General features: G+C 70.6%; 101 protein-coding genes and 2 pseudogenes (1 of these 103 running past the window's edge). 67 read left to right on the top strand and 36 right to left on the bottom strand.

Features of this window, described 5'->3' with window-relative positions; all coding sequences use genetic code 11:
- The 7 genes from infA to truA all read left to right on the top strand — a co-directional run.
- Positions 1-100, top strand: the 3' portion of a protein-coding gene (infA, locus tag AQJ91_RS10870) for a translation initiation factor IF-1 (RefSeq protein WP_003948620.1). It extends 122 nt beyond the left edge of the window; only the last 100 of its 222 coding nucleotides appear in the window; its start codon lies beyond the left edge, outside the window; its stop codon occupies positions 98-100.
- 65 nt (positions 101-165) lie between these two features.
- Entirely contained in the window at positions 166-279 is a 114-nt protein-coding gene (gene rpmJ / locus AQJ91_RS10865; protein WP_003998809.1) for a 50S ribosomal protein L36, read from the top strand.
- 202 nt (positions 280-481) lie between these two features.
- Positions 482-862: a 30S ribosomal protein S13 gene (gene rpsM, locus AQJ91_RS10860; protein ID WP_067018981.1), complete on the top strand. Its 381-nt coding sequence runs from the start codon at positions 482-484 to the stop codon at positions 860-862.
- Positions 863-928: 66 nt separating this feature from the next.
- Positions 929-1,333, top strand: coding sequence for a 30S ribosomal protein S11 (gene rpsK, locus AQJ91_RS10855; RefSeq protein ID WP_003956432.1), 405 nt, complete (start codon positions 929-931; stop codon positions 1,331-1,333).
- A 142-nt stretch (positions 1,334-1,475) separates the two neighbouring features.
- Positions 1,476-2,498 carry a DNA-directed RNA polymerase subunit alpha gene (locus AQJ91_RS10850; protein ID WP_067018978.1) on the top strand — a complete coding sequence of 341 codons (1,023 nt, stop codon included), beginning with the start codon at positions 1,476-1,478 and terminating at the stop codon, positions 2,496-2,498.
- Between the two features lie 206 nt (positions 2,499-2,704).
- A complete protein-coding gene (rplQ, locus tag AQJ91_RS10845; RefSeq protein WP_067018975.1) occupies positions 2,705-3,220 on the top strand; it encodes a 50S ribosomal protein L17 in 516 nt (171 codons plus the stop codon).
- A gap of 116 nt (positions 3,221-3,336) precedes the next feature.
- Complete coding sequence (gene truA / locus AQJ91_RS10840) at positions 3,337-4,194, top strand: tRNA pseudouridine(38-40) synthase TruA (RefSeq protein WP_067018972.1); 858 nt, start codon at positions 3,337-3,339, stop codon at positions 4,192-4,194.
- Positions 4,195-4,389: 195 nt separating this feature from the next.
- On the opposite strand, the gene manB is transcribed toward truA, so the two are convergent.
- Positions 4,390-5,517: a mannose-1-phosphate guanylyltransferase gene (gene manB / locus AQJ91_RS10835; protein WP_067018969.1), complete on the bottom strand. Its 1,128-nt coding sequence runs from the start codon at positions 5,515-5,517 to the stop codon at positions 4,390-4,392.
- A 340-nt stretch (positions 5,518-5,857) separates the two neighbouring features.
- Positions 5,858-6,742, bottom strand: a complete 885-nt coding sequence (locus tag AQJ91_RS10830; protein WP_067018968.1) for a hypothetical protein — start codon at positions 6,740-6,742, stop codon at positions 5,858-5,860.
- A gap of 73 nt (positions 6,743-6,815) precedes the next feature.
- Here AQJ91_RS10830 and AQJ91_RS10825 point away from each other — a divergent pair, with 73 nt between their 5' ends.
- The 10 genes from AQJ91_RS10825 to AQJ91_RS10780 all read left to right on the top strand — a co-directional run bounded on the left by AQJ91_RS10825 (position 6,816) and on the right by AQJ91_RS10780 (position 21,850).
- Complete coding sequence (locus AQJ91_RS10825) at positions 6,816-8,027, top strand: glycosyltransferase family 87 protein (protein ID WP_067018965.1); 1,212 nt, start codon at positions 6,816-6,818, stop codon at positions 8,025-8,027.
- Between the two features lie 203 nt (positions 8,028-8,230).
- Complete coding sequence (gene rplM, locus AQJ91_RS10820) at positions 8,231-8,674, top strand: 50S ribosomal protein L13 (RefSeq protein WP_067018962.1); 444 nt, start codon at positions 8,231-8,233, stop codon at positions 8,672-8,674.
- Positions 8,675-8,716: 42 nt separating this feature from the next.
- Positions 8,717-9,229 carry a 30S ribosomal protein S9 gene (rpsI, locus tag AQJ91_RS10815; protein WP_067018959.1) on the top strand — a complete coding sequence of 171 codons (513 nt, stop codon included), beginning with the start codon at positions 8,717-8,719 and terminating at the stop codon, positions 9,227-9,229.
- Between the two features lie 188 nt (positions 9,230-9,417).
- Positions 9,418-10,776: a phosphoglucosamine mutase gene (gene glmM, locus AQJ91_RS10810; RefSeq protein WP_067018956.1), complete on the top strand. Its 1,359-nt coding sequence runs from the start codon at positions 9,418-9,420 to the stop codon at positions 10,774-10,776.
- Positions 10,777-10,945: 169 nt separating this feature from the next.
- On the top strand, positions 10,946-12,493 hold the full coding sequence (locus AQJ91_RS10805; RefSeq protein ID WP_407696843.1) for an acyl-CoA carboxylase subunit beta: 1,548 nt from the start codon (positions 10,946-10,948) through the stop codon (positions 12,491-12,493).
- A gap of 153 nt (positions 12,494-12,646) precedes the next feature.
- Positions 12,647-14,707, top strand: a complete 2,061-nt coding sequence (locus AQJ91_RS10800) for a fatty acyl-AMP ligase (RefSeq protein ID WP_234382027.1) — start codon at positions 12,647-12,649, stop codon at positions 14,705-14,707.
- Positions 14,704-18,762, top strand: coding sequence for a type I polyketide synthase (locus AQJ91_RS10795; RefSeq protein ID WP_067018950.1), 4,059 nt, complete (start codon positions 14,704-14,706; stop codon positions 18,760-18,762). Before AQJ91_RS10800 ends, AQJ91_RS10795 begins: the two co-directional genes overlap by 4 nt.
- Before the next feature lie 20 nt (positions 18,763-18,782).
- Positions 18,783-19,727: an alpha/beta hydrolase gene (locus tag AQJ91_RS10790; RefSeq protein WP_067018948.1), complete on the top strand. Its 945-nt coding sequence runs from the start codon at positions 18,783-18,785 to the stop codon at positions 19,725-19,727.
- A 122-nt stretch (positions 19,728-19,849) separates the two neighbouring features.
- Positions 19,850-21,070, top strand: a complete 1,221-nt coding sequence (locus AQJ91_RS10785; protein ID WP_067018945.1) for a PucR family transcriptional regulator — start codon at positions 19,850-19,852, stop codon at positions 21,068-21,070.
- Positions 21,071-21,208: 138 nt separating this feature from the next.
- A complete protein-coding gene (locus tag AQJ91_RS10780) occupies positions 21,209-21,850 on the top strand; it encodes a cutinase family protein (RefSeq protein WP_067018942.1) in 642 nt (213 codons plus the stop codon).
- A gap of 66 nt (positions 21,851-21,916) precedes the next feature.
- Here the strand turns inward: AQJ91_RS10780 and AQJ91_RS10775 are convergent, their stop codons facing one another.
- The 3 genes from AQJ91_RS10775 to coaA form a co-directional block, all read right to left on the bottom strand.
- Positions 21,917-23,638 carry a hypothetical protein gene (locus AQJ91_RS10775; protein ID WP_067018939.1) on the bottom strand — a complete coding sequence of 574 codons (1,722 nt, stop codon included), beginning with the start codon at positions 23,636-23,638 and terminating at the stop codon, positions 21,917-21,919.
- 75 nt (positions 23,639-23,713) lie between these two features.
- Positions 23,714-24,004 carry a hypothetical protein gene (locus tag AQJ91_RS10770; protein ID WP_067018936.1) on the bottom strand — a complete coding sequence of 97 codons (291 nt, stop codon included), beginning with the start codon at positions 24,002-24,004 and terminating at the stop codon, positions 23,714-23,716.
- Positions 24,001-24,969, bottom strand: coding sequence for a type I pantothenate kinase (coaA, locus tag AQJ91_RS10765; protein ID WP_067019452.1), 969 nt, complete (start codon positions 24,967-24,969; stop codon positions 24,001-24,003). Before coaA ends, AQJ91_RS10770 begins: the two co-directional genes overlap by 4 nt.
- Positions 24,970-25,160: 191 nt before the next feature.
- Between coaA and glmS the strand changes: the two genes are divergently transcribed.
- On the top strand, positions 25,161-27,008 hold the full coding sequence (glmS, locus tag AQJ91_RS10760) for a glutamine--fructose-6-phosphate transaminase (isomerizing) (RefSeq protein ID WP_079084828.1): 1,848 nt from the start codon (positions 25,161-25,163) through the stop codon (positions 27,006-27,008).
- Here glmS and AQJ91_RS10755 read toward each other — a convergent pair.
- Both AQJ91_RS10755 and AQJ91_RS10750 read right to left on the bottom strand, forming a co-directional pair.
- Positions 26,969-27,193, bottom strand: a complete 225-nt coding sequence (locus AQJ91_RS10755) for a DUF397 domain-containing protein (protein ID WP_067018929.1) — start codon at positions 27,191-27,193, stop codon at positions 26,969-26,971. The two genes, glmS and AQJ91_RS10755, sit on opposite strands and share 40 nt — an antisense overlap.
- Before the next feature lie 8 nt (positions 27,194-27,201).
- Positions 27,202-28,035, bottom strand: a complete 834-nt coding sequence (locus AQJ91_RS10750; RefSeq protein WP_067018926.1) for a helix-turn-helix domain-containing protein — start codon at positions 28,033-28,035, stop codon at positions 27,202-27,204.
- 235 nt (positions 28,036-28,270) lie between these two features.
- On the opposite strand from AQJ91_RS10750, the gene AQJ91_RS10745 reads away from it, so the two are divergent.
- On the top strand, positions 28,271-28,678 hold the full coding sequence (locus AQJ91_RS10745) for an ATP-binding protein (protein WP_067018923.1): 408 nt from the start codon (positions 28,271-28,273) through the stop codon (positions 28,676-28,678).
- Between the two features lie 28 nt (positions 28,679-28,706).
- On the opposite strand, the gene AQJ91_RS55385 is transcribed toward AQJ91_RS10745, so the two are convergent.
- The 3 genes from AQJ91_RS55385 to AQJ91_RS10730 all read right to left on the bottom strand — a co-directional run bounded on the left by AQJ91_RS55385 (position 28,707) and on the right by AQJ91_RS10730 (position 32,867).
- A complete protein-coding gene (locus AQJ91_RS55385) occupies positions 28,707-29,168 on the bottom strand; it encodes a hypothetical protein (protein ID WP_234382016.1) in 462 nt (153 codons plus the stop codon).
- 1,415 nt (positions 29,169-30,583) lie between these two features.
- A complete protein-coding gene (locus AQJ91_RS10735; protein ID WP_067018920.1) occupies positions 30,584-31,228 on the bottom strand; it encodes an HAD family hydrolase in 645 nt (214 codons plus the stop codon).
- A gap of 88 nt (positions 31,229-31,316) precedes the next feature.
- Positions 31,317-32,867, bottom strand: a complete 1,551-nt coding sequence (locus AQJ91_RS10730) for an NAD(P)H-hydrate epimerase (protein ID WP_067018916.1) — start codon at positions 32,865-32,867, stop codon at positions 31,317-31,319.
- A gap of 139 nt (positions 32,868-33,006) precedes the next feature.
- Here AQJ91_RS10730 and AQJ91_RS10725 point away from each other — a divergent pair, with 139 nt between their 5' ends.
- Positions 33,007-34,209, top strand: a complete 1,203-nt coding sequence (locus AQJ91_RS10725) for a hypothetical protein (RefSeq protein WP_067018914.1) — start codon at positions 33,007-33,009, stop codon at positions 34,207-34,209.
- Between the two features lie 33 nt (positions 34,210-34,242).
- Here the strand turns inward: AQJ91_RS10725 and AQJ91_RS10720 are convergent, their stop codons facing one another.
- Positions 34,243-34,614 carry a holo-ACP synthase gene (locus AQJ91_RS10720; RefSeq protein ID WP_067019446.1) on the bottom strand — a complete coding sequence of 124 codons (372 nt, stop codon included), beginning with the start codon at positions 34,612-34,614 and terminating at the stop codon, positions 34,243-34,245.
- A gap of 147 nt (positions 34,615-34,761) precedes the next feature.
- Here AQJ91_RS10720 and AQJ91_RS10715 point away from each other — a divergent pair, with 147 nt between their 5' ends.
- The 7 genes from AQJ91_RS10715 to AQJ91_RS54380 all read left to right on the top strand — a co-directional run bounded on the left by AQJ91_RS10715 (position 34,762) and on the right by AQJ91_RS54380 (position 41,878).
- Positions 34,762-35,727 (top strand): hypothetical protein, encoded by a 966-nt coding sequence (locus AQJ91_RS10715; RefSeq protein WP_067018911.1) that lies wholly within the window; start codon positions 34,762-34,764, stop codon positions 35,725-35,727.
- A 13-nt stretch (positions 35,728-35,740) separates the two neighbouring features.
- A complete protein-coding gene (locus AQJ91_RS10710; RefSeq protein WP_067018908.1) occupies positions 35,741-37,477 on the top strand; it encodes a M16 family metallopeptidase in 1,737 nt (578 codons plus the stop codon).
- 92 nt (positions 37,478-37,569) lie between these two features.
- Positions 37,570-38,469 (top strand): L,D-transpeptidase family protein, encoded by a 900-nt coding sequence (locus AQJ91_RS10705; protein ID WP_067018906.1) that lies wholly within the window; start codon positions 37,570-37,572, stop codon positions 38,467-38,469.
- Between the two features lie 40 nt (positions 38,470-38,509).
- On the top strand, positions 38,510-39,679 hold the full coding sequence (alr, locus tag AQJ91_RS10700; RefSeq protein ID WP_067018902.1) for an alanine racemase: 1,170 nt from the start codon (positions 38,510-38,512) through the stop codon (positions 39,677-39,679).
- A 129-nt stretch (positions 39,680-39,808) separates the two neighbouring features.
- Complete coding sequence (locus AQJ91_RS10695) at positions 39,809-41,050, top strand: alpha/beta fold hydrolase (RefSeq protein ID WP_067018900.1); 1,242 nt, start codon at positions 39,809-39,811, stop codon at positions 41,048-41,050.
- Positions 41,016-41,528 carry a tRNA (adenosine(37)-N6)-threonylcarbamoyltransferase complex ATPase subunit type 1 TsaE gene (gene tsaE, locus AQJ91_RS10690; RefSeq protein ID WP_067018898.1) on the top strand — a complete coding sequence of 171 codons (513 nt, stop codon included), beginning with the start codon at positions 41,016-41,018 and terminating at the stop codon, positions 41,526-41,528. Before AQJ91_RS10695 ends, tsaE begins: the two co-directional genes overlap by 35 nt.
- A 185-nt stretch (positions 41,529-41,713) precedes the next feature.
- The gene (locus tag AQJ91_RS54380; RefSeq protein ID WP_199847899.1) at positions 41,714-41,878 is read left to right on the top strand and encodes a hypothetical protein; all 165 of its coding nucleotides are present in this window, start codon (positions 41,714-41,716) and stop codon (positions 41,876-41,878) included.
- 17 nt (positions 41,879-41,895) lie between these two features.
- Here AQJ91_RS54380 and AQJ91_RS10685 read toward each other — a convergent pair whose 3' ends face one another.
- Positions 41,896-42,474 carry a L,D-transpeptidase gene (locus tag AQJ91_RS10685; RefSeq protein WP_067018896.1) on the bottom strand — a complete coding sequence of 193 codons (579 nt, stop codon included), beginning with the start codon at positions 42,472-42,474 and terminating at the stop codon, positions 41,896-41,898.
- 591 nt (positions 42,475-43,065) lie between these two features.
- On the opposite strand from AQJ91_RS10685, the gene tsaB reads away from it, so the two are divergent.
- Genes tsaB through AQJ91_RS10665 form a run of 4 tightly spaced genes read left to right on the top strand, consistent with a single transcriptional unit; the run spans position 43,066 to position 45,599 of the window.
- Positions 43,066-43,719, top strand: coding sequence for a tRNA (adenosine(37)-N6)-threonylcarbamoyltransferase complex dimerization subunit type 1 TsaB (tsaB, locus tag AQJ91_RS10680; RefSeq protein ID WP_067018890.1), 654 nt, complete (start codon positions 43,066-43,068; stop codon positions 43,717-43,719).
- Positions 43,716-44,222 carry a ribosomal protein S18-alanine N-acetyltransferase gene (gene rimI / locus AQJ91_RS10675; RefSeq protein WP_067018888.1) on the top strand — a complete coding sequence of 169 codons (507 nt, stop codon included), beginning with the start codon at positions 43,716-43,718 and terminating at the stop codon, positions 44,220-44,222. The genes tsaB and rimI overlap by 4 nt, the downstream gene beginning before the upstream one ends.
- Positions 44,215-45,318, top strand: coding sequence for a tRNA (adenosine(37)-N6)-threonylcarbamoyltransferase complex transferase subunit TsaD (gene tsaD, locus AQJ91_RS10670; protein ID WP_067018885.1), 1,104 nt, complete (start codon positions 44,215-44,217; stop codon positions 45,316-45,318). The genes rimI and tsaD overlap by 8 nt, the downstream gene beginning before the upstream one ends.
- Positions 45,315-45,599: a hypothetical protein gene (locus AQJ91_RS10665; protein WP_067018884.1), complete on the top strand. Its 285-nt coding sequence runs from the start codon at positions 45,315-45,317 to the stop codon at positions 45,597-45,599. Before tsaD ends, AQJ91_RS10665 begins: the two co-directional genes overlap by 4 nt.
- 205 nt (positions 45,600-45,804) lie before the next feature.
- On the opposite strand, the gene AQJ91_RS10660 is transcribed toward AQJ91_RS10665, so the two are convergent.
- The gene (locus tag AQJ91_RS10660) at positions 45,805-48,114 is read right to left on the bottom strand and encodes a beta-xylosidase/alpha-l-arabinosidase (RefSeq protein WP_067018883.1); all 2,310 of its coding nucleotides are present in this window, start codon (positions 48,112-48,114) and stop codon (positions 45,805-45,807) included.
- A 122-nt stretch (positions 48,115-48,236) separates the two neighbouring features.
- Between AQJ91_RS10660 and AQJ91_RS10655 the strand changes: the two genes are divergently transcribed.
- From AQJ91_RS10655 to AQJ91_RS10645, 3 genes are all read left to right on the top strand, one after another.
- Positions 48,237-49,301 carry a LacI family DNA-binding transcriptional regulator gene (locus AQJ91_RS10655; RefSeq protein WP_067018882.1) on the top strand — a complete coding sequence of 355 codons (1,065 nt, stop codon included), beginning with the start codon at positions 48,237-48,239 and terminating at the stop codon, positions 49,299-49,301.
- A 106-nt stretch (positions 49,302-49,407) separates the two neighbouring features.
- Positions 49,408-50,760 (top strand): glycoside hydrolase family 10 protein, encoded by a 1,353-nt coding sequence (locus AQJ91_RS10650; RefSeq protein WP_067018880.1) that lies wholly within the window; start codon positions 49,408-49,410, stop codon positions 50,758-50,760.
- 85 nt (positions 50,761-50,845) lie between these two features.
- A complete protein-coding gene (locus AQJ91_RS10645; protein WP_067018879.1) occupies positions 50,846-51,901 on the top strand; it encodes an LCP family protein in 1,056 nt (351 codons plus the stop codon).
- Between the two features lie 7 nt (positions 51,902-51,908).
- On the opposite strand, the pseudogene AQJ91_RS58725 reads toward AQJ91_RS10645, so the two are convergent.
- Positions 51,909-52,040, bottom strand: a pseudogene (locus AQJ91_RS58725) (DUF6624 domain-containing protein); the annotation flags it as partial.
- Between the two features lie 574 nt (positions 52,041-52,614).
- Here AQJ91_RS58725 and AQJ91_RS10635 point away from each other — a divergent pair.
- Positions 52,615-52,971: a YciI family protein gene (locus tag AQJ91_RS10635; RefSeq protein ID WP_067018871.1), complete on the top strand. Its 357-nt coding sequence runs from the start codon at positions 52,615-52,617 to the stop codon at positions 52,969-52,971.
- A gap of 53 nt (positions 52,972-53,024) precedes the next feature.
- Complete coding sequence (locus tag AQJ91_RS10630) at positions 53,025-54,290, top strand: RNA polymerase sigma factor (protein ID WP_067018869.1); 1,266 nt, start codon at positions 53,025-53,027, stop codon at positions 54,288-54,290.
- A gap of 88 nt (positions 54,291-54,378) precedes the next feature.
- Here AQJ91_RS10630 and AQJ91_RS10625 read toward each other — a convergent pair whose 3' ends face one another.
- Complete coding sequence (locus tag AQJ91_RS10625; protein ID WP_067018867.1) at positions 54,379-55,548, bottom strand: THUMP-like domain-containing protein; 1,170 nt, start codon at positions 55,546-55,548, stop codon at positions 54,379-54,381.
- Between the two features lie 90 nt (positions 55,549-55,638).
- On the opposite strand from AQJ91_RS10625, the gene AQJ91_RS10620 reads away from it, so the two are divergent.
- The 4 genes from AQJ91_RS10620 (at position 55,639) to groL (ending at position 59,669) form a co-directional block, all read left to right on the top strand.
- Positions 55,639-56,580, top strand: coding sequence for a polysaccharide deacetylase family protein (locus tag AQJ91_RS10620; RefSeq protein ID WP_199847898.1), 942 nt, complete (start codon positions 55,639-55,641; stop codon positions 56,578-56,580).
- Positions 56,577-57,392 (top strand): polysaccharide deacetylase family protein, encoded by an 816-nt coding sequence (locus tag AQJ91_RS10615; RefSeq protein ID WP_067018864.1) that lies wholly within the window; start codon positions 56,577-56,579, stop codon positions 57,390-57,392. Before AQJ91_RS10620 ends, AQJ91_RS10615 begins: the two co-directional genes overlap by 4 nt.
- Positions 57,393-57,606: 214 nt before the next feature.
- Positions 57,607-57,915, top strand: a complete 309-nt coding sequence (gene groES, locus AQJ91_RS10610) for a co-chaperone GroES (protein ID WP_055493212.1) — start codon at positions 57,607-57,609, stop codon at positions 57,913-57,915.
- 125 nt (positions 57,916-58,040) lie between these two features.
- Positions 58,041-59,669, top strand: coding sequence for a chaperonin GroEL (groL, locus tag AQJ91_RS10605; protein ID WP_067018862.1), 1,629 nt, complete (start codon positions 58,041-58,043; stop codon positions 59,667-59,669).
- A gap of 76 nt (positions 59,670-59,745) precedes the next feature.
- Here groL and AQJ91_RS10600 read toward each other — a convergent pair whose 3' ends face one another.
- From AQJ91_RS10600 to AQJ91_RS10590, 3 genes are all read right to left on the bottom strand, one after another.
- Positions 59,746-60,453 (bottom strand): ester cyclase, encoded by a 708-nt coding sequence (locus AQJ91_RS10600; protein WP_067018860.1) that lies wholly within the window; start codon positions 60,451-60,453, stop codon positions 59,746-59,748.
- A 401-nt stretch (positions 60,454-60,854) separates the two neighbouring features.
- On the bottom strand, positions 60,855-61,628 hold the full coding sequence (locus AQJ91_RS10595; protein ID WP_067018859.1) for an SDR family NAD(P)-dependent oxidoreductase: 774 nt from the start codon (positions 61,626-61,628) through the stop codon (positions 60,855-60,857).
- An 83-nt stretch (positions 61,629-61,711) separates the two neighbouring features.
- On the bottom strand, positions 61,712-62,380 hold the full coding sequence (locus AQJ91_RS10590; RefSeq protein ID WP_067018858.1) for an MOSC domain-containing protein: 669 nt from the start codon (positions 62,378-62,380) through the stop codon (positions 61,712-61,714).
- 82 nt (positions 62,381-62,462) lie between these two features.
- Between AQJ91_RS10590 and AQJ91_RS10585 the strand changes: the two genes are divergently transcribed.
- Entirely contained in the window at positions 62,463-63,371 is a 909-nt protein-coding gene (locus AQJ91_RS10585) for a LysR family transcriptional regulator (RefSeq protein ID WP_067018857.1), read from the top strand.
- A 73-nt stretch (positions 63,372-63,444) separates the two neighbouring features.
- Here AQJ91_RS10585 and AQJ91_RS10580 read toward each other — a convergent pair whose 3' ends face one another.
- On the bottom strand, positions 63,445-63,765 hold the full coding sequence (locus AQJ91_RS10580) for a WhiB family transcriptional regulator (protein ID WP_067018856.1): 321 nt from the start codon (positions 63,763-63,765) through the stop codon (positions 63,445-63,447).
- A 381-nt stretch (positions 63,766-64,146) separates the two neighbouring features.
- On the opposite strand from AQJ91_RS10580, the gene AQJ91_RS10575 reads away from it, so the two are divergent.
- From AQJ91_RS10575 to AQJ91_RS10560, 4 genes are all read left to right on the top strand, one after another.
- Positions 64,147-64,758, top strand: coding sequence for a response regulator transcription factor (locus AQJ91_RS10575; RefSeq protein WP_003948568.1), 612 nt, complete (start codon positions 64,147-64,149; stop codon positions 64,756-64,758).
- Between the two features lie 266 nt (positions 64,759-65,024).
- A complete protein-coding gene (locus AQJ91_RS10570) occupies positions 65,025-65,612 on the top strand; it encodes a sigma-70 family RNA polymerase sigma factor (RefSeq protein ID WP_067018855.1) in 588 nt (195 codons plus the stop codon).
- 169 nt (positions 65,613-65,781) lie between these two features.
- On the top strand, positions 65,782-67,287 hold the full coding sequence (gene guaB / locus AQJ91_RS10565; protein ID WP_067018854.1) for an IMP dehydrogenase: 1,506 nt from the start codon (positions 65,782-65,784) through the stop codon (positions 67,285-67,287).
- Positions 67,288-67,403: 116 nt separating this feature from the next.
- Positions 67,404-68,528 carry a GuaB3 family IMP dehydrogenase-related protein gene (locus tag AQJ91_RS10560; RefSeq protein WP_067018853.1) on the top strand — a complete coding sequence of 375 codons (1,125 nt, stop codon included), beginning with the start codon at positions 67,404-67,406 and terminating at the stop codon, positions 68,526-68,528.
- A gap of 644 nt (positions 68,529-69,172) precedes the next feature.
- Here AQJ91_RS10560 and AQJ91_RS10555 read toward each other — a convergent pair.
- Positions 69,173-70,384, bottom strand: a complete 1,212-nt coding sequence (locus AQJ91_RS10555; protein ID WP_067018851.1) for a nucleotide sugar dehydrogenase — start codon at positions 70,382-70,384, stop codon at positions 69,173-69,175.
- 293 nt (positions 70,385-70,677) lie between these two features.
- Here AQJ91_RS10555 and AQJ91_RS10550 point away from each other — a divergent pair, with 293 nt between their 5' ends.
- Complete coding sequence (locus AQJ91_RS10550; RefSeq protein WP_067018850.1) at positions 70,678-72,384, top strand: glycerol-3-phosphate dehydrogenase/oxidase; 1,707 nt, start codon at positions 70,678-70,680, stop codon at positions 72,382-72,384.
- Positions 72,385-72,468: 84 nt separating this feature from the next.
- Here AQJ91_RS10550 and AQJ91_RS10545 read toward each other — a convergent pair whose 3' ends face one another.
- Positions 72,469-73,512, bottom strand: coding sequence for a serine hydrolase domain-containing protein (locus AQJ91_RS10545; protein ID WP_067018849.1), 1,044 nt, complete (start codon positions 73,510-73,512; stop codon positions 72,469-72,471).
- Between the two features lie 264 nt (positions 73,513-73,776).
- On the opposite strand from AQJ91_RS10545, the gene AQJ91_RS10540 reads away from it, so the two are divergent.
- The 3 genes from AQJ91_RS10540 (at position 73,777) to AQJ91_RS10530 (ending at position 80,788) form a co-directional block, all read left to right on the top strand.
- Positions 73,777-75,837: a serine/threonine-protein kinase gene (locus tag AQJ91_RS10540; protein WP_067018848.1), complete on the top strand. Its 2,061-nt coding sequence runs from the start codon at positions 73,777-73,779 to the stop codon at positions 75,835-75,837.
- A 186-nt stretch (positions 75,838-76,023) separates the two neighbouring features.
- Positions 76,024-79,020: a protein kinase gene (locus AQJ91_RS10535; protein WP_067018847.1), complete on the top strand. Its 2,997-nt coding sequence runs from the start codon at positions 76,024-76,026 to the stop codon at positions 79,018-79,020.
- Positions 79,021-79,171: 151 nt separating this feature from the next.
- Positions 79,172-80,788: a serine/threonine-protein kinase gene (locus AQJ91_RS10530; protein ID WP_067018846.1), complete on the top strand. Its 1,617-nt coding sequence runs from the start codon at positions 79,172-79,174 to the stop codon at positions 80,786-80,788.
- A 265-nt stretch (positions 80,789-81,053) separates the two neighbouring features.
- Here the strand turns inward: AQJ91_RS10530 and AQJ91_RS49090 are convergent, their stop codons facing one another.
- The 3 genes from AQJ91_RS49090 to AQJ91_RS10520 form a co-directional block, all read right to left on the bottom strand.
- The gene (locus AQJ91_RS49090) at positions 81,054-81,305 is read right to left on the bottom strand and encodes a hypothetical protein (protein WP_079084826.1); all 252 of its coding nucleotides are present in this window, start codon (positions 81,303-81,305) and stop codon (positions 81,054-81,056) included.
- Positions 81,299-81,448: a hypothetical protein gene (locus tag AQJ91_RS53465; protein ID WP_159054527.1), complete on the bottom strand. Its 150-nt coding sequence runs from the start codon at positions 81,446-81,448 to the stop codon at positions 81,299-81,301. The genes AQJ91_RS49090 and AQJ91_RS53465 overlap by 7 nt, the downstream gene beginning before the upstream one ends.
- 437 nt (positions 81,449-81,885) lie before the next feature.
- Positions 81,886-82,170, bottom strand: a complete 285-nt coding sequence (locus AQJ91_RS10520; protein WP_067018845.1) for a hypothetical protein — start codon at positions 82,168-82,170, stop codon at positions 81,886-81,888.
- Positions 82,171-82,275: 105 nt separating this feature from the next.
- Between AQJ91_RS10520 and AQJ91_RS54375 the strand changes: the two genes are divergently transcribed.
- A complete protein-coding gene (locus tag AQJ91_RS54375) occupies positions 82,276-82,491 on the top strand; it encodes a hypothetical protein (RefSeq protein ID WP_067018842.1) in 216 nt (71 codons plus the stop codon).
- A gap of 99 nt (positions 82,492-82,590) precedes the next feature.
- Here the strand turns inward: AQJ91_RS54375 and AQJ91_RS10510 are convergent.
- The 3 genes and pseudogenes from AQJ91_RS10510 to AQJ91_RS57315 form a co-directional block, all read right to left on the bottom strand.
- Positions 82,591-82,883: pseudogene (locus AQJ91_RS10510) on the bottom strand (helix-turn-helix domain-containing protein); the annotation flags it as partial.
- Between the two features lie 263 nt (positions 82,884-83,146).
- Positions 83,147-83,530, bottom strand: a complete 384-nt coding sequence (locus AQJ91_RS49080; RefSeq protein WP_234382053.1) for an IS110 family transposase — start codon at positions 83,528-83,530, stop codon at positions 83,147-83,149.
- A gap of 17 nt (positions 83,531-83,547) precedes the next feature.
- Positions 83,548-83,676 (bottom strand): hypothetical protein, encoded by a 129-nt coding sequence (locus AQJ91_RS57315; protein WP_267891177.1) that lies wholly within the window; start codon positions 83,674-83,676, stop codon positions 83,548-83,550.
- Between the two features lie 104 nt (positions 83,677-83,780).
- On the opposite strand from AQJ91_RS57315, the gene AQJ91_RS10505 reads away from it, so the two are divergent.
- From AQJ91_RS10505 to AQJ91_RS10485, 6 genes are all read left to right on the top strand, one after another.
- On the top strand, positions 83,781-84,995 hold the full coding sequence (locus tag AQJ91_RS10505; RefSeq protein WP_067018840.1) for a serine/threonine-protein kinase: 1,215 nt from the start codon (positions 83,781-83,783) through the stop codon (positions 84,993-84,995).
- 88 nt (positions 84,996-85,083) lie between these two features.
- A complete protein-coding gene (locus tag AQJ91_RS10500; protein WP_067018838.1) occupies positions 85,084-86,739 on the top strand; it encodes a serine/threonine-protein kinase in 1,656 nt (551 codons plus the stop codon).
- Between the two features lie 38 nt (positions 86,740-86,777).
- Positions 86,778-88,322 carry a serine/threonine-protein kinase gene (locus AQJ91_RS10495; protein ID WP_407696842.1) on the top strand — a complete coding sequence of 515 codons (1,545 nt, stop codon included), beginning with the start codon at positions 86,778-86,780 and terminating at the stop codon, positions 88,320-88,322.
- Entirely contained in the window at positions 88,313-88,450 is a 138-nt protein-coding gene (locus tag AQJ91_RS58180; RefSeq protein ID WP_407696841.1) for a hypothetical protein, read from the top strand. The genes AQJ91_RS10495 and AQJ91_RS58180 overlap by 10 nt, the downstream gene beginning before the upstream one ends.
- Positions 88,451-88,587: 137 nt before the next feature.
- Positions 88,588-90,201, top strand: a complete 1,614-nt coding sequence (locus tag AQJ91_RS10490; RefSeq protein ID WP_067018836.1) for a succinic semialdehyde dehydrogenase — start codon at positions 88,588-88,590, stop codon at positions 90,199-90,201.
- 39 nt (positions 90,202-90,240) lie between these two features.
- The gene (locus tag AQJ91_RS10485) at positions 90,241-92,055 is read left to right on the top strand and encodes a GMC family oxidoreductase N-terminal domain-containing protein (RefSeq protein ID WP_067018835.1); all 1,815 of its coding nucleotides are present in this window, start codon (positions 90,241-90,243) and stop codon (positions 92,053-92,055) included.
- Between the two features lie 48 nt (positions 92,056-92,103).
- Here the strand turns inward: AQJ91_RS10485 and AQJ91_RS10480 are convergent, their stop codons facing one another.
- Together AQJ91_RS10480 and AQJ91_RS10475 are read right to left on the bottom strand one after the other, a co-directional pair.
- Complete coding sequence (locus AQJ91_RS10480) at positions 92,104-92,307, bottom strand: DUF397 domain-containing protein (RefSeq protein WP_067018834.1); 204 nt, start codon at positions 92,305-92,307, stop codon at positions 92,104-92,106.
- Positions 92,304-93,176 (bottom strand): helix-turn-helix domain-containing protein, encoded by an 873-nt coding sequence (locus AQJ91_RS10475; protein WP_067018833.1) that lies wholly within the window; start codon positions 93,174-93,176, stop codon positions 92,304-92,306. The genes AQJ91_RS10480 and AQJ91_RS10475 overlap by 4 nt, the downstream gene beginning before the upstream one ends.
- A gap of 182 nt (positions 93,177-93,358) precedes the next feature.
- Here AQJ91_RS10475 and AQJ91_RS10470 point away from each other — a divergent pair, with 182 nt between their 5' ends.
- Entirely contained in the window at positions 93,359-93,997 is a 639-nt protein-coding gene (locus AQJ91_RS10470; protein WP_067018831.1) for an ATP-binding protein, read from the top strand.
- A 154-nt stretch (positions 93,998-94,151) separates the two neighbouring features.
- Here the strand turns inward: AQJ91_RS10470 and AQJ91_RS10465 are convergent, their stop codons facing one another.
- Positions 94,152-95,171 carry an LPXTG cell wall anchor domain-containing protein gene (locus AQJ91_RS10465; protein ID WP_067019443.1) on the bottom strand — a complete coding sequence of 340 codons (1,020 nt, stop codon included), beginning with the start codon at positions 95,169-95,171 and terminating at the stop codon, positions 94,152-94,154.
- A gap of 214 nt (positions 95,172-95,385) precedes the next feature.
- On the opposite strand from AQJ91_RS10465, the gene AQJ91_RS10460 reads away from it, so the two are divergent.
- A complete protein-coding gene (locus tag AQJ91_RS10460; RefSeq protein ID WP_067018829.1) occupies positions 95,386-96,531 on the top strand; it encodes a hypothetical protein in 1,146 nt (381 codons plus the stop codon).
- A gap of 554 nt (positions 96,532-97,085) precedes the next feature.
- Here AQJ91_RS10460 and AQJ91_RS10455 read toward each other — a convergent pair.
- Positions 97,086-97,373 (bottom strand): chorismate mutase, encoded by a 288-nt coding sequence (locus AQJ91_RS10455; protein ID WP_067018827.1) that lies wholly within the window; start codon positions 97,371-97,373, stop codon positions 97,086-97,088.
- Positions 97,374-97,703: 330 nt separating this feature from the next.
- Here AQJ91_RS10455 and guaA point away from each other — a divergent pair, with 330 nt between their 5' ends.
- Entirely contained in the window at positions 97,704-99,284 is a 1,581-nt protein-coding gene (gene guaA / locus AQJ91_RS10450) for a glutamine-hydrolyzing GMP synthase (protein WP_067018825.1), read from the top strand.
- A gap of 28 nt (positions 99,285-99,312) precedes the next feature.
- Here guaA and AQJ91_RS10445 read toward each other — a convergent pair whose 3' ends face one another.
- Together AQJ91_RS10445 and AQJ91_RS10440 are read right to left on the bottom strand one after the other, a co-directional pair.
- Positions 99,313-99,792: a pyridoxamine 5'-phosphate oxidase family protein gene (locus AQJ91_RS10445; RefSeq protein WP_067018823.1), complete on the bottom strand. Its 480-nt coding sequence runs from the start codon at positions 99,790-99,792 to the stop codon at positions 99,313-99,315.
- 85 nt (positions 99,793-99,877) lie between these two features.
- On the bottom strand, positions 99,878-100,504 hold the full coding sequence (locus AQJ91_RS10440) for a hypothetical protein (protein WP_067018821.1): 627 nt from the start codon (positions 100,502-100,504) through the stop codon (positions 99,878-99,880).
- Positions 100,505-100,668: 164 nt separating this feature from the next.
- On the opposite strand from AQJ91_RS10440, the gene AQJ91_RS10435 reads away from it, so the two are divergent.
- The gene (locus AQJ91_RS10435; RefSeq protein ID WP_067018819.1) at positions 100,669-101,472 is read left to right on the top strand and encodes a class II aldolase/adducin family protein; all 804 of its coding nucleotides are present in this window, start codon (positions 100,669-100,671) and stop codon (positions 101,470-101,472) included.
- Between the two features lie 40 nt (positions 101,473-101,512).
- On the opposite strand, the gene AQJ91_RS10430 is transcribed toward AQJ91_RS10435, so the two are convergent.
- Positions 101,513-102,397, bottom strand: a complete 885-nt coding sequence (locus tag AQJ91_RS10430) for a DUF4429 domain-containing protein (protein ID WP_067018817.1) — start codon at positions 102,395-102,397, stop codon at positions 101,513-101,515.
- Between the two features lie 198 nt (positions 102,398-102,595).
- Here AQJ91_RS10430 and AQJ91_RS10425 point away from each other — a divergent pair, with 198 nt between their 5' ends.
- Both AQJ91_RS10425 and AQJ91_RS10420 read left to right on the top strand, forming a co-directional pair.
- Positions 102,596-103,876, top strand: a complete 1,281-nt coding sequence (locus AQJ91_RS10425) for a hypothetical protein (protein ID WP_067018816.1) — start codon at positions 102,596-102,598, stop codon at positions 103,874-103,876.
- A gap of 180 nt (positions 103,877-104,056) precedes the next feature.
- A complete protein-coding gene (locus AQJ91_RS10420) occupies positions 104,057-104,587 on the top strand; it encodes a DoxX family membrane protein (protein WP_067018813.1) in 531 nt (176 codons plus the stop codon).
- Between the two features lie 84 nt (positions 104,588-104,671).
- Here the strand turns inward: AQJ91_RS10420 and AQJ91_RS10415 are convergent, their stop codons facing one another.
- Positions 104,672-104,932, bottom strand: a complete 261-nt coding sequence (locus AQJ91_RS10415; protein WP_067018811.1) for a hypothetical protein — start codon at positions 104,930-104,932, stop codon at positions 104,672-104,674.
- The gene (locus tag AQJ91_RS10410) at positions 104,919-106,376 is read right to left on the bottom strand and encodes a PspC domain-containing protein (protein ID WP_067018809.1); all 1,458 of its coding nucleotides are present in this window, start codon (positions 106,374-106,376) and stop codon (positions 104,919-104,921) included. The genes AQJ91_RS10415 and AQJ91_RS10410 overlap by 14 nt, the downstream gene beginning before the upstream one ends.
- Positions 106,377-106,555: 179 nt before the next feature.
- Between AQJ91_RS10410 and AQJ91_RS10405 the strand changes: the two genes are divergently transcribed.
- From AQJ91_RS10405 to AQJ91_RS10385, 5 genes are all read left to right on the top strand, one after another.
- The gene (locus AQJ91_RS10405) at positions 106,556-107,848 is read left to right on the top strand and encodes an ATP-binding protein (protein ID WP_067019440.1); all 1,293 of its coding nucleotides are present in this window, start codon (positions 106,556-106,558) and stop codon (positions 107,846-107,848) included.
- A complete protein-coding gene (locus tag AQJ91_RS10400) occupies positions 107,845-108,567 on the top strand; it encodes a LuxR C-terminal-related transcriptional regulator (protein WP_067018808.1) in 723 nt (240 codons plus the stop codon). Before AQJ91_RS10405 ends, AQJ91_RS10400 begins: the two co-directional genes overlap by 4 nt.
- Positions 108,568-108,628: 61 nt before the next feature.
- On the top strand, positions 108,629-109,882 hold the full coding sequence (locus tag AQJ91_RS10395; RefSeq protein WP_067018806.1) for an AAA family ATPase: 1,254 nt from the start codon (positions 108,629-108,631) through the stop codon (positions 109,880-109,882).
- Complete coding sequence (locus AQJ91_RS10390) at positions 109,882-110,598, top strand: RloB family protein (RefSeq protein WP_067018804.1); 717 nt, start codon at positions 109,882-109,884, stop codon at positions 110,596-110,598. The genes AQJ91_RS10395 and AQJ91_RS10390 overlap by 1 nt, the downstream gene beginning before the upstream one ends.
- A 64-nt stretch (positions 110,599-110,662) precedes the next feature.
- Positions 110,663-113,446: an N-6 DNA methylase gene (locus AQJ91_RS10385; RefSeq protein WP_067018803.1), complete on the top strand. Its 2,784-nt coding sequence runs from the start codon at positions 110,663-110,665 to the stop codon at positions 113,444-113,446.
- Positions 113,447-113,474: the final 28 nt, after the last annotated feature.

Below are 113,474 nucleotides of genomic sequence, written 5' to 3'. Positions count from 1 at the left end.
GCGTATGCACTACATCCGCATCCTCCCTGACGACCGGGTCGTGGTGGAGCTGTCTCCGTACGACCTGACGCGTGGCCGGATCGTCTACCGGTACAAGTAGATCTTGCCCACGTCCCGTGTTCCCTGCGGGGCGGCCGGCAACTGACCCGGAGAACCTCACATCCCATGAAGGTCAAGCCGAGCGTCAAGAAGATCTGCGACAAGTGCAGGGTGATCCGCCGTCACGGCCGGGTCATGGTCATCTGCGAGAACCCGCGCCACAAGCAGCGCCAGGGCTGACGCACGATCGACCGATCCCTCTGCATCGATATCGCAGAGTTTTCGCGCGACGCGAGCTGAATATGTTCATACGCAGGACCCAGGCGGCGTGAGCCTTTGCCTGATACCCCCGGTTCGGAGGCCGGGGACCCAGTTCGTACCTGGTACGGCGGCTGGGATCCGGTTCTGTGGAAGACCTCCGAAGATCAACTGGAGCCATTGAATGGCACGCGTTTCCGGTGTTGACATCCCGCGCGAAAAGCGTGTGGAGGTCGCCCTCACCTACGTGTTCGGCATCGGCCGGACCCTCTCGCAGGAGACGCTGGCTGCGACCGGCGTCGACCCGAACACCCGCGTTCGCGACCTCTCCGAGGAGCAGCTCGTCGCGATCCGCGAGTACGTGGACAACAACATCAAGACCGAGGGTGACCTCCGTCGCGAGGTCCAGGCCGACATCCGCCGCAAGGTGGAGATCGGCTGCTACCAGGGTCTCCGTCACCGTCGTGGTCTGCCCGTCCGCGGTCAGCGCACCAGCACCAACGCCCGCACCCGCAAGGGCCCGCGTCGCGCCATTGCCGGTAAGAAGAAGCCGGGCAAGAAGTAGTCCGCAGCGGACTTGCCGTCCAGCGGTCTTCGCTGTAGGACCGACCACCTCCCGTAGGAGTTATAGATGCCCCCCAAGGGTCGTCAGGGCGCTGCCAAGAAGGTGCGCCGCAAGGAAAAGAAGAACGTCGCTCACGGCCACGCGCACATCAAGAGCACGTTCAACAACACCATCGTGTCGATCACGGACCCGTCGGGCAACGTGATCTCCTGGGCCTCCGCCGGCCACGTCGGCTTCAAGGGCTCTCGGAAGTCCACGCCGTTCGCCGCGCAGATGGCCGCCGAGTCGGCTGCCCGCCGCGCCCAGGAGCACGGCATGCGCAAGGTCGACGTGTTCGTCAAGGGTCCGGGTTCCGGTCGTGAGACCGCCATCCGTTCGCTGCAGGCGACCGGTCTCGAGGTCGGCTCCATCCAGGACGTCACCCCGACCCCGCACAACGGCTGCCGTCCGCCCAAGCGCCGCCGCGTCTGAGGCTCGGTTGTCTTGAGGTTCCGGGCGGTACGGCTCTTCGGGGGCGTGCCGCCCGTACCCTTGCAATACCCGCACTGTGAAACGTGCGGTTCCGTCGGACGTCAAATAGCGGGCGTCCACGAGAGAAGGATCTGATCCACACATGCTGATCGCTCAGCGTCCCTCGTTGACCGAAGAGGTCGTCGACGAGTTCCGCTCCCGGTTCGTCATCGAGCCGCTGGAGCCGGGCTTCGGCTACACCCTCGGCAACTCCCTGCGCCGGACCCTCCTGTCGTCGATCCCCGGTGCGGCTGTCACCAGCATCCGTATCGACGGTGTCCTGCACGAGTTCACCACCGTGCCGGGCGTCAAGGACGACGTCACCGACCTGATCCTCAACATCAAGCAGCTGGTCGTCTCCTCGGAGCACGACGAGCCGGTCGTGATGTACCTGCGCAAGCAGGGCCCGGGTCTGGTCACCGCCGCCGACATCGCGCCGCCGGCCGGTGTCGAGGTGCACAACCCCGACCTCGTCCTCGCCACGCTCAACGGCAAGGGCAAGCTGGAGATGGAGCTGACCGTCGAGCGCGGCCGCGGCTACGTCTCCGCCGTCCAGAACAAGCAGGTCGGGCAGGAGATCGGCCGTATTCCGGTCGACTCCATCTACTCGCCGGTTCTCAAGGTCACCTACAAGGTCGAGGCGACCCGCGTCGAGCAGCGCACCGACTTCGACAAGCTGATCGTCGACGTCGAGACCAAGCAGGCGATGCGTCCGCGTGACGCCATGGCCTCTGCCGGTAAGACGCTGGTCGAGCTGTTCGGGCTCGCCCGTGAGCTCAACATCGACGCCGAGGGCATCGACATGGGTCCGTCGCCGACGGATGCCGCGCTCGCTGCCGATCTGGCGCTGCCGATCGAGGAGCTGGAGCTCACCGTCCGTTCGTACAACTGCCTCAAGCGTGAGGGCATCCACTCCGTGGGTGAGCTCGTCGCCCGCTCCGAGGCCGACCTCCTGGACATTCGTAACTTCGGTGCGAAGTCCATCGACGAGGTCAAGGCGAAGCTGGCCGGGATGGGTCTTGCCCTGAAGGACAGCCCGCCTGGATTTGACCCGACCGCCGCCGCCGACGCCTTTGGTGCCGACGACGACGCGGACGCGGGCTTTGTGGAGACCGAGCAGTACTAAGAGCTCGGGCCAGACGGTCCGTTTTCGGGTGCGGGCGCGCTGTGCTTGATCGCGCCCACGCGACGGAGTCGCATATCGACACCGCCTCGCGCCCCTTCCGGACAGGCCCCTTCGGGGCCTTGTCCGGATCTTCGACAGGCATCCGCCTGCTCGGATACTGACCTCGGTACCTGATACGGCCGGGGCAGACACCTAGGAGAGACACCATGCCGAAGCCCGCCAAGGGTGCCCGTCTGGGCGGCAGTGCCGCGCACGAGAAGCTGCTTCTTGCGAACCTCGCGAAGGCGCTGTTCGAGCACGGCCGTATCACCACCACCGAGGCGAAGGCCCGCCGTCTGCGGCCGTACGCCGAGCGTCTGGTCACCAAGGCGAAGAAGGGTGACCTTCACAACCGCCGTCAGGTGCTCCAGGTCATCACGGACAAGAGCATCGTCCACACGCTCTTCACCGAGATCGGCCCGCGGTACGAGAACCGTCCGGGTGGGTACACCCGTATCACCAAGGTCGGTAACCGCCGTGGCGACAACGCGCCCATGGCTGTCATCGAGCTGGTCGAGGCGCTGACGGTCGCGCAGCAGGCCACCGGCGAGGCCGAGGCCGCCACCAAGCGTGCGGTCAAGGAAGACGCCCTCAAGAAGGACGAGGCCGTCGAGGCCAAGTCCGAGGAGGCTGCTGAGGCTCCGGCCGAGGAGGCCGCCGCCGAGGAGTCGAAGGACGCCTGAGGCTCTGCCTTGCGTTGAGCGGGTCCGTCCCTTTCGGGGGGCGGGCCCGTTCTCGTGTTCTTGAAGAGGATCCGGTCCTGTTCTTGAAGAGGATCCGGTCCTGAGAGGATCTCCTTGTGAGTGACGAAGTACAGCCCGGACATGTGCGGGTACGCCTCGACCTTTCCTACGACGGGACCGAGTTCTCCGGGTGGGCCAAGCAGGCCGGGGGGCGGCGGACCGTGCAGGGAGAGATCGAGGACGCCCTGCGTACGGTGACGCGGTCCCGGGAGACGTACGAGCTGACCGTGGCCGGGCGGACCGATGCCGGGGTCCATGCCCGCGGGCAGGTCGCGCATGTGGATCTGCCGCGGGAGGTCTGGGGTGAGCATCACGAGAAGCTGCTCAAGCGGCTTGCCGGGCGTCTGTCCCGGGATGTCCGGGTGTGGGCCCTCAGGGAGGCGCCCAGTGGCTTCAATGCGCGGTTCTCGGCGGTCTGGCGGCGGTACGCGTATCGCGTCACCGACAATCCCGGCGGTGTTGATCCGCTGCTGCGCAACCATGTCCTCTGGCATGACTGGCCACTTGATGTCGATGCGATGAATGCCGCTGCCCAACGGCTGTTGGGTGAGCATGACTTCGCCGCCTACTGCAAGCGGCGTGAGGGCGCGACCACCATTCGTACGCTGCAGGAGCTCAGCCTCGTGCGCGGTGACGACGGGATCATCACCGCCACCGTGCGGGCCGACGCCTTCTGCCACAACATGGTGCGGTCCCTCATCGGGGCGCTGTTGTTCGTGGGAGATGGGCATCGGCCCGCCGACTGGCCCGGGAAGGTGCTGGGCGCCGGGGTGCGGGACTCCGCCGTTCATGTCGTACGGCCGCATGGGCTGACGCTGGAGGAAGTCGGTTATCCCGCCGACGAGTTGCTTGCCGCGCGGAACAAGGAGGCGCGGAACAGGCGGACTCTGCCCGGGACCGCCGGGTGTTGCTAGTGCCCCAACAGGCGACATTCGCCCCGTCGCGACGCCCGGTACGCTCCCCCGCTGCCTTAAGGGCGTGGGAGGTGCCCCCCACTCGCCGCACCGGGCACAAACCCGAGTACGTCCAGTACGAGGGCCTGTACCCAGCACGCCGAGAGCACGCACCGGACGCCGCTCCTCAACGGGCGAACGTTGCCTGCCGGGGCACTAGGCCGCTGAGCTATGCCTCTCCGAATGGGGTGCTGTGCAGGCCGTCGGGGCGGCCGATGTGCGTACGGCGTAGGCGGGGACGTGGGCGCCGCAGGCGATGCGCAGGCCGGGTGGGAGTTCGTTGCCCTCGGCGACGTGGGCGCCGTCTCCGACGACCACGTTGTCGAGCCTCGTGTGCTCGTGGATCCGGGCCTGCCTGCCCACCACCGAGGCGTACACGCCGGCCCGTGCCGCGATGTGGGCGTCGGCCATGACCACGCTGCCCTCGACGACCGCGCCCTCGCCGACCACGGCACCGGTGGCCACCACCGTGCCGCCGCTGAGAACGGCGCTGGGGTGGACCTGGGCGCGGGGCAGGACCAGGGCGTCACCGGTCGGGCCGGGGAGCGCGGGGGAGGCGACTCTGCCGCGTACCAGGTCCGCCGAGCCCTGGACGAAGGCGGCCGGAGTGCCGAGGTCGAGCCAGTAGGCGTCGTCCACCACGCCCCGGACGTGGGCGTCGGACGTCAGCAGCTCGGGGAACGTCTCGCGTTCGACGGAGACGACGCGGCCCGGCGGGATGCGGTCGATGACCGAGCGGGTGAAGACGTAGCAGCCCGCGTTGATCTGGTCCGTGGTGATCTCCTCCGGCGTCCGCGGCTTCTCCAGGAAGGCCTGGACGCGGCCTTCGGTGTCGGTCGGGACCAGGCCGAAGGCGCGTGGGTCGGGGACCCGCTTGAGGTGCAGGGTGACGTCGGCGCCGGAGGCCTGGTGGCCGTCGCGCAGGGCGGCGAGGTCCACGCCGGAGAGGATGTCGCCGTTGAAGACCAGCACCGGGTCGCCGGGGGCGCTGTGGAGTCGTTCGGCGGCGTTGCGGATGGCGCCGCCGGTGCCGAGGGCGGTCTCCTCGGTGACGTACTCCAGTTTCAGGCCGAGGCCGCTGCCGTTGCCGAACTCCGCCTCGAAGAGCTCCGCCAGGTAGGAGGTGGCGACTACGATCCGGGTGACCCCGGCCGCGGCCGCGCGGGCCAGCTGGTGCGTGAGGAACGGCACGCCGGCCACGGGGAGCAGCGGCTTGGGGGTGTGACTGGTCAGGGGCCGCAGCCGGGTGCCCTGTCCGCCCACGAGAAGGATCGCTTCAGTCATGTGGTCCGCCTTGGTTGCGGGGACGAATGAGGGATGCGTGGGGGGATCTCCTCAACTGCCGTGCCAGCGGGACGGTTTGCGGAACCGGGCGATGGTGACCAGCCAGGCCGGTGGCGGGTTGGTGGGCGTGTACCGCGGGTGCGGTACGCCCCCGTCGGCCAGTGTGCGACATGACGACTTCGGAACCCCCGTGAGATCAAAGGTGCGTTGAGGCAGCAACAGATCTCGCCGCGGCATGCCTCAGCACACCGCGGCCCCTTGATTCTGGCCCCTCAACCCTGGCACCTATGGATGGTCCATGGGGGAGTTGTGAGAAATATGCGGTCAGGAGTCAACCGGGCTACCCGTTCGCAGCGGCCGACGCCTGGGCCTCGCCCCGCTTGCGGATCTGGTCGTACGCGAAGGCCTGCAGGTTGTCGCCCGCCTGGAAGACCTTCGTGTCCTTCGTCGTCACGTCCTCGCCGTTGATGAAGCCGGCGCTCGTGAAGTAGGCGTAACGCCCGTAGGAGTTGGTGGTCGTACGGCAGATCGCGGCGTTGCAGAACGGCTTGATGCCCTTGCCGTCGAGCGACTTGATGCTGCTGGCGTCGTCGGCCTGCTTCTTCGCCCTGATCGCCTGCGCCTCGGTGTCGAAGACGGCGACGCCGATCGTGACGGCGATGCCGTCCTTGACGTACGAGACGCGCAGCACGCGGGTGCAGCCGTTCGACGTCAGGACCTTCGGGAGGGTCTTCTGGGCAACCGACGCGCAGTCCGTCGTGTCGGCGGTCGCGCCCTTCTTGTACACGGTCTCGCCCGCGGTCACCTGCGTGCCCGGGAAGAGGATCTCCGCGCTGAGCGGGGCCGTGTCCTTGTTCTTGCTGGAGATGAAGTCCTTCGGGTCCAGCGGCGGCGGGGCGCTCGTCGGCTCGAACGACGGGGCCGGGGCGTTGGACTCGCTCGGGATGTCCGCGGTCGCGGGCAGCCCGTTGGTCGGCTTGTTCTCGTTCTTGCCGCCGTTCGACGACACCACGGCCACCGCGACGGCGGCGGCGATCCCCACGGTGGCGAGCGCGCCGCCGACGATGAACACCAGCCTGCGCCGCTTGTTGCGCGTCTCCGACGCCTCGGCGAGCGCGGCCCAGTCGGGCGTCTCATCGGCGCCGCCGGTCCACGGCTGCTGCTGGGATTGCGGTTTCCAGGGATCCCACTGGGACTGGGGTCCCCCCTGCTGCCCAAAGCTCATGGGCCGCATCTTAGACGGGCAAGGGGTGTGCCGGTCCGCCTCAAGAAGCTCTCGGGCCCCTAGCGTTCAGTCGATGAGCGAGGGCAAAAGCGACATCTCCGGGTGGTTGGTACGACGGGCGTCCTGGCATCTGTGGGTGGTGCTCGTGGCGGTGCTGGGGGCCGGCGCGGCGCGGGTGGCCCGGGCGAGGCCGGACGGCGGCATGGACAACGCGATCGTCGTACGGGCGGCGCGGACCTGGCTGGCGGGTGGTTCCCCGTACGACGACCCGCACTTCCTCTATCTCCCTGGCGCGGTGCTGGCCGCGGCCCCGCAGGCCCTGCTGCCGCTGACGGCGCTGCGGGTGCTGGTGCCGGTGGCGGTGACCGGCTGCCTGGTCGCCGGCTGGGCCTGTGCCCTTCGTCACCACGGGGTGGGGCTGCGCAGCCGCCTCGCTGTGCTGGGGCTCGTCGGGCCGGCCGTGGGGTTCGCGCCCTTCGCGCACCTGGTGCTGCTGGCCAACTGGACCGCCACCGCTGTGGTGGCCCTGCCGCTCGCCCTGCTGCTGGCGGGACGGGGACGGTGGCTGGCCGCCGGAGTGGTGCTCGGCGCGGCGGTGGCACTGAAGCCGTTGCTGGCCCCGATGGCGCTGCTGTTCGTCCTCGCCCGGCGGTGGCGGGCGCTGGGCGTGATGATCGCGGTCCCGGCGCTGGCGTCCACGGCAGCGGCACTGCTCCTCCCCGACCCGGCGGGCTTCTTCACCCGCACCCTCCCCTTCCTGCTGCACGGCGACGACGGCTTCGTACGCCTCTACGAAGCCTCGCCGGCGGCGGTCCTGCCCCGGCTGGGAATGCCGGGGGCCCTGGCGGAGGGGATCGCGCTGCTCGTGGCGGCCGGGGGCATCCTGGCCGCCCATCGCCGCTGGCGCCGCGCCGACCCCGGCCCGCTGCGACTCGCGGAGACGGCGGCGGCCCTGATGCTCTCGGCGCTTCTTGTCTCACGCCCGTCCTACGACCACTATCTGCTGGTCGTTCTGCCGCTGCTGCTGGCAGGGCTGCCGTATATGAGCTCGGTCACCCGCAGCCCCTGGTTCTGGCTCGCCCTGGTCCCGCAGCTCCCGGCCCTGACCTGGCCCTATCTGGAACCGGCGCAGCGCCGGGCCTTCAAGGACGCCCTCACGCTGTGCACTCTGGCGGTCACGCTCGGCCTCCACTGCTGCCGTATGCCTCGTAAGCCCCGCATCCCTGGTAGCTTCGTCGCACAGCGACGGGAGCAACGGGCGCCCACCGGCGATGCCGCGTTTTGACCCTTCCGCGTGACCCCGGTAGTCTGCTTGTTCGTTGTGTATTGGCTTGCTCATTCTCACGGGACGGGCCCTTACACCGGTCCACCGGGCCGATGACCAGCGACCAGCACGCGGTTTGCGTCACCGCAGTGCGGTCAGGGCTGTCGTGATCGTCTTTGGTGACCTGTCAGGACCACTCACTGAAGAAGCGAAGGCTACGAACCGTGCGTACGTACAGCCCCAAGCCCGGCGATATCACCCGCCAGTGGCACGTCATCGATGCCCGGGACGTCGTCCTGGGTCGCCTGGCGACCACCGCCGCCACCCTTCTGCGGGGCAAGCACAAGCCGATCTACGCGCCGCACGTCGACGCTGGTGACTTCGTCATCATCATCAACGCCGACAAGGTGCACCTGTCCGGTAACAAGCGGACCCAGAAGATGGCGTACCGCCACTCCGGCTACCCGGGTGGTCTGCGCTCCGTCCGCTACGACGACCTGCTGGCCAACAACCCCGAGAAGGCCGTCGAGAAGGCCGTCAAGGGCATGCTCCCCAAGAACACCCTGGGCCGTCAGATGCTCTCGAAGCTGAAGGTCTACGCGGGCGAGAACCACCCCCACGCTGCTCAGCAGCCGGTTCCGTTCGAGATCACCCAGGTCGCGCAGTAAGTCCGGCCACCCCCTAAGACCGTAGAGAATCTGAGGAGCATCGTGGCCGAGACCACTGCCGAGCAGCCGCTCGAAGAGCTTGACATCGACAGCTACACCACCGAGTCCGAGGTCCCCGTCGAGGGTGAGTACACCTCGGAGTCGCTCGCGTCCCGCTTCGGCGAGCCCCAGCCGGCCGCCGGCCTGGGCCGTCGCAAGAACGCCATCGCCCGCGTCCGGATCGTCCCGGGCACCGGCAAGTGGAAGATCAACGGTCGCACCCTCGAGGACTACTTCCCGAACAAGGTGCACCAGCAGGAAGTCAACGAGCCGTTCAAGGTTCTCGAGCTCGAGGGCCGCTACGACGTCATCGCCCGCATCGCCGGTGGCGGTGTCTCGGGTCAGGCCGGTGCGCTCCGTCTCGGTGTCGCCCGCGCGCTGAACGAGGCCGACGTCGACAACAACCGCGGCGCGCTGAAGAAGGCCGGCTTCCTCCGCCGCGACGACCGTGCGGTCGAGCGCAAGAAGGCCGGTCTCAAGAAGGCCCGCAAGGCCCCGCAGTACAGCAAGCGCTAAGCTTCGCTGCCTGCAGCTCGTACTCGCAGTACCTCGACAGTACGCAGTACGTCAGAACGCCCCGGCGGCACGCCACAGTGCCGCCGGGGCGTTCGTTTATCACTGCCACGGGCGTATAACGGCACAAGACGCTCAAAGGCTCACGTGATCGGATGATCTCCGAAACCGACGCTTTCTCAGGAGGACAAGTGGGACGACTCTTCGGCACGGACGGCGTGCGCGGTGTCGCCAACGCGGATCTCACGGCCGAGATGGCGCTCGGTCTGTCCGTCGCGGCGGCCCACGTACTGGCCGAGGCGGGCACCTTCGAGGGCCACCGGCCGACAGCGGTGGTCGGACGGGACCCGCGCGCGTCCGGGGAGTTCCTGGAGGCCGCCGTGGTCGCGGGGCTGGCGAGTGCGGGCGTGGACGTCCTGCGGGTCGGCGTGCTGCCGACGCCCGCGGTCGCCTACCTCACCGGCGCGCTCGGCGCCGACCTCGGCGTGATGCTCTCCGCCAGCCACAACGCCATGCCGGACAACGGCATCAAGTTCCTCGCCCGCGGCGGCCACAAGCTCGACGACGAGCTGGAAGAGCGCATCGAGACCGTCTACGAGGAGCACCGCACCGGCGCCCCCTGGGACCGGCCGACGGGCGCGGGCGTGGGGCGCGTGCGCGAGTACGAGGAAGGGTTCGACAAGTACGTCGCCCATCTCGTCGCCGTACTGCCCAACCGCCTCGACGGGCTGAAGATCGTCCTCGACGAGGCGCACGGTGCCGCTGCGCGGGTGTCGCCGGAGGCGTTCACGCGGGCCGGGGCCGAGGTGATCACGATCGGTGCGTCGCCGGACGGGCTCAACATCAACGAGGGCTGCGGCTCGACGCACCTGGGTCTTCTGAAGGCCGCCGTCCTCGAGCACGGCGCCCACTTCGGTGTCGCGCACGACGGTGACGCCGACCGGTGCCTCGCCGTGGACCACACCGGTGACGAGGTCGACGGGGACCAGATCATGGCCGTACTCGCGCTGGCGATGCGGGAGCGTTCCGCACTGCGCTCCGACACCGTTGTCGCGACTGTCATGTCCAACCTCGGCTTCAAGCTGGCCATGGAGCGTGAGGGGCTGAAGATCGTCCAGACGGCGGTCGGGGACCGGTATGTGCTGGAGGAGATGAAGGAGCACGGGTACGCGCTGGGGGGCGAGCAGTCCGGGCACGTGATCATTCTTGATCATGCGACCACTGGTGACGGCACCCTGACCGGGCTGTTGCTGGCGGCGCGGGTTGCTGAGACCGGGCGTACGTTGCGGGAGCTGGCGTCGGTGATGGAGCGGTTGCCTCAGGTGCTGGTCAACGTGCCGGACGTGGACCGGTCCCGGGTCGGCGACTCGGCCGAGCTCGCAGCTGCCGTTTCTGAGGCGGAGCGGGAGCTCGGATCCACGGGGCGGGTGTTGCTCAGGCCGTCGGGGACCGAGCCGTTGGTGCGGGTGATGGTCGAGGCCGCGGACATCGAGCAGGCTCGGTCTGTGGCGGGGCGGCTGGCCGATGTGGTGAAGTCGGCGCTGGGGTAGTGGTTCTTGCCCGGTAGCCCCGCTCCCCTGGCGGCGCCGCACTTCCGGTCTCTTGTCACAGCGGGATGAAAAGGCGTCGCTGAGCACTCAAATCCCCCACACGTCACCCTGATTCGCCGAGTCCCCCGCTCTCGCGCTGCCATATTCGACAACCACTTCGGAGGTGGTTGTGACGAAAGAGGTTGTGCACGGGCCCGTCGGCACCGCTGGGCGCATCGCTGATCTGGGCCGCCGCGAGGAGCAGGCGCTGGTGGGCGGCGGAGTGAGGAGGCGGGGGGAGTTCGGGGCCCGGGAGCGGATCGAGCGGCTGGTGGACAAGGGGTCCTTCAGCGAGACCGGGCTGTTCGTCCGGGCACGGCCCACCGGTGACGGTGACCGGCGGCCCTACGGCGACGGTGTCGTCACCGGGTACGGCACTGTCGACGGGCGTCGGGTGTGCGTGTTCGCCCAGGACTCCTCCGTGTTCGGCGGGAGCATGGGCGAGGCGTTCGGTGAGAAGACAGTCGCTCTGATGGACCTCGCCCTGAAGACCGGCTGCCCGGTCATCGGGCTCAACGACTCCGGCGGTGCCCGCATCCAGGAGGGCGTCGCCTCGCTCGCCCTCTACGCCGAGCTGGTGCGCCGCAATGTGCAGGCGTCCGGGGTGATCCCGCAGATCTCCGTGGTGCTGGGGCCGTGCGCGGGCGGGGCCGCCTACTCGCCCGCGATCACCGACTTCACGGTGATGGTCGACGGCGCCTCGCACATGTTCGTCACCGGCCCCGACGTCATCGAGGCGGTCACCGGCGAGCGCGCCACCGCCGAGGAGCTGGGCGGCGCCCGCACCAGCAACGCCGTCAACGGCAACGCCCACTTCCTCGCCGCCGACGAGGAGGACGCCCTCGACACCGTACGCGACCTGCTGGCGTATCTTCCGGCCAACAATCTGGAGCGGCCCCCGGAGTACGCGCCCGGGGGCGCACCCGCCGGGGACGGGCTCGACTCCGTCGTCCCGGACCGGCTCGGGCAGGCCTACGACATGCGGGAGGTCCTGCGGGCGGTCGTCGACGACGGTGAACTGCTCGAGGTGCAGGAGCTGTTCGCGCCGAACATCATCTGTGCTCTGGTCCGCGTCGAAGGGCAGTCGGTCGGCGTCGTCGCGAACCAGCCGCTGCACGCCGCCGGTGTCCTCGACATCGACGCCTCCGAGAAGGCCGCACGCTTCGTACGGTTCTGCGACGCGTTCGGCATCCCCTTGCTGACCTTCGCCGACGTGCCGGGCTATCTGTCCGGCGTACGGCAGGAGCGGGGCGGCATCATCCGGCGCGGCGCCAAACTGCTGTACGCCTATGCCGAAGCCACCGTCCCCAAGGTCACGGTCGTGGTGCGCAAGGCGTACGGCGGGGGGTACGCCGTGATGGGCTCCAAGCATCTGGGGGCCGACATCAACCTCGCCTGGCCCACCGCGCGGATCGCCGTGATGGGCGCCGAGGGCGCGGTGGGCGTCCTCCACCGGCGCGAACTCGCCGCCGCCGACGATCCCGAGGCACTGCGCGCCCGCCTGGTCGCCACATACGAACGCACCCACGGCACGCCCTACCTGGCCGCCGAACGCGGCTACGTCGACGCCGTCATCGCCCCCCGCGACACCCGCGACCACATCTGCCATGCCCTGCGTGCCCTGCGGGGCAAACGCGCACCCCTGCCGCAGCGCAGGCACGGCAACATCCCGCTCTGACCAAAGGGATGCGGAGGGCGCTGCGCGGCCGACCCGGTGAGGGCCCGCAAGCCCCGCGCATCCAACCCCCACAGTCCCCGACCATCCCCGCATCTGACCCGCCCGGAACGGCAGTTGCCGCCAGCCGATCCCGGACGTGAGGAGCCACGCCAGATGGACAGTCGCCGCCCCCCGCTCGTGCCCGCGTGCCACACCCTGCCGCAGTACGTGCGGCACTGGGCCGAAGCCGCCCCGGACCGCCGGGCGTTCACCTTCGTCGATCACCCCGCGCCGCACTCGCGCGGCGTCCACCGCACGCTGACCTGGCGGCGCCTGGACGTGCGTGTGCGTGCGCTCGCCGCCCGGCTCGCCCAGGAGGCGGAGCCGGGGTCGCGGGTCGCGTTGCTGTGTCCGCAGGGGGTGGACTACGTCACCGGGTTCCTCGGGGTGCTCGCCGCGGGGATGGTGGCCGTACCGCTGTATCCGCCGGGCCTGCCGGGGCACGCGGACCGGCTCGCGGGTGTCCTGGCCGACGCGCGCCCGGCGGCCGTGGTGACCACGAGCCGCACCCGGCAGGAGGTGCGGGACTTCTGCGAGCGGGTGGGCGGTTATGACGGCGGCGACGGCGGTGGTGGCGGACGGGGTCGGATGCCCGTCGTCTGCGTGGACGAGGTCGCCGACGACGAGGCCCGCAACGCGCGGCCGGTCGAACCCGACGCCGGAGCCACCGCGTATCTGCAGTACACCTCCGGCTCCACCCGCGCTCCGGCCGGCGTGGAGATCACCCACGCCAACGTCGTCGCCAACGCCCGCCAGGCACTGACCGCGTACCGTGTCGACGTCCGTTCTGTGACCTGCGTGGGCTGGCTGCCGCTCTACCACGACATGGGGCTGGTGCTCAGCGTGGCCGCCCCCGTGGTGCGGGGTCTGCTGTCGGTGCTGATGGATCCGGCCGCCTTTCTGTACGAGCCCGTGCGCTGGCTGAGGTTGCTCGCCGCGCATCCTCGTGCCCTGAGCGCCGCACCCAACTTCGCCTACGACTACTGCGCCTCCGCCGTCACCGACGCCCAGAAGGCGGACCTGCGGCTCGACGGGGTCGCCGCGCTGATCAACGGCAGCGAGCCGGTCCGCCCCGGCACGGCCGACCGCTTCCACGCCGCCTTCGCCGACCAGGGGCTGGCGCCCACGACACACTGCCCCTCGTACGGGCTCGCCGAGGCCACCGTCTTCGTCAGTGCCGCCCGGCCCGGTGTACCGCTCAGCCGGTTCGCCCTGGACCGCGACGCCCTCGCCGCGGGGAAGGCGCTGCCCGCCCGGCCGGACGACCCCGGGGCCGTGCTGCTGGCCGGCTGCGGGACTCCGGCGGGGCAGTGCGTCCGCATCGCCGACCCGGTCGGTCGAGCCATGCTGTCCCCGGGTGAGGTCGGCGAGATCTGGGTGCAGGGGCCCAACGTCGGCAACGGCTACTGGAACCGGGAGGAGGAGAGCGAGCGGGTCTTCGAGGGCGGGTTCGCGGACGCCGGAGTCGGGTCGGGGCAGCGTTGGCTGCGCACCGGTGACCTGGGGGCGGTGGTGGACGGGCAGCTGATCGTCACCGGTCGGCTGAAGGACCTCGTCATCGTCGATGGCCGCAACCACTACCCGCAGGACCTCGAGGCCACGGCTCAGGAGGCGGATCCGGCCGTGCGACGGGACCGGCTCGCCGCGTTCGCCGTGCCCGGCGTGTCGGGAGAGCGGGTCGTGGTGGTGGCCGAACATGCGCGGACCGTGGTCCTCGCCGACCTCGACGTACCGGGCGTGGTGCGGGCCGTGCGCGGCGCCGTTTCCGCACGGCACGGCCTGCGGCTTCACGACGTCGTGCTCGTTCCGCCGGGGACGGTCGCGCGTACCTCCAGCGGCAAGGTGTCACGGGCGCTGACGCGGGCGCGATACCTGGAAGGGGCGTACCGGGAGATCGCCGATGTGGGGGCGGGCGGCGCGGCACAGGGCGATGCGACGGCCGGTCACCAGCCGTCGGCCGACGCGGCGGGGGGCGGTGGGTCCCCGGTCCACGCGCCGGCCGAGCGTGGGCCGGCGGCAGACGTGTCGACGGGCGGCACGGCATCGGTCGACGCGACGGCCGACCACACGTCACCGGCCGACGCGGCGAGCAGCACACCCCCGGCCGTCATCCCGGCGCACGGCACGCCACCCGTCGCCCCGGCCGTCAATGACGCCGCGAGGGCCGCCGGATGAGGGCCGTCGACGCGGGCGCGCTGCGGCGGGTGATCGCCGAGCGGGTGGCCTCGTGGAACGGTACGGCGCCGGAGGACGTGCCGATGGACCGGCAGTTGGCCGATCTTGGCATGTCGTCGCGGGACGCCGTCGCCCTGGCCGGGGAGCTGTCCCGGGTCACGGGCTGCGAGCTTCCGCCGACGTTGTTGTGGGAGGCGCCGACCGGTGAGGCGCTGGTGGCGCGGCTGTGCGGTACGGCCCCCGGGCCCGCGCCGCTCGTCATGGCGCCCGGCACGCCCGCCGAGCCCGTCGCGGTGATCGGCGTCGGCTGCCGGCTGCCCGGCGGGGTGCACGGCCCGGACGACTACTGGCGGCTGCTGTGCGAAGGCGTCGACGCGATCCGGCGCGTACCGGAGGACCGTTGGCGCGACTTCACCGCCTTCCCGCCCGCCGACGCGCATCCGTACGGCGGCTATCTCGACGACATCGCCGGGTTCGACGCGGACTTCTTCCGCATCACGCCGCGCGAGGCCGCGGTGATGGACCCCCAGCAGCGGATCCTGCTGGAGGTCGTCCACGAGGCGCTCGGCCACGCCGCTGTCCCGGCCGCATCCCTGGCGGGCACCCCCACCGGCGTCTTCGTCGGCGTCTCCGCCCCGGAGTACGGCCAGCTCACCGGCGCCGACCCGGCCGCCGTCGACCCCTGGGCACCGGCCGGCGCGGCCCTCAGCGTCACCGCGGGCCGGCTGGCGTACGTCCTGGACACGCGCGGGCCCTGCCTGGCCGTGGACACCGCCTGCTCCTCCTCGCTGGTCGCCGTGCACCACGCCTGCGTCAGCCTGCGGGCCGGCGACAGCGAGACGGCGATCGCCGCCGGAGTGAACCTGCTGTTGTCACCGTCCGTCACCGTCGCCTTCCAGCGGGCGGGCGTCCTCGCGCCGGACGGACGGTGCAAGCCGTTCTCGGCCGCGGCCGACGGTATCGGGCGCGCCGAGGGCTGCGCTGCCGTGATCCTGAAGCGGCTGTCGCACGCCGAGCGGGACGGCGACCGGGTGCTGGCGGTGATCCGTACGACGGCCGTCAACTCCGACGGTCGGTCGAACGGGTTGATGGCACCCAACCCAGCCGCCCAGCGAGCCCTGTTGGAGACCGCGTACACGCGGGCCGGGCTCACCCCGGGAGAGGTCGACTTCGTCGAGGCGCACGGCACCGGCACCCCGCTCGGAGACCCGATCGAGGCGGGCGCGCTCGCCGCGGTGCTCGGCGGTGGCCGTGACCCCGACCAGCCGCTGTTGCTCGGCTCCGTCAAGGGCAACCTCGGCCACCTGGAGTCGGCCGCGGGCGTCGCCGGCCTGGTCAAGACGGTGCTCGCCCTGCACCATGACGTGATCCCGCCCTCCCTGCACTGCACGGACGGCAGCGCGCTCGACGACGACCGGCTGCGCGTGGTGACCGAGCCCGAGCCATGGCCCCGCTACGGCGGCACGGCCGTCGCCGGAGTCTCCGGGTTCGGCTTCGGCGGCACCAACGCCCATGCCGTACTGGAGGAATGGCGGCCCGTCGGCCCACCACCGACATCGGCCGACGAGCCCGCTGTCCGGCTTCACCTCCTCTCCGACGCCGATACCGGGCGGGTGCGCGACACCGCGGCCCGGGTCGCCGACTGGCTGGACACCAGTGCCGCGCACCCGGCGGACATCGCCCGCACGCTCGCCGGACGCACCGCCCGGGGGCCCGTACGCGCCGCCGTGGCCGCCCGCGACCGGGCCGAACTCGGCGATGCCCTGCGGGCCCTGGCGACGGGCAGCCCGGACGCACGCGTCGCCACCGGCGACCGCGACCTCGTGGGACGCGGCACGGTGTGGGTCTTCTCCGGCTACGGCTGCCAGTGGCCCGGTATGGGCCGCCGACTGCTGGAGGAGGAGCCCGCGTTCGCCGCCGCCGTGGAGAAGCTCGACCCGCAGCTCGCCGCGGAGTGCGGCGGCCTGTCCCTGTACGACCACCTGATGTCCGGCACCGGCCTGGACCGCCTGGAGACCGCCCAACCCCTGCTGTTCGGCCTCCAGGTGGCGCTCGCGGAGCTGTGGCGTTCCTACGGTGTCGAGCCCGCGGCCGTGATCGGTCACTCCATGGGCGAAGTGGCCGCCGCCGTGTGCGCGGGTGCCCTGGACGTGCCGGACGGCGCGCGCGTCGTCGCGGTACGCGCCCGGCTGCTGAGCGGACTGCGGGGTGGGGCGATGGCCGTCGTCGACCTCGACGATTCCGAACTCGGCCGCCTGGCCGAGGACTTCCCGGGCGTCCATGTCGCCGTGCACTCCTCGCCCCGGCAGAAGGTCGTCACCGGTGAGGAGGCGGCGGTGGGCCGGCTGGTGAGGCTGCTGGAGAAGGAGGGCCGGGCGGCCCGGTCGATGCGGGTCGTCGGTGCCGGGCATTCCCCGCAGGTCGACGGGCTGCTGCCGGAGCTGGCCGACGGGCTGGCCCATGTGTTGGGGCGCCGGCCGCGGCTGCCCGTGTACTCCACCGTCCTCGACGACCCACGCGGCGAGAGTACGTTCGACGCCGCCCACTGGGCCGCCAACCTGCGGCGGCCGGTTCGCCTGGACCGGGCCGTCGCGGCCGCCGCCGCCGACGGACACACCGCGTTCCTGGAGATCTCTCCCCATCCGGTCCTCACGGGTGCCGTCACCGACTCCGCGCCCGGCGCCCTCGCCCTGGCCACCCTGCGCCGTGACGCCGACGGATCGGCCGCGTTCGCCGCACAACTGGGCGCGCTGTACGCCGCCGGGCAGCGGCTGCCGCTCCCGCCCGGCCGGGTCGTCGACGTGCCCGGGCCGCGCTGGCGTCATGTGCGGCACTGGTGGACGGACGGCAGGACGGGCGCGGCTGCGCCGGCGGCCGGCGCGTCACGGGCCGGCCGCCCTGCGGACGCGACGCGGCCTCCTGCGGTCGTGTCCGCACCACGCCATGGCAGGACGGGCGAGCCGTCCGCCGAGGGCACCGCGCACACGGCGGTCCCCTCCCCGGTCCTGGACCGCCTCAGCCACCACATCGCCGCCGTCAGCGGCCATCCCCCCCACCGCATCACCCCGGACACCGCTCTCGCCGGCCTCGGCCTCGACTCGCTGATGGCCGTCCGCGTCCGTACCGCCCTGGAGCGCGAGTTCGGCATCGAGCTGCCCCTGCGCGACCTGCTCGGCGCCGCCACCGTCGGCGAGGCCGCCACCCGTGTCGAGCAGGGCCTTCCCCAGTCGGCCGGTGGCGTGCGGCCGCGTCCCCTGCGCGCCACCGGCTCCCGTCCTCCCCTGTTCCTCGTGCACGCCGCCGGGGGGCCGACCACCGTGTACCGGCCGCTCACCGAGCGGCTCGGCGACGAGCAGCCGGTGTTCGGGCTCGACAGGATCGAGGAGGCCCGCACGGTGCCGGAGAAGGCCCGGCTGTACGCCCGGGCGATCAGCACCGCACACCCCGACGGGCCGGTGCTGCTGGGCGGTTGGTCCTTCGGGGGGTTCGTCGCCCAGGAGACCGCGCGGCAGCTGGCCGACGCGGGACGGGGCGTACAGCTGCTGGTCCTCATCGACTCCGTACGCCCCCTCGTCCACCCCGGCCTGATGTCGGCGGACCGGGTCCGGGCGCACTTCGAGGGCTTCGCCGCCCACGTCGCCGACACCTACGGAGTCCGGCTGGAGCTGCCGTACGACGACCTCGTGGCGATGGACGACGACGAGCAGTGCATCGACACCGTGCTGAAGGCCCTGGGCGCGTCCACCGAGGTGCCGCCCGCCGCGTTGGAGCACCAGCGCGCCTCCTACCTCGACCTGAGGATCGGCGAGGCACACCGTCCGGGCCCGTACGACGGGCCGGTGGTCCTGTACCGGGCCGGCGCGCCCGCCCCGCACACCGTGCGCGACCCCGCCTACGAGCGGGCCGACGAGGCGCTGGGCTGGGACGAGGTGTGCCCGGACCTGGAGGTCGTCCGGGTGGCCGGACACCATCTGGCGCTGCTCGACCCGCCGTACGTCGACGAGATCGCCGCCCATCTCGGCCGGGCGCTCGACCGACCCAGCCCATCCCCCTGACCACAACCCGAGGAGCCGCCATGTCCCACCGCACCACCGGAGTGTCCCGGCGCACCGCCGCCAAGGCGACGGCCGCCGCCGGTCTGGCCGTCCTGTTCGGCGCCGCGACCGGCACCGGCCGCGCCCGGGCGGCCACCCGGCTGGGACCGCGCACCCTGGACCTCGCCGTGCCCTCCGCCGCACTGGGCCGCAGCGCGCCGGTGCGGCTGATCCTGCCGTCGGGCTTCGACACGGCCGTCGGGCGGACGTACCCCGTGCTGTATCTGCTGCACGGCGCCCACGACGACTACACGTCCTGGACCCGGGAGACGGACATCGAGTCCTTCACCGAGGGCCGCGACCTGATCGTGGCGATGCCGGACGCGGGCCCCACGGGCATCCCCAGCGCCTGGCGCGACGGCCAGGACTACGAGACCTTCCAGGTCAAGGAGGTTCCGGCGCTGCTCGCGCGGGACTACCGGGCCTCCGGCGTACGGGCCGTCGCCGGCGTGTCCACCGGCGGCTACGGAGCGATGGCGCACGCGGCCCGCCACCCGGGCACCTTCACGGCGGCGGCTTCGTACAGCGGTGTCCTCGACACCACCGCACCCGGCGTGCCGACCATCGTGGACGCGATCGTCGCCCGCGAGGGCCTGTCGCCGGTCTCGCTGTGGGGCAACCCGTTCCTCAACCTCCTCACCTGGCGCGCCTTCAACCCGCGCGCCCGCGCCGAGGGACTGCGCGGCACGGCCCTGTACGTCTCGCAGGGCAGCGGACTGGCCGGTGGCAGCGGCGATCTGCTGCCCGAGGTCCTGGAGAGCGCCCTGTGGCCCTCGGCCCGCGGCTTCACCGCCGCACTCGCCAGACAAGGCATCCCCGTGACCACCCACCTCTACTCGGGAGGAGGACACAGCTGGACGTACTGGAAAAAGGAGTTCACAACGTCGTGGCCTGTGCTCGCCGGTGCCCTGGGCGTGCCGGAGTGATGTCCGTGCCATGGGGGCACGGAACGGAGCGGAAGGGACGTCCGTCCAACACACGACGTCCCACTCGTCCCACGGGCAACAGCCCGTCGGCGAGCTGTTTCCGGGCGAAAGGAGTGTCCCCCATGGCTGTCCCCACTCCGCACGAGGTACCCGACGCTCGCAGGGCCGCGTCCATGCCGCCCGAACTGGTGGAGCTCCTGCGTGCCCGGCTCGAGAGCGTGGCCGACGAGGTGGAGGAGGAGGTCCGCAGCCGGGTTCCGGAGTACGCGCGGCCCGGGGACGGCATCTACCGCAAGCAGTTGCGCGACGGAGTGGTGCAGGCCCTCACCCTGTTCGTCGACCACATCGCCGACCCGCGCGGCCAAGGGGAGTCGATCGCGGCCACGTACTACGCGCTGGGGCGCGGCGAGGCCCTGGAGGGCCGCGGTCTGGACGCGTTGCAGTCCGCGCTGCGCATCGGCGGGATGCACGCCTGGCGGGCGTTGGGCCGCACGGCGGAGGAACTGGGGCTGGACTCGACGGTCGTGGCCGCGCTCGGAGAGATCGCCTTCCAGACGGTGCACGAGGTCGCGGAGGCGGCCGCCGCCGGCTACGCGGAGGCCCAACTGCGCAGCACGGACGAGCTGGAGCGCCGCCGCAGGCGCCTGCTGGACCTGCTGGTGGGCGAGGGCCCGGTGGCCCCGGAGGCGGTGCAGGACCTGGCGCACCAGGCCCGGTGGCCGGTACCGCGGCAGGTCGCCGTCGTCGCGCTCGCGGCCGCACCCGAACAGCGTGAGGAGGACCGGCCGTTGTCCATGGCGGGCGCGCTGGTGGACATGGAGTCCCGGCCGCCCCGCATGCTGGTGCCCGACCCCGACGGCTCCGGGCGGTGGGCCGGCCGAGGGTTCGCGCTCGCGTTGCGCGGCCGTCCCGCCGCCATCGGGCCGACGGTCCCGCTCGCCGAGGCCGCGCAGTCACTGCGCTGGGCCACCCGGGCCCTGGGGCTGATGGGGCGCGGAATCCTGCCCCGGCAGGGTGTGGTGCGCTGCGCCGACCACCTGTCGACCCTCCTCCTGCACGCCGACGAGCCGCTCCTCGCCGCACTCCGGGACGCCGCCCTCGCTCCGCTCCACGCGGTCTCGGCGGGACAGCGCGCCCGGCTCGCCGAGACGCTGCTGGCCTGGCTGCTCAGCGGCAGCAACGTGCCCGACGTCGCCGCCCGCCTGCACATCCACCCGCAGACGGTCCGCTACCGCCTGCGCCAGCTGGAGAAGCTGTTCGGCGGCTCCCTGCACGACCCGGGAACCCGCCTCGATATCGTGCTCGCCCTGCGCGCGGAATCGCTGCGGGCACAGCAGGACTAGTCCGACTACTCAATCGGCGAAAAAAAGTCCGCTGATTTTCTTGATTCCGTCCATAACAGCCGGCGCGGCCGGACGAATACCTTCGGGGCCTCCTTTCTCGTAGGCGCGTCATGCGCTTCCCCACTTGGAGGACGGTCCATGCGTATTCGTTTGTGTCTGGCCGCGCTCTCGCTGATCGGCGGGGCCTCGGTCGCCACCCTCACGGCGCCCTCGGCATCGGCCGCGGCCTGCTCGGATATCGAGGTCGTCGCGGCTCGCGGCACCTTCGAGCCGGGCACGCTCGGCTTCATCGTCGGCGACCCCGTGTATTCCGCACTGCAGAAGAAGCTGTCCGGAAAAAGCCTTTCCAGCTACAAGGTGAATTACCCGGCGGATCTTTCCCTCACCTCGGCCGCACAGGGAAACGCCGATCTGGTGAATCACGTCAGGAGCCAGGCGTCCGCGTGCCCCAACCAGCGGTTCATTCTCGTGGGCTATTCGCAGGGCGCGAACGTGGTCGACAACTCGATCGGCGTCAGCAGCGCCGGCGCGGTGGTCGGCAGCCCCATCGTGGCCATGCTGCCGGCCGCGGTCGAGCCGAAGGTCGCCGCGGTGCTGTTGTTCGGCAACCCCATCCGGGCCCTCGGCAAGAGCGTCACCGGCACCTACCAGAGCCGGACGATCGACTTCTGCGCCAAGGGCGACCCCATCTGTGAGAACGGCGGGAACGACGTGGGGGCGCACCTCGGCTACACGGCCGACGCGGACGCGGCGGCCACGTTCGCGGCGGGCAAGGTCTGAGCCGTACCCGCGAAGGGCCCGGGAAGTCCGACTTCCCGGGCCCTTCTCCGCGTATGGCTGATACGGCTATCGCGGGTTCCCGGCGAACCGCGCGAGGTTGGTGGCGACCGGCTCGGGCCGGCCGTCGTTCTGCACCGGTGCCGCGGTCAGCACATCGAGGTGCTGGTAGCCGTCGGCGACCACGGGGTGCAGGTCGGACGGGACACGGCCCGCCAGCAGCCCGTCGCCCGCGAGCACCGTCAGGGTGGGGTTGGCGGTGAGCCCATCGGGATGTACGACGAGCCGCTTCACCTGCGGCGAGGTGGCCAGCTCCAGGTCGGTGACCAGCTTGGTCGGGAAGTACTGCTCGGTGAAGTCCAGCGGCTGCTCGGCCAGGCTGCGGGCCAGCTCCTGGATGTCGGTGACCTCCTTGCCGGCGTCGGTGAACGGCGTGCCGTCGGCCGACCGGTACCCGGGGTCGTCGGCGTCACCGACACGGTCGTAGTTGCGCCAGCTGTACAGCGGCCCCCGGGGCCGGTCCGGGATGGCCTTGTACTCGGTGCCGAACAGCCCGGGCTGCTCCTGACCGCCGTTGGCGACGGGGAAGTTCTTGTCGGCGATCGGCCCGCCGTCGAAGAACCCGACGCTGCTCTGCAGGAACGCCAGCGGTACGGAGTTGTCGTCCATCAGAGCGCCCAGCACGGCCTCGTTGGTGAGCCGGAAGTCCTTCACACCGGGGGAGCCGGTGAGGAAGGCGGCGGTGTCCTCGGAGAACAGGAACCTGTTGGTGGCCTCGATGTTTAGGCCGTCGGGCAGATAACGGGGCAGGTCGGCCTCGGCTCCGGGAGCCTGTACCGCGCCGACGCCGGCGATGGCGAGCAGCGTCATGGTCTCGGGGTTGAGCAGCACCGGCGCGGACAGCGAGCGCGGCAGAAGCCCGCTGTCGAGGCCCGCCTGTACGACGCCGTAACCGAGGCCGACGTCGGGCAGGTTGGTGTCGTCCGGGATGCTGCCGCTGAGGTCGGCGAGTGATGTGGAGACGGTGGTGTCGAGGGCGAAGTAGCCCGCGCACTGGTTGTACCCGGCGTCCGCCGTGCTCGCCGGGTTCCCGTCGAAGTCGGCGGTGGCGAAGTAGCCGGTGACGACGCCGCCCAGCGAGTGCCCGCCGCACAGCACCTTGCGCTTGCGGAGCGCCTGGTCGGGCAGTTCGGCGGTGAGCAGGTCGTACTGGTCGCGGACGGTCTGCTCGATGCCGAGCCGCGCCATCCACCCCAGCTTCCCGTTGCCGGCGAATCCCGCGAAGGTCCGGTCGTCGACCTGCTTGCCGCGGTAGTAGTAGTCGACGGCCGTGTGCTGGTCGCCGGAGGCGATGCCGGTGCGGTCCTCCAGGCAGTTGGAGCGCCGGTCCAACGCCCAGAACTCGATCTGCCGGCCCTGCGCGGCGGCCGCCGCCACCGTGTTGCGGGCGACGCTGTCGAACGCCCCGGCCCCCTCCAGGATGCCCGGCTGGGCGACCAGGATCCGGTCCGCGTCGGCGGAGGCGGCCGGCCCGTCGGCGGCGCGGTAGCGCAGATACGACAGCCAGTCGCACGCTGCCGGGCGGGGCCCCGCCGAGTCCGGCAACGGCGCCTTCACCCGCACCACGGACTCGCGCACCCCGGCGACCGGCGACGACACCGCCACCGGCGTCTCGGTGCGCGCCGTGTCCGCCCGGGCACCAGGGGCCGCCGCCGTGAGCGTCCCCGCGGTCAACAGCACCGCCAGCGCGGCACCGCGCCACGTTCTTTCCCTGCTGCGAATCGTGTCCATGTACGGACGCTAGGTTCCGGGGCCCGCCCGGCCCAGGAGGTGCTGACAGGAACTCAGTTTTCCGAAGCGGCCTTGTCACCGGTGGACAGCGCCGTGTCCCTCACAGGGCGACGCGCCGGGGCGCTGTTTGGACCACAGCCACTTCTGGGCCAGGAGCGTCAGGGTGCCGGCCAGGGTGATGCCCAGGAGGTTCAGGAGCAGCTGGCCTGTCGAGAGCCAGGTCGGGTTGCGGGCGGCGCCCGGCAGGACCGCGAGGTGGGCCGTCCCGACGGTCTTCTCGATCAGGCGGACCACGTCGTCGGTCCTGTCCGCCGGAGTGATCAGGCGCAGGTGCAGCGTGGGGCCTTTCCAACAGGCCTTCGTCACAACTTGCGCAGGCTCAGGCGCTGCACCTTGTGGTCGGGGCCCTTGCGGACGATGAGGGTGGCGCGGCCTCGGGTGGGGGCGACGTTCTCGACCAGGTTGGGCTTGTTGATCGTGCGCCAGGTGGTGCGGGCGTAGTCGAGGGCCTCCTCCTCGGAGACCTGGGTGTACTTGCGGAAGTACGAGGACGGGTTCTGGAAGGCGGTCGCGCGCAGCTTCCTGAAGCGGCTGAGGTACCAGCGCTCGATGTCCTCGGTGCGGGCGTCGACGTACACGCTGAAGTCGAAGTAGTCGGCGAGGCCGACCCGGGTGCGGCCGTCCTTGCCGGGGAGGGCGGGCTGCAGGACGTTCAGGCCCTCGACGATCAGGATGTCCGGGCGGCGGACCGTGAGCCGCCGGTCGGGGACGATGTCGTAGATCAGGTGGGAGTACACGGGTGCCGTGACCTCGTTCTTCCCGGCCTTGATGTCGGCGACGAAACGGGTCAGCGCGCGGCGGTCGTACGACTCGGGGAAACCTTTCCGCGACAACAGGCCGCGCGCCTCCAGTTCCTTGGTGGGGAGCAGGAAGCCGTCTGTTGTCACCAGTTCGACGCGTGGGTGTTCGGGCCAGCGGGAGAGCAGCGCCTGGAGGAGACGGGCGACCGTCGATTTCCCTACGGCGACGGAGCCGGCGACTCCTATGACGAAGGGCGTGCCGGCCTGGGAGCCCTGTTCGCCGAGGAAGGTGTTCAGCGCGCCGCGCAGGCCGTCCGTGGCGCCGATGTAGAGGTTGAGGAGCCGGGACAGCGGGAGATAGATGTCCCGCACCTCGTCGAGGTCGATGACATCGCCGAGGCCGCGCAGCTTCTCGACCTCCTCGGCGGTGAGCGGAAGCGGCGTCTTGTCGCGCAGCGCGCTCCACTCGGCACGGGTGAGGTCGACGTAGGGAGTCGCCTCCGGCTTCTGCCGGTGGGCGCTCCGGGGCATCGAGAAGACCGGAGAGATCACAGTCCATTGTTAACGGAGTTTGAAGGGGGTGGCGGGTGGGGTGCGTCACGCCCCGTCGCCGGGGAAGCCGGGGTGTGACGCATGGAGGGGGCCGTTCGGGTGGCCGGAATTTCCGATATCGGGCAGGAAGTGCCGGGTTCGGGTCGCCGTTCGCCCTTAGGCTGCGGGCCATGTGCGGAATCGTGGGATACGTGGGGTCGCAGTCGGCGCTTGAGGTCGTGACGGCCGGGCTGAAGCGACTGGAGTACCGGGGATACGACTCGGCGGGCGTCGCGGTGCTCGCGGACGGCGGGCTGGCGGCGGCGAAGAAGGCCGGGAAGCTGGTGAACCTGGAGAAGGAGCTGGTGGAGCGCCCGCTGCCGACGGGGAGCACGGGGATCGGGCACACACGGTGGGCCACCCATGGCGGACCCACCGACGCCAACGCCCATCCGCATCTCGACAACGCCGGGCGCGTCGCCGTCGTGCACAACGGGATCATCGAGAACTTCGCCGTGCTGCGGGCCGAGTTGGCCGAGCGGGGGCACGAGCTGCTGTCCGAGACCGACACTGAGGTCGTCGCCCATCTGCTCGCCGAGGAGTTCTCGGTGACGGCCGACCTCGCCGAGGCCATGCGGCTGGTGTGCCGGCGGCTGGAGGGGGCGTTCACGCTGGTCGCGGTGCATGCCGATGAGCCGGACGTGGTGGTCGGGGCACGGCGGAACTCGCCGCTGGTGGTGGGCGTTGGGGAGGGTGAGGCCTTTCTCGCCTCGGACGTCGCCGCGTTCATCGCCCATACGCGGTCGGCGATCGAGCTGGGGCAGGACCAGGTGGTGGAGCTGCGCCGGGGCGGGGTCACGGTGACGGGCTTCGACGGACGGCCTGGTGATGTCCGGTCGTATCACGTGGACTGGGACGCGTCGGCCGCGGAAAAGGGGGGCTATGACTACTTCATGCTCAAGGAGATCGCCGAGCAGCCGAAGGCTGTCGCCGATACGTTGCTGGGGCGCATCGATGTCTCCGGGTCGCTGACGCTGGATGAGGTGCGGATCCCTGCCTCCGAGCTGCGGGAGATCGACAAGGTCGTCATCGTTGCCTGCGGTACGGCGTTTCATGCGGGGTTGATCGCCAAGTACGCCATCGAGCACTGGACGCGGATTCCGTGCGAGGTGGAGTTGGCGAGTGAGTTTCGGTACCGGGATCCGATCCTGGACTCGCGGTCCCTGGTCATCGCCATCTCGCAGTCCGGGGAGACCATGGACACGCTGATGGCGCTGCGGCATGCGAGGGAACAGGGCTCCAGGGTGCTTGCCATCTGCAACACCAACGGGTCGACGATTCCACGTGAGTCGGATGCGGTGCTGTATACGCATGCGGGGCCTGAGGTGGCCGTTGCGTCGACGAAGGCGTTCCTGACGCAGTTGGTGGCCTGTTATCTGGTCGCGCTGTATCTGGGGCAGGTGCGGGGCACCAAGTGGGGCGACGAGATCTGCGCCGTGATCCGGGACCTGTCGCGGATCTCCGTCGAGGTCGAGCGGGTGCTGGAGACCATGGAGCCGGTGCGGGAGCTGGCGCGGTCCCTTGCGGAGAAAGACACGGTGCTGTTCCTCGGGCGGCACGTGGGGTATCCCGTGGCGCTTGAGGGGGCGCTGAAGTTGAAGGAGCTCGCCTATATGCATGCCGAGGGGTTTGCGGCGGGTGAGCTGAAGCATGGGCCGATCGCGTTGATCGAGGACGATCTGCCGGTGGTGGTGGTTGCGCCTTCGCCTCGGGGGCGGTCCGTGCTCCACGACAAGATCGTGTCCAACATCCAGGAGATCCGGGCGCGGGGGGCGCGGACGATCGTCATCGCGGAGGAGGGGGACGAGGCGGTGGTGCCGTATGCCGATCACCTGATCCGGATTCCGGCTACGCCGACGTTGCTGCAGCCGTTGGTGGCTACGGTGCCGTTGCAGGTGTTTGCGTGTGAGTTGGCTACGGCTCGGGGGAATGAGGTGGATCAGCCTCGGAACCTGGCGAAGTCGGTGACGGTGGAGTAGGGCTCGTTCTTCAGGGCTTCGAGGAACGGGGTGAAGGCTCCGGTGGGGATGGTGAGGGTTGCCCTGGCCGGGGCCTTGGAGTCGCGGACGGCTATGTGGGTGGTGTTGTGCGCGATCTCTACGCAGGCGTTGCCGTCGCCGCTGCCCGAGTAGGACGACTTCCGCCAGTTGTCGGGGGTGGTCACCGGACGCCTCACAGTTCCTTGGCCAGCCTGTGGATGAAGTCACGCGACCGCTCGGGGTCGAGTGACATCGCCTCCACTCTACGGAAGAGTGTTCGGAACACGCCGAGTTGGGCCTCGGAGTCGATGAACAGTGAGCCGTGAGGGCCGTCGCGTACCACGGTGTCCAGTTTCGGTACGGCGCCGCCGGCGTACACCATGGCGGCTGTGACGTCGTCGAAGTCGTCCAGGTCGAAGGGGATGACACGTACGGTGATGTGGTCCGCTTCGGAGAGCTCCAGAATGCGGGTGAGCTGAGCCCGCGAGGCGGTGCGACCGCCGACCCTGATCCGCAGGGCTGCCTCGTGGACCACCGCCTCGTACGGGATGGTGATCTCCTGGCGCGTCATTCGGTGGCGGACGCGCAACTCGAGTTCGCTCTCGGGGAGTTCGGGAATCCGGCACGAGAAGAGCGCCCGTGCGTAGTTCTCGGTCTGGAGAAGGCCCGGGACGTGCAGAAAGTCCACGTCCCATCGGTAGGTGGCGTGATGTTCCAGCTCCGCGAGGTCGAGGAACGGTGTGGGTAGCGCCCCCCGGTACTCCTCCCACCAGCCGTGCGTCCGATCCGTTGCCATGGCAACCAGGGCCTCGATGAACGCCTCATCCGTGCATGCGTAGTTGGCCGCAATGCGGCGCAGCCGCTTCTCGCTCACGCCGGCGATGCCGGACTCGATCTGGCTGATCTGGACGGAGTTCACGCCAAGCAGTGCCGCTGCCTCGCGGGCGCTGAGGCCTGCCGCGTCGCGGAGCCTGCGCAGTTCAACGGCAAGCCGCATCTGACGTGCCGTCGGTTCACGCTTGGCCATCGGCTGCTCCTTGCTTCAACGCGCCCACAAGCGCGGCTCGTTCGGGGTCAGATTACGCGATCAGCTTGCCCAATCTTAAATTTAAGCTCTACTGTCAGTGATGCGACGCACACTCTGCGGAATGCCGGGATCCCGGAAGCGCACCGCCCCGTCCTGCCATGACGGCTGCGGCACTGCCACCGCCGGCGACCCGCAGATCTCCGACCCTCCCCCATCACCGCACCGGAGTTGACGCATGCCTCAAACCGAACCCTGGGAGTACTCCCTCTACATCCCGAACGACCTCCGTGCCGTCACCATCAGTCGCCGCACCCTCCGCCTCATCCTCACGATGCACGGCCTCATCCGCCTCGTCGACGTCGCCGAACTCCTCGCCGCCGAGCTGGTCTCCAACGCCGTACGCCACACCAAGGGCCCCGCCGCCCTACGCGTGTCCTGGTCGGCCGGGGTGCTGCGGATCGGGGCGTGGGATGCCGATCCCGAGCCGCCGGAACCACCGAGGGTGTTGGAGCAGATCACCGAGTCGGAGGAAGGGCGTGGGCTGGCGTTGGTCCGGGCGTGCGCCGATCTGTGGGGGTGGCATCCACTGACCAGACAGGGCAACCGGGGTAAGTACGTGTGGTGCGAACTCGCCGCAGCCTGACGCGCGTTGGAGTGGGGGCAGGCTCGGCTCAGCACCAGTCGCCGCTGTCGTCCCGGTCCGCGGTGATCGCGATCTCGACGGTGCCGTCGGCCGGCCCCTCCACCATCAGGAACGCGGTCGTACCGTCGATCCGCTTGGCGAAGCAGTCCTCCGACCTGGGCTTCCAACCCTTCGCCGGCGCGGCCTCCCGGTAGTGGGCGAGGACGCTGTCCCGGGACCCGCCGTAGGAGTAGGACTTCCCGGCGACCACGAACAAGTCGTCGTCATCGCAGTGCTGATACGGATCCGGCTCCCCGAACTCCTCGGGCTGGGCGTCCAGTACGGACTCTTCCGCCAGGACATCCCCGAGCTTCTCCTCCTCGGACCCACACCCGTACTCGAACAGGAAGTAGCCCACGGGCGACCCCGCGACGACGAACGCCGCCGTCCCCGCCAACCCCGCCGCTGCCACCAGCCCGGCCAGCGATCTCCCCACCCTGTGCATGCGCATGCCGGGGGACGTTAGCGGAAGGGCGGCCGGGGTGCCTGCGGTTCGCCCCGCGTTCGGCATCCGAGGTTCGAGGTCTGCTGCTCAACCGCCAACTGGTGGCGTGGCCGTCGGGGCCGCCCGCTTCTTGGCAGTGTCGTGCTTCCGCGACCCGCGTCAAGGGCGCTGCGCGTCGGCTGCGCCGATGGCCCTGCGGGCCACCCTTGACCCGGCTCGCTCCAGCACGGGTGAGAAGCGAGCGAGCGGCCCGGAAAGGCGGGTGGCCGAGGCAAGTTGGCCCCGTCCGTTGGCCATGAGGTACCCGGCGGAGGGGATGCGCGTCCGCGTCTCGCCAGCACGCCGGGCGGGCTCAGCGCCTGACTGCCGGTGGGGAGGAGGGCGCTTCAGCCCGTCCGCGCACGCCGGGTGGGCTTGGCGGCGAGCGGAGAGTGAGGGGCGCGCGTCGGATGAGTGGCGGCATGCCGGGCGGGCTCAGCGGCGAGCGGCCGGTGGATGAGGATGCGCGTCTGTGGGGCACGCTGGGATGGCTTAGCGCCTGGCCGACGGTGGGGCTGGGGCGCGTCGGCTCGTCCGTGCACGCCGGGGCGGCTTGGCGGCTATCGGCAAGCGATGAGGTGTGAGTGGTGAGTGGGGCTGGGGTGCCCGTCGGCGGGAGCCGGGGCACGCTGGGATGGCTGGGCGACTGACGGCAGGTGGGGGAGGGGGCGCGTGAGATGAGTGGCGGTACGCCGGGTGGGGATGACCGTGAGCGGTGACTAGGCGGGCTCGGTGGAAGGCGTGCTCAGGAGGCTGGGCGGAAAGAGCGGTCACGGGGCGATCCCCGCTCGCCCCAGCAACCTCGCCTGCCCCATTTCAGGGAGCAATTGGAGGATTCGTTTCACGGGTGGGCCTACCGGCCAGGGCTTTTCCGTGTCCGGCGTGAAACAAATCCTCCAATTACGCTTGGCTGGCTTCTCTGCCATCGGGTGCCGCCCATGTTCCCTGGCTTTGCTCACTGGTCGCTTGCGGGGGCCAAGGCGAGTGTCCGAACGGTTCGTCGAATGACCTGCCACCGACGCCACTGCGGGCCCGCGCCCCACTCGCCGCTGGCTGCCAGGCCAACCCGGCGTGCGCGGACGGTCCGATGCGCCCCTGCCCCCACCGGCCGTCAGCCGCTAAGCCATCCCGGCGTGCAGGCGGGGCGCGACCGCGTACCGTCAACGCCGGTCCACCCCACACCCAACAGCAGCCGCCAACCTGCCTCGGCCACCCGCCTTTCCGGGCCGCTCGCTCGCTTCTCACCCGTGCTGGAGCGGCCCGGGTCAAGGGTGGTCCGCAGGGCCATCGGCGCAGCCGACGCGAAGCGCAGCGCAGCGCCCTTGACGCGGGTCGCGGAAGCACGACACTGACCAAGAAGCGGGCGGCCCCGACGGTCACGCCTACAACTTGGTCCCATCCCGTAGGCCCCCACCCGCCGCGAACGCCAGCACAGACGGAACCGCCTCGCGCAGACTCCCGAAGTGGTGGTGGACGCCCTCCACCGCAACCGGCGCGTTCACGCCCCACACCGTCATCCCGGCCCGTAGTCCGGACTCGACCCCCGTCGGGGCGTCCTCGATGACCAGGCAGTCCTCCGGCGCGGCGGACAGCATCGCGGCGGCCCGCAGGTACGGGGCGGGAGAGGGCTTGCCCTCGTCGACCGCCGCCGCGTCCACGATCACGTCGGGCATCGGCAGCCCCGTCCGTCGGAAGCGGCCGCGCACCCGGTGTTCGTAGTTCGAGGTCACCAACGCCCAAGAACCCGAGGGCAGACCACGCAACAACTCCGCCGCGCCGTCGAAGGCCGCGTAGACCCCGGAACGGACGTCCTCGTCCTCCAACTCGTGCAGCGCGGCCAGGCATTCACGCGGGTCACGGTCCGCGGCGACCTGCGCGAACGTCTCCGTCGGGCGTGTGCGCAGCGCCACCTCGTACACCTTGTCGGCGTTCAGCCCGTACCGCTCCGCCCATGCTGCCCATACCCGGCGCTGGTTGCTCACCGCGTCGATCAATGTGCCGTCGACGTCGAACAGGACGTACCTCATGCCGCCGAGTTCAGCAGGTCCCCCACGAGGCCCACTTGGCCTACTGGTCCCATTCATCACGCGCCGATCATGTCAGGCGCCGAGCCCCCTACTCCCGTACATCCCGCCAAGCCCCCGGAATCGCCGCCGCCACATCATGCGCCCCGGCCGGCGCTCCATCCGCCGCGAACCTCCCCGCCAGCCCATGCAGATACGCCGCCACACTCCCCGCGTCCCGCGCCGACAGTCCCGCCGCCAGCAGCGAACCCGCCAGCCCGGACAGCACGTCCCCGCTCCCGGCCGTGGCCAGCCATGCCGTACCTGTCGCGTTGACCCGAACCGCCGATCCACCCCTCGAACCGCTCCTCGATCCACCCCTCGAACCGCTCCTCGATCCACCCCTCGAACCGCTCCTCGATCCACCCCCCGAACCGTCCCCCGATCCACCCCCCGGCGCCGCCGAACCACTCCCCGGATCCGCCACCACGGTCGTCGCCCCCTTCAACAACACCGTCGCCCCATACCGCCCCGCCAACTCCCGCACCGCCGCCAGCCGCGCCCCCTCGACCTCCTCCCGGGCCACCCCCAGCAACGCCGCCGCCTCCCCGGCATGCGGCGTCATCAGCGTCGGTGCCGTACGGGCCCGTACCGTCTCCCGGTCCGCCAGTCGCAGCCCATCCGCGTCCAGCAGTACCGGGACGTCCATCGCCAACACCTCCGCCACCGCCGCCGCGTCGTCCCCGGCGCCCGGGCCCGCGACCCACGCCTGGACCCGGCCGGCCTTCTTCGGGCCCCGGTCCGACACCAGCGTCTCGGGGAAGCGGGCGATCACCGCGTCCCCGGCGGGGCCGACGTAGCGTACGGCGCCCGCGCCGCCCCGCAGGGCCCCGGCGACGGCCAGTACCGCCGCGCCGGGATACCGCGAGGAGCCGGCCGCGATACCGACCACTCCGCGCCGGTACTTGTCGCTCTCCGCCCCCGGCACCGGCAGCAGTCGCGCCACGTCCGCGTGCTGCAACGCCTCCAACTCTGGCTCGGCCGGCAGTTCCAGACCGATGTCGATCAGCCGTACCGAGCCGGCGTACTCCCGCGCCGGATCGACCAGCAGCCCGGGTTTGTGCGTGCCGAAGGTGACCGTGAGGTCGGCCCGGATCGCGGCGCCGCGTACCTCGCCCGTGTCGGCGTCCACGCCGCTCGGCAGGTCCACGGCGACCACGGCGGCACGGGATCGTTCGGCGGCCGACGCCAGCGGTGCCGCCTCCGCCCGCAGCCCGCCCTTGCCGCCGATGCCGACGATCCCGTCCACGACCAGGTCCGCCCGGTCGATCAGCTCATCGGCGGAATCCACCCCCGCGACCCGGCCCCCGACCCGCCGCAGCGCCGCCAGTCCCCCGGCATGCGCGCGTTCCGGCGTCAGCAGCACCGCCGTGACGCCCGCGCCGCGCCTGGCCAGCCGGGCCCCGGCGTAGAGCGCGTCGCCGCCGTTGTCGCCGCTGCCGATCAGCAGTACGACCCTGCTGCCGTACACCCGGCCCAGCAGATCCGCGCAGGCCGCGGCCAGTCCCGCCGCCGCTCGTTGCATCAGCGCCCCGTCCGGAAGCCGTGCCATCAGCTCCCGCTCGGCTGCCCTTACCGTCTCCACGCTGTACGCAGTACGCATGTGTTCGAGTCTCCCGTACGTGACGGAACTCGTCGCAGCCATTGACGCTTTGCCACCCCATTGCCAAACTCACCGGCCCCCACACGATGAATCGATTCAGTCGAATCGATTCGATGACACCAGCGGAGGACCCACCCCCATGGGACGCAGAGCCGCACTCCCCGCACGCACCCGCACCCGCACCGCCCGCACCGGCCTCGCCGCCGCCGGAGCAGCCGTCGCCCTCCTCACCATCGCGGGCGCCCTGACCGCCGCGCCCGCCACCGCCGCCCCGCCGCAGGCCGAGCTCGCCGCCTGCGGCGACGGCTCCTACCAGGCCGAGGCCGTCCTCAACGGCAGCACCTGGACCGCCCGGCGCGGCAGCTCCACCGTCTACACCGGCACCGATCTGCGCGCCGCCGTCCAGGCCGCCGTGAACAGCCTGACCGCCGGGCGCACCGCCAAGGAGCGCGTCGTCGTGCGCGGTTCGGGGTCGATGTCCGCCGGGTCGCGGATCTCCCTGCCCAGCTACACCACGCTGGACGTCTGCGGCACCATCAACGTCACCGGCACCGGTTCCGGCGACCAGGCCCCGGTCTACTCCCGGGGCACCCGGGACGTCGAGGTCCAGCACCTCAACCTCACCGGCGTCCCGCTCTACGGCATCTTCATGCGCAACGTCCAGAACGTCGTCCTCGGGCAGATCGACATGCGTCTGTCGCGCGGCCTCGGCGTCCGGATCGACAACCGCGGCGACACCAGCCAATGGACGCGGAATGTTCGTATCGACAATGTGTATGTGTCCGGTGCGTCCAGTCATGCCGTGGAGACCTATGGCGTCGACGGCATCACCATCGGCACCGTCACCGCGCGTAATGTCGGTGAGTCGGGGCTGCTGCTCAACCAGACCATCAATGCGACCGTGACGAAGGTCGACGCCGATGGGGCTGGTGCCGGGACCGGGTACGCCGCCTTCCGGATGGCCAACCGGAATGGTCGGGTCGGGTCCTCCTACCCGACCAACATCCGCGTGGGCGAGGTCATCGCGCGCGGTGGCGGGCGTGGGGTGTTCTGCGTGTCCGAGAGCGGCGGGGCCGTCATCGACCGGGTGAACATCTCCAACACCGGCAACAACTCGGTCCTGATCGAGAACTGCTACAACGTGAACCTCGCCGCCCAGAGCGGCACCGTCACCGGCGGCGGCGAGATCCGGCTGGCGGCGCGGTCGGAGTTCCCGAACAACAAGGACATCACCATCCAGAACCTGACCGTCACCAACTCGGCGATCAGGGAGAGCCCCTGCGGTGAGAACACCACGTTCCGGAACATCACCCGGGTGAACAGCAGCCAGAACATCTGCTGACGGCCGCACAGGGTGAGACGGGTTCCGCCCGTCTCACCCCTCCGCGATCACCACAGCCGACGCCACCCCCGCATCATGACTCAGCGACACGTGCCAGGACTGCACGCCGAGTTCCGCCGCCCTTGCCGCGACCGTCCCTTTCACCCGTAGGCGTGGCTGGCCGCTGTCCTCTACGTAGACCTCGGCGTCCGTCCAGTGCAGGCCCGCGGGGGCGCCCAGTGCCTTCGCCAGCGCCTCCTTCGCCGCGAAGCGGACGGCGAGTGAGGCGACGCCCCGGCGCTCTCCGCTGGGCAGCAGCAACTCGCTCTCCAAAAACAGCCGTTGGGCCAGTCCGGGCGTGCGTTCCAGCGACGCCGCGAACCGGTCGATCTCGGCCACGTCGATACCGACCCCGATGATGCTCATGCCGAGCACCCTACGGCCGGGGAACTCCGCCCGCGTCACTGTCACAGCCTGCTGCTAGCCTGCGGCGATTCAACGTTTCACTACGTCAGCGCGCCCTGGGGGGCCAGTCGGCGCGCCGTCGTTCCAGCATCGCCAGGGGGCGGAGGCATGAGCAGTTCCAGCAGTGGCAGACAGCCGGGCGCGTCGTCGGGGCCGTCGTTCGATCCGTACGTCAATCTGCCAGAGCTCGTTCCGTTGCGTACCGCGGCCGTGAGTGGGGACTGGACCGCCGTCCAGGCGTATTTCGCGTCCCTCGACTCGGCCGACAAGGTCACCTTCGTCGTGGGGCTCGTCGCCGAGACGGACGGGGTCGAGAACATGCTGGAGCGGGCCGTGGCCGAGCGGCCGGCCGATCCGCTGCCGCGCACGCTGCTCGCCGACCGGTATGTCCGCATCGGATGGGGCATCCGGGGTGACGCCCGGGCCAAGCACGTCTCCAGCGGGCAGTTCGACCAGTTCCACGACTGGCTGCGGCGGGCCGAGCGGATCCTGATCGAGGTGTGCGCCGAGCAGCCGTCGTACGCCCCGGCCTGGACCGTACGACTCATCACCGCGCGCGGGCTGTCGCTCGGGCAGGCCGAGGCGCGGCGGCGTTACGAGCGGCTGTCCGCCCATCATCCGCACCACTACGCCGCCCAGCAGCAGCTCCTCCAGCAGCTGTGCCCCAAGTGGGGCGGCAGCTGGGACGACGCGCACGGGTTCGCCCGGGAGTCAGCGGCCGCCGCCCCTGACGGGTCGCACGCCGGTGCCCTGGTCGCGCTCGCCCATCTGGAGCGCTGGCTGGATCTGGACGGTTCCGAGGCCGGTGCCTATATGCGGGGGCTGCCGGTCCGCGACGATCTGCGGCACGCCGCCCAGGTGTCCGTGCTGCACCCGGACTACCGGCCCGGCTGGCACGGGATCGGCACGCACAGCGCGTTCGCGATGGCCTTCTCGCTGGGCGGTCACTTCGAGGACGCGGCCCGGCACTTCGCCGCCCTCGGCGACCGGGCCGCGGAGTTCCCGTGGTCGTACCTGTCCGATCCGCGCGGCGCCTTCGTCAAGTACCGCAAGTCCGCGCTGGCGACGCTCTGAGGGGGACCGACACATGACCACCGAACTGCACGGCGCCGACGCGCTCGACGCCCTGAACGGCCTGATAGCCCACACCACCACCCAGGGCATCCCCACCCTGTACGCCCCGCGCCAGGGTGAGATCACCGCCGGTCTCTTCTTCCGGGTGGGCCGCGCCGACGAGACCCTCGCCACCTCGGGGATCACCCATCTCGTCGAGCACCTCGCCCTGCACCGCCTGGGCCTGTCCGACCTGCACTACAACGGCGCCACGGCGAACACGTACACCCTCTTCCACGTCACCGGCAGCGAGGAGGAGGTCGTCGCCTACCTGAACAGCGTCTGCGCCGCCCTGCGCGACCTGCCGCTGGACCGGCTGGAGACCGAGAAGGAGATCCTGCGCACCGAGGCGGCCGGCCGCGGCGGCGCCGACTCCCAGATGCCGCTGTGGCGTTACGGCGCCCAGGGCTACGGCCTGGCCGGCTACAACGAGCTCGGCACCTGGAGCCTGACGGCCGACCAGGTACGGCACTGGGCCGAGACCCGGTTCACCCGCGACAACGCCGTGCTGTGGCTCACCAGCGACACCGTCCCGGCCGGCCTGGACCTCACCCTGCCCGCCGGCACCCGCATCCCGGCGCCCACCGCGTCCGGCGCGCTCCCGGTCATGCCCGCCTACATCCACGGCGACGACGGCCACGTCTACTTCAACGCGGTCGTCCGCCGCTCCACCGCCGCCTCCGTCTTCGCGGACGTGCTCGGCCGCGCCCTCTTCCAGGACCTGCGCCAGGAGGGCGGCTACTCGTACTCGGCGGAGGCCGACTACAGCCCGCGCGACGCCGAGTACGCCACCCTCACCGGGTACGCCGACGCGCTGCCGAAGAAGCAGTCCGCCGTCGTCGGCGGCTTCGTCGACACCCTCGCGCGGCTGCGCGCCGGCCGTATCGAGCAGTCCGAGCTGGACTCCGTGCGCGCCAAGACGCTCAAGATGTACGACACCCCCGACCTCGGCGCCGCCTCGCTCCCGTCGTACGCCCTGAGTCTGCTGCTCGGCCACCGCATCCTCTCCCCGGAGCAGCACCGCGCCGAGCTGGCGGCGGTCACCGTCGCCGACCTGCGCGAGGTGGCCCGGGAGGCGTGGGCGAGCGGGCTGCTCCAGGTGCCGGGCCGGGGTGCCGACTGGGCCGGGTTCACGCTCGCCCCGCAGTATTCGGCGTCGGCGGTCACCGGCACCCGGCACCAGTCGCTGGAGGACGAGCGGATCACGCTGGTCATCGGCGCAGAGGGCGTGAGCCTCGCCACCCCTGACGGTCCGGTCACCGTGCGCTACGACGCGTGCGCCGCGATGACCGCCCGCCCGGACGGGGCCCGCAGTCTGACCGGCCTCGACGGCTTCGCGGTCACCGTCGAGCCGACGCTGTTCCGGGGGGTCACGCCCGAGCGGATCGTCGCGCTGGACGCGGCCGTGCCGCCGGCCGCGGTGGTCCGGATGCCGGCCCGCGACCCGGAGCAGATCCCGCAGCCCCGCAAGCGCACGTCCGCCCCGCAGCGGTCCGGCGGCGGCCGCTCGACCTGGGCGTGGTCGCTGGCCCTGTGTGTCGCCGGCACGATGGCCGCCGTATGGGGGCTGCTGGGCGCGGTGGCCGTGGCCGACGAGATGGGGGCGGCCGAGCCGGAGTGGGACGCCCTCATCGGGATCGTGCTGCTGGAGCTGCCGCTGCTCTTCGCGACATGGAAGCTGTACAAGGCGCGCAAGCGCAGACGGGGGTGACGGGGGGGCTGGTGACGGGGTCGCTCCGCGAAAAGGGTGACCCCGCAGCGCGGCACCACCGGCCCGCCCCGTTCCCGCGTTTGGCTGATCGCATGATCAGCAGACGTATCGCATACCGCGGCGCGGCCGTGCTGCTCGCCATGGCGACCGCCCTGCCGACGGCCGGAACCGCCGCGGCGGCCCCAGTGCGACCTGGACCCCCCGTTCCCGGACCGGCCAGTGACCTGGTGCCCGGCGTGCGGCCAGGCCCCTACCAGCCCTGGCAGAGCAACACCCCCGACCAGGTGCTGCCGCCGACGGTGTACACGCCGAGCGCGGCCGAGGACGCCGTCGAGCCGGTGGACGCGGCGGCGGGGACGTACGACCTCGTCGAGTACGTGCCGCTCGGGGACGCCGCCGCGCGGGTGGCGTGCAGCAAGCGGACCGGGCCCTACCAGCGGCAGGTCGAGCGGTGGCTGAAGCTGAAGGCCGACGGGAAGCAGTCGGCGGCCGACTGCAAGGCCATCCGCGCCTTCCAGGTGAAGCAGAAGATCAAGCCGGCCAACGGCTTCGCCGGGCCCGTCACCTGGTCCACCATGCAGCTCATCTCCGCCCGCAAGAACCCGAACGCCGCCAAGAAGTGCCCCGTGCGCACCTACCGGGTCGCCTGCGTCGACCTCGGCCGCCAGCTGACCTGGGTGCAGAAGGGCAAGAAGGTGGTCTACGGCCCCGTCCCCATGCGCACTGGGAGCCCGAGGTACCGGACCCGCACCGGCTGGCACACCGTCTACTGGCGGCACAAGAACCATGTGTCGACGCTCTACAACAGCCCCATGCCGTACGCCCAGTTTTTCAGCGGCGGCCAGGCCTTCCACGCCGTCTACGACAGCATCTTCACCACCGAGGGCTCCATGGGCTGCGTCAACCTGCGTCTGGGCGACGCCCGCAAGCTGTGGAGCGTGCTGAAGAAGGACGACCGGGTGTACGTGTGGGGACGGCGCCCCAGCACCTGAACCCAAGGGGTGTCCGACCCCTCTGAGACACTGGGGCGCGATGACTGAGACAGCTGCCCTGCGGACCGCGCCCCTGCGGGCCCGCGCCGAGATCGATCTGGCCGCCCTGCGGGCCAATGTGCGGACCCTGCGCGCCCTCGCGCCGGGCGCGGCCCTGATGGCGGTCGTGAAGTCGGACGGCTACGGCCATGGCGCGGTGCCGTGTGCCCGCGCGGCCGTCGCGGCGGGGGCGACCTGGCTCGGTACGGCCACGCCCGAGGAGGCGCTCGCGCTGCGGGCGGCCGACGGCCTGGACGACGTCCGGATCATGTGCTGGCTGTGGACGCCGGGCGGGCCCTGGCGGGAGGCCGTCGAGGCCCGCCTCGACGTGTCGGTCAGCGGGATGTGGGCCCTGCGGGAGGCCGTGGCGGCCGCCCGGGAGGCCGGTGCTCCCGCGCGCGTGCACCTCAAGGCCGATACGGGGCTCGGGCGCAACGGCTGCCAGCCCGGCGACGACTGGGCCGACCTGGTCGGCGAGGCCCTGCGGGCGGAGCGGGAGGGGCTGGTCACGATCACCGGGCTCTGGTCCCACTTCGCCTGCGCCGACGAACCCGGGCATCCGTCGATCGACGCCCAGCTCGGCCAGTTCCGGGAGATGGTGGCGTACGCCGAGCAGCGCGGCGCCCGCCCCGAGGTGCGGCACATCGCCAACTCGCCCGCCACCCTCACCCGCCCCGACAGCCACCTCGACCTCGTCCGCACCGGCATCGCGATCTACGGCATCTCACCCAGCCCCGAGCTCGGCAGCCCCGCCGACTTCGGACTGCGACCGGTGATGACGCTGGCGGCCTCCGTCGCGCTGGTGAAACGCGTCCCCGGCGGACACGGCGTCAGCTACGGCCACCGGTACATCACCCCGGGCGCCACGACCCTCGGCCTGATCCCCGTCGGCTACGCGGACGGCATCCCGCGGCACGCCTCCTCCGCCGGCCCGGTGCTGGTCAACGGCAAGTGGCGGACGGTCGCGGGACGGATCGCGATGGACCAGTTCGTCGTCGACCTGGGCGGCGAGGAGCCGGCCCCCGGCACCGAGGCGGTCCTCTTCGGGCCCGGCGACCGGGGTGAGCCCACCGCCGAGGACTGGGCGCAGGCCGCGGGCACCATCGCGTACGAAATCGTGACCCGCATCGGAACCCGCGTTCCCCGCGTCTATGTGAATGTGGCGCGATGAACGAGGCGCGTCCATATGAATGAGGAACAAGCCGGGTAGCCGCCCGGAGAAACCACTGACACCGAAACCCCAGCACCGGATCCGATCTCGGCACCCGGCGCACAGCAGTACGGCGAAGAGGAGCGGTACGTGAGCGAGAGCAGCGCGGAGGTCGTCCCGGCCGTCGCCTCCGCCACGGGGGCGGCCGGAAACTGGCGCAGGGCGACCGGCATCGCGGGCGCCGCGATAGGCGTGATCGCGGCCGGAGCGGCGGCCGGTGTCGCCATCGAGCGGATGACCGTCGGACGAGGCATGCGGCAGAAGGCCCGGCTCGCCCTCGACTCGGCGGGGCCCTACGGCTCGCTGCGCGGCATGCCCGGCAAGGCGTACTCCGACGACGGCACGGAGCTGTACTACGAGGTCGACGAGATCGACCCCGAGGCCGTCCCGTCGGTCGCGCCGCGCCGGCGGCGGCTGTTCGGGCGGAAGGCCCCGGCCCCGGTCACCGTCGTCTTCAGCCATGGCTACTGCCTCAGCCAGGACTCCTGGCACTTCCAGCGGGCGGCCCTGCGGGGCGTCGTGCGGACCGTGCACTGGGACCAGCGCAGCCATGGCCGCTCCGCGCGGGGTGTCGCCCAGGTCGAGGACGGTCTGCCGGTCGACATCGAGCAGCTCGGCCGGGACCTCAAGGCCGTCATCGACGAGGCCGTGCCCGAGGGGCCGATCGTGCTGGTCGGGCACTCCATGGGCGGGATGACCGTCATGGCCCTGGCCGACCAGTACCCCGAGCTGATCCGCGACCGGGTCGTCGCCGTCGCGCTCGTCGGTACGTCGTCCGGGAACCTCGGCGAGGTCAACTTCGGGCTGCCCGTCGCGGGTGTGAACGCCGTACGGCGCGTCCTGCCCGGGATACTGAAGGCGCTGGGGCAGCAGGCCGCGCTGGTGGAGAAGGGGCGCCGGGCCACCGCCGACCTGTTCGCCGGGATCATCAAGCGGTACTCGTTCGCGTCCCGGGACATCGACCCCGCCGTCGCCCGGTTCGCCGAGCGGATGATCGAGGGCACGCCGATCGACGTGGTCGCCGAGTTCTACCCGGCGTTCACCGACCACGACAAGACCGAGGCCCTCGTCCACTTCACGGACTTGCCCGTGCTGGTGCTGGCCGGGGTCAAGGACCTCGTCACGCCCAGCGAACACAGCGAGGCCATCGCCGACCACCTGCCCGACGCCGAGCTGGTCCTCGTGCCGGACGCCGGGCACCTGGTGATGCTGGAACACCCGGAAGTGGTCACCGACCGCCTCGCCGACCTCCTCACCCGCGCGGGTGCCGTGCCCGCAGGGGCTACGGTTGGAGGCTATGGAAGCACCAGCAGCACCGCACAACCCGGCTGAGATCCAGCTGATCGTCAACGCTCCCGAGCAGATGCGGGAACTGGGCCGCCGCCTCGCCAAACTGCTGCGCGCCGGCGACCTCGTGATGCTCAGCGGGGAGCTCGGCGCGGGCAAGACGACGCTCACCCGGGGGTTGGGGGAGGGGCTGGGCGTGCGGGGCGCGGTCACGTCCCCGACCTTCGTGATCGCCCGCGTACATCCCTCCCTCGGGGGCGGCCCGCCCCTGGTCCACGTCGACGCGTACCGCCTGGGCGGCGGCCTCGACGAGATGGAGGACCTCGACCTCGACGTCTCGCTGCCCGAGTCGGTGATCGTCGTGGAGTGGGGCGAGGGCAAGGTCGAGGAGCTCACCGACGACCGGCTGCAGGTCGTCATCCACCGTGCCGTGGGCGACACGACCGACGAGGTGCGGCACGTGACGCTGACGGGGCTCGGGGAGCGCTGGGCGACGGCGGACCTGAGCGTGCTCTCGGCCTGAAAGCCGGCCTGCAGGCCGGCCTGGGGAGCGGCCAGAAAGGCTGCCGGGTTTCGCCGGGTTTTATGAACGTTCCGACAAGACGTCGGCAAGATGTTGCGTTCGGCGTCTTACGCGTGGTCACATGGAATCCAGTCCGTAGTTAGGTCTACCTAAGTACGTCTGCCCCCGGCACCCAGGAGGCGTCCATGTCGGCCACCGAACGAGACGAGTCACCACCGCGGGTGGGCTTCGGGGTGTCCATGCGCGATCTGCTGGCGGCGGGCGTCGCCGCGAACGTGATCTCGACACCGCCGCGCGAGCCCGACCCGCAGCCGACCGAGCCGCACACGGAGGAGCGCAGAGCCGCCTGACGGTCGGCGGACCTCCGCTACCGGACGACGACGACCTTCCGCCCGATCGTCGCGAAGTCCCACATCGCCTTGCCGTCCGCCCGTGACTCCCGGATTCCGCCCGTCTTCACGCCCGGGTCGGACACCGGGGTCGACCCGGCCCTCGCCGCGCTGAAGCCGATGGTGACGCCGTCCACGCTGGTGAAGCGGACGACGTGCTCGATGGGGGTGCCGTCGGTGCCGGTGACCGCCTTCGAGCGGGACGTGACGGCGTAGCTGCCCGGGGCCGGGTCGACGGAGCCCGGGGTGACCCTGAAGCTGCGCCGCACCTGCTCACCCTTGCCGATCAACCACACCCGGTCGGCGGCCACCGAGTACACGACCCGTGCGCCCGCGCCGGACCCGGCGGGCAGGGCGGCGGGGTCCTGCTTACCGCGGGGTGCGTTCGCTGCGCTCGCGGCAGGTGAGCTGTTGGCGTGGGCCGTGCCGAGGTCGGCCGGGACGCTCGCCGAGGCCTGGTAGGCGAGAAAGCCGATGCCCGCGATCGCCGCCGCGGTGAGCGCCGCCACGAATCCGGAGCTGCTGCGGGGGCCTGTCCGGCGGATCTGGCTGGCCATTCGGTGCGGCTCCTTTTCAGTGCGGGCAAGCGGGGTCTGGTCCGGGTAGCTGCAAATGCGGGGAGGTTGCGGCAACAGCCGCTGCCGCGGCGGGTGACGACAACGCCGCTGGGGGGCACCCACCGTCGCCCACCTCGGGCAATCGCCTCGTATGCCGTGCTTCCGCCCGACCGTAGCAGCGGTGACCGGCCGACCTGGGCGGCTGTGCCGGGCCCGGGAGTCCGTGTCGGGCGTCGCGTGCGCACCGCTTGCCGCGCGAGCTCGGCCCGCCGATGTGGTTCGTCCGCCGTGCTCGGACGACCTCGTGCGGGGGTACCCGCGTCCAGGGTGGCTCGGGCCTTGCGGGCCCGCTCGCCCGGGTTGGACGACGGCGCCGTTCCCGGGTGCCCGTGTCGGGCGTCGCGTCCGCCCGGCGCCGCCCGGTGCGTACCGCTCGTCGCGCGAGCCCGGCCCGCCGATGCGGCTCGTCATGCTCGGACAGCCTGGCGCGGGGGTACCCGCGTCCCGGGTGGCCTGGCCTCGCGGGCCCGCCCCCTCCGGGTGGACGGCGGGACGTCCGACGCCGGCCCCGAGGAGCCGTAGGCTGTTTGCGTGCTCTTGCTCGCTCTGGATACCGCCACCCCAGCCGTCACCGTCGCCCTGCACGACGGCACGGACGTCATCGTCTCGTCGAGTCAGGTGGACGCGCGCCGGCACGGTGAGTTGCTGCTGCCGGCCGTCGACCGTGTGCTCGCCGAGGCCGGGCTCAAGCTCGACGCCGTCACCGGCATCGTCGTGGGCATCGGACCCGGCCCCTACACCGGGCTGCGCGTCGGCCTGATGACCGCGGACACCTTCGGGCTCGCGCTCGGTGTCCCCGTGCACGGCGTGTGCACGCTGGACGGCCTCGCGTACGCCTCCGACCTGGAGGGCCCCTTCGTCGTGGCGACGGACGCCCGGCGCAAGGAGGTCTACTGGGCGCGGTACGCCGACTCACGCACCCGCGTGACCGACCCCGCCGTCGGCCGGCCCGCCGACATCGCCGACCGGGTCGCCGGGCTCCCGGCCGTCGGTGCGGGCGCGCTGCTGTACCCGGACACCTTCCCGCAGGCCCACGAGCCGGAGCACGTGTCCGCCGCCGCCCTCGCCTCGCTCGCCGCGGAGCGGCTGGCGGCCGGCGAGGAACTCCCGCCCGCCCGGCCGCTGTATCTGCGCCGGCCCGATGCCCAGGTCCCCAAGAACTACAAGGTGGTCACCCCCAAGTGACCGAACCCGTGACTCCTCGACTGCGCGAGATGCGCTGGTGGGACATTGACCCCGTGCTCGAGCTGGAGAAGGACCTCTTCCCCGAGGACGCCTGGTCCCGGGGCATGTTCTGGTCCGAGCTGGCCCACTCGCGGGGCACGGAGGCGACGCGCCGGTACCTGGTGGCCGAGGACGGCGGACAGATCGTCGGATACGCGGGCCTCGCCGCCTCCGGAGACCTCGCCGACATCCAGACCATCGCCGTCGCCCGCGATCACTGGGGCACCGGCCTCGGCGGACGCCTCCTCACCGAACTCCTGCGGGCCGCGACCGCCTTCGACTGCGCCGAAGTGATGCTGGAGTGCCGGATCGACAACATCCGCGCCCAGAAGCTCTACGAGCGTTTCGGCTTCGAGGCCATCGGTTTCCGACGCGGCTACTACCAGCCGGGCAACGTCGATGCCCTGGTGATGCGCCTGACCGACCCTTCAACCTCCGTACAAGGAACTGAGATCCATGGCTGACGAACCTCTGGTCCTGGGGATCGAGACTTCCTGCGACGAGACCGGCGTCGGCATCGTCCGCGGCAGCACCCTGCTCGCCGACGCCGTCGCCTCCAGCGTCGACGAGCACGCCCGCTTCGGCGGCGTCGTGCCGGAGGTCGCGTCCCGGGCGCATCTTGAGGCGATGGTCCCGACCATCGACCGCGCGCTGAAGGAGGCGGGGGTCAGCGCCAGGGACCTCGACGGCATCGCTGTCACCGCCGGTCCGGGTCTCGCCGGTGCGCTGCTGGTCGGCGTATCGGCGGCGAAGGCGTACGCGTACGCGCTGGGCAAGCCGCTGTACGGCGTCAACCACCTGGCCTCGCACATCTGCGTGGACCAGCTGGAGCACGGTCCGCTGCCGGAGCCGACGATGGCGCTGCTGGTGTCCGGCGGGCACTCGTCGCTGCTGCTGTCCAGCGACATCACGTCCGACGTCCGTCCCATGGGCGCGACCATCGACGACGCGGCGGGGGAGGCCTTCGACAAGATCGCGCGCGTGCTGAACCTCGGCTTCCCGGGCGGTCCGGTCATCGACCGGTACGCGAGGGAGGGCGACCCGCACGCCATCGCGTTCCCGCGCGGTCTGACCGGCCCGCGCGACCCGGCGTACGACTTCTCCTTCTCGGGGCTCAAGACGGCCGTGGCCCGCTGGATCGAGGCCAAGCGGGCGGCCGGCGAGGAGGTGCCGGTGCGCGATGTGGCGGCCTCCTTCCAGGAGGCGGTCGTGGACGTGCTGACCCGCAAGGCCGTGCGGGCCTGCAAGGACGAGGGCGTCGACCACCTGATGATCGGCGGCGGTGTGGCGGCAAACTCCCGGTTGCGGGAGCTGGCCCGGCACCGCTGCGAGACGGCCGGGATCCAGCTCCGGGTGCCGCGGCCCAAGTTGTGCACCGACAACGGGGCGATGGTGGCCGCGCTGGGTGCCGAGATGGTGGCGCGGAACCGGTCGGCGTCCAGCTGGGACCTCTCGGCGGACTCGTCGCTGCCGGTGACGGATCCTCATGTGCCGGGCACCGGCCACTCTCATGACCACGACCATGTGCACGAGGTCAGCAAGGGCGACCTGTACTCGTGACCGTCGCGCTGATGTGGGAGGCGCGGGCCGTCCCCGGGAAGGGTGCGGAACTGCTGGCCTGGGCGCGGGCGCAGCAACTCGCTGAGAAGCCGTTGCGCCGGGAGGTCTTCCGGGCCCCGCAGGACCGGGTCCTCGTCATCACGTGGTGGGATGCCGGCTACGACGCCGTGCTGCCGGAACTGCCCGAGCCGGACGGGGAGTTGGTCACGCGGGCGGTGCACCGGTGGAGGTTCGAGTCGGTGGGGACGGACGCACGGCCAGAGGTGACGGGGAGGCCCTGAACCATCACTCCGGTGGAGCAGGGGCCCCGCACACTGGCGCCGTACCCGGCGTCCCAGATCGCACGGGCACCGTAGCCCGAACGGCCCAGAACACGACAAGCCCGCAAGCCGATCATCGCGCGATCGAGTTAGACCACTCTCGTGCACACTCCCCGCCAAGCAGCTGACGCCCCCCCCCGTGCGCCCCCGTGCTCCGCGCGGAGGGTCACACCGCCCCCGACACCTCCGTCTCGCACCGCAGCCGCCGGCCGGGGCCGAGCTCCCGGAGCGGACCGGTCAGGGCGAGTCGTGCCGTGTGGCATACCTCCGTGCTGGATGCCGCCAACCGTAGTTCCAGGATGCCCGGTTCGACCACCCTTCGGCCGGAGCGGTCGGTGAACGCCGAGAGATCCGTGTGGAACCGGAAGGTCACCCGGGCCGCCTCACCCGGCGTCAGCTCCAGCCGCTGGTAGCCGATCAGCCGTACGTCCGGACGCGTGACGCTCGCCACCGGGTCGTGCAGATACAGCTGGACCACCTCCGCGCCCGCGCGGTCGCCCGTGTTGCGGACGGTCAGGGCCAGGTCGTACCAGCCGTCCGTGCCGATCGTCGTCGCGGGGCCCTCGGTGACCGTCTCCCACGCGAACGTCGTGTACGAGCGGCCGTGTCCGAAGGCGTACAGCGGCGTCGGATCCAGGTTGCTGACCTCGCCCGCCAGGCCCAGTGGCGGCTGGAGGTACGTCCACGGCTGGCCGCCCGGCACCTGCGGCACGCTCACCGGCAGGCGGCCCGACGGGTTGACGCGGCCCGACAGCACTCCCGCCACCGCCGGGCCACCCTCCTCCCCCGGGAAGAACGCCTGTACGACGGCGGCCAGCCGGCCGTGCCAGCGGCCCAGCGCGTACGGGCGTCCGGTCAGCAGAACCAGGACCACCGGGACGCCCGTCGCCACCAGCTCGTCCAGCAAGTCACCCTGGATGCCTGGCAGTTGGAGGTCGAAGACATCGCAGCCCTCGCCCGACGTGCCCCGGCCGAACAGGCCCGCCCGGTCGCCCAGTACCGCCAGGCAGACGTCCGCCTCGGACGCCCTCGCCACCGCCTCCGCGAAGCCCGCCGGGTCCGGGTCCGTCACCCCGCAGCCCTCCGCGAACGTCACCTTGGCGTCGGGGAGTTCGGCGCGCAGCGACTCCAGGAGCGTCGGGATCTCGATGCCCATCGGAGTTCCGGGGTGGTGGGTGAGGACGTGGGAGGGGAAGGAGTAGCAGCCGAGCATGGCCAGGGCGTCCGCCGCGCGCGGGCCCACCACCGCGATACGGGTGTCCGGCGCCAGCGGCAGGACGCCGTCCGGGTTGTCCAGCAGCACCACCGACTCCTCCGCGAGACGCCGGGCCACGGCACGGTTCGCGGGGGAGTCCAGGTCGATCCGGGTCCTCGGCTCCGGGTCCCAGTCCTCGTCCAGGAGGCCCAGCTCGCACTTCTGGAGCAGCACCCGGCGGGCGGCCCGGTCGATGAGCGCTTCCGGCACCTCGCCCGCCCGTACCGCCTCCACCAGCGGTTTCCCGTAGCACTTCAGCGTCGGCAGCTCCACGTCGAGGCCGGCCGCGAGCGCCGCGTGCGCCGCCTCGGCCGGTGACCCCGCCACCCGGTGCAGCGTCTCCAGGAAGCCGACCCCGAAGTAGTCCGCGACCACCGTCCCCGTGAACCCCCAGCGCTCACGCAGGAGTTCGGTCAGGAGTGCCGGGTCCGCGGAGGCCGGGACCCCGTCCGTCTCGTTGTACGCCGCCATCACCGAGCGCGCCCCGCCCTCGCGCAGCGCCATCTCGAACGGGGGCAGGGTGATGTCCGCGAGCTCCCGCACTCCCGCCCGTACCGGGGCCTGGTTGCGGGCGCCGGCCGAGGACGCGTACCCGGCGAAGTGCTTGAGCGTGGCGACGATTCCGGCCGACTCCAGGCCGCGGACGTAGGCCGTGCCGATCGTGCCGGTCAGATACGGGTCCTCGCCGATCGTCTCCTCGACCCGGCCCCAGCGCAGATCGCGTACGACGTCCAGGACCGGCGCGAGGCCCTGGTGGACGCCGGCCGAGCGCAGGTCCCGGCCGATGCGGTGGGCCATCTCCTCGACGAGCGGCGGGTCGAAGGTCGCACCCCAGGCCAGCGGCACCGGATAGGCCGTCGCCTGCCAGGCGGTGAAGCCGGCCAGGCACTCCTCGTGGGCCACCGCCGGGATGCCGAAACGGCCCGCCCCGGCGATACGGCGCTGGGCGCGGGCCAGTGCCTGCGCGCCCAGCGCCGGGTCCACGGGGGCGGTACCGAAGGCGCGGGTGAGCTGGCCCAGACCGTGGGTGATCAGCTCGTCCCACTCGTAGTCGGAGGTCATCTCGCGCTGGAGGGGAGCGACCCCGTCGCCGTCCGTCTCGGCGCCCACCCACACGCCGTACAGCTGGGCGGTCCGCTCCTCCAGGGTCATCCGGGAGAGGAGGTCGTCGACGCGGGCGGCGGCGGGCAGGGCGGGGTCGCGCCAGGGGGCGGTGGTCATGAAACTCCTGTCGGGGCGGAGGCCCTCTCGCGAATGTTTCGTTGTTCACCTCGAATGTTCCGGGAACCTAGGGGCGGTGCGGAGGGTTCGTCAAGAGGGCGCGCAGGGTTACGATCGCCGCCATGACACCCCCGGAGCCCGCTGAAACCCGGACGACACCACCGACGGCCGGACGGTCCTCGCGGACCGCGACGCTCGCCGAGATCGCCCGCGAGGCCGGTGTGTCCGCGCCGACAGTTTCGAAGGTCCTCAACGGACGCGCCGATGTCGCCCCGGCCACCCGCAGCCGCGTCGAGGAACTGCTGCGCGCCCACGGCTACCGGCGCCGCCGTGCCGAGGCCGGCCGCTCGCCCCTGATCGACCTGGTCTTCCACGAGCTGGAGAGCGCCTGGGCGATGGAGGTCATCCGGGGCGTGGAGAACGTCGCCCGGGACGCCGGGCTGAGTGTGGTGCTGAGCGAGAGTGCGGGGAGGCTTACGCCCGGACGTACCTGGGCCGATCAGGTCGCCGCCCGGCGACCGCACGGTGTGATCCTCGTGCTGTCCGGGCTGGACGAGTCCCAGCGCGCGCTGCTGACCAGCCGGTCCATTCCGTTCGTGGTCATGGACCCGGCGGGGGATCCGGGCGCCGACGTGCCGTCCATCGGCGCCACCAACTGGCAGGGCGGGCTCGCCGCCACCCGGCATCTCGTCGAGCTCGGGCACACCCGCATCGGCGCCATCACCGGGCCGTCCCGGATGATGTGCAGCCGCGCCCGCGTCGACGGCTACCGGGCCGCCCTGGAGACGGCCGGACTCCCGGTCGACCCGTCGCTGATCATGCCCGGCGACTTCCACCACGAGGCCGGCTACCGGCAGGGGCTGGAACTGCTCCGCCGGGCCGACCGGCCGACCGCGGTCTTCGCCGGGAACGACCTCCAGGCGCTCGGTATTTACGAGGCCGCGCGCGAGCTGGGGCTGCGGATTCCGGCGGACCTGAGCGTCGTCGGGTTCGACGATCTGCCGGTGGCGCCGTGGGTGGGGCCGCCGCTGACGACCGTACGGCAGCCGCTCACGGAGATGGCCGAGGCGGCGGCGAAGCTCGTCCTCGACCTCGCCAAGGAGGACGGGGCGCCGGCGGCGACCCGGGTGGAACTGGCGACCAGCCTGGTGGTGCGGAGTAGTACGGAGGCACCTCCGGCGGTTTGAGGCCCTGTCCGGTGAGGGTGTTGCTGTATTGACGGGTGTTCCGTGGCCCCCCACACTGCACCGAAGCCAGTCGGTTTTTTGACCGAAACTTTCGGAGGCACCCGCAATGAGATCTCTGAGAACGGGCTTGTCCCTGGCGTCCCTTGCCACCGGCGTCGCGATGCTCGGCGCCCTGCTGTTCACGGCACCCGCGGCGCACGCCGCCGACCCGCCCCTCCGCGACCTCGCCGACGCCAAGAGCAAGGTCATCGGTACGGCGGTCACCGGCTCCAAGCTCACCGGCACGTACGGCGAGATCGCGGGGCGGGAGTTCAACTCGCTGACCCCGGGCAACGCCATGAAGTGGGGCTCGGTCGAACCGACCCGGGGCAGCTTCAACTGGGCCGAGGCCGACCAGATCGTCGACTTCGCCGAGGCCCACGGGCAGCAGGTGCGCGGCCACACCCTGGTCTGGCACAGCCAGAACCCGGGCTGGCTGACCAACGGCACCTGGACGTCAGCCCAGTTGAGCCAGCTGCTGAACGACCACATCGCGCTGGAGGTCGGCCGCTACAAGGGCCGGCTGGCGGCCTGGGACGTCGTCAACGAGCCGTTCAACGAGGACGGCACCTACCGTCAGACCCTCTGGTACAACGGCCTCGGCGTCGACTACATCGCCCAGGCCCTGACCGCGGCACGCGCCGCCGACCCGGCCGCCAGGCTCTACATCAACGACTACAACGTCGAGGGCGTCAACGCGAAGAGCACCGCCCTGTACAACCTGGTCAGGTCGCTGCAGGAGCGCGGCGTCCCGATCGACGGCGTCGGCCTCCAGGCCCATCTGATCGTCGGGCAGGTGCCGTCCAGCGTCCAGCAGAACATCCAGCGGTTCGCCGATCTGGGCCTCGACGTGGCCATCACGGAGCTGGACATCCGGATGCAACTGCCCGCCGACAGCGCGAAGCTGACGCAGCAGGCCGCCGACTACAGGGCCGTGATGAACGCCTGTGTCGCGGTCGCCCGGTGCACCGGTGTGACCGTCTGGGGCTTCACCGACTCCGACTCCTGGATCCCGGACACCTTCCCGGGGCAGGGGGCGGCGACGCCGTACGACGAGAACTACGCGCCGAAACCGGCGTACCACGCGATCGCCGAGTCGCTCGGGGGCGGCGGCAGCCGGCCCACGGACGGGTGCACGGCGACCTACAGCGTCGGCAGCCAGTGGAACACCGGCTTCACCGGGCAGGTGCGGATCGCCTGCTCGGGGGCTGCGCTGTCGTCCTGGAAGGTGGGCTGGACCTTCGGTGCGGGCCAGCAGATCACCCAGGCCTGGAACGCGTCCTGCACACAGTCGGGGGCGGCTGTCACCTGCTCCAACGCCTCGTACAACGGGACGGTTCCCGACGGCGGTTCGGTGACCTTCGGGTTCAACGGGTCGTGGAGTGGGAGCAATCCGGTGCCGACCATCACCCTGGGTTGATTCCGGCCCGAGAAGTCTGAGAATTTCCGAAGAAAAGCCGCTCTGGGATCCCCGCCCGTAACAAATCGGACGTACGTTCCTCCTCGTGACGGGACGAGACGAGAACGGGGACGAGGGCAGAAGAGTGGGCCGGCGGTCGAAAGCGCTCAAGGCCGCCGGCCTCACCCTCGCGGGCGTGTTGGTGCTGGGCGTGGCCGCCGCGGGCTGGGCCTACTGGCACCTCAACGCCAACATCAAGAGCGTCGACATCAACAGCGCGCTCGGCGACGACCGCCCGGCCAGGGCGATGACGACACCCACGCCCACCGCCACCGCCTCGACGTCCCCGCTGCCGACCGAGGCCCTGAACATCCTGGTCCTGGGCTCGGACTCGCGCAGTGGCGAGGAGAACCAGGCGCTGGGCGGCGGCAGCAGCGAGGGCGCCCGCTCCGACACGGCGATGGTGGTGCACGTCGACGCGGGCCGGACGTCGGCCACGGTGGTCAGCATCCCGCGCGACACGCTGGTCACGCGCCCGTCCTGTCCGCGCTCGTCGGGCGGTTCGACGTCGGTGGCGTACAACGCGATGTTCAACAGCGCGTATTCGGTGGGCGGGCCGGTGTGCGCGGTGAAGACGGTCGAGTCGCTCACCGGCGTCCGCATGGACCACTACGTCGAGATCGACTTCGCGGGCTTCGCCAAGCTGGTCGACGCGCTCGGCGGCGTCACGGTCACCACGGACGAGGACATCGACGACGAGGACAGCCACCTCACCCTGGCGGCGGGCACCCACCACCTAGACGGCAAGCAGGCGCTGGCCCTGGCCCGCACCCGGCACGACATAGGCGACGGCAGCGACCTCGGCCGCATAGGACTCCAGCAGCAACTGGTGAAGGCCCTGCTGGACCAGATCTCCGCGACCGGCCTCCTCACCGACCCCGCCCAGCTCTACCGGGTCGCCGACGCGGTCACCGCCGGCCTGACCACGGACACCGGCCTGGACTCCCTGACCCAGCTGATGTCCCTCGGCCAGAGCCTGCAGGGCCTGTCGTCGGACGCGGTGAAGACGGTGACCATGCCGGTCGTACAGGCCCCGTGGGACCGCAACCGGGTGGTGGCCGACGAGCCGGAGGCACGCGAGCTGTGGGAGTCGCTGCGCTGACGGTACGTCAGGCGGGCTTGTGCTGGGCCGTGTACGCGGCGACGGGCGAGTCGTCCCGTACGCCGGCGATCTGGGTGCCGTAGACCCGCTCGCGTCCTTCGTTGACCAGCGTGCGGTCACGCGGGAACGCCGGCTCGCGCGTGGCCGGTTCGGTGATCGCCGCCCGCACGGTGGGCCGGTACGGGTCCGGGGTGCTGCTGGTGGCGGGCGCGCTGCTCGGGACCGCGGGGTTCGCGGCGGCGATGACGGTGGACGGCGGCTTCCTGCTCTCCGTCCTCGGACCGTCGGGGGTCGCCGGCGTCGGCATCGGCATCTGCTTCGTACCGCCGGGCACGGCGGCCACGGCGGGCGTCGCGCCGGCGGAGACGGGGATGGCGTCCGGCACCTGCTCAACTGCTCACGGCGGGTCGGCGGGGCCGTCGGGCTCGGAGTGCTGGTCACGGTGGCGGTGAGCGCCGGGGGCGGTCCGGGGACGGGGTGCGGGGGCTGGTGGCGGGGTACTCGGCGGCGTACTGGGTGGCGGCAGGGCTGCTGGCGGTGGCGGCCGCGGCGGCCGGACTCCTGTACGGAACGGGCGTCCCACCTGCGAAGACACCCGCCGAGGAAAAAACTTCGAAGAATTCCGGCGAGTGTGTCGATCCGGAGGCCTCCCGATCGACGCAGGGGTGAGAGGCCGGGAAGGACCCGGCTGCCCAACGACCCGAGGAGTCACCATGCCCCGCTACCTGTCGCTCGTGAAGATCGACGAGTCCACCGCCCCCGCCGAGGGCCCCAGCCCCGAGCTGATGCAGCGGATGGGCGAGCTGTTGGAGGAGGTCACCAAGGCCGGTGTCATGCTCGACACGGCCGGGCTGACTCCGTCCGCGCAGGGCAGCCGCGTGCACTGGGAGGGCGGCAGGATCTCCGTCACCGACGGGCCCTTCACCGAGGCAAAGGAGGTCATCGGCGGCTACGCGATCATGCAGTGCAAGGACAGGGCCGAGGCCCTGGAGTGGACCAAGCGGTTCGTGAAGGTGCACGGGGAGGAGTGGACGGTGACCTGCGAGGTGCGGGAGATCGCCGAGGGCTGATCCTGACCGGATTGCCTTGGCCGTGCGGTCGTACGGGTGTCTGATGGTGGGTTGTGGAACAACAGCCCGCCTCGGACCCGCACGGCACGGTCGACACCGTCTTCCGCATCGAGTCCCCCCGCGTCATCGCCGCAGTCACCCGCATCGTCCGGGACGTCGGCATCGCCGAGGAGCTCGCCCAGGACGCCCTGGTCGCCGCCCTGGAGCAGTGGCCCCGCGACGGTGTCCCCGACAACCCCGGCGCCTGGCTCATGGCCACCGCCAAACACCGCGCCGTCGACCTGATCCGACGCCGGGAGAACTACGCCCGCAAGCTCCAGGAGATCGGCCGCGACCTGGAGACGACGGCCCCGCCCGAGGAGCCCTCTGCCCTCTATGACCCTGACGACATCGACGACGACCTGCTCAGGCTCCTCTTCACCACCTGCCACCCCGTGCTGTCCGCCGAGGCCCGTATCGCCCTCACCCTGCGTCTCCTCGGCGGCCTGACGACGCCGGAGATCGCCCGGGCGTTCCTGGTCCCGGAGCCGACGGTGGCCCAGCGCATCGTCCGTGCGAAACGGACGCTCGCGACGAAGAACGTCGCCTTCGAGGTGCCGTACGGTCCCGACCGCGAGGCCCGCCTCGGCTCGGTCCTGGACGTCATCTACCTGATCTTCAACGAGGGTTACGCCGCCACGGCCGGCGACGACTGGCTGCGCCCGTCCCTCTGCGAGGACGCCCTGCGCCTGGCCCGTGTGCTGTCCGTCCTGATGCCGAAGGAGCCGGAGGTGCACGGCCTGACCGCGCTCCTCGAGTTCCAGGCGTCCCGCTCCGCCGCCCGCACCGGCCCGAACGGCGAGCCGGTCCTCCTCAGGGACCAGAACCGCCGCCGCTGGAACCGCATGCTCATCGCCCGCGGCATCACCGCCCTCAACCACGCCACCGCCACCGGCGCCCCCGGCCCCTACGCCCTCCAGGCCGCCATCGCCGCCTGCCACGCGCACGCGTACTCCTACGAGGACACCGACTGGCAGATCATCGCCACCCTCTACGCCCTCCTCGCCGCCCGCACCCCGTCCCCGGTCGTCGAACTCAACCGCGCGGTCGCCGTGTCGATGGCGGAGGGCCCGGAGCCCGCCCTGCGGATCGTCGACGCCCTGGCCGCCGAACCGGCCCTGCGGGACTACCACTTGCTGCCGAGCGTGCGGGGCGACCTGCTGGCGAGAACGGGCCGCACGGCGGAGGCACGGGCGGAGTTCGAACGGGCGGCGGCCCTGACACGCAACGAACGCGAACGCCAACTACTGGAGCAGCGCGCCGCCGAGTGCCGACCCTAGGACCTGGCTGCATCAGCCGCGTTGTCGTCGGCCGCCGGCTTCCCCACCCTCGGCTTCGCTCAAGGGACGAGACCCGCCGAACAGCCACCTAGGCCGGCCGCCCCACCAGCATCGTCGGCGCCCCAGCGACCCGGGTCAGAAACACCGTCGCCGAGTTCGGCCCCTGCGGCTTGACCTTCTTCCGCAGCTCCTCCGGCTCCACGGCCGACCCGCGCTTCTTGACGGTCAGGATCCCGACCTCCCGTTCCCGCAGCAGCGCCTTCAGCTTCTTCACGTTGAAGGGGAGTTGGTCGGTGATCTCGTAGGCGGTGGCGTACGGGGTGGAGTGCCGCTCGTCGGCGGTCACGTAGGCGATGGTCGCGTCGATCAGGCCGCCGTCGACGTCATCGGCCACCTCGGCGACCAGATGGGCCCGGATGACGGCGCCGTCCGGCTCGTACAAGTACCGTCCGACGGGCCGGATCCCGGGGTCGGGCAGCCCGCGGGACGGCAGGGTCCGCGGCCCCGGCAGCAGCGTTGCCCGCACGCCCCCGGCCGTCACCCCCGCCCCGAACCACAGCACGGCCTCCTTCACATCCCCGCCGTCGGAGATCCACTCGGCCTCGGCCTCGGCGGGGATCGCCTCGTGCGGAATGCCGGGCGCGATCTTCAGAGCGGCGCGGGGGGCCTGGAGGGCCTTGTGGACCGCCCAGGACAGCGGCGGCGAGTAGGCCTCCGGGTCGAAGATCCGGCCCCGCTTGGCGGAACGCCGGGCGGGGTCGACGAACACGGCGTCGTAGCCGCCCGTGTCCACCTCCGTGACGTCTGCCTTCCGTACCTCGATGAGGTCGGCGAGCCCCAGCACCTCCGCGTTCGCCAGGGCCACCGCCACCGTCGCCGGATCCCGGTCCACGGCGAGCACCCGGATCCCCGCCCGCGCCAGCGCGATCGCGTCCCCGCCGATCCCGCAGCACAGGTCGGCGACGGACCTCACCCCCAGCGCCTGGAAGCACTCGGCCCGATACGTCGCGACACTCGCCCGCGTCGACTGCTCCACCCCGTTCGGCGTGAAGTACATCCGCCCGGCGTCCTCGGCCCCGAACTTCGCCGCCGCCCGCTGCCGCAGCCGCGCCTGACCGAGTGCCGCCGACACCAGTTCGGCGGGATGGTCGCGGCGCAGCCGGGTGGCGACGGCGAGTTCGTCGGCGGGGTCGGTGCCGCGCACGGCGTCGAGGAGGGCGCGGCCCTCAGGGGTGAGGAGCGGGGCGAGGTCGTTCACCGGGTCATTGTGGGCCAGTCGGTGGACGGTGCGCCTCCGGTGGCGGTGTCGGCGCCGGTTCGGGGCTGTGGCCTGCGAGGATCCGGCTCCATGCGAGCAGTCGTACAAAATGACAAAAGCCGGTCATGGGTGGGCGGACGGGTCCGCGGCGGAATCGCAGTGCTCGCCGTCGCCGCCATCGCCTCGGCCTGCGCACCGGGCAACCCCTCGGGCGACCGCACCGAGGTGCGCCCCGCCCCCGGCCAGCAGAACCTCCAGGCACCCCCGGCCCGGGCCCTGGACGCGTACGCCACGAAGCTGCGCGCCGAATACGCGGCCCGCGCCGCCACGGCGAAACGCTGGGGCCTGGCCAAGGTCCCGCTGGTACCCCCGGCACCGCCCGCGAAGAAGCCGAGGATCACCACCCGCAAGGGCTTCGAGGTGGACGGCCACAGGGAGCTGAACCTCCCCCCGGTCTTCACCACGATCCCCACCCGGCACAAGATCGTGTTCCTCACCATCGACGACGGCGCCGAGAAGGACCCGGCGTTCCTGCGGATGATGAGCGAACTGAGGATCCCGTACACCGCGTTCCTCAGCGACTACCTGGTCAAGGAGGACTACGGCTACTTCGGACGGATGCAGGCCAAAGGGGTGGTCCTGAACAACCACACCCTCCGCCACCCCTACCTCCCGGCCCTCTCCTACGCCCGCCAGAAGCACGAGATCTGCGGCATGCAGGACGTGATCGAGAAGCGCTACGGCAAGCGCCCCCTCCTCTTCCGCCCGCCGTTCGGCAACTACAACGAGGACACCCTGCGCGCCGCGAAGTCCTGCGGGGTGAAGTACGCGCCCCTGTGGAACGAGGAGGTCTTCGTCGACCGCTGGGAGTACCGCGAGTGGGACCGGAGGGTCCACCCCGGTGACATCGTCCTCAGTCACTTCCGGGGCAAGGGGCACTGGAAGGGCACGATGTCGGACATGATCCGCCGGTTCCTGAACAAGGTGACGGCCGAGGGGTACGCGGTGGCACGGCTGGAGGACTACCTGTGAGGTGGCGGGCGCCGGCTGCGGGTCTGCTGGCGGCGACGCTGCTGCTCGCCGGCTGCGCCCAGTCGGCCGACCCCGTCGAACGGCTGGGCAAGAAGGCGGCCGAGCGGGTACGGGCGGCACCCGGCCCGGCGTCTTCCGCGGAACCCCCGTACCGCCGCTGGGGCCTCCCGTCCCCCCTGCCCCCGCCGCCGGCGCGCCCCGCCCGGACACCCCTCCGTGCCGCGTCCCTCCCCCCAGTCGTGGATCACATCCCCACCCCCGACAAGGTCGTCTTCCTCACCTACGACGACGGCGCGGAGAAGGACCCCCGCTTCATCGACCTGGTCCGCGAACTGCGGCTCCCGGTCACCATGTTCCTCACGGACAGCGTGGTCGGCCCGGGCTACGGCCACTTCGCGCGCCTGCGGTCGGTGGGCGCGAGCATCCAGAACCACACCCTCGACCACTCCGCCCTGCGCGGACTGCCGTACGCCGGCCAGCGCGCCGAGATCTGCGGCCAGCAGGACAAACTCAGGTCCCGCTTCGGCATCCGCCCCCGCCTCTTCCGCCCGCCCTACGGCACGTACGACACGACGACCCTCCGCGCGGCGGCCGACTGCGGGATCGTGGCGGTCGTGCTGTGGCGGGCATCGGCGGACGGGGGCGGCGAGCTGACGTACGAGGGCGGGGCGGAGCAGCTGCGCGCGGGCGACGTCGTGAGCATCACGTCCGGGGACGGGGCGGGGCTGACGCTGCGGGAGCGGACGGTGCGGGTGCTGCGGGAGGTCCAGGGGGAGGGGCTGACGGTGGGGCGGCTGGAGGAGTACCTCTAGGGCCGGGTGCGGTCGCGCCGCTGCGCCGCCGCGCCACCGTGAATTAGCAGTCCGCTTGACCGAGTGCTAATCGCAGTCATAGTCTCGGGTCTGGCACTCCCCCCTGGAGAGTGCCAATAGCGACGGGCAGGTCCGGCACCCGCGACGACGGATCCACCTGGTCGCCACCTCAGACAGTTAACCCCGTGAGATCTCCGAAGGGGGAGGTCGGATCGTGACGACCGCCAGCTCCAAGGTTGCCATCAAGCCGCTCGAGGACCGCATTGTGGTCCAGCCGCTCGACGCCGAGCAGACCACGGCCTCTGGCCTGGTCATCCCGGACACTGCGAAGGAGAAGCCCCAGGAGGGCGTCGTCCTCGCCGTGGGCCCGGGCCGCTTCGAGAACGGCGAGCGCCTGCCGCTCGACGTGAAGACGGGCGACATCGTGCTGTACAGCAAGTACGGCGGCACCGAGGTGAAGTACAACGGCGAGGAGTACCTCGTCCTCTCGGCTCGCGACGTCCTCGCGATCATCGAGAAGTAGTTCACCTCAGCTTCCTCGCGAAGCACCTTTGCTTTGAGCTGCGCCCCTGGCCCCCGCGACCACAAGAAGCCGGGCGCCGGGGGCGCAGCTACATTCACCTAGATTTCGAGAGGGCTCCCGCTGTCATGGCGAAGATCCTGAAGTTCGACGAGGACGCCCGTCGCGCCCTCGAGCGCGGCGTCAACAAGCTGGCCGACACGGTCAAGGTGACGATCGGCCCCAAGGGCCGCAACGTCGTCATCGACAAGAAGTTCGGCGCTCCCACCATCACCAACGACGGTGTCACCATCGCCCGCGAGGTCGAGGTCGAGGACCCGTACGAGAACCTCGGCGCCCAGCTGGTGAAGGAGGTGGCGACCAAGACCAACGACATCGCGGGTGACGGTACGACCACCGCCACCGTGCTGGCCCAGGCGCTCGTCCGCGAGGGCCTGAAGAACGTCGCCGCGGGTGCCTCCCCGGCCGCCCTGAAGAAGGGCATCGACGCCGCCGTCGCCGCGGTCTCCGAGGAGCTCCTCGCGACCGCCCGCCCGATCGACGAGAAGTCCGACATCGCGGCCGTCGCCGGTCTGTCCGCGCAGGACACGCAGGTCGGCGAGCTCATCGCCGAGGCGATGGACAAGGTCGGCAAGGACGGTGTCATCACCGTCGAGGAGTCCAACACCTTCGGTCTGGAGCTGGACTTCACCGAGGGCATGGCCTTCGACAAGGGCTACCTGTCCCCGTACTTCGTCACCGACCAGGAGCGTATGGAGGCCGTCCTCGACGACCCGTACATCCTGATCACGCAGGGCAAGATCTCCTCGATCCAGGACCTGCTGCCGCTGCTGGAGAAGGTCATCCAGACCAACTCCTCCAAGCCGCTGCTGATCATCGCCGAGGACGTCGAGGGCGAGGCCCTGTCGACCCTGGTCGTCAACAAGATCCGCGGCACGTTCAACGCCGTGGCCGTCAAGGCTCCCGGCTTCGGCGACCGCCGCAAGGCGATGCTGCAGGACATGGCGATCCTCACCGGCGCCACGGTCGTCTCCGAGGAGGTCGGCCTCAAGCTCGACCAGGTCGGCCTGGACGTGCTGGGCTCCGCCCGCCGCGTGACGGTCACCAAGGACGACACCACGCTCGTCGACGGCGCCGGCAACAAGGATGACGTCCACGGCCGCGTCGCGCAGATCAAGGCCGAGATCGAGACCACGGACTCCGACTGGGACCGCGAGAAGCTCCAGGAGCGCCTCGCGAAGCTGGCCGGCGGCGTGTGCGTGATCAAGGTCGGCGCCGCCACCGAGGTGGAGCTGAAGGAGAAGAAGCACCGCCTGGAGGACGCCATCTCCGCGACCCGCGCCGCGGTCGAGGAGGGCATCGTCTCCGGTGGTGGCTCCGCGCTGGTCCACGCCGTCAAGGTCCTCGAGGGCAACCTCGGCAAGACCGGCGACGAGGCCACCGGTGTCGCGGTCGTCCGCAAGGCCGCCGTCGAGCCGCTGCGCTGGATCGCAGAGAACGCCGGCCTGGAGGGTTACGTCATCACCTCCAAGGTCGCCGAGCTCGAGAAGGGCCAGGGCTTCAACGCCGCCACCGGCGAGTACGGCGACCTGGTCAAGGCCGGCGTCATCGACCCGGTCAAGGTCACCCGCTCCGCCCTGGAGAACGCCGCCTCCATCGCCTCCCTGCTCCTCACGACCGAGACCCTGGTCGTCGAGAAGCCGGCCGAGGAGGAGGCCGAGGCCGGTCACGGCCACGGTCACGGCCACTCCCACTGACGCACGCGCTGTCCGAGAGAAGCCCCCGTACCGCGGAAGCGGACCGGGGGCTTCTCCCGTACGTACAAGCGACCGACTACTGCTCCAGCGCGTCAAGCGCACCCAGCTGTGCCATCAGCCCCAGCCGGTCGTACTGCCACCACCCCTCGGCGATCTTCCCGTCCGGAACGCAGCGGTGGATGGTCGCCCCGGTCATGGAAACCTCCCGCGCACTGGCCGGAATCCCGAAGAAGTCACCGACATGGGTCCCCTTGAAGGTCCACCGCGTACACACGCGATCACCCTGGGCCATCTGATCCTCGATGGTGAACGCGAAGTCGAACGCGCCCCGCCATTCCCCGCACGCCCTGCGGAACGCGTCCATCCCGATGACGTCCGGGTCGTTGGAGGGATCGTGGTCGTGGTAGTCCTCCACGAGCAGATCGTTGAGCGGGGGCAGTTCGCCCTTGGCGGCGATGGTCTCGAAGAACCTGCGTGCGTTGGCCGCGTACAACTGCTCGTCCCGTACGACGTCCAGATCCGTGAAGGTCGGCGTCGCGTCACAGAGCGCGACCATCTCCTGGAAGATCCGATCGGTCTCGGGAAGATTCGAGTTCCGCATCGCCTCCTCGTACGACGGAAACTCCACGATCTCGATGAAGTGCGCCGCGTCCGACCGGTCCTTGCCGATGATGTCGTGCGTCGCCGTCCGCTTCCCCTTGGTCTGCTCGACCCACTGGTCCATCAGCCGGTTCATCTCGTCGAACCGGCTGGTCCTACAGTCGATGAGCTGCACAAACGTCATGGTGCCGCCTCCCGGCCCCCCTGGGTCCCGGATGAACAGCACTATTCTCCCACCGGAGCGGTATCGCGTCCCGGGGGGAGCGGTCCGTGTCCGCGGGCGGCTGCATCGGTGTCGCCGTCACGGGCGACAACAACCAGATCATGGCGGCGCCCGCGGTGCGCTGACAGCGACCGAGCGGTCGCACTGGCCGGCCTCGACGCCGGCCTCACCCATGTGAGCAGCCGCGCGGCCGAGCTGCCGGCCCCGGTGGTGGGGTCCGCACTCGGCCGCAAGCCGGCGGCGCAGACAATGCTGGGGAGGGGACATGGCTGGACGGGCTGGGCGCCGTGCCCGATGGGAACCCCGAGTGGTCCCCGACGCCGTCGAGGCTCCGCGAACGGAACCAACGGAGTCGGCTCGGGCTACTGCGGCCCGTACTTCCGCCCCGTCCGCGAGCTGATCCCCCCGAGCACCCCCCGCGGCACCACCTTCACCACCCCCATCAACGCCTTGTACCGAGGATCCGGAATCGACACCGACTTCCCCCGCGCCAGATCCCCCAGCGCCGCAGCCACCAGCTTGTCCGCGTCGAGCCACATCCACCCGGGGATGTTGTCCGTCCCCATCCCGGCCCGCTCATGGAACTCGGTCCGCACGAACCCGGGGCACAGCGCCATCAGCCGCACCCCGCTCCCCGCCAGATCCCGCGCCACGCCCTGCGTGAACTGCACGACCCACGCCTTGGACGCCCCGTACGTCCCGCGCGGCACGAACGCGGCGACCGACGCGACGTTCACGACACCCCCGCGCCCCCGTTCCCGCATCGCCTCCGTCGCCGCCGACGTCAGCCGGAGCACCGCCTCGCAGTGGACCTTGAGCATCTTCAGCTCGTCGGTCATGGACACGTCGAGGAAGCGGCCCTTGTTACCGAAGCCCGCGTTGTTGATCAGCAGGTCGACGGGGTTCTTGCGGTCGGACAGCCGGGCGGCGACCGAGTCGATGCCGGTGTCCGTGGCGAGGTCGGCGGTCAGTACCTCCGCCTCGATGCCGTGCCGGTCGTGCAGCTCGGTCGCCTGTTCCCGCAGCCGCCTGGTGTCCCGGGCCACCAGGACGAGGTTGTGCCCGTCAGCGGCCAGTCGCCGCGCGAACGCGGCACCGATGCCCGCGGTCGATCCCGTAATCAATGCCGTTGTCATGGCGCAAGATTAGTGACCTGGACTGTGTACGTCCGTTTGCTGCACAGTGCCTCCCCAACCTGCCGGGCCGCAGAGGCCGCCGGTCAGGCCCCGTGCTTCGCCACGTACTTCCGCGCCGCCTCCAGCGACTCCGGATGCAGCGCCTCCCCGGCCGCCAGCAGCCGCGGCAACAGCCCCCGCTCGGTCGTCACCGCCCGGAACTGCAGCGCCACCGTCACGTCGTGGTCCGGCCGGTGCACGATCTCGATCGCGTCGCCGGCCCGCACCGAACCCGGTTCGATCACCCGCAGATACGCCCCCGGCGCTCCCTTCGCGGTGAACCGCTTCACCCACCGCTCCTCACCCACATGGCCCTGGAAGGTGGCACACGGAATCCGCCCGCAGGTCACCTCCAGCACCACCTCGGGCCCTATCCGCCAGCGCTCGCCGATCAGCGCGCCGGAGACGTCCAGGCCGAGCGTCGTGAGGTTCTCGCCGAAACCGCCGCTCGCCAGCGGGCGGCCCAGCTCGCGCTCCCAGTCGTCCAGGTCCTCGCGCGCCACCGCGTACACGGCCTGGTCGTCGCCGCCGTGGTGCTGCCGCGTGCAGACCGCGTCCCCGGCCAGCCCGCTCCCGCCGACGCCCTTGGGGCCGGGTGCCGCCACCCGCACCGGCTCCTGAACCGGCTGCTTGTCGATGCCGGTCACACCCTCCGGATGGTCCGTGTACGGCACGGCCTTCGCGCGGCCCACGTTTACAGACAGAAGCTTCATGCTTCGCACGGTAGAGGACGTAACCCAAAAGCGTCGACGCAATATTCGGCACCTTGCCAAAGGGTCGCTTATCCTCGGAGATGTGATCGAAGCCCGCCATCTGCGCGTCCTGCGCGCCGTCGCCGCCACCGGCTCCTTCTCCGCGGCGGGGCGCGAACTGGGCTGCACCCAGCCCGCCGTCAGCCAGCAGATGAAGGCCCTGGAGGCGTCCGTCGGCACACCCCTGCTCATTCGCAGCGGGCGCGAGATGCGGCTGACCCAGGCGGGCGAGGCGCTCGTCCGGCACGCCGCCGGGATCCTCTCCGGACTCACCGCCGCCGAGGAGGAGGTCGCCGCCATCGCGGGTCTGCGGGCCGGACGGGTACGCCTGGTCTCCTTCCCCAGCGGCAGCTCCACCCTCGTACCGACCGCCCTCGCCGCCCTGCGCGCCGCGCATCCGGGCACCCGCGTCTCCCTGGAGGAGGCCGAGCCGCCGCAGTCCGTCGGGCTGCTGCGCGAGGGCGACTGCGACGTGGCACTCGCCTTCCGGTACGAGGGTGCCGCGGGCGCCGAGGAGTGGGACGACCTCGTCGTACGCCCGCTGCTGACGGACCGTCTGATCGGGCTCGTGCCCGAAGGGCACCGGCTCGCGCGCACTGCGTCCTCAGGGTCTGTCGCCATCGGCGACCTCGCTCAGGAGCCATGGATCGCCGGCTGCCCGCGCTGTCGAGGCCAGTTGGTGGAGGTGTGCGAGGGCGCCGGCTTCACGCCCCGTATCGACTTCGCCACCGACGACTATCCGGCGGTGGTCGGCCTGGTCGGCGCCGGGCTGGGGGTCGCCGTTCTGCCGCAGCTCGCCGTCGAGTCCGTACGGCCGCGTGGCGTACGGATGTTGACGCTTGAACCGGCGGTGCGGCGGGAGATCGTCGCGCTCACGCTGCCCGACCTGGCCCAGGTCCCGGCAGTGGCCGCGACGCTGGACCAGCTGGCGATCGCCGCGGGCCACAAGTAAGGGCTTCGGCCCAGAAATTTCGGCCCAGAAATAAGGGCACGCGTGCGCGTGCCCTTATCGCAGAAACGTTCCTTCAAGTGTTCGAGCCGCCGCCTGCCGACGCCGACACCAGACGGTGGCGCGCCCGGCCCATGAGCTCCTCGCGCTCGTCCTCGGTCAAGCCGCCCCACACGCCGTACGGTTCGCGTACCGCCAGCGCGTGCGCCGCGCACTGCGCGCGTACCGGGCACCTCATACAGACCTCCTTGGCCGAGTTCTCGCGAGCGCTCCGGGCCGCCCCGCGCTCGCCCTCGGGATGAAAGAAGAGCGAGCTGTCCACCCCGCGGCAGGCGGCCAGGAGCTGCCAGTCCCACAGGTCCGCGTTCGGTCCGGGAAGGCGGGAGAAATCTGCCATTGCGTGACCCCTTGTAGCCGTTCTGAGCGGATACGGTGTTCACGACCGTACATCTACGATCTAAGGAGATGAAAATATGACTCATTGCGAATCTAGCCTCAGATGCCAGCGAAAGGGAAGAAATGGGGCTAAATGGGGCACTTGTTGTGATGAAACGTTGAGGGTCCGCCGCGCATGTCTGCACCGTGTCCGCCCCCTCACGTAGAGTGCCGAAGACAGCGCACGGCCCCGTAACTCTTTCGAGTGACCGTCGTTGAGAGTGCGGAGGCGGTTGAAGGAACAAGTGCTCGGGCAGGCGTCCGAGACGGTCGACCGCACAGGTGACGATTTCGTACCAGCCTGGAGGCTCAAGGTGACGTGCATCAGCTGCGGAGGGCGGCCATGACATCCGTCCTCGTCTGCGACGACTCCCCGCTTGCCCGAGAGGCGCTCCGCCGCGCGGTCGCGACCGTGCCCGGCGTCGAGCGTGTGACGACGGCGGCCAACGGCGAGGAAGTCCTCCGCCGCTGGGGCGCCGACCGCTCGGACCTGATTCTGATGGACGTACGCATGCCCGGTCTGGGCGGCGTCGAGACCGTGCGGCGGCTGCTGTCCGCGGACCCCGGTGCGCGCATCATCATGCTCACCGTCGCCGAGGACCTGGACGGCGTGGCCCTCGCGGTCGCCGCCGGCGCGCGCGGGTACCTCCACAAGGACGCGTCGCGCGCGGAGTTGCGCGCCACCGTCACCCAGGCGCTCGCGGACCCGACCTGGCGGCTCGCCCCGCGCCGGCTGCGCTCCGCCGAGATGGGCGCCGCGCCGACGCTCACCGCGCGTGAGATCCAGGTGCTCGAGGGCATGAGTCACGGCCGGTCCAACGCCGAGATCGGCCGCGAGCTGTTTCTCTCCGAGGACACCGTCAAGACGCATGCCCGACGTCTGTTCAAGAAGCTCGGCGCCTCGGACCGGGCGCACGCGGTGGCGCTCGGTTTCCGGTGGGGCCTGGTTCGTTAGGTGTCACCCTGTGTGTCGTAGCGGGGGTTCGAGAACCCCCGCCTACCTCATGGTGGGCGGGGGTGGCAAAGCGGCCCGCCCGGTGCCTGCTGCTCGTTTCGCCGCGGATGCCGCATCCTTGAGATGTGGAGTCTCTCGGGGACGGGTCGGTCGAGCGGAAGGGGAGGGCGCAGGGGATGAGTTCCGGCGCACCTGCTCATAACGCTTCGGTGCACAACATCGGGCGCGATGCCGCGGAGTCCGCGGCCACAAGGCACCATGGACCGATGCGCGACGACGAGGCGGCCGGTGCCGCAGGGGCGATCGGTGCACTCGTCCATCGCGCCGTGGACGGGGACGAGCAGGCCACGCACGATCTGCTCGCCCATGTCCACCCCCTGGCGCTGCGCTACTGCCGCACTCGGCTGTCCCGGCTCCCGGGCGACGCGCGGCACTTCGTCGAGGACCTCGCCCAGGAGGTCTGCGTCGCCGTCCTGCTCGCCCTGCCGCGCTACAAGGACACCGGCCGCCCCTTCGAGGCGTTCGTCTTCGCCATCGCCGCCCACAAGGTCGCCGACCTGCAGCGTGCCGCGATGCGCCACCCTGGCTCCACGGCCGTCCCCTCGGACGAGATGCCCGAGCGGCCGGACGACTCACTGGGCCCGGAGGAGCGCGCGCTGCTCAGCAGCGACGCCGAATGGGCCAAGAAACTGCTGGCCAACCTGCCCGAGAACCAGCGGGAGCTGCTCCTGCTGCGCATCGCGGTGGGACTCACGGCAGAGGAAACCGGCCAGATGTTGGGAATGTCACCCGGCGCCGTGCGGGTGGCGCAGCACCGGGCACTGAGCCGGCTGCGGGCGCTGGCCGAGCAGTAGGCCTTTCCCGTGGGCCCAGGCAAGCGAGCGCCCCTCTTTTGAACAGGTGGTGCGCTGGTTCCGTACGAACATACGAAGCCCGGAGTCACCCGGAACCGTGGAATGAGAGAGCCGTGCTTCCCGTTAGCATGGACATCCGCACCGATCAAGGCCATTTGGGGAAGGTGTCATGACTGCCAACGTCGACGGAGTGCCCGGAAAATTCGCGACACTCGGGCTGACCTACGACGACGTGCTGCTGCTGCCGGGCGCATCCGAGGTGCTCCCCAACGCGGTCGACACCTCGTCCCGCATCTCACGCAATGTCCGTGTGAACATCCCGCTCCTGTCGGCGGCGATGGACAAGGTGACCGAGTCCCGGATGGCGATCGCCATGGCCCGCCAGGGCGGCGTCGGAGTGCTGCACCGCAACCTCTCCGTGGAGGACCAGGTCAACCAGGTCGACCTGGTGAAGCGGTCCGAGTCCGGCATGGTCACCGACCCGATCACGGTGAACCCGGACGCGACGCTGGCCGAGGCCGACGCCCTGTGTGCCAAGTTCCGCATCAGCGGGGTGCCGGTCACCGACGGCGCCGGCAAGCTCCTCGGCATCGTCACCAACCGGGACATGGCCTTCGAGAGCGACCGCTCGCGCCAGGTCCGCGAGGTCATGACCCCGATGCCGCTGGTCACCGGCAAGGTCGGCATCTCCGGCGCGGACGCCATGGAGCTGCTGCGCCGCCACAAGATCGAGAAGCTTCCCCTGGTCGACGACGCGGGCGTCCTCAAGGGCCTCATCACCGTCAAGGACTTCGTCAAGGCCGAGCAGTACCCGAACGCCGCCAAGGACGCTGAGGGCCGCCTGATCGTCGGCGCCGCCGTGGGTGCCAGCCCCGAGGCCCTGGAGCGGGCCCAGGCGCTCGCCGAGGCCGGTGTGGACTTCCTGGTCGTCGACACCTCGCACGGCCACAACAGCAACGCCCTCAGCTGGATGTCCAAGATCAAGTCCAGCGTCGGCGTCGATGTCATCGGCGGCAACGTCGCCACCCGCGACGGCGCCCAGGCGCTGATCGACGCCGGTGTCGACGGCATCAAGGTGGGAGTGGGCCCCGGCTCGATCTGCACCACCCGGGTGGTCGCCGGTATCGGCGTCCCGCAGGTCACCGCCATCTACGAGGCCTCCCTCGCGGCCCGTCCGGCCGGTGTCCCGCTGATCGGCGACGGCGGTCTGCAGTACTCCGGCGACATCGGCAAGGCGCTCGCCGCCGGCGCCGACACCGTGATGCTCGGCAGCCTCCTCGCGGGCTGCGAGGAGTCTCCCGGCGAGCTGCAGTTCATCAACGGCAAGCAGTTCAAGTCCTACCGCGGCATGGGCTCGCTGGGCGCCATGCAGTCCCGCGGCCAGGGCAGGTCGTACTCGAAGGACCGCTACTTCCAGGCTGAGGTCGCCTCCGACGACAAGCTCGTGCCCGAGGGCATCGAGGGCCAGGTGCCCTACCGCGGCCCGCTGGGCAACGTGCTGCACCAGCTCGTCGGCGGTCTGCGCCAGACCATGGGCTATGTGGGCGCCGCCACCATCGAGGAGATGGAGTCCAAGGGCCGCTTCGTCCGGATCACGTCGGCGGGCCTCAAGGAGAGCCACCCGCACGACATCCAGATGACGGTCGAGGCGCCGAACTACAGCCGTAGTAAGTGACGGCCACGCGCGCGTGAAGCGTTTCGAGGGCGGCTCCGGGACCTCCGGGGCCGCCCTTGTCGTACCCGTCGGCGATACTGGTAGACGCTGCAACGCATCAGGGAAAGGCCACAGACGTGACTGAGATCGAGATCGGGCGCGGCAAGCGCGGCCGCCGGGCGTACGCCTTCGACGACATCGCCGTCGTCCCCAGCCGCCGTACGCGGGACCCGAAGGAGGTCTCGATCGCCTGGCAGATCGACGCCTACCGTTTCGAGCTGCCCCTCCTGGCCGCCCCCATGGACTCGGTCGTCTCCCCGGCCACCGCGATCCGCATCGGCGAGCTCGGCGGCCTCGGCGTGCTGAACCTCGAGGGCCTGTGGACGCGGTACGAGGACCCGCAGCCGCTGCTCGACGAGATCGCCGGGCTGGACGCGGACGACGCGACCCGCCGCCTCCAGGAGATCTACGCCGCTCCCATCAAGGAGGAGCTGATCGGGCTGCGCATCAAGGAGGTGCGCGACTCGGGCGTGGTCACCGCGGCCGCGCTCTCCCCGCAGCGCACGGCCCAGTTCTCCAAGGCCGTCGTGGACGCGGGCGTGGACATCTTCGTCATCCGCGGTACGACGGTGTCGGCGGAACACGTCTCCGGCGCCTCCGAGCCGCTGAACCTGAAGCAGTTCATCTACGAGCTCGACGTCCCGGTGATCGTGGGCGGCTGCGCCACGTACACCGCGGCCCTGCACCTGATGCGCACCGGCGCGGCGGGCGTCCTGGTCGGCTTCGGTGGCGGTGCGGCGCACACCACGCGCAATGTACTGGGCATCCAGGTCCCGATGGCGACCGCGGTGGCCGATGTCGCCGCCGCCCGCCGGGACTACATGGACGAGTCCGGCGGCCGGTATGTGCACGTGATCGCGGACGGCGGCGTCGGCTGGTCCGGCGACCTCCCCAAGGCGATCGCCTGCGGCGCGGACGCGGTGATGATGGGCTCCCCGCTCGCGCGCGCGACCGACGCGCCGGGCAAGGGCAACCACTGGGGCATGGAGGCCGTCAACGAGGAGCTGCCGCGCGGCAAGAAGGTGGACCTCGGCACGGTCGGCACCATCGAGGAGGTCCTCATGGGCCCGTCCCACACTCCCGACGGCTCGATGAACCTCTTCGGGGCGCTGCGGCGGGCGATGGCCACGACCGGGTACAGCGAGCTGAAGGAGTTCCAGCGCGTCGAGGTGACGGTGGCGGACTCGCAGCACAAGCGGTAGTCGTACGGCGTCTGAAGGGTCGGTCGTCCCGGGTGGGTGACCGGCCCTTTTGCGTGCCCTGGGGCTTGCGCGGGGCGCGTGGCGTGGTGCGGGGGCGTGCGGTTGCGTTCAGGGCTGATACGGGCTGGTCAGCCGGTTCGAGGGCGATAGCGTCCGTGTCGGCGCCCAGGTTTCTGGAGCGCCCCCTTCCAAGGACTTGGTTCCGGACCCCGCTCCTCGGGGCCCGGCCCGATTTCCAACGGACCGTCCACCGGGCAACTGGGCGGTGTCGTGGAAGGGGGCGCCCATGGGACGTCACCGCAAGCCCACTCGCTGGGATCGGATCCGTCTTCGGATGGTGAAGTGCCGGAGGAGGTGGATCTTGCGGATTTTCGGATGGTGAGCGGCCGCCCCCAAAGAACCTAGGGGCGGACACTCCGTGAACCATCCAGGAGCCTGCCGCAGCACCCACTGCGGTGGGCTCCACCTTGTTGGTGGGCTGGTGAGTGTCCGCCCCCACACAACCTAGGGGCGGACACTCCGTGAACCATCCAGGAGCCTGCCGCAGTAGCCGCTGCGACAGACCCCACCTGTCTCCGTAAGGTACCCGCGCCGCGCGCCCCGTGCCACCAGCCCCCGAAGCCCGCCCCGCCCGCGCGCCCCCTTCACAACCGGTGCGCCGCCCCCGTAGGCGTGGCCCCCCGCGTGTCCAGCAGCAGCTGGGCCTTCACCGACAGGCCCTGGAGGTCGTACGTGCGGTGCTGCTGGAGCAGGATCGTCAGGTCGGCGTCGGCTGCCGCCTCGTAGAGGGAGTCGGCGCGGGGGACCGGGCGGTTCAGGACGTTCCAGGACGGGATGTGCGGGTCGTGGTAGCTGACCGAGGCGCCGAGTTCCATCAGGCGGATCGCGATCTCCTGGGCGGGGGTGGCCTGTTGGTCGGCGAGGTCGGGCTTGTAGGTGACGCCGAGGAGGAGGACGCGGGCGGCGCGGGCGGACTTGCCGTGCTCGTTGAGGAGCGCGGCGGCGCGCTGGACGACGTAACGGGGCATCTGGGTGTTGACCTGCTGGGCCAGTTCGACCATGCGCAGGGTGCGGCCCGAGCCGCTGCCGGTCAGGTCCTGGGGGGCGGCGTGGCCGCCGACGCCCGGGCCGGGGCGGAAGGCCTGGTAGCCGAACGGCTTGGTCTCCGCGCAGCGGATGACGTCCCACAGGTCGACGCCCAAGTCGTGGCAGAGGACGGCCATCTCGTTGACGAGGGCGATGTTGACGTGCCGGTAGTTGGACTCCAGGAGCTGCACCGTCTCCGCTTCCCGTGGGCCACGCGCGCGTACCACCTTGTCGGTGAGACGGCCGTAGAAGGCGGCCGCCGACTCGGTGCACGCGGGTGTGAGGCCGCCGATCACCTTGGGGGTGTTGGCGGGCGTGAAGTCGCGGTTGCCGGGGTCGACGCGGCTGGGGGAGTAGGCGAGGTGGAAGTCGCGGCCGGCGCGCAGCCGTGAGCCCTCTTCGAGGAGCGGGCGGAGGAACTCCTCGGTCGTGCCGGGCGGGACGGGGGACTCCAGGATGACCGTGGTGTGCGGGCGCAGCCGCTCCGCCAGGGTGCGGGCGGCCGTCTCCACCTGGCTCAGGTCGAGGCCGCCGTCGGCGCCGTGCGGGGTCGGGGCACAGATGACGGCGGTGCGTACGCGGCCGAGTTCGGCGGGGCTGGTGGCGTGCCGGAAGCCCCCCGAGAGCATCCGGCGCAGTTCGGCGGGGCTCAGGGAGCCGGGCTCGGGCCCGGTCCGGTAGCCGAGGGTGGAGATTCCGGCGGCGACCGCGGCCTGGGCCAGGGGCAGGCCGTACGGGCCGAGTCCGATGACGGCGAGATCTGCGGGCATGGCGTGGGCCGTCCTTCCCAGTAACCGAAGCGGGACAGGTGCGCAAGCCCTGTGGACAGAACGAGCGAGCGCAATGTCAGACTAGGAGTAAATATGACCTATATGCGGGATTTATTACCTGTGTCTTTCTTGTGGATTCGCGGCGGTTGTCCTGCGTATCCCGAGAAGTTGTCCACAGGCTGGGGGTCGCGTGGTGGCTGAAGTCGGGCAAGCCGGTCAGACTTTGGGCAGGGGTATACGACCGGGCTTCGCCCCACGGGCGCGGCCGGCCCGACCTACAGCGGGAGGCAGCGGTGAGGACAGCGAAACTGGGGCCGGCGGAGCGCGCCGAGTCACTCGCGTCAATGGCCGAGCGCGAACTGGACATCCTGGTCGTGGGCGCGGGTGTGGTTGGTGCGGGCACCGCCCTCGACGCGGTCACCCGCGGACTGTCCACCGGGCTCGTCGAGGCGCGTGACTGGGCGTCGGGTACCTCCAGCAGGTCCAGCAAGCTGATACATGGCGGGCTGCGCTATCTGGAGATGCTCGACTTCGCGCTCGTACGGGAGGCGCTGAAGGAGCGCGGGCTGCTGCTGGAGCGGCTGGCCCCGCATCTGGTGAAACCGGTGCCCTTCCTGTACCCCTTGCAGCACAAGGGCTGGGAGCGGCTGTACGCCGGTTCGGGCGTCGCGCTCTACGACGCCATGTCCATGGCCCGCGGCCACGGACGGGGCCTGCCGACGCACCGTCATCTGAGCCGCCGTCACGCTCTGCGCGTCGCGCCCGCCCTGAAGAAGGAGGCGCTGGTCGGCGCGCTCCAGTACTACGACGCGCAGATGGACGACGCCCGCTATGTGGCCACGCTGGTGCGCACGGCGGCGGCGTACGGCGCGAAGACCGCCAACCGCGCGCGGGTGACGGGTTTTCTGCGCGAGGGCGAGCGGGTGGTCGGGGCCCGGGTGCAGGACGTCGAGGCGGGCGGGGAGTACGAGATCCGCGCCAAGCAGATCGTCAACGCCACCGGCGTGTGGACCGACGACACCCAGTCGATGGTGGGGGAGCGGGGGCAGTTCCACGTCCGGGCGTCCAAGGGCATCCACCTGGTCGTCCCCAAGGACCGCATCCACTCCGCCACGGGGCTGATCCTGCGTACGGAGAAGTCCGTGCTGTTCGTCATCCCCTGGGGGCGGCACTGGATCATCGGCACCACCGACACCGACTGGGACCTCGACAAGGCACACCCGGCCGCGTCCAGCGCCGACATCGACTATCTGCTGGAGCACGTCAACGCGGTGCTCGCGGTGCCGCTCACGCGGGACGACGTCGAGGGCGTGTACGCGGGACTGCGGCCGCTGCTGGCCGGCGAGTCCGACGCCACCAGCAAACTGTCGCGCGAGCACACCGTGGCCCATCCGGTGCCGGGGCTGGTCGTGGTGGCGGGCGGCAAGTACACGACGTACCGGGTGATGGCCAAGGACGCCGTCGACGAGGCGGTGCACGGGCTCGACCTGCGGGTCGCCGAGTGTGTGACCGAGGACGTCCCGCTGCTGGGGGCGGAGGGATACCGGGCGCTGTGGAACGCGCGGGCGCGGATCGCCGCCCGGACCGGACTGCACGTGGTGCGCGTGGAGCATCTGCTGAACCGTTTCGGGTCGGCGGCGGAGGAGGTCCTGGAGCTCATCGCCGCCCATCCCTCGCTGGGCGAGCCGTTGCAGTCGGCCGACGACTACCTGCGTGCCGAGGTCGTCTACGCCGCCTCGCACGAGGGGGCCCGACACCTGGACGACGTGCTGACGCGGCGCACACGCATCTCGATCGAGACGTTCGACCGGGGCACCGGGTGTGCGCGCGAGGCCGCCGAGCTGATGGCGCCGGTGCTCGGGTGGGACAAGGACCATGTCGAGCGCGAGGTCGAGCACTACGAGAAGCGGGTGGAGTCCGAGCGGGAGTCGCAGCGGCAGCCCGACGATCTGACGGCGGACGCGGCGCGGTTGGGGGCGCGGGACATCGTGCCGTTGTAGTGGCCCAGGGGTTGCGGGGGAGGGCTGCGCATATCACCCGAACGAGTGCCAGGAGTCGGGATCTCCGCTCGAACCCCGGCCGTTTTACGAGGTGGGAGGGCAGAACTCGGCGGTGAGCAGGCGGGGTTCGAGACCGGGATCTGCGATCGCCGTCGTGTTCACCCGGAAGGTGAGGACCCGACGACCGTCGACCGTGGCCGCGGTGCGCACGTAGCTGCCGTCGATCCGGCCGTTGTGTCCCCACACCGTGGTGCCGCACGGCAGCTTCACGGGAAACAGACCCATGCCGTACAAGCCGTGTGCGGTCCGGGTGTTCAGCATCTCGCGCAGCCGGCGCGGGGGCAGCAGTTCACCGCCGAGCAGCGCCGAGTAGAAGCGGTCCAGGTCGGCGAGCGTGGTCACCAGCTCGCCCGCGGCACCCGCCACCCGCGGGTCGAGTTCGGTGACGTCGGTTCCGTCGGTGGCGTAGGCGTGGCCGTGCGGAGAGGGCAGAGAGGTGCGGGACCCGGGGAAGGAGGTGCCGGTCAGACCCAGCGGAGCGATGATGCGGCGCTCGGCCTCGGCGGCGTACGAGTGGCCGGTGATCTGGTCGACGACCAGGCCGAGCAGGACGTAGTTGGTGTTGGAGTAGGCGAAGCGGCCGGGGGCGGCCGGAGGGTGGGTGAGTGCGATGCGTACGGCCTGAAGCGGGGACAGGGGGACGACGCCCCCGGTGTCGGCGGTGAAGTCGTACAGGCCGCTGGTGTGGGTGAGCAGGGAACGCAGGGTCAGCGCGCGCCCGTCGTTGCCGGCTCCGTGCACCAGGCCCGGCAGGTGCTCCTCCACCGTGTCGGACAGGGACAGCCGGTGTTCGGCGGCCAGTTGCAGGACGACCGTGGCGATGAAGGTCTTCGTCATGCTTCCGGCGCGGAAGTGATCGGCGCGGGTGATGCCGTGGCCGGCCCGGTCGTAGTGGGTGTCGGTCTCCTCGCGGGCCAGCAGGGCGGCGGCGGGAGCCTCGCCCTGGGTGACCAGCAGGGGAAGGACCCCGTCCGTGGCCGGATCCGCGGGCGCCGACGAGGCGGCCGGGGCCAGGGCGAGCAGGCCCAGCGACATGGGCACGGTCAGTAGCGTCCGGAGCGGTGGCATCGAGGGTTCCTTCCCTGGCTGCGGGCCATCATCCCCGGAAGCGGAAGGGAGGGTTCCCTGGGGGTGGGCTGTGGGTCCGCCGGGGCGCCGGGGCGGGGTGTGACCGGGGTGACGGCCGGGTGCGGAGTAGCGGTGCGGTCACGGTGTGGTGGGGTGCCGGGGCGTGGGACGGGCGGGCTGTGCCGTAGGGCACCCTGGGCGTCGGGCACTTGTCGGGTGAGGGACAATGGAGGCTCTGTCAGGGCGGGTTGCATGAGGGGACGCATGTCGGAGGCGGAGCGGGCGGGGACATCCCGTCAGGGCGAGAGCGCACGTCTCCTCGCCGGGCGGTACCGGCTGGGAGATGTGCTCGGCCGCGGCGGCATGGGCACGGTGTGGCGTGCCGAGGACGAGACTCTGGGACGGACCGTCGCCGTCAAGGAGCTGCGGTTCCCGAACAGCATCGACGAGGACGAGAAGCGGCGGCTGATCACGCGCACCCTGCGGGAGGCCAAAGCGATCGCCCGGATCCGCAACAACAGCGCGGTGACGGTGTTCGACGTGGTCGACGAGGACGACCGGCCGTGGATCGTGATGGAACTCGTCGAGGGCAAGTCGCTCGCCGAGGCCATCCGGGAGGACGGCCTCCTGGAGCCCAGGCGCGCGGCCGAGGTCGGGCTCGCGATCCTCGACGTGCTGCGGTCGGCGCACCGTGAGGGCATCCTGCACCGCGACGTGAAGCCGTCGAACGTGCTGATCTCCGAGGACGGCCGGGTCGTGCTCACCGACTTCGGCATCGCGCAGGTCGAGGGCGACCCGTCCATCACCTCGACCGGCATGCTCGTCGGCGCGCCCTCTTATATCTCCCCGGAGCGGGCCCGCGGGCACAAGCCGGGGCCGGCGGCCGACCTGTGGTCGCTCGGCGGGCTGTTGTACGCGTCGGTCGAGGGCGTGCCCCCGTACGACAAGGGCTCCGCGATCGCGACGCTCACCGCGGTGATGACCGAGCCGCTGGAGGAGCCGAAGAACGCGGGACCGCTGAAGGACGTCATCTACGGCCTGCTCACCAAGGACCCCACCAAGCGGCTCGACGACGCCGGTGCGCGGACGATGCTCAACGCGGTCATCCACGCGCCCGAGCCCAAGGCCGAGCCGGAACCGGCGCTGGACGCGACGAGGGTCGTGCCGCTGCCCCCGCAGCCCGACGGGCGTGCGGACAAGGGCGGTTCGGGGAGCAAGCGGGGCGAGGAGGCCGGGGAGCGGTTGCGCGGGGCGCTGCGTTCCGTGCGGAAGGCCGCGGTGGCGGGCGCTTCTGGTGGGGCCGGGGCGGCTGCGGCGCGTGCCAAGTCCGGGAGTGGGGCGACTGCTTCGGGTGCTGGTGCTGGTGCTGGTGCTGGTGCTGGTGCTGGTTCGACTGCGGCTTCGGGTGCTCCTGCGTCGTCTGCGTCTGCTTCTCCGTCGGCCGCGTCGGGCTCTGTGGGGGTGGCGGGTTCCGCGGGGGCAGGTGGCCGGGAGGCGGAGAAGGGGAACGGGCAGCGTAGTTCGGGGTGGCCCGTGATGCCGCCGCCGGATCTGCCGCCGCGGCCCGTGCCGAGGGCGCCGCTCACCGATGTGGTGCCGAAGCGGACGCTGGTGATCATCGTGATGGTCGTGGTGCTCGCCGTGATCGGTACCGTGCTGGCCATCACGCTCAACAACGGGGGCGACGACAGCTCCGACGGGGCCGCCGGGGGCGGTGGCGCGAAGCCGTCCGCCAGTGCGAAGGTGAGCGCCTCCACCAAGGAGGACGAGAGCGGCGGCACCCATACGGACGGTGAGGCGACGGCTTCGGCGTCCGGGAAGGCGCCGAGCGCGAGTGTGAGCGCGTCCGGGGGCAGTGGTGCCGAGGCGGGCGGTTCCGGCGGGGGCGACACCATCGAGGCGTCCACGCACAAGGGGAGCCAGGGGTACTCGATCGGGCTGCCCAAGGGGTGGAAGTTCCAGTTTTCGGGGTCCGCGGGTGACCGGTTCACCGGGCCTGACGGGCAGAAGCTGCTCGTCGCCTGGACGTCCACGCCGAAGGGCGACCCGGTCGCGGACTGGAAGAACCAGGAGCGGTACATGGCCCGCTCCCAGTACAAGAAGATCCGAATCGAGGAGGTGGACTACCGGAGCTGGAACACGGCCGACTGGGAGTTCACCTATGTGGAGAGCGGGACGAAGTACCGGACGATCGACCGGGGGTTCGTGGTCAACGGCCATCTCGGATATGCGCTGATGTACACCGCCAAAGCCGCTGATTGGGACAGTGAGCTGCGCAAGGACACATGGCGGACGCTGACGGAGACGTTCGAGCCGAAGTCGTGATGCGGCCGGTTCCGCGTGGGGGCCGCGAGAGCCGGGTATTGGGGCCGTGAGATCTGGCATCCCCTCTTTGCGGGTTGCCTCCGGCACGTATCGTGAGTGCTTGCGGACCGTACGCATCCAGTCGTACGTCCGGAACGGGACGCTACGCGAACGGAATTGACCAACCGGGCGGCCGGGGGAGGCAACGTGGACGACTATGCGGGTCGGGTACTGGCCGACCGCTACCGCCTGCCGCTGCCGCCCTCCGACGAGTACGAACTCACCGAGTCCCGCGCCTTCGACACCTACAGCGGGCAGGAAGTCCTGGTGCGACAGGTGCCGTTGCCCGAGGTCGTCGAGGCGGAGGTGCTCGACGCGGACGGGCTGCCCGACGGGTTCACCGCGCGGGACCGCGGGGCGGCGGGGCGGCGGGCCTCGGCGCGTCCGGGTGCGCGGCGGCCCACCGATCCGGCCGTGCGGCGTGCGGTGGAGGCCGCGCAGGCCACGGCTTCGATTCCCGACCATCCCCGGCTCGACCAGGTCTTCGATGTGTTCGCGGACGGTGGGTCGTTGTGGATAGTGAGTGAGTTGGTGGCCGCGCGTCCGCTGGCCGCGCTGCTCGCTGAGAAGCCGTTGACTCCGTACCGGGCGGCCGAGGTCGCGTCTGACGTCCTCATGGCGTTGCGGGTGCTGCACGCACATGGCTGGGTGCACCGGAACATCACCGCGCGCACGGTGCTCGTCTGCGACGACGGGCGCGTGATGCTGACCGGGCTGGCGGTCGGGGCGGCGGAGGAGGCGCTGTGCGGGTATGACCCGGTGCCGGGTGGGGACGGGGACGACGGCGGCGGGAGTGCTGGGGCTGGGGGGTTCGGTGGGCCTGGTGGTCCCGGTGGTCCCGGTGGCTCTGGCAGTCCTGGTGGTCCTATCGGTGCTGGTGGACTTGGTGGAGCGGTCGGGTTCGGGGGTTCGCGGGGATCGGGGGGCTTTGGTGGCTCCGGTGGTCCTCGTGGGCAAGGCGCTTCTGGTGGGCCTGGTGGCCCCGGTGCGTCAGGCCTTCCCGCCGGCTTCGGTGGGCCTGAGCCCGGGCCTGGTGGGCCCATGTCCGTTCCCGCTGATCCCGAGGCTGCCCGGCGGGCCGCGATCGAGGCGCGGGCGGACAGCGGACTGCCGGTTCCCGAGGCCGATACGGCGAACGGGGCCGGGGCTTCGGGAGTGGTCGAGCGCAGGGCGCTGGAGAACGGCGGGGACGTTCGGGCCGCGCGGGCCGGGGCGATCGCCGCGTATCGGGCGGGGGCTCGGGCGGCGGCCCGTGTCCAGGAGGCCCAGCAGAACGGCCGGGCCGCGCTGCCCGGGGCCCGTCCCGCCTCCGAGGGCAACCACGCCGGGACCGGGAACACCACGCCTCCGGGGCAGATAGCCGACCCCTACGGTGTGCAGGCCCCGACCTCCTGGCACGGGGCGGCGCCCCGGAGCGGCGTCGGCGGTACGGCGCCGGACATGACGAACGGCCAGAGCGGCCAGGGGCGTACGGCACTCCCCTCCGGAGGGGACGGCGCCCAGCAGCTCGGCCCCGGCACGACACCGGCGTCCGGCGTGCCTGCGCCGGGCCAGAGCGGGCTTCCTGGCACCGACGTTTCCGCGCCCGGCCTTGGTGCGGCACATCCCGGGGGCGTTTCCGGGCCCGGTCAGGGTGTGCCTCCGGGCATGGGGGGCCCTGCGTCTGGCCATGGCAGGTTTCCCGGCGCGGGTGTCCCCGCCCCCGGCCACAGCGCACCCCACCTCTCAGGCGCTCCCACCCCCAGCCACGGTGCGACCCCGACTGCCGGCGTCCCCGCACCCGGCCACGTCACGCCCGGCACGGCCCCCGCCCCCGGCGCCCTCACCCCCAACCCCACCCGCTGGGACGACCTCGCCGCCGGCACCCCCGCCCCCCGTGGCCCCGCCACCGCGCTTGCCGCCGATCGGGCCCGGCAGGCTCGGATGGCTGTCGTTGGTCCCGTGACTGAGCGGTGGGCGCCGGAGCAGGCCGGGCCTGTCCATGAGAACTGGCAACTGGCCGCGCCCATCGGGCCGGCTACCGACCTGTGGGCGCTTGGTGCGCTGCTCTTCCGGGCCGTGCAGGGGCATGCGCCGTATCCGGAGGAGTCGACCGCCGAGCTGGTGCAGATGGTGTGTGCGGAGCCGCCCGCCTTCGCCGAGGAGTGCGGGCCGCTGCGGCCCGTCGTGGAGTCGTTGCTGCGTCAGGATCCGACCGAGCGCCTTGACTTCGAGGAGCTCAGGGGCTGGATCCGGTCGCTCGTGCGGTCCGCGCCCGAGCCTGAGGCCGGTGTGCATGTCGTTGCCGCGCCGCCCGTCGATGCCAGCCGGCTGCCGGTCGTACGGCGGCGAGGTGAGCTGGTGCGCCGGCGGCGAGCCGGGCTGCCCGCGCATCACGGGCGGCACAAGCGGGCCCGGCAGGAGGCGCGTTCGCCGGGACGGCTCGGCCGGACGCTGCTCGTGCTGATCCTGTTCGGCATGGCCGCGGCGATCGCGTACGCCATGATGTTCATGCCGAAGGACGGCAACGGCGGTACGGCCGACGCCGACCGGACCGGTGCCGCCGGGCAGGCGAGTCAGGCGCCCGCGCCCGAGCAGACGGCCGACACGAGCAGCGAGCCCCGGCCCGACCAGACCTCGCCGGAGTCCGGGAGCAACCGTCCCTCGGAGTCCGCCAATTCCGAGGAGACGCAGACCACCGGGCCCGAGGTCGCCGACGGGTTCACACTGCGTACGGACACCGAGGGCTTCCGCATCGCCGTGGCCAACGGCTGGGACCGTACGCCGGAGAACGGCCGCGGGCAGGTCGTGTACTCGCACGGCTCTTTCGACCTCATCGTCGTGCCGGGACGGGACACGGCGGACGAGTACGGCAGCGACCCCATGGCCTACCAGCGGGAGAGCGAGCCCGAGCTGCAGCCGTACCGGGACTCCAGCTGGGCCACCTCCGGCGGGCTGAAGACGATCCGGGTGGGCGAGCGGATCATGGCGGAGGGGCAGTTCACCTGGACCGACGGCGAGGGACGCGAGCTGTTCGTGCGCAACGTCGCGATGCTCGTCGACGGGCGCTACCACGTCGTACAGGTGCGCGGCCCGGAGGCCGAGCGGGACGAGGTGACGCGGCTGTTCGAGCAGGCGTCGGCGACGTATCAGGTCACGGGCTGAAGGCATCTCCTCGACGCCGAGTGACAGTTGAGCGCTTACTGGCAGCGACAACCATCACAGTGCGGTTTCCTTGGTACCCCCGTGGTTCCCCGCTCGTCGGGCGGTCCTTAGTCTGACCCTGTTAAGAGCATTGCGGGGCAACGTGAATCAGATGCAGGGCCAGCTCGTATCGGGGCGCTATCGGCTCGCCGACACGATCGGCAGCGGCGGTATGGGCCGTGTGTGGCGTGCGCACGACGAGGTGTTGCACCGGGCCGTCGCGATCAAGGAGTTGACCGCCGCGCTCTATGTCTCCGAGAGCGACCAGGAGCGGCTGCTCGCGCGCACCCGCGCCGAGGCGCGGGCTGCCGCGCGCATCAACCACTCCGCCGTCGTCACCGTGCACGACGTGCTGGAGCACGACGGCCGGCCGTGGATCGTGATGGAGCTGGTCGAGGGCCACTCGCTGGCGGACGCGGTCAAGGAACGCGGACGCGTCGAGCCGACGGAGGCCGCGCGCATCGGGCTGTGGGTGCTGCGGGCTTTGCGCGCCGCGCACTCCGCGGGCGTCCTGCACCGTGACATCAAGCCTGGCAACGTTCTCCTCTCCGAGGACGGCCGCGTCCTGCTCACCGACTTCGGTATCGCCCAGATCGAGGGCGACACCACCATCACCCGCACCGGAGAGGTCGTCGGCTCCGTCGACTACCTCGCCCCCGAGCGTGTCCGCGGCCACGACCCCGGCCCCGCCTCCGACCTGTGGGCGCTCGGCGCGACGCTGTACACGGCGGTGGAGGGCCGTTCGCCCTTCCGCCGCACCTCGCCCATCGGCACGATGCAGGCGGTCGTCGAGGAGGAACCCGCCCAGCCGGTCAACGCCGGACCGCTCGGGCCCGTCATCACCGCCATGCTCCGCAAGGATCCGGCCGACCGGCCGAGCGCTGCGGAGGCCGAGCAGATGCTCGCCGAGGCGGCGGAGGGGCGGCGGTCGAACAGGGCGCAGGCGTTCGTGCCGACGTGGCACGAGTCGTACGGACAGCAGGGGCGCTACGAGCAGCCGCAGACCGGTGTCACCAGGCCGCAATCGGCCGCCGTCACCCAGGTGGGCCCGCCCGCGGCGCCCTCGAAGAAGCGGCGCCGTCTGCGCGCGGTCGCCCTCGTCGTCGCCGTCGTCGCGATCATTGGCGCGGGAGCCGCGGTCGCGTTGCGCGAGTGGAACTCCGGCAACGGCACCTCCGCCACGCAGAGTTCCAACCCCAGCCCCAGCGTCAGCCCCTCGCCGACGGAGGAGCCGCAGAGGGCGGTTCCCGCGGGCTGGAAGCAGTACGACGATCCCGCGGGCTTTAGCCTCTACCTCCCCGAGGGCTGGGAGCGGTCGGTTTCCATCAAGAGCAAAGACGGCTTGCAGCAGATCGACTATTCGCCCGACAGGGGTGAGCACGTAGTGCGTATCGCCGTCGATACCTTGCCGGACTTCGACGACCCGTACGCGCACCAAGTCGAATTGGACCAGCAGTTGAGATGGCAGCTGGTGGATTACGAGCCCTTGAGCATGCAGCGTCGGCTTTACCGCGACCGTCAAGCCTCCTGGCTGGAGTACAAATGGACGGCGCAGGTGAAGGGGTCACGCCCCCCTGGGGCGTACCGAGCCGTCGACCTGATGTACATGGCCCGGAGCGGGGTTGAGTACGCGATCTACATGGCCTCTCCCGTGGAAGACTGGGCCACCACGCGCAAGCAGTTTGAGACTGTGCTGCAGAGCTGGCGAGAGGGCGAAGTCCAGCGGTGAGAGCATCAAGCGGCGCTTAGCATTTCGTCCAGCTTTTCTGCCGGTGTGCGATATCCGAGGGTTTTTCTTGGGTGCGTGTGGAGTCGTGACGTGATCTCATCGAGTTCTCATTGAGTTTACCAAGAAAGACCTGTTCCCTTGGGTAGGTATTGCCGGATGAGGCCGTTCGTATTCTCGTTGGTTCCGCGCTGCCGGGGCGAGTGCGGGTCGCAGAAGTACACCGGGATACTGGACCTGACGGAGAACCGGGCGTGATCGGCCATCTCTACGCCTGGTCCCAGGTGAGGGAGCGCTTCAACTCCTCAGGGAGCCGGGCGAGTTCGGAGGACAGGACCATCGCGGTGCGCTCGGCGGTCCGGTCGTAGTTCAGCTGCAGCAGCATCAGGAACCGGGTGGACCGTTCGACCGGCGTGATGACCTGGCACTTGCCGCCTTTGCTGATGATCAGGTCGCCCTCCCAGTGGCCGGGCACCGCACGGTCGGCCGCCTCGGCGGGCCGCTCGCTGACGTTCACCATCCCGCGATGCGGGCCTGCTGGGGCCGCGTCGACCTGCGGGGGCGCCGCTCGATGCACCCGTGCCGCAGCGCGAGCTTGAGCTCCGTCTTCAATTCGCCCTTCGCCTGTGGGAACAGCGCCTGGTAGATGGTCTCGTGGGACACGCACATCGCCTCGTCACAGGGAAGTCCTCGACCAGCCGGCCCGCGATCTGCTGCGGCGACCACTCCTGGGCAAGTCCCGCGGCCACCGCGTCGCGGAGCCGTCGGTCCGCCTCCAGCCTCCGCGCCCGAGGCCGTCGGCGCAGCGCATCGGCGCGCTCCTGCGCCGAGTAGCCGTCCCGACCGCCGTTGCACGCCACCTCCCGCGAGATCACCGAGCGACCCCGCCCGAGCCGCTGCCCGATCAACGCAAACGTCTCGCTCCGGGCGGTTCCCCGGAGCGTGGATTCATGTTCCCGAATGGATTCGCTCGGTTCTGCGCGGTCATCCATCCGTTACGGATCAGTTCGTCAAGCTATTTCTTGGAGGAATCTATGGACTTCGGGAGCTCCGCCGAACAGTCCTAAAAGGCGGCCCAGATTGTTGTGCAGGAAGGCACCTCAGGCCCAGAACGTGCAACTGCGGACGATCGTGCTTCCTTCCCTGACCGCCACCTGCGCGCCGATGTAGTCGAGGCGATTGGGGGAGTGCGATGCATAAGTATCGAAGTAGATAGTCGACCCGGATCCGTTGTAGTTGAGATGCCAGGACCAATCCGTCACCCAGGCGTCATCCATGGAGCGGAAGTCCACGTAACTGCCCATCCAGTTGGTGAACGTCATGCCCCCCTTGGCGCCGGTCACAGAGCACGCGCCGTTGCCACTCGCCGCGCTGGCATCGGTCACTGTCGCAGCGCATATTGCCACCGCCGCGACACTCATGACGGAAAGGCGCTTCAATATGTTTCCAATAAGGAAAAGGTAAAGCTTTCATGGTTCGCATGACAGCGTGTGGCCGCCCGCCCGCCCGCCCGCCCGCCCGCCCGCCCGCCCGACCTGGTCAAGCACGCCGACGAACTGGCCGAATTCACCGGCCCCCACGAGCCGTCGCGTGCCACCGGGCCGCTGGCGTGCCGAGCCGGTTGCTCCCGGATCTTCGTAGACAAGGTATCCGGCAAGAACATGGGCCAGCCGGAGCTCGGCAAGGCAACTGGACTACCTCCGTGAGGGCGACTCCCCCTGTGTCTGGAAGCTGGACAGGTTCGCTCGCTCCCTTATCGACCCGGTGACGACTGTGTACGGCCTGAAAGAGCGCGCATCCTCACAGTGGGAGTAGTCGGCCCGTCCGTCGCCGACCCGGTCGCACTCGGCGAGGTGCCGGCGAGCAGGGCGAAGTCCGGATGGGCCTCGCGCAGGACCTTCAGCAGACCCGGCGCGCGTTCGGCGAGCAGGTGGATGACCGCGCGGGTGTAGGCGTGGGCGGCGGCCTCGCGGATCCCGAATCCGGCAGCGATCTTCGCCAGGGTGGTGTGTTCGCGCAGGTACACCAGTGCCGCCATCGCGTGCTGAGACGGGCGGAGCTTGCAGCGCCGGTCGCCCTCACGGGTGACGAGGAGCATGGTGACCCCTTATACGAGAGTCCCTCGTCGGTACAGCTCAGCGGGGTTCATGCGGACTGCACGGGTTGGAGGCTGCCCTGGAAGCCGAGGTGGTTGAGTTCGCTGACCGGGCGGCGGGTGGCACGGGTTTTGCCGGTGCGTTCGAGGAAGTTATCGGGGTCTTCGAACTTGAGCGGTGCGCCCCTGTTGGTCGGCGTCCGCCCCCAGGGCCCTCGTAAGCCGGGGATGTGACACTCCCGCGGAAACTGTCACATCCCTGCGGCTTACCAGTCGGCGCCCGGCGTCCGCGCACCGCTCAACTTCGAAGACCCAGTTATCGCCGCCGAGGTCGGCGTACTCCATATGGCGGGTGAACATGTGCCAGATGGAGACGATGATCGAGTGCCGCAGGGCAACAGGGCCCGTCGGCGACCGCGTCGGCCAACCAGACGCCGGTATCGGGCGGCGAGGTAGGTGTCCTTGGTGCGACAGGCGGAGATCGCGGCCTGGGCGAGCACTCCCTGGAGCCACGGGTCACCGGGACGGGACTTGCCGGAGAGGCTCTTGCCTGCGGACTCGTAAGAGCCCGGACACAGTCCAGCCCAGGAGGGGAGGTGGCCGGCGGACGGGAAACGGGAGATGTCCGCACCGATCTCGGCCAGGATCACGTGAGCGGTATGCGCACTCACCCCGGGGATCGTGGCAGCAGCTCGACCTGCCGTTCAGACGGCCGAATGCGTTCCTCGATGCGAGCGTTGAGGCGCCGTTCCACCGCGGTGGCCTCGTCGATCCGGTCCAGCATGGTCCGCGCCAAGGCCTGAGTTCCCTGGAGTGTGCCACCGGCAGTCTTGGGACGGCGGCATACTTGGCCGGTCGCCGCCCCGGAAGGCGCCCGTCCGGTGCGGGATGATGAGACGCATGGGGACCGAGGGGGCCAACTTCCGTGTGATCGCGGGGCGTTACCGCCTCGAGGCGACGGTCGGCCGCGGCGGCATGGGCGTCGTATGGCGGGCGACCGACCAGCTGCTCGGGCGGCAGGTGGCCGTCAAGGAGATGCCCCTCGACGAGACGCCGTCCGCCGCCGAGGCCCGCGCCCGGCGTGACCGCACCCTGCGCGAGGCCCGCGCGGTCGCGCAGCTCAGCCATCCGCATCTCGTCGTCGTCCATGACGTCGTGGAGCACGACGAACGCCCGTACATCGTCATGGAGTTGATCGACGGCGGCTCACTCGCCGACCGGATCGCTTCGCTCGGCCCCGTCGGTGCCCGCGAGGCCGCCCGGATCGGCGCCGATCTGCTGAGCGCGCTGCGCACCGCGCACGCCGCCGGGGTCCTGCACCGCGACATCAAACCGGCCAACGTCCTGCTGGAGTCCGGTACCGGTCGTGTCGTCCTGACCGACTTCGGTATTGCCCAGATCGAGGGCGCCACGACGCTCACCGAGAGCGGCTCCTTCGTCGGCTCGCCCGAGTTCACCGCGCCCGAGCGGATCTTCGGCGCACGGACCGGCCCCGAGTCCGACCTGTGGTCGGTGGGCGCGCTGCTGTGCACCGCGCTGAGCGGGGAATCGCCGTTCCGGCGCGACTCGTTGAGCGGCATCCTGCACGCGGTGGTGTCCGCGGAGATACGCCCGCCCGCGCAGGCCGCGCCGATCCTGGCCGTCGTACTGGGGCTGCTGGAGCGCGATCCGGAGCGTCGGCTGGACGCGGCGGAGGCGGAGGGGATGCTGCGGGGGTTCCTGGCGACGGGGCGTACGCCGGGCCGGCGGGATGTGACCGGAGGCCGGCTGCCGTCCCTGCCCGCCGAGGGCCGGCCCGTGATGGCCGACGGCCGGCCGGCGCTGCCCGAAGGCCGGTCCACCCGGTCCGTGCTGGCGGCCGTGCTGCTGGTCGCCGCGATGGCCGGTGCGGGCATCTCCGCGGCGGCGCTGCTCGCGGACCGGGACGGGAACGGGAACCGGCTGCCGCCGCCGTCGAGTTCGGCGCCCGCGTCCGTCGGGCCCAGTACCCGTAGCCCCACCGCCGCTGCCACCGTCACCCCCACGGCGACCGTGACCGTGACGCAGAAACCTTCCTCCTCGGTGTCTTCCTCGGTGCCCTCGTCACCGACACCCCACGGATTGCCGCCTAAATAGGAGATAAGCGGCACCCTCGGTCACGGGTCTGTGACCGGAAAGCGTTCCAGGTGGATCCGGAAGCACTTGGCGCGATATGGATGGAGCCATGAGCAGCAACGGGGGAGCCCCTTACGGGTCCGACGAGCCGACGAGTTTCGGTCTGCAACCACCGCGCCCGCCCGCGGCCGTACCGCATCCCGGCAACCCGTACGCGGCGCCCGCCCAGGTCGTCCCACAGCAGCCCATGACCGCCGCACCTGCGCAGGACCCCGGCACCGGACGCCTGATAGCAGGCCGTTACCGGTTGCTGGCCAAGCTCGGGCATGGCGGCATGGGGACGGTGTGGCGTGCCCAGGACGAGACGGTGGACCGTGAGGTCGCCGTCAAGGAACCCCGCGTACCGGACCATCTTCCCGAACGCGAACGTGTCAACGCCTATGAGCGGATGCGCCGCGAGGCACGTGCCGCGGCCAGGCTCGATCATCCCGCGGTCGTGAACGTCCACGACGTCGCAGTAGTGGACGGTCGGCCGTGGATCGTGATGGAGCTGGTGCAGGGCCGTTCGCTGGGTGACGCGTTGCAGGAGGGCACGCTCGGGGCCCGGGAAGCGGCGAGAATCGGCCTCGAGGTGCTCGGCGCGCTGGAGGCCGCGCACGCGGCGGGCATCCTGCACCGCGACGTGAAGCCCGACAACGTACTTCTCGGCCGGCACGACCGCGTCGTCCTCACCGACTTCGGCATCGCCCAGATCGAGGGCGAGACCAATCTGACCGACACCGGCGGCTTCGTCGGCTCGCCCGAGTACATCGCCCCGGAGCGGGTGCTGGGCCAGCGCCCGGGACCGGCGTCGGACCTGTGGTCCCTGGGCGTCGTCCTCTACGCGGCGACCGAGGGCGTGTCCCCGTTCCGCCGCAGCAACACGCCGGCCACCCTGCAGTCCGTCCTCAACGCCACCCCCGCCCCGCCCGCCGCCGCGCAGGGCCCGCTCGCCGACGCCATCAACGGCCTCCTCCAGAAGGACCAGGCGCGCCGCCCGAACGCAGCCCAGGTCCGCGCGCTGCTGGAGACCAGCGCCAACCCGCCCGCTCCGGCGCCCACGCAGGTCGTGCAGTTCACCGAGGGCGGTATCAGCGGTATCAAGGGAGGCGTCCGCCTCGGCCGCAAGGCGCTGCTCGGGCTCGGTGCGGCGGTCGTCGCGGCGGCGGTGGCGGCGTATCTGGTGATCGCCGATCCGTTCGCGGGGCCGCTGCCGGACGGCTGGAAGACGAAGCACGAGAAGGACCTCGCCGCGACGCTCGCGGTCCCCACCGACTACCAGCGGGGCGTGCCCGAGGAGACGGACGACGACCACTGGGTCACGTACACCGACTGGAGCGGGAGTATCTGGATCGGCCTGACCCTGGAGAAGAAGGCCGAGGACACGAGCAACAACATCGCCGACTCGGCGGCCGCCGAAATGTACGACGACGACGGCGGGTTCAAGGAGAGCGGCAGCTACGACCTCCGTATGCCCGAGGGGCCGAAGACCGAGCCCGTGGAGACGACGTACCAGGGCAAGAAGTCCGCCCAGAACAAAATCGTCTACACCACTACCGACAGCCAGGACCCACGCCCCCGCGAGCTGAGGATCTTCTACTACAAGACCTCCGCCGGCGACATGTACAAGCTCACCATCAGCTACCCGGGCAGGGGCGACTTCACGGAACGGGGCCGCGAGGTGGCGAGGACGGCCATCGCGAACCTGGACGTCGACAAACTCTGAACTGGCCAAGCGCCCGCCCCGCACGGTAGTCATGGGACATGAGCAACGACGGGGCCGGCGCGGGCCGTAAGGGGCGGGTGGTCGGCGGGCGTTACCGGCTGGCCGAGCGCATCGGATCCGGCGGGATGGGGACCGTATGGCGGGCGGTCGACGAGCTCGTCGAGCGTGAAGTGGCCGTGAAACAGCCGCGGTTGCCCGGCGATCCGGAGGACGAGAGCCATCAGCGGGCCGCCCACCGGCTCTACCGCGAGGCCCGCGCCGCCGCCCGCGTCGACCATCCCGCCGCCGTCGCCATCCACGACGTCGTGGTCGAGGAGGACGGACTCCCCTGGATCGTCATGGAGTTGGTGCGCGGCGAGTCCCTGCACGAGATGCTCCAGCGCGGGCCGCTGGCGCCCGCCGAGTCCGCCCGGATAGGCCGCGCCGTCCTCGGCGCCCTGGGCGCCGCGCACGCCGTCGGCATCGTGCACCGTGACGTGAAGCCCGCCAACGTGCTGCTCGGCGCACACGACCGCGTCGTCCTCACCGACTTCGGCATCGCCCACATCCAGGGCGAGGAATCCCTGACGATGAGCGGGGAGTTCGTCGGCTCGCTCGAGTTCATCGCACCCGAGCGGATGTCCGGCCGGGGCGCCGGACCGGCCTCCGACCTGTGGTCGCTCGGCGTGCTCCTGTACGCCGCCGTGGAGGGCTGGTCGCCCTTCCGCCGTACGACCCTGGAGTCGACGCTCGCCGCGATCCTGTCCGCGGATCCGCCGGAGCCCAAACAGGCGGGCCCGCTGGGGCCGTTGATCGTGCGGCTGCTGGAGAAGGACCCCGAGCGGCGGCCCGGTGCGGCGGACGTCGACGCGGTGCTGGAGGCGGTTGCCGAGGGGTGGCCGGTGCCGGACTCCGCCGGGGAGGGCGGGACGGAACCGGAACCTCAGGACGCCGTAGGACTTCGGGAGTTGGGGGAGGACGTAGGGACGGTACGACTCGGAGGCGACGACCCGGCGCCCGAACCCACGCCCCGGCCAGGCGATGGGCAGATACCCGAACCGGACACGGTCTCGCCTCCGAGCGCGAAGCCCAAGAAGCCGTCCCGCTTCCTCCTCCGCCCGCTCCCCGTGGCCGCTCTCGGTGTCGCCCTCGTGGCCGGCACCTGGTTCGCCGCCTCCGCCTTCATCACCGACCGGGACGACGGCCTCACGGAGATGAACCCCACCTACACCTCCGTCCCCGCCGTCGTGGACCCCACCCTCGCCCCCACCGCCGACAGCTGGCAGACGCACCGCGAGACGGAGATGGACGCCGTCCTCGCCCTCCCCGCCGAGTACGAGGAGTTCGCCCGGGAGGGCAGCGCGAGCGACCCGCCCCGGCTCGTGGTCTACGGCTTCGAGGAAACCATCCAGGTCCGCCTCACCCATGGGACAAGGCGCCCCGCGCCCCCAAGGCCCAGGCGCAGGAGGCGCACGCGACCTGGGACAGCTACAACGGCGACGCGAAGACGAACTACACCGACACGAGCTTCGACGGCTACGACGCGGTCCTCGCCGACACCACCTACGACCTGGAGGAGAACCCCACCCGGGTCATGCAGCTGATGATCCTCACCGACGACAGCCGCCTGTACGAACTGCGGGTGGACATGCCGAAGGGCACGGCGGACGAGAAGAAGGGCACGGCGGTCTTCAAGGGCGCCCGTGACCGGCTCGAGATCGGCAGCGACTGAATCCGGCCCGATCGTCGCCGCGCAACGGCCTGATCAGCGCGTTTGTTGCCAGTGGACACTGGCGTCGTGTGAGCACTCGGTGAATCCCTATTACCGGCGGGTACACAAAGCGTCCGCTCCGGCATACCCTGCGCCTCATGACGGACGCGCAGGCCCCGGCCCAGACCCGCACGAACCCCCTCGCCCCCGCCCCGGAGGGCGCCCGTACCGCCGCAGACGTGGTCACTCCCGAGCTGGTCGCCCAGCTCACCAAGGGCGTGGCCGGCTCCGGACGCACCGCCAGTCACACACCGTTCACCGGCGAGAAGCTGGCCGACCTGCCGGAGTCCACGCCGGAGGACGTACAGCAGGCCTTCGAGGCGGCCCGCAAGGCCCAGTCGGTCTGGGCGCAGACGCCGATACGGCAGCGTGCCGCCGTCCTGCTCCGCTTCCACGACCTGATGCTGGAGCGCCAGGCCGAGGTCCTCGACCTCATCCAGCTGGAGACCGGCAAGGCCCGTCTGCACGCCCACGAGGAGGTGCAGGCCGTCGCCGTCGCGGCCCGCCACTACGGCCGTAAGGCCCCCGCCTACCTCAGGCCCAAGCGGCACGCGGGCGCCATGCCCACACTCACGCGCGTCACCGAACTGCGCCACCCGCGCGGTGTCGTGGGCCAGATCGCCCCCTGGAACTACCCGTTGGAGCTGTCGGTCGGCGACGCGCTCCCCGCGTTCGTCGCGGGCAACGCGGTCGTGATGAAGCCCGACACCGAGACCTGCCTGACCGCCCTGTGGGCCCGCGACCTGCTCATCGAGGCCGGCCTGCCCGCCGACGTCTTCCAGGTCGTCCTCGGCGAGGGCCCCGTCGTCGGGCCCGAGGTCGTCAAGCACGCCGACTACGTCTCCTTCACCGGCTCCACCCGCACCGGCCGCGAGGTCGCGCAGGGCGCCGCCGCCCGTCTGGTCGGCGTCTCCCTCGAACTCGGCGGCAAGAACGCCATGCTGGTCCTGGAGGACGCCGACATCGACAAGGCGGCCGCGGGCGCGGTCCGCGCCTGCTTCTCCTCCGCCGGCCAACTGTGCATCTCCATCGAGCGGTTGTACGTCCACGAGTCCGTCGCGGACGCCTTCGTCGAGCGCTTCGCCGCCCGCACCAAGGCGATGCGGCTCGGCAAGTCCCTGGCGTACGGCGCCGACATGGGTTCGCTGGTCGGGGAGCGGCAGCTGGAGACCGTGACCCGGCATGTGGAGGAGGCGGTCGCCAAGGGCGCGAAGCTCGTCGCCGGCGGGGTGGCGCGCCCCGACATCGGCCCGTACTTCTTCGAGCCGACCATCCTCGACGGCGTGGAGGCCCCGATGGCCGTCTGCTCCGAGGAGACCTTCGGCCCGGTCGTCTCCATCTACCGCTTCAAGACGGACGACGAGGCGGTCGAACTCGCCAACTCCACGCCGTACGGCCTCAACGCGTCGGTCTGGACGAGGAACGGCACCCGCGGCCGCACGCTCGCCGCCCGCCTCCGCACCGGCACGGTGAACGTCAACGAGGGTTACGCCTCCGCATACGGCAGCGTCCAGTCCCCCATGGGCGGCATGAAGGACTCCGGCCTGGGCCGCCGCCACGGCTCCGAGGGCATCCTCAAGTACACGGAGGCCCAGACGGTGGCCCAGCAGCGGCTGCTGCCGATGGCGCCGGCGCTGGGGATGGACGACGAGAAGTACGCCCAGTTCATGAGCCGCAGCCTGCGGCTGATGAAGGCATTCCGGTTCCGTTAGACCGCACCACGGCTTCACCGCTTTCAACGAGGAGAGCACGTGTCCCAGGAGAACTCCGCCCGAAAACAGGACGATGCCCACGACTACGACGTCATCGTCGTCGGCTCGGGATTCGGCGGGTCGGTGACGGCCCTCCGCCTCACGGAGAAGGGCTACCGCGTCGGCGTCCTGGAAGCCGGCCGCCGCTTCACCCGAGAGTCCCTCCCCAAGAACTCCTGGGACCTCAAGAACTACCTCTGGGCCCCCGGACTCGGCATGTACGGCATCCAGCGCATCCACCTGCTGGGCAACGTCATGGTCCTGGCCGGCGCAGGCGTGGGCGGCGGCTCCCTCAACTACGCCAACACCCTCTACGTACCGCCGAAGCCGTTCTTCGACGACCCCCAGTGGCGGGACATCACCGACTGGCAGGAGGAGCTGAACCCGTACTACGACCAGGCGCAGCGCATGCTCGGCGTACGGCTCAACCCGACGATGACCCCGTCGGACGTCCACCTGAAGGCGGCCGCGGAGCGGATGGGCGTCGGCGACACCTTCCACATGGCGCCGGTCGGCGTGTTCTTCGGCGACGGCAAGGACGCCGGCGGGGACGCGAAGGCCGGGCCGGGCACGCAGGTCGCGGACCCCTACTTCGGCGGCGCGGGCCCGGACCGCAAGGCCTGTACCGAGTGCGGCGAGTGCATGACGGGCTGCAGGCACGGCGCGAAGAACACCCTCAACGAGAACTACCTGTACCTCGCCGAGAAGGCGGGCGCGGTCGTACACCCCATGACGACGGTGGTGTCGATCACCGACGACTCGCAGGGCGGATACGCGGTGGCGACGCTGCCCACGGACAACAGGAAGAACGACAAGGGCAGGCTCTTCAGGGCCCGCAAGGTCGTCCTGGCCGCCGGCACCTACGGCACGCAGACGCTGCTGCACCGCATGAAGACGGGCGGCCAGTTGCCGTACGTCTCCGCGCGGCTGGGCGAGTTGACCCGCACCAACTCCGAGGCGCTGGTCGGCGCGCAGACCGACAACCGGCGCTACCGCAAGGTCACCGGCGACCGGAAGGTCGACTTCACGCGGGGCGTCGCGATCACGTCCTCGATCCACCCCGACGAGAACACGCACATCGAGCCGGTCCGCTACGGCAAGGGCTCCAACTCGATGGGTGGCCTGTCGATCCTCCAGGTCCCGTACGCGGAGGGCTCGTCGAGGGTCGCGGCCTGGCTGGCGCACGCGGCCCGCCACCCCGTCCAGGTCCTCCGCTCCCTCTCCAACCGCCGCTGGTCGGAGCGGACCATCATCGGCCTGGTGATGCAGTCGCTGGACAACTCACTCACGACGTACCTGAAACCGGACGGCGTAGGAAAAGGCCTGCTGACAGCCCGCCAGGGCCACGGCTCGCCCAACCCCAAGCAGATCAGGGCGGCTTCGGAGGGCGCGTCGGCGATCGCGGCGGAGATCAACGGCTTCGCGGGCTCCAACGTCGGCGAACTGATGGGCACCCCGCTCACCGCCCACTTCCTCGGCGGCTGCCCGATCGGCGCCAGTGCCGAGGACGGCGTCATCGACCCGTACCACCGCCTCTACGGCCACCCCGGCATCTCGGTCGTCGACGGCGCCGCGGTCTCCGCCAACCTGGGCGTGAACCCGTCGCTCACCATCACGGCCCAGGCCGAGCGCGCGATGTCGTTCTGGCCGAACAAGGACGAGACGGACCCGCGCCCGGCCCAGGGCATGCCGTACGAGCGTCTGCAGCCGGTCGAGCCGAAGGCACCGGCGGTCCCGACGGAGGCGTTCGGCGCGCTGCGGCTGCCGTTGCTGGGGGTGCCGGCGGTACCGCCGAAGAAGGGTGCTGGCGGGTGACGTCCGGCCCCGTCGCCCTGCGTTGGGCATTGCCGTACGGGGCTTGGCTCACACTATGTGCACGATAAAGGAGCGCCAGGCATTGCGACTGAAGGGGATCACCGGGCCGGCGGGACGCTTGCTGTCGCGGACGGGGGCGAGGGCGGGGATGCTGTGGGCGAGTTCGAGGCAATCGCCCTGCCCGCCGCTGTAGCTGCTCCTTCGCCATATCGGTGCGTCGGCGCTGGCCGGGACGAGGGCTTCAGTGCTCATGACCTGTACTCCTTGGCGATGCGCTGGATGAGCGCGAGTGATTCCGTCGGTGGCAATGCTGCCATCCGCGCGTCGTCGAAGAGCGTGCGGTAGCAGGCCACTTCGGTCTCTCCTTCCATCCAGATGTTGCCGGTCGGCATTTCGGTGAGGACGAGGTCGAGCGAGGCCATCTGCGGAAAGCTCAGCAGCAGGTACGGGCCGAACATGCCTGAGTGTGCGCCACGAGAGAACGGAAGCACCTGGATGGTGACGTTGGGCTTCTGCACCATGGCCACCAGGTGTTCCAGTTGTGCGCTCATCACGTGGGGCCCGCCCATTTGTTGGCGAAGCACACCTTCGGCGAGCACTGCCCAGTACTCGATCGGAGCCTCGTCCGTGAGCCGTTTCTGCCTGGCGATGCGCACCTGGACGAAGCGGTCGATCTCTTCGGGGGTCCGCCAAGCGCGCGAGGCGACTGTCACCGCACGTCCGTACTCCTCTGTCTGCAAGAGCCCGGGGATGAGCTGTACCTGGTACGTCCGGACGCTCTCGCAGATGGCCTCCATCTCGATCTGATCGACGTACGTGTCACTGAGCACGGACGCGTACCGATGCCACCAGCCCTCGCGTCGTCGTCGATTGGCCCTACGGGCGAGGGCTGCGAGCCGTTCTCGCGATACGGGCTCTTCCACCCCGTACGCCTGCATGAGGGCGATCAGGTCAGGCGTGCGAACGGGGACATGCCCGTTCTCAATCCGGCTGATCTTGCCCTTGGTGCAGTCGAGCGTCTCCGCGGCTTGCGCCATGGACACGCCTGCCGCCTCGCGGAACTTCCGTAGTTCCTCGCCGAGTTGGCGTCCCAGCACAGTGGATGGTTTGACAGTAGGCATGTGCAACTCCCTATCAGAGGTGCGCTTCGCAAGGCCTGAGAATCCTCAAAAGAGTGAACGAAGGCACGTAGCGCGGCGCAACGTTGCGTGGATTCATATGCTGCTGAGAGTTGCGTGGCGGGCGGTCAACGCCTGCTGAGAGACGGGACCTGATTCACCGCAATCGACCCTTTGGGGGCGCCATGGCAGAGCACTCCGGCTCGAACGAAGTCACCTTCCGGCTGTCCCGCAGTCGCCGCAGTGTGCCCAGAGCACGGGCGTTGCTGCACGCGGTGCTCGGCAGCTGGGGTACTGCCCAAGAGGTTTTGGAGGACGCCGAGTTGGTGCTCTCGGAGCTCGTGACGAACGCGCTGCGTGTAGGAGTGCCGAGTGACCGGCAGGTGGGGGTACGGATCACGCGGTCAGCGGAGGAGGGGCTGCTGCGGCTGGAGGTGAGCGATGCGGGAGGGGGCAGGCCCGAGGTGAAGGAGCCCGGCGACGACGAGGCGTGTGGACGCGGGCTCCTCCTCGTGGAGGCGCTTGCCCATCGGTGGGGTTTCGAGGAGCGCGCGGCCGGGATCGGGAAGACGGTGTACGCGGAGCTGAAGGCTCCGGACATCGTTGCCGAGCCGAAAACGAGGGAGGTTGCGGCGGTCATGGTCAGGCCGGGGCAGTGGGTGCGCGTGTCGGGCGAGTGGCGGGCCGTGGTCAGCGTCCGCAGCGAGCAGTACGCGGCGGGCGGGCCCGCGATGGTGCTGGGGCTGGGCGATGGCCCGGCGCTGCGTGTACACGCGGCTGAACCGCTGGTCGTGCGGGAGGGTGAGAACGGAGAGGACAGATAGCGGTTCTTCAAGTGTGCGCGGCGGAGCTGTCACGGCATCGGCAGACCAGCGCCCCCCGGCACACGGAAGGACCTGCGCCCCCCTCCGAGCGCAGGTCCTTCTCTTTCTTGCACGAAGCCAGTCGTGTGAAGCCGGCTGGGTCAGGCGCTATGCCTTACGCCTCGGCACCGACCCGGCGGCGCTTCATCGCGAACACGACACCGGCACCGGCGACGATGGCGACGCCACCGATGGTGGCGATGACCGGCAGGTTGGAGTCGGAACCGGTCGCGGCGAGCTCGCCGGTGACGGCCACCTCCTTGACGTCCTCAATCGGCTTCTGGCCGCCGGTCTGCGGCTTGGCGTCGTTCGGGTCACCGGCGTCTGAGCCCGCGGCGAGGATGTCGAAGATGTAGGTCCAGCCGTTCGGGTCGTCGGCGATCCAGCAGCCATCGGCGTCGGAGTACTGAGCGAAGCCGCCGGTGAGGCCGAGGGAGTCGGGCACCTTGCCGCTGACGCTCAGGCGCAGCTTGAACGAGGTCGACTGGCCGGCGTCGAGCGGGAACGTGGTGAACGTCGCGCCCTCACCGGCGGCGTCCGCCAACGTCTCCCAGGAGCCGGAGGCGTTGTTGAAGACCTCGACCGTGATCTCGCCGGAGTATTCCTTGGCGTCGTCCCAGCCGATCGCGTAGACGCCGATCACCGGCTTGATGTTCTTGATGTCCTGGTCGCTGTTGTTGGAGACGTTGAACGAGAACTTGGTCCAGCCGCTGCCGGCGACGATCGTCTCGGGCAGGCCCGACAGACCGCTCTGCAGATCCTCGTTGAGGAAGACGGAGTCCTCGTCGCCCTGCTCGCAGAAGTCGACCTCCTCCTCCGGAGCGCTCTCGCTGGCGCTCGGCGACGGGGAGGCGGCGGGGCTGCTCTCACCCGCGCCCGGGGTGCTCTCTTCAGCGGTGGGCGTGCTCTCCTCCGCGGCCGGGGTCGACTCCTCGGCGGCCGGCGTCGACTCCTCGCTCGCGGGGGTGCTCTCTTCGGCCGCGGGCGTGCTCGCCTCGGCGGCCGGCGTGCTCTCCGACGCGGCCGGCGTCGGGGTGCTCTCGCCCGTGGCGAACGCGGCGGGCGCGGACAGCAGGGCGATCGGCGCTATGACGGCCGTCGTAGCGGCTGCTGCCATGGCACGGCGAAGCTTCATGAAGACCTCAAGAAGTCCGTAGTGCTGCGACACCGCAGCACGCGAATAAGGGAGGCCTCCGCGGTGGGGCGCGGGTGTGGCCGTTGGTTCGCAGGGTTTGATCCGTGAAGCCTGTGAATGGTTGTGCCCGCCCTCACAGAATTCTTATGTGGTATGGATCACATTCAAGTTTCTGCTTGTGCAAGGGCTTTCGGACCGCCTAGAACTGTCCGTCGTGTCTGACAAACCGTCCGAGGAACAGCCCTCGCAGCCCTCGACCCCGGAGCTCCCCGACGACGTCTGGGAGCAGTTCGCGCGCGACTCCGAGCGCGACATCCGCGGCTCCGCCCCGAAAGAACCCTCCGCCCGAGCCCGCATGGTCACCGAGCGGCTCCGGCAACAGGAGGCGCGGGGGCAGCTGCCCGAGGGGTGGCGTACCGGTCCCGCCTGGCGGGAGATGGACGGGCGGGCGGCCCGGCGTCGGCGGCTCTGGTCGATCGTCGGTGTGGTGCTCGCCATCGCCGTGGCCGTCGTCGCGGTGAAGCCGTCCCTGGTGCCCGGTCTGGGTACGGAGTCGCCGGACGCGCCCGCCGCGTCACCGCTCCCGGCGGAGACCGCGGCCCCGACCGCCCCGCCCGGTGCCGCGGACCCCGAAGTCCCCACCCTGGACCGGCCGTTCGCCGGTTCCCCAGCGGAGCGGTGGGCCGACGGCGAGGCCGGCATCGTGCTGCCGAAGGCGAAGGCAGTCGGCGCGTACTCCGAGGCGCAGGTCGAGCAGGCTCTGCAGCAGACCCGGCGGCTCCTCGTCGACGCCAACCTCGCCCCGGCCACCCTGCGTGGCGAACGTCCCAAGGCCGCGCTCGGCGTGATCGAACCCCACCAGAAGGAACTGCTCACCCTGCTGGACACGTCTCTGCGCAAGCCGGATGGGAAGCACGACCCGCTCGGCCTGTTCAGCCGCTTCGACCCGGACGATGTGCGCCTGGCCGGTGACGTGGTCAAGACCCGCGGCCGGATGACGGTCGAGGCGGGGAAGCAGGCGTCCGTCGTCGTGCACGCCGACTACACCTTCGTCTACCCGGTCGTGCAGGTCGAGGGTCCGCCCGAAGTCACCCGCACCATCGTGCGCCGCGTCCTCGACATCGAGCTGTTCGACCCGGCCAGGTACCGGGTCACCCCGGGGAAGATCACCGTCACGCTCTACGACGTGGAGATCGGCAACTCGGCCTGTGACGTCTACGACGGCTATCTGCACCCGCAGTTCAACTCCGCCGAACCCACGGGCGCGCCCCCGTCCGGCCCGACGACGGACCCGTACGACCGCAGCCGGGGCATCGACTCCGACGGTCCCGAGGAATGCCGTTCGGTGTCCCGGGTCTGAGACGCCGGGGGAACGTCCGGACAGAGCGAAGGGCCCCGCGGGACGGAGTCGCGGGGCCCTTCTTTCGTCAGCACCGACGTCAGGGCAGCGCCGGTGCCTCGGAGCGGCGCCGGGGGGTTGCGCCGCTTGTCCTGAATGCCCTCGGTCGGCGCCCCGGCGCACTGGGGGCGCGCGGGTGGTCTCGACCTCTGGTAGTGGCTGATCGGAGTAATGCTGTTGGCTGGGACGGGACTTGGGGGCTTTCTACGCATCGTGCTGGATCGACGCGGTCACCGCAACCTTTTGACCCAGCCTTGTACATCTTCTTGTACTTTCCGCCGGTCGGCCCCGGGCGTCCCCGGAGCCGGCCGTTCTCTTGGGTGACCGGGCTGCTGTCCCCTGCCGTCCGGTCACTTGTCCGGAGCGAGGTCCCACGGCGCACGATCCGTACGCCTCATCGCTCCAGCGAGCCACGCGTGGTTCTTTCGGGCCCGCCCCTGGCTGGCACGGACACCGGTACCAACGAAGGGGCCGGTACCGCGTCACGCTCCGTACGGGTGAGAAGGGCCTCGAACTCAGATGCGACCGCGGCACAGTTCGAGAAGCGTCATCGCGAGGGACGTACCGGGCTTGCCCAGCGCCTCGCTGTAGTGGCTGAGGACCTCCATCTCGCGGGAGAGGTTCACACGCCGACCGCCGGAGCCGATCCGCGCCTCCTGGATGACGGCGGAGACGGCCATGCGTTCCTGGATCAGGCCGATGATCCGGTCGTCGAGGGCGTCGATGCGTTCGCGGGCGCCGGAGATCACTTCGGCGGCCTCGGTGGTGCGCGCGCCGGTCTTGTCCGCGGTGGTGGCAGTCATGCGGGGCTCCTGGTGAGGAATGGGGGTGGATGCCCCGGAGCGGCAAGGTCCGCAAACGCCAGGCGCCCCGGACCTTGTCGGCCCGGGGCGCCTGGGAAGCAGCTTGTCAGTAGCTCAAGCAGCACGACCATGGCAGCCGGCGGGCCGGGTGCCATAGGTAAAGAGGAAGGTCGAGTACGTGAGCATGGGGCCAGTATGCCATGGCGCCAAGGCCGGGGGTCCGGGGGCCTGGGGCCTGGGAGCGGAGCCCCCAGCAGGGCGGGCTGGTCCCACGGTCACCCCGGTAGAATCGCCAGCACAGACCCCCGCCCGACCACCAGAAGGCACCCCGTGTCACCAGCGACCCCAGCTGCCGCCGCCCCCGACACCGTCCTGGTCGTCGACTTCGGCGCGCAGTACGCCCAGCTCATCGCCCGTCGCGTCCGCGAGGCCCGGGTCTACAGCGAGATCGTGCCGAGCACCATGCCGGTCGACGAGATGCTCGCCAAGAACCCGGCGGCGATCATCCTCTCCGGGGGCCCCTCCTCGGTGTACGCCGAGGACGCCCCCCGCCTGGACCGCGCGCTCTTCGACGCCGGCGTCCCCGTCTTCGGCATGTGCTACGGCTTCCAGCTGATGGCGCAGTCCCTCGGCGGCACGGTGGACAACACCGGCGCCCGCGAGTACGGCCGTACGCCGCTGCACGTCTCCAAGTCGTCGTCCACCCTCTTCGAGGGCACCCCGGCCGAGCAGCCGGTCTGGATGTCGCACGGCGACGCCTGCTCCGCCGCCCCCGAGGGCTTCACCGTGACCGCCTCCACGGACGTCGTCCCGGTCGCCGCCTTCGAGAACGACGAGAAGAAGCTGTACGGCGTCCAGTACCACCCCGAGGTGATGCACTCCACGCACGGGCAGCAGGTGCTGGAGCACTTCCTGTACCGCGGCGCCGGCCTCACCCCCTCCTGGACCACCGGCAACGTCATCGAGGAGCAGGTCGCGGCCATCCGCGAGCAGGTCGGCGACAAGCGCGCCATCTGCGGCCTGTCCGGCGGCGTGGACTCCGCGGTGGCCGCCGCCCTGGTCCAGAAGGCCATCGGCGCCCAGCTGACCTGCGTCTACGTCGACCACGGCCTGATGCGCAAGGACGAGACCGAGCAGGTCGAGAAGGACTTCGTCGCGGCGACCGGCGTCCAGCTGAAGGTCGTGGACGCCGAGGAGCGGTTCCTCAAGGCGCTCGCCGGGGTCTCCGACCCCGAGGAGAAGCGGAAGATCATCGGCCGCGAGTTCATCCGGGTCTTCGAGCAGGCGCAGGCCGAGATCATCGCGGACGAGGGTCCCGCGGTCGAGTTCCTGGTCCAGGGCACGCTCTACCCGGACGTGGTCGAGTCCGGTGGCGGTACGGGCACCGCCAACATCAAGTCCCACCACAACGTCGGCGGCCTGCCCGAGGACCTCGAGTTCAGGCTCATCGAGCCGCTGCGCAAGCTGTTCAAGGACGAGGTCCGGATGGTCGGCCAGGAGCTCGGGCTCCCGGACGAGATCGTCCAGCGCCAGCCGTTCCCCGGCCCCGGCCTGGGCATCCGTATCGTCGGCGAGGTCACCAAGGAGCGGCTCGACCTGCTCCGCGACGCCGACGCCATCGCCCGCGAGGAGCTCACGGCGGCCGGCCTGGACCGGGACATCTGGCAGTGCCCGGTGGTCCTGCTCGCGGACGTCCGCAGCGTCGGCGTCCAGGGCGACGGCCGGACGTACGGCCACCCGATCGTCCTGCGCCCGGTCTCCTCCGAGGACGCGATGACGGCCGACTGGTCGCGCCTGCCGTACGAGGTGCTCGCGAAGATCTCGACGCGGATCACGAACGAGGTCGCGGACGTCAACCGCGTCGTCCTCGACGTGACGTCGAAGCCGCCGGGCACGATCGAGTGGGAGTAGTCCCCACGGGTCCCCACGGCTGTGCGGGTCAGGTCCGCTTGAGCGTGCGCACCGGCGCTCCGGGCTTCCAGACCTGGACGACGAGGTACTTGTCGTCCTCGACGTAGGTCCGTACGACCTCCGTCAGCTCGGTGCGGAAGAGGTGGAACGGCTCCGGCGGTTCCACCTCTTTCGTGTACGCCGCCTTGACCTGCGGATCCTCGACCTCGACCGCCCGTCCGGCGATCCGGACGTCTCCGCCGCCCATGCCGGTGCCGTCCCCGGGGTTCGCCTGGAGCGCGAACCGGGGATCGCGCCGCAGGTCGAGCGCCTTGAGCGAGTCCGGCATCATGCCCAGCCACAGCTCGCCGTCCAGGAAGCGCACCTCGAGGCCGGTGGTGCGCGGGGAGCCGTCCTTGCGGAGGGTGGCGAGAACGTGGTGGGTGTAGGCGGCGAAGCGCTCCTCCACGGTCTTGGCGAGCGCGGGTTCCGTGGTGGTGAAGGCTGCCCAGTTCGTACGACCGTTCATGCGACTCATACGACCAGTCTCGCGCCGATACCCGACACCTTCTGTCGGGTATCGGTTCGGGTATCGGCGCGACTTCGCCGACGCGTCAGGTGGCGTACGGCACCGGGCGCACGTACCGCTCCTGACCCGTCGCGTCCCGCACGGGCGTGCACCCGGCGGCCGTCAGCTGCTGGGCCAGCCTGGCGCGCCGGGCCGCGTTGATCCGCAGCGAGCCCAGCAGGAAGGTCGGCATCAGGACGGCGAGGGGGAGGAGGACGGCGAGCTTGCCGGTCAGCAGGGCCAGCAGCAGGAACAGGACCCCGGACCCCCACGCCATGGTGAGCAGCTGCTTGCGGTTGGCGGCCGAGCCGAGGGCGTCGTACTTGATGAGTGCGGTGATCAGGTCGACGTCCGCCTGCGCCCCGGGGACCGGCGTGAGCGAGTCGACGTACATGCCCGGCACCGTTCCGCCGACGCCCGCCTGCGGGAACGCGGCCGTGTTGGCCGCAGCGCGCTGCCGTGCCCATGGCTCGGGGTCGCGGACGAGCTGGACGTGCAGGACCTTCTGCTTGCCGACCAGACGTACCCCCGCGTACCGGAAGCCGAAGCACTCGGCGACGTACACCAGCGCGCCGAGGGTCTTGTGCTCGGCGAAGGGATGGACCAGCTCGACGGTGTGCTGGGTGGCGAGCTGCCGCATGAGGTTGTTGAGGTGACGTCCGTCGAGGCTCACGTAAAGCTCCTGGCTGAAAAGTGACGCTGAATTTCTGGTTCCGCACACCAGACACACGAGCTCCCCCAACGGTTGCGTGCGTCATCTTCACAGCGTTCCTCTGTTCTCCTGCGCTGACCGACGGTAACTTCCGCCCCGTAAAGCAACCCAGTGCTGGAGGACGCATGCACGGGACGCAGGGGCCGACGCCGCCCATCCCGCTGCCCACCGACCGGCTGCAGTTCGCGATGCCGCCCATGCACGAGTCGGTCGAGGATGAACGCCGGCACCGCAAGGAGCGGCTCGCGGGCGCCCTGCGGATCTTCGGGCGGCTCGGCTTCGAGGACGGGGTCTCGGGGCACATCACCGCGCGCGACCCGGAATTCAGCGACTGCTTCTGGGTCAACCCGTTCGGAATGCCCTTCAAGCACGTCACGGTCAGTGACCTGGTGCTCGCCAACTCCGAGGGCCAGGTGATCCAGGGCCGCTACCACGTCAACCAGGCGGCGTTCACCGTGCACGCCCAGGTCCACGCCGCCCGCCCCGACGTCGTCGCGGTCGCCCACTGCCACTCCGTGCACGGCCGGGCCCTGTCCGCCCTCGGCGACCTGCTCGACCCCATCACCCAGGAGAGCTGCGCCTTCTACGAGGACCACGCCCTGTACGACGCGTACACCGGCGTAGTCGTCGACGCCACCGAGGGCCGCCGCATCGCCACCGCCCTCGGCACCCGCAAGGCCCTGGTCCTGCGCAACCACGGCCTCCTCACGGTCGGCGACTCGGTGGACGCGGCGGCCTGGTGGTTCCTGTCGATGGAACGCTCCAGCCAGGTCCAGCTGACAGCCCGGGCAGCGGGCCGCCCGATCCTCATCGACCACAAACAGGCGGTGGCGACCCGGGAGCAGCTGGGCGGCGACCTGGTGGCCTGGATCAACTACCAGCCCCTGTGGCAGGACATCAGCAGGAGCGAGCCGGATCTGCTGTCGTAACGCCGGGTCCGGGAAACGTCTTGGACCTCAGCCGTGGATTTCAGAAACCCCGCAGTACCGCCGCCTTCGTCAGTGCGAACTCCTCGTCCGTCAGGACGCCGTCGCGGTGCAGCTCGCCCAGTTCGCGCAGGCGGCGCAGGAGTACGTCGTGGTGGTCGGACGGGGGCGGGACGGATGCCGCAAGGCGGGGGCGCTCCGCGTAGTCGACGCCGGTGCGGGTGGAGGGGTGGGGGAGGCGGGCCGTGACCGCGGTGGCGACCAGGGCCGTGAGGAGGTCGCGGCGGGCGCTGCCCCAGAGGTCGAGGGCGTACGGGTCCTTCTCCGGCGAGAGCTTGGCGTACACCGTCTCGCGGGTCACGAAGCGCAGGAAGCCGTCCTCGTAGCCGGAGTTGGGCAGCCACTCGACCTGTACCAGGTCCCCGACGTCGACGATGCGCGGGCCGGTCGCGCGTTTGACCCGGTCGGAGGTGTCGGACCAGTCGATACGCACCTGGGTGCCGTCGAAGGAGACCGTACCGTCGGAGGACCGCACCGAGACCGGAACCGGCGGCCCGGGAAGGAGATACGCCTTCGTCGCGTCCTTCGGGATCTGGTCGAGGAGCAGCGCGCGACGGATCTCCTCGGCCACGTACTCGGCGACCCCGGAACGGTCGATGTCCACCGTCAGCCGGTACGGATCCGCCGGATCGGGCAGCCGCCCACCCGTCGCGTGGAGCAGCGGATCGGCGCCCTCCCGCAACCGCATCCGCAGCCGCCCGCGCTTGCGTTCGGGCTCGAAGACGACGCCGGCGATGGCCTCCAGAGGCACGGCGATCTCGCCGTACGTCTGCCGGAACAGCGGCACGGAGCGGTGAAGTCCCGGCGTGATCCTGACCGTCGTACCGTCGAAGGCCCAGGCCCCGTCACGCTGGATGATCTCGGCCATACGGAAATTCTCGCAGCCCGGTCAACACGGCGGCCCACCCTTCCTCCACGCTGACCAGACCTGCCGAACGCGGCCCCCGTGAAGTAGGGCACAATTCGCTGTCATCGCATGGGAGTCGCACGAAGAACATTTCGCGGCGGCCGGATCCCAGATCGGGGCCGCCGCAGTATCAAGCAGCGGGGAAGGCAGGCGTCGGGCGTGGCGGTGCAGGAGGCGGGGCAGGTCGGCACGGAAGCCGGCGCGCACGGAGGCGGCTGCACCTGCGGGGACTGTCCGCACGGCGCGCGCGAAGGACACCGGCGCGCGGTCGCCGCGTTCCTGGTGAAGCGGGACGAGTACGCGGCCGGCCAGGGCCTTCCGGCCGCGGTCGCCCACTCCGCCTCCGCCTCCCGCCAGTGGGTCTCCGAGGAACTGACCCAGTCCGCCGAACTCGTCGCCGCCCGCGGCCGCGCCGAGGGCGGCGCCTGGCTGGCCCGGCTGTGGTGGCGCACGGCCTGCACGGTCTGGGCCCTGGTCGTGCTGTTGCTGCTGGTGCAGGCCCTCACGGCGATCGGCGCGGGCTGGACCACGGCCCGCACGGCCGGACTGCTGGCCGCGCTGGTGACGGCCGGCGCCTTGACCGCGGCGTCCTGGTTCCACCGGGCGCGCGGCGGCGCGCTGGCCCCGGTCATCGGCGAGGACAACCGCCTCTCCACGTCCCGCGCGGTCGCCGCGATCTGGGTGCTCTTCGTCGCCTACGCCGTCCTCGTCCTGGTCGGCCGCCTCGCCGCCGCCTCCGACCACACCGAACGCGACACACTGATCGCCGGCTTCGAACTCGCCCGCGCCGCCGGTGTGGTGACCGTCCTCGCCGTGGTGTGCGCGATCGCCGTACTGGTCCGCCGCGTCGTCGGCCTGCGCATCCTCGGACAGCGGCTGCAGAAGGTACGCGCCGACCGGCCCCGCGCCGCTGACCTGCTGACCGACGACTCCGGCCTCGGCACCTTCGCCGACATCCAGTACGTCGTGATCAGCGCGGTCGCCCTGCTGTTCGGCGCGGTACGGCTGGCCCGCCGCCCCGACCAACTGCCCGACCTGCCCTGGGGACTGGCGGTGGTCGTCCTGATCTCCGCGGCGACCTACCTGGCCGGTAAGTACGCCGAGGGTGGCCGCCCGGTCATCCTCTCCGTGGTCCGCGCCCGCGAGGCCGGCGACCTCGACGCCCCGATCCGCACCGGCGACGACATCGAGATCCGCGGCGCCGGCTTCGTCCCGCCGGGCGCCCAGACTGCCGACCACCTCTCCCACATGGTCGTCCGCATCGGCCCGGTCCACGTCCACGTCCCCCTGGTCCCGGTGACCGGCGGCTTCAGCAACCCCACGGACGCGGTCCTGACGGTGCCGGTCCCGGCGGACGTGGAACCGGGACGGGTCGACGTGCAAGTGGTCACGGCCGCCGGGGTGGAGACCAACCGGTACGCCATCGATGTGACCGACTGACGGTCGCCGCCGGCGGAATGGCGGCGTAGCGGAATGGCGGGATAGCGAATAGGGGGCATACCAGTCGGGCCGGTACTGGAACCGGCACTGAACCGGTACTGAAACTGAGCGGAGCCTCCCGTTCCTACGTATCGTCTTCTGAGGGGTCCCCGGCACGGCTGGCGAGAGGCGGCTCAGGCGATGAGTCACGGCATGCACACCGACACGCACTCCCCCTATCTCGGCGGCGACCGGAACTGGCGGGACACCGCCACCCATTACGCCCTCCTCCCGCTCCGCATCTTCCTCGGCGTCACCTTCATCTACGCCGGCCTGGACAAACTCACCGACAGCGCCTTCATGAAGGACGCCGGCTCCGGCTCCATCGGCGACATGATGCGCGCCGTCCGCGACTCCGCGGCCATCCCCGACATGGTCGACCTGGCCCTGGAGAACCCCGTCGGCTTCGGCTACGCCATCGCCTTCGGCGAACTGGCCGTCGGCATCGGCACCCTCCTCGGCCTCCTCGCCCGCCTGGCCGCCCTCGGCGGCGCGCTGATCTCCCTCAGCCTGTGGCTGACGGTCAGCTGGGCCTCCGACCCGTACTACTTCGGCAACGACCTCGCCTACCTCATGGCCTGGCTGCCCCTCGTCCTCGCGGGCGCCCCCTACCTCTCCGTGGACGCCGCCCTCCGCACACGCCGACGGCAGCGGACGGGGGGCTATCGGTAGGTCGGGTCGCCGGGTCGCCGGGGCGCCGGGGCGCGAGGTCGCGGCCGCGGTCAGGGTGATGCGTCCGCCTGCGTCCCGGTGCGGTCAGGGCGGCGCGTCCGCCTGTGCCCCGGTGGGGCCCGAGCCGCCCGCGGTGGCCTGACGACCCGGCCCCCGGCGTCTGCGTATGCCCCGGGCCACGATCGCGACCGTGCCCGCCAGGCAGAGGCCGACCACGACGACCGGGATCACCGCGAACCACGGCGTCTCCCAGAGGCCGCCCGCATCACCGGCGTAGATGACACCCGCGAGGGTCAGGAAGGCCCCGGACACCAGCCTCCCGGGCTGGAACTCATGACGCAGCACGGCTCACCTCCGCCTGTCCCACGCCGACGTTCAGCGCGATGTCGAGCGTGCCCCTGCTCTTGGTGCCCGCGGCCGGCTTCAGGGTTACCTCCTTGTGCTGGCCCGGTGCCACGTCCACGTCCTCCTGGTCCTCGCCCGGCAGCTGAATGTCGCCCATCCCCACGTCGATGCTCACGTTCACGGTCATGTCCCTCGGCACGATCACCTTCAGCTCCCCCACCCCCACGTCCACCCGCGTGGTCACCGTCCGTCCCTCGGCCACGTCCAGCCCTCTCAGGTCCAGGGTGCCGACGCCGGTGCCCAGGTCGTACTTCTGCTGGACGTCCGCGACGGCGGCGGGCCGCCAGTCCGTGTGCACCCAGTGCGTGCCGATGTCCTTGGGCAGAGCGGCCGAACCGGCCAGCAGCGCCGTCGTGACGATCGCCAGGAACACGGACCCCGCCCCCGTACGCCCCAGGAACGCGCTGACCGCGATCCCGACGCCGAAGACGATCAACGCGGCGGCCAGGCCGGCCTGCAGGCTGGTGCCCAGCGGGTGATCCTCCCAGGTCAGGCTGGTGCCGAAGCCGCCCGCGAGCAGGGCCAGCAGGAAGATCCAGCCGCCCAACCAGCGCGGGCCGCGCGGTCTGGCAGCCTGGGCGTGGGGGGTGCGTATGTCCTCGTGGCCGTATCCCCGGACGCCGAGGCCGATGTTGATGGCCGCCGCGATGTCCCGGTCACGGGAGTCGCGGGGGCCCCAGAGATAGCCCGTGCCGCCGACGTGTGTGCCGTCCTTGACGATGGGGTCACGCCACCAGGACGGGTAGGTGATGGTCACCGGCGGCGCCTGGGCCTCCGGCGGGGCGTCGGCGACGGCCTGCGCGGCGAGGGGGTCGGGGCCCGGGGCGCCGCGCTGCCGCGACCAGTACCCGGCGCCCGCGACCAGCAGGGAGAGGACGACGGCGAAGGTCAGCACCCCGCCGTTGTTCAGCATCGTCAGGAACACCCCGCAGCCGACCAGCGCGAACAGCACGGCCGTCAGGGCCTGGCCGTCGACCCGGCCGGTCAGCAACTTGCGCACCTCGTTCTCGTCCTCGTCGTCGTACGGCACGAAGAGCCAGGCGAAGCCGTAGAAGATGAGACCGATGCCGCCGGTCGCGGACAGCACCGCGAGCGTGATCCGGAAGATCACCGGATCCATGTCACACTGCCGTCCGAGCCCGGCGCACACCCCGGCGAGCATCTTGAACCGCCGATCACGCCGGAACTTGGCAGGCGGCTCGGCCAGGACGGGGTCCGCGGCCTCCGCGACTCCCTCGGTGCTGCCCGCCCGCTCGCCTGTTCCCGCGTGCCCGCGCGCCCCCGCCTGCGCACGCGGTTCCTCACCCGCGGCGGTTGCGGGGCGCGTGTCGGACGAGGGGCCCTCGTCGGGCACGGAGTCCGCGGCGTGCTGGTGCTCTGTCATGTGTCCATGGTGACGGGCGCGCAGCCCCCGCGGCAGTCGGAATGACCCTGGCTGGACCCTGATATCGCCCCTGAGACGACGCGGGCGAAGCGTTCAGGGCGATCACTTGTCGAAGATCAGGGGAGTCTCGGGGGTCGACCCTGATGCCCTGCCCGTGCGGCCGTGTGACCATCGATGGCATGCCGGAAGCCGCAGCAGCGCCACTCGTCGAACCGCGGCCGCCGCGCAAGCTCTACCGCAGCAGCGACGGACGCTGGCTCGGGGGCGTGGCGCGGGGGCTCGCCGGGCATCTCGGGCTGCCCGTGATCTGGGTGCGGCTCGTCTTCGTCGGCCTGTTCATGGCGGACGGCCTGGGCGCCCTGCTGTACGCCGCGTTCTGGTTCTTCGTTCCGCTCGGCGTCGGCGGCGTGGAGGACCGCAAACCGCCCGCCCTCGTCACCACGGAGACCTCGCCGGACGGCCGCCGCAGACTCACCGCCCGCAGGCCCGACAAGGGCCAGATCGTCGCCCTGCTGCTCATGGTCGTCGTGGCCATGGTCTTCGTGGGCAATGTCAATCTGGGCAACGGCGCCAGGGCCTACCTCTGGCCCGCCGTACTCGTCGGCGCGGGCGTCGCCCTGGTCTGGCGCCAGGCGGACAACGCCCGTCGGGCCCGCTGGATGGAGGTCGGCCGGCACCGGCGCACCCTGTCTCTTCTGCGCGCCGCGGGCGGTGTCCTCCTGGTCACCGCCGGTGTGTCCGGCATCTTCGTCCTGCAGGGTTCCGCCGCCCACCTCGGCTCCGTCCTCCAGGCGGCGCTCGCGGTCCTCGTCGGTATCACGCTCCTCGCGGGCCCGTATCTGGTGCGCATGACCCAGGACCTCTCCGAGGAGCGCCTGATGCGCATCCGCGCCCAGGAGCGCGCCGAAGTCGCCGCACACGTCCACGACTCGGTGCTGCACACCCTGACCCTGATCCAGCGCAACGCGGAGAATGCCAACGAGGTGCGCCGCCTTGCCCGCGCCCAGGAGCGCGACCTGCGCACCTGGCTTTACAAACCGGAGGGCACCGGTAAGGACGAGGCCGACGAGCCGGACAACCTCGCCGACGCGGTCCGGCGCAATGCCGCCGAGGTCGAGGACAAACACGGCGTCCCCATTGAGGTGGTCGTCGTCGGCGACTGCACGCTCGACGAGAGAATCGGCGCGCAGATGCAGGCCGCGCGCGAGGCTATGGTGAACGCCGCGAAGTACGGTGGCGAGGGCGGCGCCGTTCAGGTCTACGCCGAAGTCGAGGGCAGGACGGTCTTCGTGTCCGTCCGGGACCGCGGCCCCGGCTTCGACCTCGAATCGATACCCGCCGACCGCATGGGCGTCAGAGAATCGATCATCGGCCGCATGGAGCGCAACGGCGGCACGGCGCGGCTGCGCGCGGTGCCCGACGGCGGCACGGAGGTCGAGCTGGAGATGGAGAGGGCGGAGAAGACGTCATGAGCGACCCGACCGAGGGGACCGCGGAGCCTGTGGAGCCGACCGGCGACGACGCGGGCAGGCGCCATGCGCGCGTGGTGCTCGTCGACGACCACCGCATGTTCCGTACGGGAGTTCAGGCCGAGATCGGCCAGACCGAGCAGACCGGAGTAGAGGTCGTCGGCGAGGCAGCGGACGTCGACCAGGCGGTCACGGTCATCACCGCGACCCGGCCCGAGGTCGTCCTCCTCGACGTGCACCTCCCGGGCGGTGGCGGGGTCGAAGTCCTGCGCCGCTGCGCCCCGTTGATGGCCGACGCCGAGCAGCCCGTCCGCTTCCTCGCCCTGTCCGTCTCGGACGCGGCGGAGGACGTGATCGGCGTGATCCGCGGGGGTGCGCGCGGCTACGTCACCAAGACGATCACCGGCACGGACCTGGTCGACTCCATCTTCCGCGTCCAGGACGGCGACGCGGTCTTCTCCCCACGCCTGGCCGGCTTCGTCCTGGACGCCTTCGCCTCCACGGACGCACCCCCCGTCGACGAGGACCTCGACCGCCTCACCCAGCGCGAGCGCGAGGTACTGCGGCTCATCGCCCGCGGCTACGCCTACAAGGAGATCGCCAAGCAGTTGTTCATCTCCGTGAAGACGGTCGAGTCCCATGTCTCGGCGGTACTACGGAAGCTCCAGCTGTCGAATCGGCACGAGCTGACTCGGTGGGCCACGGCGCGGCGGCTGGTGTGACCGTCCGGTAGGCGCGTACGCGATCACGCGGTTACCCTGTGCGCGACGAGAGGAGGACGGCATGCTGCTGAGATTCCGTGCGGCGAACGTGCGATCGCTGCGGGACGAGCAAGAGCTGTCCTTCGTGGTCCCGCAGCACGAGAAGTCGGATGCGGCGCGCACGCTGAAACTGTCCGACGGCAAGTCGCTTCAGGTTTTCCCGGTGCTCGGCATTTTCGGCGCCAACGCTTCCGGCAAGTCAAACGTCGTCACTGCGCTCATGAAGATGAAGGAAGCGGTGCTCGGATCGTATGGGCGGTGGACGTCCTACCAGGGAATCCCCCGTGAGGAGTTCGCACTCGATCCCAAGTCCGCCGCCGAAAGCACCTTCTACGAAGCCGACTTCGTGCTGGAGGACGGCGTCCGTTGGACCTATGGGTTCGAGCTCGGCTCGAAGAGGGTGGAGTCCGAGTGGCTTCATGCGTATCCCAAGGGGCGACGCCAGGTGTGGCTGGACCGCGACGCCACGCGCGACACGGTCTTCGAGTTCCCGGGCGACCGCATCCAGGACCGTGCCCTCCTCGCCCGCACGACGCGACCCAATGCCCTCCTACTCAGCAGGGCGGCCAACGACAATCATCCGCAACTCACCAGGATCTACGACTGGTTCAACAAGAACCTGTGGGACATCACGCCGGAGACCGAGCGAAGCCAGCGCGAGGCGTTCACCGCTCGCGAGCTCCTGAACGAGAAATCCCGCGACCGTATCGAGGAACTGCTCCGTGTGGCCGACCTCGGCATTCAGGGCGCCGAAGTGGAGCATCAGCCGGGACAGACCCCCCGGGTTCGGCTGCTCCACGGAAGTGACGCAGGCGAGCCCGTGGCCTTCGATTGGCAGCGTGAGTCGTTTGGCACGCGCTCGTGGTTCGCGCTGATCGGGCCCCTGCTGCTGGCGCTGGACCGAGGCGCCGTCCTGCTCATCGACGAGCTGGATGCCAGCCTCCACCCTCGTTTCGCGGCTGAAGTCGTAAGGCTCTTCCAAGCGCCGTGGGTCAACACCAAGGGGGCACAACTCGTCTTCACCTCTCATGACCCCTCGCTCCTCAAGAGCCCAAGAGGCGGCCGTCCGCTGGAACCGGGGCAGATCTGGCTGACAGAGAAGGACGACAGCGGAGCCACTGAGTTGTATCCGCTCAGCGATGTCGATCCCGGGCCTGAAGAAGACCTGAGCGACTCCTACCTCGCGGGCGCCTTCGGCGCGGTCCCGCGTGTGACTCAAGGGCAGATCGGCCGCAGGGTGCTCACAGCACTGGCAGGGGAGGCAGAGCGTTCCTGATGGCGAGGGTCAAGGGGCGGGACGGCGTAGGCCGCGGCAAGAAACCACGGGCTGGGGACCGGCCTCGTGAGGTGTACGTCTTCACGGAGGGCGAGGTCACCGAGCCGGAGTTCGTCGAGTACGTGATGGAGCACGGGACCCGCGCGCAGCAGGGGCGCAAGATTAATCACTACATCGAGAACGCCGCGGCGTCGTCGAGCCGCCGCAAGCCCCTGCCCCTCGTGGAAGACGCCATCGATAAGCTGACCGAAGTGCAGAGGGCCGCCAAGAAAGCCGGCCTGAAACCTGAGGACTGGAACTGGCCCCAGGTCTGGTGCCTCTTCGACCGGGATCAGCACAAGGACATCCCAACGGCCTTCTCACGGGCGAGGAAGGCAGGGGTCCACGTCGCCTACTCTCATCCCTGCTTCGAGCTGTGGCGCCTGCTCCACTACCAGAACTACACGAGCACCTTCGGCGGTGTCTGCGAAGACGTCGCCGGCCGCCTCAAGCGGCAGCCCGGCTTTCTCCAGACGTACGGAGTCAACAGCCGGACCGTCTCTCCGGAGGACGCCAAGCGGATCAAGGCGGGGCAGCTGGCGCGAAACTACAAGAAGGCCCGCCAGTACGCGCAGCAGATCAACGCCGTGCACACCGGCCCTGACCAGAATCACTGGGACCCCTATACCGACGTCTGGCGCTTCGTTGAAGAAGGCCTGGACGTGGTCGACTACTGAGCCGACTGCCTTCGGGAGCGGCGGGGTGCCGCGCAGTGAGAGATGCGAGAGACGGGGGGAACGCGTGGCCTCGAACTTCACCGTGCCGGAGGAGGTGGAGCGCGCACTTCGCAGGGCGTTGGAAGCGGTGCCCCGCATAGTGAGTGATCCTCGGGACCGGCGTGACGTGGCCCTTGCGATGCTCTTCCTGCAGCACGCACTCGATGAGTTCGACGACGCGCTATCGGTTGAGTCCCGGCACTACATCACCGGGGCGAGGGGGAGACGCGCGGGCGGTGCCCTGCCCCGCATCCTCGAAGACCAGGCACTCACCGTACTGGGCGCGGACAGGGCGGAAGGCGATCGCCTACCGCTGATCGCTGAACTCCTTCGCCGGGCGGCCGCCGCCGTCAGGCGGGTGGACGATGCTGCTCAAGAAGGACTGATCGAGGCATTCCGGGGAGTGCGCTTCGACTTCGGAGCTCTTGCTTACCCTGAGATGCTCGGAGATGCCATGGAGTCCTTCCTGAAGGAAACCGAGGCGTCGACGCGCTACTCGGGAGAGCATTACACACCCCGCGAGTTGGTCCACCTGCTGACTGAAATCGCCCTGCCGCAGGCGGACATGCGGATCTATGACCCCTTCTGCGGGACGGGGGGCATGCTCCTTCACGCCAAGCAGTACGTGGATGAACAAGAGGGAGACTCCCAACGACTGGCGCTCGCCGGGCAGGACATCAATGCCTCGACCGCTGAACTCGCAAGCCTGAACCTGTACTTTCACCAGATCCAGAATTGTGCCCTTGAGCGCGGCGATTCCCTGTTGTCGGCTCCGTCGGCATCGGGCGAATTCGACCTCGTTCTCAGCGCGCCACCGTTCGGTCTGCTCCTTCGGGAGGACCAGGCACAGGCGCTGGGGCAGCATGCGCTGTATGGACCGGTTTCCGAAAGGGGCCCGGCGGACTGGGCCCTACTTCAGTACATGCTCGGACTGGTGAATCGGCGTGGGGGATCAGTCTGCACGGTGGTGACGCACGGTCCGCTGTTCCGCAGCGGACGGGACCGGGCCACGCGCTCGGCGCTGCTGGACGCCGACGTGGTGGAGGCCGTTATCGGCCTTGCGCCGAACCTCTTCTCGTCGACCGCCATCGCGCCCTGCGTACTGCTGCTGCGGGCTCCTGGACAGAAGGCATCGGAGAGGCGCGGCAAGGTGCTGTTCATCGATGCCTCTCGCGAATACGAGCGTGGGCTCACACAGAACCTGATGCGGTCGGAAGACGTTGAGAAGATCGCTTCCGCAGTTCGAGGCTTTGAAGACGTCCATCGATTTGCTCGAGTCGTGGACCGGGCGTACCTCTCGGAAAATGACGACAGCCTCGACATCCGCAGGTACGTGGACAGCGCGCCGCTACCGGAACCACAGGACATCCAGGCCCACATGAGCGGTGGAATGCCTGTAGCCGAGATCCACGACAAGAAGGCGCTGCTGGGAGCGTACGGAATCACACCGCGACAACTCTTCGCCGCGCGGTACGGAGATCCCGCCTACATGGATTTCCTGCCTCCGCCCGAGCGACCGGACGCCTGCTTGCTGACAGAACTGGCCCGAGACCGTGAGCAGCATTTACTCGCGGCCTTCGGCGAGTGGTGGGAGCTGGCCGCGAGGGATATCGCAGAGCTTGCACCGACGCAGAGTGATCGTGAGAGGTCCAACAGCCGGATAGGTCAGTTGAGGCTCGAACTGTTCTCCGCCTGGGGCGAGTTGATGGGAGTGCCGAGCATCCTGGCTCCTCATGCGCTCTCTGGAGCATTCACGGACTGGTGGCGTGAGGTCGGGCCCCATCTCAGGACCCTGGCTCGGCATGGCTGTTTGCTGCCGCCGGACGAGGACCTGTCGGTGCTTCGGGAAGGTCTGACGAGCAGGATCGATGCCCTTGTCGCGTCGAGGCGAATCGAGCTTGTCGAGACATACGAGAAGTGGCAGCAGAAGTACGGGCTGTCGTTCCGCGAGATCGAGTCCCAACTGACCGGCCCGAGCGCTGGACTCCTCCAGAACAACCCGTGGTCTCAGCAGAGCGCATGGGATCTCTCCTCGCTGACCGGCGCGGACGTGGCGGACAGACGGCGCCAGACGGCACAGCGGGTCTATGCCCTGACAGACACAGAGAAGACTGTCGAAGGGGCCCTGGCCAAGTTGGACGTGGACGATCTGATGATTCTGCTCCCCGTACTCGACGCCGAGTCCGAGACCGAGGGCCGAGTTGATCGCTGCACCCTCGGAGACGTCATCAAGACCGCCAGGACCGGAACGTCCGGTCGCTTGAGTGAGGAACCGGGCGGTGTCCCCGCAGTGGAGGCTCGTCACCTCACCGAGCGAGGATTCGCGACGGCTGGGCTTCGTTACCGCCGTGCGGACTCGCCTCCGAAACGTTCGGAGATGCTGACCGCGGGCGACGTCCTGCTGACGGCTCGTGTCATGGCAGGTCGGGGCTACCGTGCGATCGTCTGGAATGAACAGCTTCCCAGCGCCACGTACAGCGGAAGTGTCGTCAGACTCTCGCCGGACACCACACGCATCCTGCCGGGATACCTTGCGGTCTGGCTCTCGCACCGCTCGGTGCATCCCCGCCTGTACGCGCAGGCGCGTGAGAGTCGCGACGCGCTGTACGACCTGCCTGCCGGCCGACTGCTGAACGTGGAGGTCGAACTGCCGAATCTCAAGGAACAGCAGCGCATCGTCGATGCGGTGGCCCCACTGACCGAACAGCGTGAACTGCGGCACGCTCAGCTGACCAAGCTGGATCTGATCAAGCGGACCATGATGAAGGACCTCGAGTCCGACCGCACGTCGGTCGGTTTTGCGAGCTGAACCCGTGCCCGTTGCCGTACGGGAGCAG

The sequence above is a fragment of the Streptomyces dysideae genome, from assembly GCF_001514305.1.
Lineage (GTDB): Bacteria > Actinomycetota > Actinomycetes > Streptomycetales > Streptomycetaceae > Streptomyces > Streptomyces dysideae.
This window is presented reverse-complemented; position numbering and strand designations above follow the sequence as displayed.

What these genes read in the sequence shown, in the direction of transcription:
- AQJ91_RS10430 (WP_067018817.1), bottom strand. Translation starts at nt 102,397, where the DNA reads ATGGCCGAGATCATCCAGCGTGACGGGGCCTGGGCCTTCGACGGTACG.
- AQJ91_RS10660 (WP_067018883.1), bottom strand. Translation starts at nt 48,114, where the DNA reads ATGACCACCGCCCCCTGGCGCGACCCCGCCCTGCCCGCCGCCGCCCGC.
- AQJ91_RS10750 (WP_067018926.1), bottom strand. Translation starts at nt 28,035, where the DNA reads ATGGCCAAGCGTGAACCGACGGCACGTCAGATGCGGCTTGCCGTTGAA.
- AQJ91_RS10490 (WP_067018836.1), top strand. Translation starts at nt 88,588, where the DNA reads ATGACGGACGCGCAGGCCCCGGCCCAGACCCGCACGAACCCCCTCGCC.
- rpmJ (WP_003998809.1), top strand. Translation starts at nt 166, where the DNA reads ATGAAGGTCAAGCCGAGCGTCAAGAAGATCTGCGACAAGTGCAGGGTG.
- AQJ91_RS10745 (WP_067018923.1), top strand. Translation starts at nt 28,271, where the DNA reads ATGCCTCAAACCGAACCCTGGGAGTACTCCCTCTACATCCCGAACGAC.
- AQJ91_RS10715 (WP_067018911.1), top strand. Translation starts at nt 34,762, where the DNA reads ATGAGCAGTTCCAGCAGTGGCAGACAGCCGGGCGCGTCGTCGGGGCCG.
- AQJ91_RS10455 (WP_067018827.1), bottom strand. Translation starts at nt 97,373, where the DNA reads ATGACTGCCACCACCGCGGACAAGACCGGCGCGCGCACCACCGAGGCC.
- alr (WP_067018902.1), top strand. Translation starts at nt 38,510, where the DNA reads ATGACTGAGACAGCTGCCCTGCGGACCGCGCCCCTGCGGGCCCGCGCC.
- groL (WP_067018862.1), top strand. Translation starts at nt 58,041, where the DNA reads ATGGCGAAGATCCTGAAGTTCGACGAGGACGCCCGTCGCGCCCTCGAG.
- AQJ91_RS10445 (WP_067018823.1), bottom strand. Translation starts at nt 99,792, where the DNA reads ATGAACGGTCGTACGAACTGGGCAGCCTTCACCACCACGGAACCCGCG.
- AQJ91_RS10570 (WP_067018855.1), top strand. Translation starts at nt 65,025, where the DNA reads ATGCGCGACGACGAGGCGGCCGGTGCCGCAGGGGCGATCGGTGCACTC.
- guaB (WP_067018854.1), top strand. Translation starts at nt 65,782, where the DNA reads ATGACTGCCAACGTCGACGGAGTGCCCGGAAAATTCGCGACACTCGGG.
- AQJ91_RS10775 (WP_067018939.1), bottom strand. Translation starts at nt 23,638, where the DNA reads ATGGACACGATTCGCAGCAGGGAAAGAACGTGGCGCGGTGCCGCGCTG.
- AQJ91_RS10795 (WP_067018950.1), top strand. Translation starts at nt 14,704, where the DNA reads ATGAGGGCCGTCGACGCGGGCGCGCTGCGGCGGGTGATCGCCGAGCGG.
- AQJ91_RS10495 (WP_407696842.1), top strand. Translation starts at nt 86,778, where the DNA reads ATGAGCAACGACGGGGCCGGCGCGGGCCGTAAGGGGCGGGTGGTCGGC.
- AQJ91_RS10730 (WP_067018916.1), bottom strand. Translation starts at nt 32,867, where the DNA reads ATGCGTACTGCGTACAGCGTGGAGACGGTAAGGGCAGCCGAGCGGGAG.
- AQJ91_RS10800 (WP_234382027.1), top strand. Translation starts at nt 12,647, where the DNA reads ATGGACAGTCGCCGCCCCCCGCTCGTGCCCGCGTGCCACACCCTGCCG.
- AQJ91_RS10725 (WP_067018914.1), top strand. Translation starts at nt 33,007, where the DNA reads ATGGGACGCAGAGCCGCACTCCCCGCACGCACCCGCACCCGCACCGCC.
- manB (WP_067018969.1), bottom strand. Translation starts at nt 5,517, where the DNA reads ATGACTGAAGCGATCCTTCTCGTGGGCGGACAGGGCACCCGGCTGCGG.
- AQJ91_RS10405 (WP_067019440.1), top strand. Translation starts at nt 106,556, where the DNA reads ATGCCGGAAGCCGCAGCAGCGCCACTCGTCGAACCGCGGCCGCCGCGC.
- rplQ (WP_067018975.1), top strand. Translation starts at nt 2,705, where the DNA reads ATGCCGAAGCCCGCCAAGGGTGCCCGTCTGGGCGGCAGTGCCGCGCAC.
- AQJ91_RS58180 (WP_407696841.1), top strand. Translation starts at nt 88,313, where the DNA reads ATGCAGCTGATGATCCTCACCGACGACAGCCGCCTGTACGAACTGCGG.
- AQJ91_RS10825 (WP_067018965.1), top strand. Translation starts at nt 6,816, where the DNA reads ATGAGCGAGGGCAAAAGCGACATCTCCGGGTGGTTGGTACGACGGGCG.
- AQJ91_RS10475 (WP_067018833.1), bottom strand. Translation starts at nt 93,176, where the DNA reads ATGCCTACTGTCAAACCATCCACTGTGCTGGGACGCCAACTCGGCGAG.
- AQJ91_RS10635 (WP_067018871.1), top strand. Translation starts at nt 52,615, where the DNA reads ATGCCCCGCTACCTGTCGCTCGTGAAGATCGACGAGTCCACCGCCCCC.
- AQJ91_RS10465 (WP_067019443.1), bottom strand. Translation starts at nt 95,171, where the DNA reads ATGAAGCTTCGCCGTGCCATGGCAGCAGCCGCTACGACGGCCGTCATA.
- AQJ91_RS49090 (WP_079084826.1), bottom strand. Translation starts at nt 81,305, where the DNA reads ATGGTGAACGTCAGCGAGCGGCCCGCCGAGGCGGCCGACCGTGCGGTG.
- glmS (WP_079084828.1), top strand. Translation starts at nt 25,161, where the DNA reads ATGTGCGGAATCGTGGGATACGTGGGGTCGCAGTCGGCGCTTGAGGTC.
- AQJ91_RS10780 (WP_067018942.1), top strand. Translation starts at nt 21,209, where the DNA reads ATGCGTATTCGTTTGTGTCTGGCCGCGCTCTCGCTGATCGGCGGGGCC.
- AQJ91_RS10580 (WP_067018856.1), bottom strand. Translation starts at nt 63,765, where the DNA reads ATGGCAGATTTCTCCCGCCTTCCCGGACCGAACGCGGACCTGTGGGAC.
- AQJ91_RS10480 (WP_067018834.1), bottom strand. Translation starts at nt 92,307, where the DNA reads ATGAGCACTGAAGCCCTCGTCCCGGCCAGCGCCGACGCACCGATATGG.
- AQJ91_RS10530 (WP_067018846.1), top strand. Translation starts at nt 79,172, where the DNA reads ATGCAGGGCCAGCTCGTATCGGGGCGCTATCGGCTCGCCGACACGATC.
- AQJ91_RS10735 (WP_067018920.1), bottom strand. Translation starts at nt 31,228, where the DNA reads ATGAGGTACGTCCTGTTCGACGTCGACGGCACATTGATCGACGCGGTG.
- AQJ91_RS10830 (WP_067018968.1), bottom strand. Translation starts at nt 6,742, where the DNA reads ATGAGCTTTGGGCAGCAGGGGGGACCCCAGTCCCAGTGGGATCCCTGG.
- AQJ91_RS10545 (WP_067018849.1), bottom strand. Translation starts at nt 73,512, where the DNA reads ATGCCACCGCTCCGGACGCTACTGACCGTGCCCATGTCGCTGGGCCTG.
- AQJ91_RS55385 (WP_234382016.1), bottom strand. Translation starts at nt 29,168, where the DNA reads ATGCGCATGCACAGGGTGGGGAGATCGCTGGCCGGGCTGGTGGCAGCG.
- AQJ91_RS10595 (WP_067018859.1), bottom strand. Translation starts at nt 61,628, where the DNA reads ATGACAACGGCATTGATTACGGGATCGACCGCGGGCATCGGTGCCGCG.
- AQJ91_RS10540 (WP_067018848.1), top strand. Translation starts at nt 73,777, where the DNA reads ATGTCGGAGGCGGAGCGGGCGGGGACATCCCGTCAGGGCGAGAGCGCA.
- AQJ91_RS54380 (WP_199847899.1), top strand. Translation starts at nt 41,714, where the DNA reads ATGTCGGCCACCGAACGAGACGAGTCACCACCGCGGGTGGGCTTCGGG.
- AQJ91_RS10790 (WP_067018948.1), top strand. Translation starts at nt 18,783, where the DNA reads ATGTCCCACCGCACCACCGGAGTGTCCCGGCGCACCGCCGCCAAGGCG.
- AQJ91_RS10850 (WP_067018978.1), top strand. Translation starts at nt 1,476, where the DNA reads ATGCTGATCGCTCAGCGTCCCTCGTTGACCGAAGAGGTCGTCGACGAG.
- AQJ91_RS10420 (WP_067018813.1), top strand. Translation starts at nt 104,057, where the DNA reads ATGAGTCACGGCATGCACACCGACACGCACTCCCCCTATCTCGGCGGC.
- tsaD (WP_067018885.1), top strand. Translation starts at nt 44,215, where the DNA reads ATGGCTGACGAACCTCTGGTCCTGGGGATCGAGACTTCCTGCGACGAG.
- AQJ91_RS10600 (WP_067018860.1), bottom strand. Translation starts at nt 60,453, where the DNA reads ATGACGTTTGTGCAGCTCATCGACTGTAGGACCAGCCGGTTCGACGAG.
- tsaE (WP_067018898.1), top strand. Translation starts at nt 41,016, where the DNA reads ATGGAAGCACCAGCAGCACCGCACAACCCGGCTGAGATCCAGCTGATC.
- rpsM (WP_067018981.1), top strand. Translation starts at nt 482, where the DNA reads ATGGCACGCGTTTCCGGTGTTGACATCCCGCGCGAAAAGCGTGTGGAG.
- AQJ91_RS10470 (WP_067018831.1), top strand. Translation starts at nt 93,359, where the DNA reads ATGGCAGAGCACTCCGGCTCGAACGAAGTCACCTTCCGGCTGTCCCGC.
- AQJ91_RS10650 (WP_067018880.1), top strand. Translation starts at nt 49,408, where the DNA reads ATGAGATCTCTGAGAACGGGCTTGTCCCTGGCGTCCCTTGCCACCGGC.
- AQJ91_RS10705 (WP_067018906.1), top strand. Translation starts at nt 37,570, where the DNA reads ATGATCAGCAGACGTATCGCATACCGCGGCGCGGCCGTGCTGCTCGCC.
- AQJ91_RS10720 (WP_067019446.1), bottom strand. Translation starts at nt 34,614, where the DNA reads ATGAGCATCATCGGGGTCGGTATCGACGTGGCCGAGATCGACCGGTTC.
- AQJ91_RS10710 (WP_067018908.1), top strand. Translation starts at nt 35,741, where the DNA reads ATGACCACCGAACTGCACGGCGCCGACGCGCTCGACGCCCTGAACGGC.
- AQJ91_RS10590 (WP_067018858.1), bottom strand. Translation starts at nt 62,380, where the DNA reads ATGAAGCTTCTGTCTGTAAACGTGGGCCGCGCGAAGGCCGTGCCGTAC.
- rpsK (WP_003956432.1), top strand. Translation starts at nt 929, where the DNA reads ATGCCCCCCAAGGGTCGTCAGGGCGCTGCCAAGAAGGTGCGCCGCAAG.
- AQJ91_RS10410 (WP_067018809.1), bottom strand. Translation starts at nt 106,376, where the DNA reads ATGACAGAGCACCAGCACGCCGCGGACTCCGTGCCCGACGAGGGCCCC.
- AQJ91_RS10395 (WP_067018806.1), top strand. Translation starts at nt 108,629, where the DNA reads ATGCTGCTGAGATTCCGTGCGGCGAACGTGCGATCGCTGCGGGACGAG.
- AQJ91_RS10390 (WP_067018804.1), top strand. Translation starts at nt 109,882, where the DNA reads ATGGCGAGGGTCAAGGGGCGGGACGGCGTAGGCCGCGGCAAGAAACCA.
- AQJ91_RS10655 (WP_067018882.1), top strand. Translation starts at nt 48,237, where the DNA reads ATGACACCCCCGGAGCCCGCTGAAACCCGGACGACACCACCGACGGCC.
- AQJ91_RS10785 (WP_067018945.1), top strand. Translation starts at nt 19,850, where the DNA reads ATGGCTGTCCCCACTCCGCACGAGGTACCCGACGCTCGCAGGGCCGCG.
- AQJ91_RS10505 (WP_067018840.1), top strand. Translation starts at nt 83,781, where the DNA reads ATGGGGACCGAGGGGGCCAACTTCCGTGTGATCGCGGGGCGTTACCGC.
- AQJ91_RS10555 (WP_067018851.1), bottom strand. Translation starts at nt 70,384, where the DNA reads ATGCCCGCAGATCTCGCCGTCATCGGACTCGGCCCGTACGGCCTGCCC.
- AQJ91_RS10620 (WP_199847898.1), top strand. Translation starts at nt 55,639, where the DNA reads ATGCGAGCAGTCGTACAAAATGACAAAAGCCGGTCATGGGTGGGCGGA.
- AQJ91_RS10575 (WP_003948568.1), top strand. Translation starts at nt 64,147, where the DNA reads ATGACATCCGTCCTCGTCTGCGACGACTCCCCGCTTGCCCGAGAGGCG.
- AQJ91_RS10685 (WP_067018896.1), bottom strand. Translation starts at nt 42,474, where the DNA reads ATGGCCAGCCAGATCCGCCGGACAGGCCCCCGCAGCAGCTCCGGATTC.
- AQJ91_RS10435 (WP_067018819.1), top strand. Translation starts at nt 100,669, where the DNA reads ATGCACGGGACGCAGGGGCCGACGCCGCCCATCCCGCTGCCCACCGAC.
- AQJ91_RS10400 (WP_067018808.1), top strand. Translation starts at nt 107,845, where the DNA reads ATGAGCGACCCGACCGAGGGGACCGCGGAGCCTGTGGAGCCGACCGGC.
- coaA (WP_067019452.1), bottom strand. Translation starts at nt 24,969, where the DNA reads ATGCCCCGGAGCGCCCACCGGCAGAAGCCGGAGGCGACTCCCTACGTC.
- AQJ91_RS10500 (WP_067018838.1), top strand. Translation starts at nt 85,084, where the DNA reads ATGAGCAGCAACGGGGGAGCCCCTTACGGGTCCGACGAGCCGACGAGT.